Annotated in this window: 84 protein-coding genes; 48 read left to right on the forward strand and 36 right to left on the reverse strand. The window is 72.1% G+C overall.

What is annotated here, in order from left to right:
- On the reverse strand, positions 1–119 hold a 119-nt coding region (locus ACFZBU_RS44185), incomplete at its 3' end, for an FTR1 family protein (protein ID WP_391585138.1).
- Between the two features lie 407 nt (positions 120–526).
- Between ACFZBU_RS44185 and ACFZBU_RS44190 the strand changes: the two genes are divergently transcribed.
- From ACFZBU_RS44190 to ACFZBU_RS44220, 7 genes are all read left to right on the forward strand, one after another.
- On the forward strand, positions 527–727 hold the full coding sequence (locus tag ACFZBU_RS44190) for a hypothetical protein (protein ID WP_391589468.1): 201 nt from the start codon (positions 527–529) through the stop codon (positions 725–727).
- A 205-nt stretch (positions 728–932) separates the two neighbouring features.
- Complete coding sequence (locus ACFZBU_RS44195) at positions 933–1,463, forward strand: GNAT family N-acetyltransferase (RefSeq protein WP_391589469.1); 531 nt, start codon at positions 933–935, stop codon at positions 1,461–1,463.
- A 443-nt stretch (positions 1,464–1,906) separates the two neighbouring features.
- Positions 1,907–5,275 (forward strand): serine hydrolase, encoded by a 3,369-nt coding sequence (locus tag ACFZBU_RS44200; protein ID WP_391589470.1) that lies wholly within the window; start codon positions 1,907–1,909, stop codon positions 5,273–5,275.
- A gap of 356 nt (positions 5,276–5,631) precedes the next feature.
- Positions 5,632–6,981, forward strand: coding sequence for a M20/M25/M40 family metallo-hydrolase (locus tag ACFZBU_RS44205; protein WP_391589471.1), 1,350 nt, complete (start codon positions 5,632–5,634; stop codon positions 6,979–6,981).
- Between the two features lie 154 nt (positions 6,982–7,135).
- Positions 7,136–8,674: a YfcC family protein gene (locus ACFZBU_RS44210; protein ID WP_391589472.1), complete on the forward strand. Its 1,539-nt coding sequence runs from the start codon at positions 7,136–7,138 to the stop codon at positions 8,672–8,674.
- Between the two features lie 318 nt (positions 8,675–8,992).
- Positions 8,993–9,190 (forward strand): hypothetical protein, encoded by a 198-nt coding sequence (locus tag ACFZBU_RS44215; protein ID WP_391589473.1) that lies wholly within the window; start codon positions 8,993–8,995, stop codon positions 9,188–9,190.
- 236 nt (positions 9,191–9,426) lie between these two features.
- Positions 9,427–10,362, forward strand: a complete 936-nt coding sequence (locus ACFZBU_RS44220) for a LysR family transcriptional regulator (protein ID WP_391589474.1) — start codon at positions 9,427–9,429, stop codon at positions 10,360–10,362.
- Positions 10,363–10,460: 98 nt separating this feature from the next.
- On the opposite strand, the gene ACFZBU_RS44225 is transcribed toward ACFZBU_RS44220, so the two are convergent.
- From ACFZBU_RS44225 to ACFZBU_RS44245, 5 genes are all read right to left on the reverse strand, one after another.
- Positions 10,461–10,889, reverse strand: a complete 429-nt coding sequence (locus ACFZBU_RS44225; protein ID WP_391589475.1) for a pyridoxamine 5'-phosphate oxidase family protein — start codon at positions 10,887–10,889, stop codon at positions 10,461–10,463.
- A 120-nt stretch (positions 10,890–11,009) separates the two neighbouring features.
- Positions 11,010–11,741 (reverse strand): SDR family NAD(P)-dependent oxidoreductase, encoded by a 732-nt coding sequence (locus ACFZBU_RS44230; protein ID WP_391589476.1) that lies wholly within the window; start codon positions 11,739–11,741, stop codon positions 11,010–11,012.
- A gap of 104 nt (positions 11,742–11,845) precedes the next feature.
- Entirely contained in the window at positions 11,846–12,616 is a 771-nt protein-coding gene (locus ACFZBU_RS44235; RefSeq protein WP_391589477.1) for an oxidoreductase, read from the reverse strand.
- A gap of 289 nt (positions 12,617–12,905) precedes the next feature.
- Positions 12,906–13,028 (reverse strand): DUF397 domain-containing protein, encoded by a 123-nt coding sequence (locus ACFZBU_RS44240; protein ID WP_391589478.1) that lies wholly within the window; start codon positions 13,026–13,028, stop codon positions 12,906–12,908.
- On the reverse strand, positions 12,985–13,929 hold the full coding sequence (locus ACFZBU_RS44245) for a Scr1 family TA system antitoxin-like transcriptional regulator (RefSeq protein WP_391589479.1): 945 nt from the start codon (positions 13,927–13,929) through the stop codon (positions 12,985–12,987). Before ACFZBU_RS44245 ends, ACFZBU_RS44240 begins: the two co-directional genes overlap by 44 nt.
- Positions 13,930–14,299: 370 nt before the next feature.
- Between ACFZBU_RS44245 and ACFZBU_RS44250 the strand changes: the two genes are divergently transcribed.
- A complete protein-coding gene (locus ACFZBU_RS44250) occupies positions 14,300–14,500 on the forward strand; it encodes a hypothetical protein (RefSeq protein ID WP_391589480.1) in 201 nt (66 codons plus the stop codon).
- A gap of 88 nt (positions 14,501–14,588) precedes the next feature.
- Entirely contained in the window at positions 14,589–14,882 is a 294-nt protein-coding gene (locus ACFZBU_RS44255) for a hypothetical protein (RefSeq protein WP_391589481.1), read from the forward strand.
- A gap of 216 nt (positions 14,883–15,098) precedes the next feature.
- Here the strand turns inward: ACFZBU_RS44255 and ACFZBU_RS44260 are convergent, their stop codons facing one another.
- Together ACFZBU_RS44260 and ACFZBU_RS44265 are read right to left on the reverse strand one after the other, a co-directional pair.
- Positions 15,099–16,799 (reverse strand): flavin monoamine oxidase family protein, encoded by a 1,701-nt coding sequence (locus ACFZBU_RS44260; RefSeq protein ID WP_391589482.1) that lies wholly within the window; start codon positions 16,797–16,799, stop codon positions 15,099–15,101.
- A 247-nt stretch (positions 16,800–17,046) separates the two neighbouring features.
- Positions 17,047–17,742, reverse strand: coding sequence for a TetR/AcrR family transcriptional regulator (locus tag ACFZBU_RS44265; RefSeq protein WP_391589483.1), 696 nt, complete (start codon positions 17,740–17,742; stop codon positions 17,047–17,049).
- A gap of 209 nt (positions 17,743–17,951) precedes the next feature.
- On the opposite strand from ACFZBU_RS44265, the gene ACFZBU_RS44270 reads away from it, so the two are divergent.
- The 6 genes from ACFZBU_RS44270 to ACFZBU_RS44295 all read left to right on the forward strand — a co-directional run bounded on the left by ACFZBU_RS44270 (position 17,952) and on the right by ACFZBU_RS44295 (position 25,205).
- On the forward strand, positions 17,952–19,634 hold the full coding sequence (locus ACFZBU_RS44270; protein WP_391589484.1) for an amidohydrolase: 1,683 nt from the start codon (positions 17,952–17,954) through the stop codon (positions 19,632–19,634).
- A 139-nt stretch (positions 19,635–19,773) separates the two neighbouring features.
- The gene (locus ACFZBU_RS44275; RefSeq protein WP_391589485.1) at positions 19,774–21,429 is read left to right on the forward strand and encodes an ABC transporter substrate-binding protein; all 1,656 of its coding nucleotides are present in this window, start codon (positions 19,774–19,776) and stop codon (positions 21,427–21,429) included.
- The gene (locus tag ACFZBU_RS44280) at positions 21,426–22,457 is read left to right on the forward strand and encodes an ABC transporter permease (protein WP_391589486.1); all 1,032 of its coding nucleotides are present in this window, start codon (positions 21,426–21,428) and stop codon (positions 22,455–22,457) included. Before ACFZBU_RS44275 ends, ACFZBU_RS44280 begins: the two co-directional genes overlap by 4 nt.
- The gene (locus ACFZBU_RS44285) at positions 22,454–23,332 is read left to right on the forward strand and encodes an ABC transporter permease (RefSeq protein WP_391589487.1); all 879 of its coding nucleotides are present in this window, start codon (positions 22,454–22,456) and stop codon (positions 23,330–23,332) included. Before ACFZBU_RS44280 ends, ACFZBU_RS44285 begins: the two co-directional genes overlap by 4 nt.
- On the forward strand, positions 23,332–24,333 hold the full coding sequence (locus tag ACFZBU_RS44290) for an ABC transporter ATP-binding protein (RefSeq protein ID WP_391589488.1): 1,002 nt from the start codon (positions 23,332–23,334) through the stop codon (positions 24,331–24,333). The genes ACFZBU_RS44285 and ACFZBU_RS44290 overlap by 1 nt, the downstream gene beginning before the upstream one ends.
- Entirely contained in the window at positions 24,330–25,205 is an 876-nt protein-coding gene (locus tag ACFZBU_RS44295; protein WP_391589489.1) for an ABC transporter ATP-binding protein, read from the forward strand. The genes ACFZBU_RS44290 and ACFZBU_RS44295 overlap by 4 nt, the downstream gene beginning before the upstream one ends.
- A gap of 16 nt (positions 25,206–25,221) precedes the next feature.
- Here the strand turns inward: ACFZBU_RS44295 and corA are convergent, their stop codons facing one another.
- Positions 25,222–26,295 (reverse strand): magnesium/cobalt transporter CorA, encoded by a 1,074-nt coding sequence (corA, locus tag ACFZBU_RS44300; RefSeq protein ID WP_391589490.1) that lies wholly within the window; start codon positions 26,293–26,295, stop codon positions 25,222–25,224.
- Between the two features lie 340 nt (positions 26,296–26,635).
- Between corA and ACFZBU_RS44305 the strand changes: the two genes are divergently transcribed.
- Positions 26,636–27,907 (forward strand): aminotransferase class I/II-fold pyridoxal phosphate-dependent enzyme, encoded by a 1,272-nt coding sequence (locus ACFZBU_RS44305; protein WP_391589491.1) that lies wholly within the window; start codon positions 26,636–26,638, stop codon positions 27,905–27,907.
- 217 nt (positions 27,908–28,124) lie between these two features.
- The gene (locus ACFZBU_RS44310) at positions 28,125–28,961 is read left to right on the forward strand and encodes an alpha/beta fold hydrolase (protein ID WP_391589492.1); all 837 of its coding nucleotides are present in this window, start codon (positions 28,125–28,127) and stop codon (positions 28,959–28,961) included.
- Positions 28,962–29,287: 326 nt separating this feature from the next.
- Here the strand turns inward: ACFZBU_RS44310 and ACFZBU_RS44315 are convergent, their stop codons facing one another.
- The 11 genes from ACFZBU_RS44315 to ACFZBU_RS44365 form a co-directional block, all read right to left on the reverse strand.
- Positions 29,288–29,947 (reverse strand): RraA family protein, encoded by a 660-nt coding sequence (locus tag ACFZBU_RS44315; protein ID WP_391589493.1) that lies wholly within the window; start codon positions 29,945–29,947, stop codon positions 29,288–29,290.
- Positions 29,944–31,473: a class I adenylate-forming enzyme family protein gene (locus ACFZBU_RS44320; protein WP_391589494.1), complete on the reverse strand. Its 1,530-nt coding sequence runs from the start codon at positions 31,471–31,473 to the stop codon at positions 29,944–29,946. Before ACFZBU_RS44320 ends, ACFZBU_RS44315 begins: the two co-directional genes overlap by 4 nt.
- A gap of 433 nt (positions 31,474–31,906) precedes the next feature.
- Positions 31,907–33,505, reverse strand: a complete 1,599-nt coding sequence (locus tag ACFZBU_RS44325) for a hydantoinase B/oxoprolinase family protein (protein ID WP_391589495.1) — start codon at positions 33,503–33,505, stop codon at positions 31,907–31,909.
- Positions 33,502–35,607: a hydantoinase/oxoprolinase family protein gene (locus ACFZBU_RS44330; protein ID WP_391589496.1), complete on the reverse strand. Its 2,106-nt coding sequence runs from the start codon at positions 35,605–35,607 to the stop codon at positions 33,502–33,504. Before ACFZBU_RS44330 ends, ACFZBU_RS44325 begins: the two co-directional genes overlap by 4 nt.
- Before the next feature lie 72 nt (positions 35,608–35,679).
- Positions 35,680–35,985 carry a ferredoxin gene (fdxA, locus tag ACFZBU_RS44335; RefSeq protein ID WP_391589497.1) on the reverse strand — a complete coding sequence of 102 codons (306 nt, stop codon included), beginning with the start codon at positions 35,983–35,985 and terminating at the stop codon, positions 35,680–35,682.
- On the reverse strand, positions 35,982–37,058 hold the full coding sequence (locus ACFZBU_RS44340) for a 2-oxoacid:ferredoxin oxidoreductase subunit beta (protein ID WP_391589498.1): 1,077 nt from the start codon (positions 37,056–37,058) through the stop codon (positions 35,982–35,984). The genes fdxA and ACFZBU_RS44340 overlap by 4 nt, the downstream gene beginning before the upstream one ends.
- The gene (locus ACFZBU_RS44345; protein ID WP_391589499.1) at positions 37,051–38,919 is read right to left on the reverse strand and encodes a 2-oxoacid:acceptor oxidoreductase subunit alpha; all 1,869 of its coding nucleotides are present in this window, start codon (positions 38,917–38,919) and stop codon (positions 37,051–37,053) included. Before ACFZBU_RS44345 ends, ACFZBU_RS44340 begins: the two co-directional genes overlap by 8 nt.
- Before the next feature lie 358 nt (positions 38,920–39,277).
- Positions 39,278–40,057, reverse strand: a complete 780-nt coding sequence (locus tag ACFZBU_RS44350) for a class I fructose-bisphosphate aldolase (RefSeq protein WP_391589500.1) — start codon at positions 40,055–40,057, stop codon at positions 39,278–39,280.
- Positions 40,058–40,078: 21 nt separating this feature from the next.
- Entirely contained in the window at positions 40,079–40,492 is a 414-nt protein-coding gene (locus ACFZBU_RS44355) for a nuclear transport factor 2 family protein (RefSeq protein WP_391589501.1), read from the reverse strand.
- Positions 40,489–40,950: a VOC family protein gene (locus ACFZBU_RS44360; protein ID WP_391589502.1), complete on the reverse strand. Its 462-nt coding sequence runs from the start codon at positions 40,948–40,950 to the stop codon at positions 40,489–40,491. The genes ACFZBU_RS44355 and ACFZBU_RS44360 overlap by 4 nt, the downstream gene beginning before the upstream one ends.
- 82 nt (positions 40,951–41,032) lie before the next feature.
- Complete coding sequence (locus ACFZBU_RS44365) at positions 41,033–42,232, reverse strand: aromatic ring-hydroxylating dioxygenase subunit alpha (RefSeq protein WP_391589503.1); 1,200 nt, start codon at positions 42,230–42,232, stop codon at positions 41,033–41,035.
- A gap of 185 nt (positions 42,233–42,417) precedes the next feature.
- On the opposite strand from ACFZBU_RS44365, the gene ACFZBU_RS44370 reads away from it, so the two are divergent.
- On the forward strand, positions 42,418–43,431 hold the full coding sequence (locus tag ACFZBU_RS44370; protein WP_391589504.1) for an aldo/keto reductase: 1,014 nt from the start codon (positions 42,418–42,420) through the stop codon (positions 43,429–43,431).
- 102 nt (positions 43,432–43,533) lie between these two features.
- Here the strand turns inward: ACFZBU_RS44370 and ACFZBU_RS44375 are convergent, their stop codons facing one another.
- The 5 genes from ACFZBU_RS44375 to ACFZBU_RS44395 form a co-directional block, all read right to left on the reverse strand.
- Complete coding sequence (locus ACFZBU_RS44375) at positions 43,534–43,920, reverse strand: VOC family protein (protein ID WP_355547834.1); 387 nt, start codon at positions 43,918–43,920, stop codon at positions 43,534–43,536.
- 152 nt (positions 43,921–44,072) lie between these two features.
- Positions 44,073–44,462, reverse strand: coding sequence for a VOC family protein (locus tag ACFZBU_RS44380; protein ID WP_391589505.1), 390 nt, complete (start codon positions 44,460–44,462; stop codon positions 44,073–44,075).
- Positions 44,447–45,916: an FGGY-family carbohydrate kinase gene (locus ACFZBU_RS44385; RefSeq protein ID WP_391589506.1), complete on the reverse strand. Its 1,470-nt coding sequence runs from the start codon at positions 45,914–45,916 to the stop codon at positions 44,447–44,449. The genes ACFZBU_RS44380 and ACFZBU_RS44385 overlap by 16 nt, the downstream gene beginning before the upstream one ends.
- A gap of 2 nt (positions 45,917–45,918) precedes the next feature.
- Positions 45,919–46,938 carry a zinc-binding dehydrogenase gene (locus ACFZBU_RS44390; RefSeq protein ID WP_391589507.1) on the reverse strand — a complete coding sequence of 340 codons (1,020 nt, stop codon included), beginning with the start codon at positions 46,936–46,938 and terminating at the stop codon, positions 45,919–45,921.
- 88 nt (positions 46,939–47,026) lie between these two features.
- On the reverse strand, positions 47,027–48,424 hold the full coding sequence (locus ACFZBU_RS44395; RefSeq protein WP_391589508.1) for an amidohydrolase family protein: 1,398 nt from the start codon (positions 48,422–48,424) through the stop codon (positions 47,027–47,029).
- 238 nt (positions 48,425–48,662) lie between these two features.
- On the opposite strand from ACFZBU_RS44395, the gene ACFZBU_RS44400 reads away from it, so the two are divergent.
- The 11 genes from ACFZBU_RS44400 to aroC all read left to right on the forward strand — a co-directional run bounded on the left by ACFZBU_RS44400 (position 48,663) and on the right by aroC (position 61,217).
- Positions 48,663–50,177 carry an aldehyde dehydrogenase family protein gene (locus tag ACFZBU_RS44400; protein WP_391589509.1) on the forward strand — a complete coding sequence of 505 codons (1,515 nt, stop codon included), beginning with the start codon at positions 48,663–48,665 and terminating at the stop codon, positions 50,175–50,177.
- Positions 50,178–50,280: 103 nt separating this feature from the next.
- Positions 50,281–50,766 carry a VOC family protein gene (locus ACFZBU_RS44405; RefSeq protein ID WP_391589510.1) on the forward strand — a complete coding sequence of 162 codons (486 nt, stop codon included), beginning with the start codon at positions 50,281–50,283 and terminating at the stop codon, positions 50,764–50,766.
- Positions 50,766–51,497, forward strand: coding sequence for a FadR/GntR family transcriptional regulator (locus ACFZBU_RS44410; RefSeq protein ID WP_391589511.1), 732 nt, complete (start codon positions 50,766–50,768; stop codon positions 51,495–51,497). Before ACFZBU_RS44405 ends, ACFZBU_RS44410 begins: the two co-directional genes overlap by 1 nt.
- A gap of 95 nt (positions 51,498–51,592) precedes the next feature.
- The gene (locus ACFZBU_RS44415) at positions 51,593–51,958 is read left to right on the forward strand and encodes a cupin domain-containing protein (RefSeq protein ID WP_020553735.1); all 366 of its coding nucleotides are present in this window, start codon (positions 51,593–51,595) and stop codon (positions 51,956–51,958) included.
- 304 nt (positions 51,959–52,262) lie between these two features.
- Positions 52,263–53,342: a BMP family ABC transporter substrate-binding protein gene (locus ACFZBU_RS44420; RefSeq protein ID WP_391589512.1), complete on the forward strand. Its 1,080-nt coding sequence runs from the start codon at positions 52,263–52,265 to the stop codon at positions 53,340–53,342.
- A gap of 7 nt (positions 53,343–53,349) precedes the next feature.
- The gene (locus ACFZBU_RS44425) at positions 53,350–55,014 is read left to right on the forward strand and encodes an ABC transporter ATP-binding protein (protein WP_391589513.1); all 1,665 of its coding nucleotides are present in this window, start codon (positions 53,350–53,352) and stop codon (positions 55,012–55,014) included.
- Positions 55,011–56,135, forward strand: a complete 1,125-nt coding sequence (locus ACFZBU_RS44430; protein ID WP_391589514.1) for an ABC transporter permease — start codon at positions 55,011–55,013, stop codon at positions 56,133–56,135. Before ACFZBU_RS44425 ends, ACFZBU_RS44430 begins: the two co-directional genes overlap by 4 nt.
- Before the next feature lie 15 nt (positions 56,136–56,150).
- The gene (locus tag ACFZBU_RS44435; protein WP_391589515.1) at positions 56,151–57,059 is read left to right on the forward strand and encodes an ABC transporter permease; all 909 of its coding nucleotides are present in this window, start codon (positions 56,151–56,153) and stop codon (positions 57,057–57,059) included.
- Positions 57,056–58,099 (forward strand): zinc-binding dehydrogenase, encoded by a 1,044-nt coding sequence (locus tag ACFZBU_RS44440; RefSeq protein ID WP_391589516.1) that lies wholly within the window; start codon positions 57,056–57,058, stop codon positions 58,097–58,099. The genes ACFZBU_RS44435 and ACFZBU_RS44440 overlap by 4 nt, the downstream gene beginning before the upstream one ends.
- Positions 58,096–59,337 (forward strand): TSUP family transporter, encoded by a 1,242-nt coding sequence (locus ACFZBU_RS44445; protein ID WP_391589517.1) that lies wholly within the window; start codon positions 58,096–58,098, stop codon positions 59,335–59,337. Before ACFZBU_RS44440 ends, ACFZBU_RS44445 begins: the two co-directional genes overlap by 4 nt.
- A 647-nt stretch (positions 59,338–59,984) precedes the next feature.
- The gene (aroC, locus tag ACFZBU_RS44450) at positions 59,985–61,217 is read left to right on the forward strand and encodes a chorismate synthase (protein ID WP_391589518.1); all 1,233 of its coding nucleotides are present in this window, start codon (positions 59,985–59,987) and stop codon (positions 61,215–61,217) included.
- A gap of 72 nt (positions 61,218–61,289) precedes the next feature.
- Here the strand turns inward: aroC and ACFZBU_RS44455 are convergent, their stop codons facing one another.
- The gene (locus ACFZBU_RS44455; protein ID WP_391589519.1) at positions 61,290–62,480 is read right to left on the reverse strand and encodes an amidohydrolase; all 1,191 of its coding nucleotides are present in this window, start codon (positions 62,478–62,480) and stop codon (positions 61,290–61,292) included.
- Between the two features lie 92 nt (positions 62,481–62,572).
- Here ACFZBU_RS44455 and ACFZBU_RS44460 point away from each other — a divergent pair, with 92 nt between their 5' ends.
- From ACFZBU_RS44460 to ACFZBU_RS44475, 4 genes are all read left to right on the forward strand, one after another.
- The gene (locus tag ACFZBU_RS44460) at positions 62,573–63,733 is read left to right on the forward strand and encodes a PucR family transcriptional regulator (RefSeq protein ID WP_391589520.1); all 1,161 of its coding nucleotides are present in this window, start codon (positions 62,573–62,575) and stop codon (positions 63,731–63,733) included.
- Between the two features lie 292 nt (positions 63,734–64,025).
- Entirely contained in the window at positions 64,026–65,060 is a 1,035-nt protein-coding gene (locus ACFZBU_RS44465; RefSeq protein ID WP_391589521.1) for a methyltransferase, read from the forward strand.
- Between the two features lie 306 nt (positions 65,061–65,366).
- Positions 65,367–65,807 carry a hypothetical protein gene (locus ACFZBU_RS44470; RefSeq protein ID WP_391589522.1) on the forward strand — a complete coding sequence of 147 codons (441 nt, stop codon included), beginning with the start codon at positions 65,367–65,369 and terminating at the stop codon, positions 65,805–65,807.
- 137 nt (positions 65,808–65,944) lie between these two features.
- Positions 65,945–66,622, forward strand: a complete 678-nt coding sequence (locus tag ACFZBU_RS44475; RefSeq protein ID WP_391589547.1) for a class F sortase — start codon at positions 65,945–65,947, stop codon at positions 66,620–66,622.
- A gap of 229 nt (positions 66,623–66,851) precedes the next feature.
- Here ACFZBU_RS44475 and ACFZBU_RS44480 read toward each other — a convergent pair whose 3' ends face one another.
- Positions 66,852–68,537 (reverse strand): FAD-dependent oxidoreductase, encoded by a 1,686-nt coding sequence (locus ACFZBU_RS44480; protein ID WP_391589523.1) that lies wholly within the window; start codon positions 68,535–68,537, stop codon positions 66,852–66,854.
- A gap of 352 nt (positions 68,538–68,889) precedes the next feature.
- Between ACFZBU_RS44480 and ACFZBU_RS44485 the strand changes: the two genes are divergently transcribed.
- The 11 genes from ACFZBU_RS44485 to ACFZBU_RS44535 all read left to right on the forward strand — a co-directional run bounded on the left by ACFZBU_RS44485 (position 68,890) and on the right by ACFZBU_RS44535 (position 79,569).
- The gene (locus tag ACFZBU_RS44485; RefSeq protein WP_391589524.1) at positions 68,890–70,155 is read left to right on the forward strand and encodes a SchA/CurD-like domain-containing protein; all 1,266 of its coding nucleotides are present in this window, start codon (positions 68,890–68,892) and stop codon (positions 70,153–70,155) included.
- Positions 70,156–70,205: 50 nt separating this feature from the next.
- Positions 70,206–70,622, forward strand: a complete 417-nt coding sequence (locus tag ACFZBU_RS44490; RefSeq protein WP_391589525.1) for a cupin domain-containing protein — start codon at positions 70,206–70,208, stop codon at positions 70,620–70,622.
- A complete protein-coding gene (locus tag ACFZBU_RS44495) occupies positions 70,619–71,887 on the forward strand; it encodes a beta-ketoacyl-[acyl-carrier-protein] synthase family protein (protein ID WP_391589526.1) in 1,269 nt (422 codons plus the stop codon). The genes ACFZBU_RS44490 and ACFZBU_RS44495 overlap by 4 nt, the downstream gene beginning before the upstream one ends.
- Positions 71,884–73,140, forward strand: a complete 1,257-nt coding sequence (locus tag ACFZBU_RS44500; RefSeq protein ID WP_391589527.1) for a beta-ketoacyl synthase N-terminal-like domain-containing protein — start codon at positions 71,884–71,886, stop codon at positions 73,138–73,140. The genes ACFZBU_RS44495 and ACFZBU_RS44500 overlap by 4 nt, the downstream gene beginning before the upstream one ends.
- Positions 73,141–73,179: 39 nt before the next feature.
- A complete protein-coding gene (locus tag ACFZBU_RS44505; protein WP_391589528.1) occupies positions 73,180–73,434 on the forward strand; it encodes an acyl carrier protein in 255 nt (84 codons plus the stop codon).
- 1 nt (position 73,435) lies between these two features.
- Positions 73,436–73,918 (forward strand): SRPBCC family protein, encoded by a 483-nt coding sequence (locus ACFZBU_RS44510; RefSeq protein ID WP_391589529.1) that lies wholly within the window; start codon positions 73,436–73,438, stop codon positions 73,916–73,918.
- Positions 73,919–74,023: 105 nt separating this feature from the next.
- The gene (locus tag ACFZBU_RS44515; RefSeq protein ID WP_391589530.1) at positions 74,024–74,356 is read left to right on the forward strand and encodes a TcmI family type II polyketide cyclase; all 333 of its coding nucleotides are present in this window, start codon (positions 74,024–74,026) and stop codon (positions 74,354–74,356) included.
- Positions 74,357–74,521: 165 nt separating this feature from the next.
- Complete coding sequence (gene accA, locus ACFZBU_RS44520) at positions 74,522–76,405, forward strand: acetyl-CoA carboxylase carboxyl transferase subunit alpha (RefSeq protein ID WP_391589531.1); 1,884 nt, start codon at positions 74,522–74,524, stop codon at positions 76,403–76,405.
- On the forward strand, positions 76,402–77,058 hold the full coding sequence (gene accB / locus ACFZBU_RS44525; RefSeq protein WP_391589532.1) for an acetyl-CoA carboxylase biotin carboxyl carrier protein: 657 nt from the start codon (positions 76,402–76,404) through the stop codon (positions 77,056–77,058). The genes accA and accB overlap by 4 nt, the downstream gene beginning before the upstream one ends.
- Positions 77,059–77,079: 21 nt before the next feature.
- Positions 77,080–78,471, forward strand: a complete 1,392-nt coding sequence (locus tag ACFZBU_RS44530; protein WP_391589533.1) for an acetyl/propionyl/methylcrotonyl-CoA carboxylase subunit alpha — start codon at positions 77,080–77,082, stop codon at positions 78,469–78,471.
- A gap of 60 nt (positions 78,472–78,531) precedes the next feature.
- Positions 78,532–79,569, forward strand: coding sequence for a nitrous oxide reductase family maturation protein NosD (locus tag ACFZBU_RS44535; protein WP_391589534.1), 1,038 nt, complete (start codon positions 78,532–78,534; stop codon positions 79,567–79,569).
- 47 nt (positions 79,570–79,616) lie between these two features.
- Here ACFZBU_RS44535 and ACFZBU_RS44540 read toward each other — a convergent pair whose 3' ends face one another.
- Entirely contained in the window at positions 79,617–81,098 is a 1,482-nt protein-coding gene (locus ACFZBU_RS44540) for a multicopper oxidase family protein (RefSeq protein ID WP_391589535.1), read from the reverse strand.
- Positions 81,099–81,344: 246 nt separating this feature from the next.
- Here ACFZBU_RS44540 and ACFZBU_RS44545 point away from each other — a divergent pair, with 246 nt between their 5' ends.
- A complete protein-coding gene (locus tag ACFZBU_RS44545) occupies positions 81,345–81,701 on the forward strand; it encodes a chaplin (RefSeq protein ID WP_391589536.1) in 357 nt (118 codons plus the stop codon).
- 159 nt (positions 81,702–81,860) lie between these two features.
- Here ACFZBU_RS44545 and ACFZBU_RS44550 read toward each other — a convergent pair whose 3' ends face one another.
- The 3 genes from ACFZBU_RS44550 to ACFZBU_RS44560 all read right to left on the reverse strand — a co-directional run bounded on the left by ACFZBU_RS44550 (position 81,861) and on the right by ACFZBU_RS44560 (position 85,646).
- Positions 81,861–82,670, reverse strand: coding sequence for an SAM-dependent methyltransferase (locus tag ACFZBU_RS44550; protein ID WP_391589548.1), 810 nt, complete (start codon positions 82,668–82,670; stop codon positions 81,861–81,863).
- Positions 82,671–82,970: 300 nt separating this feature from the next.
- Entirely contained in the window at positions 82,971–83,762 is a 792-nt protein-coding gene (locus ACFZBU_RS44555) for a hypothetical protein (RefSeq protein ID WP_391589537.1), read from the reverse strand.
- Between the two features lie 450 nt (positions 83,763–84,212).
- Positions 84,213–85,646, reverse strand: coding sequence for a salicylate synthase (locus ACFZBU_RS44560; RefSeq protein ID WP_391589538.1), 1,434 nt, complete (start codon positions 85,644–85,646; stop codon positions 84,213–84,215).
- A 427-nt stretch (positions 85,647–86,073) separates the two neighbouring features.
- Between ACFZBU_RS44560 and ACFZBU_RS44565 the strand changes: the two genes are divergently transcribed.
- Both ACFZBU_RS44565 and ACFZBU_RS44570 read left to right on the forward strand, forming a co-directional pair.
- Positions 86,074–87,717: a (2,3-dihydroxybenzoyl)adenylate synthase gene (locus ACFZBU_RS44565; RefSeq protein ID WP_391589539.1), complete on the forward strand. Its 1,644-nt coding sequence runs from the start codon at positions 86,074–86,076 to the stop codon at positions 87,715–87,717.
- Positions 87,718–87,877: 160 nt separating this feature from the next.
- On the forward strand, positions 87,878–88,666 hold the full coding sequence (locus ACFZBU_RS44570; protein WP_391589540.1) for a VOC family protein: 789 nt from the start codon (positions 87,878–87,880) through the stop codon (positions 88,664–88,666).
- A 104-nt stretch (positions 88,667–88,770) separates the two neighbouring features.
- Here the strand turns inward: ACFZBU_RS44570 and ACFZBU_RS44575 are convergent, their stop codons facing one another.
- From ACFZBU_RS44575 to ACFZBU_RS44590, 4 genes are all read right to left on the reverse strand, one after another.
- On the reverse strand, positions 88,771–91,125 hold the full coding sequence (locus ACFZBU_RS44575) for a heavy metal translocating P-type ATPase (protein ID WP_391589541.1): 2,355 nt from the start codon (positions 91,123–91,125) through the stop codon (positions 88,771–88,773).
- Between the two features lie 132 nt (positions 91,126–91,257).
- Positions 91,258–92,253: a hypothetical protein gene (locus ACFZBU_RS44580; RefSeq protein ID WP_391589542.1), complete on the reverse strand. Its 996-nt coding sequence runs from the start codon at positions 92,251–92,253 to the stop codon at positions 91,258–91,260.
- 88 nt (positions 92,254–92,341) lie between these two features.
- Positions 92,342–92,611: a heavy-metal-associated domain-containing protein gene (locus ACFZBU_RS44585; RefSeq protein ID WP_391589543.1), complete on the reverse strand. Its 270-nt coding sequence runs from the start codon at positions 92,609–92,611 to the stop codon at positions 92,342–92,344.
- A 703-nt stretch (positions 92,612–93,314) separates the two neighbouring features.
- On the reverse strand, positions 93,315–93,881 hold the full coding sequence (locus tag ACFZBU_RS44590) for a DoxX family protein (protein WP_391589544.1): 567 nt from the start codon (positions 93,879–93,881) through the stop codon (positions 93,315–93,317).
- 142 nt (positions 93,882–94,023) lie between these two features.
- Here ACFZBU_RS44590 and ACFZBU_RS44595 point away from each other — a divergent pair, with 142 nt between their 5' ends.
- Positions 94,024–94,491, forward strand: coding sequence for a MarR family winged helix-turn-helix transcriptional regulator (locus ACFZBU_RS44595; RefSeq protein ID WP_391589545.1), 468 nt, complete (start codon positions 94,024–94,026; stop codon positions 94,489–94,491).
- Positions 94,492–94,657: 166 nt separating this feature from the next.
- On the opposite strand, the gene ACFZBU_RS44600 is transcribed toward ACFZBU_RS44595, so the two are convergent.
- The coding region (locus ACFZBU_RS44600) for a M28 family peptidase (RefSeq protein ID WP_391589546.1) at positions 94,658–95,907 on the reverse strand (1,250 nt) is incomplete at its 5' end.

Here is a 95,907-nt window from a genome sequence, read left to right on the forward strand (position 1 = left end):
GCCCACACCGCCGGCAACGCGTCCCGACGCCCGCTCTTGACGAGATAGGCGATCAGGATGCTGACCACCAGAGCCGCTTCCAGGCCCTCGCGCAGACCTATCAGGTAGTTGGCGAACACAGGTGACCCCGCTCAGGATTTCGAACACGTCTTCAATTAGGCGAGCCTCACCAAAGCACCCGCCCGGACGGGGCGTCAACATGGCGTGCGTCATGCCGCATACGGCGGACCGGCTCGCTCGGGTGCCGCTCGGGTCGCGTGGTGCTGCGGTGCACCTCGGAGTCGGTGTCGAGGCAGGCATCGACGGGGACGGTGAGGCCGACGTCGGGTGTGTGGCGCGAACCATCTTGCGGTGATTCGGGTGGTTCGGTGTACAACGGCGTCGAGAGTCTGTGCGATGAACGTCACCGGCGGAGACGTCGAAGCGCCCGTCTGGTGAGCCGAGCGCCGACGTTGTTATGGATATGTCGCACATTCGTGATCATTCGGCAGCCGTGGGCGTCTCCTGCGCGGGGCAGCGGCTCGACATGACGCAGCACGATGCATCCCGGGAGTCAGGTGCCGACGAATTGGCCGCCCTGGTGTGGCAGGCCCGTCGGTGGAGCGAGTCCGCGCCGGATTCGGCGGCCGAGCCGCCGTTGCCCGGCGGGGCCGGGCATTCCTTGCGCGCCCGGATGCGTCGCCTGGTGGCGAATCGCCCCGAACAGGAGCCGCCGCGCGACTCGTGACGCCGCCCTTCGTGCTCGGCTCTTCGTGCTCCGCCCTCCGCGGGCCGCGACCACCGCACCGGAGCGGTGAGCGCGGTCGGCACCGCAGGTATCGTCGGTCGTCTCGAACAATCGCACCCGTCGCGTCCCCGGCGCACCGGCTTCGTACGCTGCCGACACCCGGGTGCCGCCGACCGTGCCGACGGCGACCGGACGGAGTCGGATCATGAGTGGCGACGACCAGGTGTCCTTGCGTCCGGCGACGGAAGCGGACATATCCCTGCTCGAACGGTTCCTGACCGACCCCGAGGCGGTCGGGCCGTTCTCCTGGTACGGCTGGTCGGATCCGGGCCGTTGGCGTCGCCAGTGGGCGGAGAACGGCCTGCTCGGCGACGACCAGGGACTGTTGCCGGTGGTTCGCGGCACGGAGATGTCGGGCTTCGTGGCCTGGCGCAAGATCGTCACCTCGCGCACCGCGTACTGCTGGAACGTCGGGATCAACCTGTTCCCCGAGGCGCGCGGTCGAGGGATCGGCACCCGGGCCCAACTCCTGCTGGTGCGCTACCTGTTCGCACACACCCAGGTGGCCCGGATCGAGGCCGGCACCGAAGTGGACAACCTCGCCGAGCAACGCGCCCTGGAGAAAGTCGGGTTCACCCGCGAGGGCGTGGCGCGCGCCTACACTTTCCGCGACGGTCGTTGGCGCGACGTGGCCTTCTACGCCATCCTGCGCGACGAGCTCGCGCCGCCGGCCTAGCGGAGTCACATCCGGCCCGCCCTGCGCGTCCACTCCACCCAGCGGCCCGCTCCGGCCCGCACGCCCTCCATCCGCCGGCCCACGCTTCCCCCTCCACCGGTCCGCTCCACCCCCGGTCGCCCGTTTCCCGCCCGCCCCGGGCCTCTCGTTTACCGGCCGGCCCCGGGTCCGCGCTTGGTGGGATGGCACCGAAAGCGGGGGCGTCCCTCGTCCGAGCCTACGAAGTCCACCGTGTTCGCACCCGGCTAGCGTCAGGGCAGCGCCGCGAGAGACTTCGACACCCCCGACGAGCGCCGGCACTCTCCGCTGCGGTCACCCCGCGCCGCGCGAGGTTCGGTTTCGGCGTCCATCGGAGACTCGCCGCCCCGGTTCTCGCCGGGCGTTCCCGGTCCCGGACCGACCGGGGCGGCGACCCGTACGGGCCGACCAGGATGGAGAAAGCCATGACACGACGTCTGCGTCTGGACGATCTGAACGCGATCGCACTGCCCGAGCAGCCGGTGATCTCCCCCGACGGCACCCGGGTGCTCTACACCCTGGTCGGCGTCGATCCGCAGGCGGACCGCAACGTGCGCTCCCTGTGGCAGGTCGCCACCGCGGGCGGCGAGCCGGAAAAGCTCACCGAAGGCCCCTCGGACAGCACCCCCGTGTGGTCCCCGGACGGCACCCGGGTGGTGTTCCTGCGCGCGGTCGACGGCCCGCCGCAGCTGTGGGAACTGCCGCTCGACGGCGGCGAGCCGCGCCGGCTGACCCGACTGCCGATGGGCGCGGGCCAGCCGGTGTGGAGCCCCGACGGCACCCGCCTGGCCTTCGGCGCCGTGGTCGACATCCATGCCGTCGCGGGCGAGGACGAGTCCGCGAAGGCCGCCCGGGCGAGCGCGCCGATGGTCATCGACCGCCTGGACTACCAGGTGGACGGCGTCGGCCTGCTGGGCACCCTGCGCAAGCACGTGCACGTGCTGGACCTGGCCTCCGGCGAGGTCACCCGGGTCACCGAGGGCGACTGGCACGCGAGCGACCCGACCTGGTCGCCGGACGGACGACGACTGGCCTACGGTGCGGGGCCGGGCCCGGACACGGACCTGACCATGCAGTCCGCGGCGTACGTCCTCGACCTGTCCACCCCCGGTGCGACGGCCGTTCGCGTGGGTACCGCGGACGGCATGGCCGGCTGGGTCGGCTGGACCCCCGACGGCGAGTCCCTGCTGGTGCTGGGCGCCGAGCACACCCGCACCGGGCACACCCGCCTGCTGCGCGTCCCGCTGGCCGGCGGCCCCACCGAGGACCTCGCCGGGGCGCTGGACCGCAACGTGATGCCGGGCGGTGCCGGTTACCCGGGCGCGTTGCCGCAGGCCACGCCCGAGGGTCGGGAACTCCTGTTCTGCGTCCGCGAGGCCGGCAACACCCACCTGTACGCGCTCGACCTGGCAAGCGGCGGCACGCGCCTGGTGCTCGGCGGTACCGGCCGGTCCGTCTCCGGCCTCTCCGTGCCCACCACCCCCGGCCCCGTCGCCATCGTGCTGTCCACCCCCTCCTCGTACGCCGAGGTCGTCCTGGTGGACCCGGCCGACGGCACCGAGCGGGTGCTCACCGCGCACGGCGCGCAGTCCCTGCCGGACGTCGAGCTGTACACCCTGGTCGACCGCCGGTTCACCCTCGCCGACGGCACCGTCGTGCACGGCCGGCTGCTGCGCGACCCGAAGACGACCGGTCCCTCGCCGGTGCTGATGGACATCCACGGCGGCCCGCACAACGCGTGGAGCGGCTCGGCCGACCCGGTGCACCTCTACCACCAGGTGCTGGCCGAGCGCGGCTGGACCATCCTGCTGATCAACCCGCGGGCCAGTGACGGCTACGGCGAGGAGTTCTTCGCCGCCACCGTCGGCGCGTGGGGCGAGATGGACGCCGCGGACTTCCTGGAGCCGCTGGACGAACTGGTCGCCGAGGGCATCGCCGACCCGCAGCGCCTGGCCGTCGCCGGCTACAGCTACGGCGGCTTCATGACGTGCTACCTCACCAGCCGCGACCGGCGTTTCGCGGCGGCCGTCGCGGGCGGCGTGGTCAGCGACCTGACCAGCCTGGCCGGCACCTCGGACCTCGGCTCCTACATGTCCCGGGCCGAGTTCGACGGCACCCCGTGGGACGCACCCGAGTTGTACGCGCGCTCGAACCCGTTCGCCAAGGTGGGCGACGTCGACACGCCCACGCTGATCCTGCAGGGCGGTGCCGACGTGCGCTGTCCGCTGGGCCAGGCCCAGCAGTGGTTCTCCGCGCTGCGCGAGCGGCACGTGCCCACCCGGATGGTGCTCTACCCCGAAGGGTCGCACCTGTTCATCCTCTCCGGCCCGCCCTCGCACCGACTGGACTGGAACCGCCGGATCGTCGACTGGGTCGAGCAGTACGCCGGATCCGCCGGCCGCGTCCGGCCGGCCGCACTGGACGCCGCGCACTGGCAGCGCCGACTGGCCACGCTGGCCGAGCGGCACAAGATCCCGGGGGCGACCCTGGGCATCCTGCGCGTCGACGAGCACGCGTCGGACGATCTGGTCGAGGCCGCGTACGGTGTGCTCAACCTGAACACCGGGGTCCCGGTGACCACGGACTCGGTGTTCCAGATCGGCTCGATCACCAAGGTGTGGACCACGACGCTGGTCATGCAACTGGTCGAGGACGGTCTGCTGGACCTGGACCAGCCGCTGAGCGAGGTGCTGCCGGAACTGCGGCTGTCCGACCCGGAACTGGTCAAGCAGATCACCATGCGCCACCTGCTCACCCACACGAGTGGCATCGAGGGGGACCGGTTCATCGACACCGGACGCGGTGACGACTGCCTGGCGAAGTACGTGGCGACCCTCGGCGACGCGACGCAGGTGTTCCCGCCCGGCGGCGCCTGGTCGTACTGCAACTCCGGCTTCACGCTGGCCGGACGGGTGATCGAACACCTCACCGGCAAGACCTGGGACCAGGTGTTGCGCGAGCGGCTGAGCGGGCCGCTGGGCCTGGAACGCACCATCACGCTGCCCGAGGAGGCGCTGCTGTTGCGCGCCGCGGTCGGCCACGTGTCCGAGGACGGCGGCACGCCACAGGTCGCCCCGGTGTGGATGTTGCCCCGCTCGGCCGGACCCGCCGGGCTGATCGGTTCCACCTCGGCGGAGCTGCTGCGGTTCGCCCGGCTGCACCTGGCCGACGGTGCGACCGCCGACGGCACCCGGCTTCTGGGCGCCGAGCACGCCCTCGCGATGCGCGAGAAGCAGGTCGAGGTGGCCGACCTGTCGGTCACCGGCGCCTCGTGGGGCCTGGGTTGGCACCGCTACGAGTGGGACGGCCACGAGGTGTTCGGCCACGACGGCGGCACCATCGGGCAGTTCGCCTTCCTCCGGACCATTCCCGAACTGGGCCTGGCGGTGTCGCTGTTGACCAACGGCGGGGACGCGCCGGAACTGTACGAGGACCTGTTCCGGGAGATCTTCGCCGAGGTCGCGCAGGTCGCCCTGCCCGAGTTGTTCGCCCCGCCGGCCGAGCCGCCGGCCGTGGACGCCGAGCGCTACGTCGGCGTGTACGAGCGCGCCATGCAGCGCGCCGAGGTGCGCGCGACTCCCGAGGGCCTGGTGCTGCGGATCCAGCTGACCGGGGAACTCGCGGACACCCTGCCCGACGCCGTGCAGGAAATGCCGTTGGTTCCGGTGGCCGAGGACCTGTTCGCGCTCCGTACGCCCGGATCGACGATCTGGCGCGAGACGACCTTCGGCGCCTTCGAGACGGGCGAGCGCTACCTGTTCGTGAACGGTCAGGTCACGCCGCGGGTGAACTGACGGCTGTCCCACCCGCTGCCACCCACACCGCCTCCGGCACGGAGGCGGGCAGGATCACCGCGTTCCCCCCGTGACGCGGTGCCGGCCGGTCCCCCGTCTCGCCCCGTGCGAGACGGGGGACCGGTTTCGTCGTTTCGGGGCGACCACTCCCGGTGCGGCGAGACCGGCGCGGCGAGCAGCCCCGAGGACGGATGCCGGCCGGCGCGACCAGATCCGGCGTCAGGGCCTACCGCCACCCGGGTGAGCCTCCGCCGGCGCCGCGCGGCGTGCCGTTCGTTGCCCCCCGCTTCGGGCGAGCATGGGTCGGGCGACGCGATCGGCGCACCGTGCCCGGCGCGCGGTTAGGGGCATGACGAATGGACGAGCTGACCACACGGGTCGACGGCATGCTCGACGAACTCTGCGAGGACCTGCGGCGGCTCACCCGGATTCCGTCGATCGCATTTCCCGGCCATCCGCCGGAGCCGGTGCGGCAGGCCCACGACATGCTGGCCGGGCTGCTGCGCGAGGCCGGGGTGCAGGATGTCGCCGCACTGCGGCTGCCGGACACCTCGCCGGTGATCACGGGTCATATCCCGCCCCCGCACCCGGATGCGCCGACCGTGCTGCTGTACGGGCACTACGACGTGCAGCCCGCCGGGGACGAGTCGTTGTGGACGACGCAGCCGTTCGAGCCGACCGACGTCGACGGCGCGATCCACGGGCGCGGGGTGGCCGACGACAAGTCGAACCTGATCGTGCACCTGGGCGCGCTGCGGGCCTTCGACGGGCGGCCGCCGGTGGGGATCCGGATCGTGTTCGAGGGGCAGGAGGAGTACGGCAGCGAGTTCGACGACTACCCGCAGGCCCACCCGGACGAGTTCGCGTGCGACGCGATGGTGATCGCCGACATGGGCAACGTTCGCCCGGGCACCGGCACGCTGACGGTGGCGCTGCGCGGGGTGGTCGAGGTGATCGTCGAGGTGCGCACCCTCGAAGAGGCCAAGCACAGCGGCAACTTCGGCGGGGCGGCGCCCGATGCGCTGTTGGTCCTGTTGCACGCCCTGGCCGCGCTGCACGACGCGAACGGCGACGTGGCGGTGCCGGGCCTGCGCCGCGAGCAGTGGGCGGGCGGCGGTTGGGACGAGGAGGAGTTCCGCCGGCTGGCCGGGATCCGCGAGGGCATGCCGCTGATCGGCACCGGAAACCTGGGCTCGCGCCTGTGGTCGGGACCGGCGATCACGGTCGTCGGCCTGGACGCGCCCTCGGTCGAACGAGCCGCATCCGCCGTGGTGCCGGCCGCCCGGGCAAAGCTGAACATGCGTTGCCATCCGGCCCAGGATCCGGCGGAGGCGCAGCGCCTGTTGATCGAATTCCTGGTCGGGCTGAGGCCGTTCGGGGTGCCGCTGCGGGTGACCCAGGCCGGCGCGCCGGGGTCCGGGTTCGCCGCGGCCACCGACGGGGTGGCCTACCGGGCCGCGCACGAGGCGCTGCGCACGGCGTGGGGCGCGGAGCCGGTACACGCGGCGGCGGGCGGATCGATTCCATTGGTCAACAGCCTGGCGGCGGCCCAACCGAACGCGGAGATCCTGCTGTTCGGGGCGCAGGACAGCATGTGCAACCTGCACGGGCCCAACGAGCGGGTGCTGGTGAGCGAATTGCGCGACGCGGTGGTGGCGGAGGCCGCGTTCTTCGCCGCGTACGCGAAGCGCTTCGGGCGCGACTAGGCCGGACACGACACGCCCAGTGCCTGCGGCGAACGGCGCTGTTCGATAGGGGCGTTCGTCGTCGGGGTCGGCCCCGCGGAGGTCCCGTCGACGCGGCGCAGCGCGGGCTCGCCGGCCCACCCTCGGATTCTTCAGCAGCCGCAAGGAGCAGCGCGTGAGCACCGATCAAGCCTCGACGCAGGCCGAGGACGAAGCGCCCCCGCCCAAGCGCGGCTTCCGCTTTCCCAGCGCGCTGACCGTGCTGGCGATCGTGACGATCGCGGTGTGGGCGCTGACCTTCGCGATTCCGGCCGGCCAGTATCAGCGCGGCGAGGACGGCAAGCCGGTCGCGGGCAGCTACCACCACACCAAGTCGCCGGAGGACTTCGTCCAGCGGCTGAACGACCTGTTCCTGTCGCCGGTCAACGGCCTGTACGGGATCAAGGACACCCGGAGCGGGCAGGTCGCGCCGGACAACACGGGCGATCTGTACGGCAGCGCGGCGGTGTTCCTGTTCGTCCTGGCCATCGGAGCGTTCATCACCGTCGTGTTCGCCACCGGCGCGCTGGACCGCGGCATCGCCCGGCTTGCGCATCGGCTGCGGACCCGCGGTGTGGTGCTGATCGCGGCGATCATGACGGTGTTCGCCATCCTCGGCTCGGTCGAGGGCTTCGCCGAGGAGACGCTCGGGTTCTACGGACTGATCGTGCCGTTGATGCTGGCGCTGGGCTATGACCGGATGGTGGCCACCGGCACGATCATCCTGGGCGCGGGCGTGGGCGTGTTGTGCTCGACGGTCAACCCGTTCGCGACCGGGGTCGCCTCCTCGGCGGCGGGGATCTCGCTCGGCGACGGCATCGTGCTGCGGTTGCTGATGCTGATCGTGTTGACCACGGTGACCATCCTGTACGTGGTGCGGTACGCCCATCGGGTCAAGGCCGATCCGTCCCGCTCGCTGGTGGGCTTCCTGCCGGGGGACCGCGAGGCGGCCGACGCGGCGACCACCGACAGCGAGCCGCCGCCGCTGACCCGGACCCATCAGGTGGTCCTGGTCGCGGTCACGATCACGTTCGTGTTCATGATCTTCTCGATCATCCCGTGGGCCCAGGTGCTCACCGGCGACGCCGACGCCGCCGCCTACGGCTGGGAACTGGACTGGTCCTTCGCCCATTTGGCTGCGCTGTTCTTCGTGGCGGCGGTGATCATCGGGGTGTTGGCGCGGCTCGGCGAACAAAAGCTCGCGGAGACGATCATCCAGGGCGCGGGCGACTTCGTCTCGCCGGCGCTGATCATCATGCTGGCCCGCGGCGTCACCGTCATCATGAACAACGCCCAGGTCACCGACACGGTCCTGCATTCGATGGAGGGCGCGGTCTCCGGCACGTCGTCGGCGGTTTTCGGCTTGTTGATCTTCGGCGTCAACCTGCCGCTGGCCTTCCTGATCCCGTCCACGTCGGGGCACGCGACCCTGGCCATGCCGATTCTGGCCCCGCTGGCCGATTTCGCCGACGTACCGCGTGCGTTGGTGGTCACGGCGTGGCAGTCGGCGTCCGGGTGGATGAACCTGTGGGTGCCCACGACGGCGGTCGTCATGGGCGGCGTGTCGTTGGCGAAGGTCGGTTACAACCAGTACCTCCGCTTCGCGGCGCCCCTGTTGGCGATTCTCTTCGTCCTGATCTGCGCCTTCGTCGCGTTGGGCTCGGGGCTGTCCTGACCCGGCGCCCGGCCCCGGGCCCCCGATCGCGGCGTAGTTTCCTTAGCACGGGCGGGGTACCGCAGCCAGTGGCTTTCGTAGCCGCGATCGGCAACTTTGGCCGGCTTACCGCTGCGCCGGGTCGTTGCGATCGTTGACTCGCTCCGGTGCACCCCGCGCAGGGCAGCCCTTCACGGGCATTCGTGCAATGTCGAAAAAGGGGACCGACTCCTCATGAGAATCCGTCGAATCGCCGCTGCCATGGCACTCACCGCCGCGGCGGGACCCCTGTTCGTCCTGGCCGTCGGAACGCCGGCGGCGGGCGCCGAGCCTGTGCCCTTGACCAAGACAAGGTGCGACGCGCAATGGAAGGCCACCTATTGGGCTGTCGGCGCTCCCCTCGCCAAGACCATGTACTACCAGTGCATGCATGGGGACATGCAGGTGAACAGCTTCCCGCCCGTTCCCGAGCTGAATCCGGTGACCATCGATCCCACTTGGGGAACCCCCGCTCCCGTTCGGCCCACCGTTCCGTAGATCCACGCCCGCCGGGCGACATCTCCGGCTGACCGGCCTCCGAACATCGCCCTGCGGGACTCCAACCCGGAGACCCGCAGGGCGACAGGTGGTTGCGCGCGGGTCCTGCGACGAGGATCGACTCCGGGCGTGTCCCCGGGAATCTTCACCGGTGGAACCGGGTTGCTTGCCTTTACGACGATTACAGCGCTCACAACGGGTGGAGCGCGGTCACCGCAGGGAGGGGACGGGAGCCGATGAGCCTTCGTCAGTTCGAGTACGCCCTGGCGGTTGCCGAGGAGGGCTCGGTGACGGCGGCGGCGGAGTTGCTGCGCGTCGCCCAACCATCGGTGTCCCAGCAGATCCGTGGCCTGGAGCGGGAACTCGGCGTGGAGCTGTTCGCCCGTACGCCGACCGGACTGGTGCCCACCGCGGTCGGTCGCGCGTTCCTGCGGGAGGCGGAGGCCGCGGTGAACGCGGCGCGGCGGGCGCGGGCGACGGCGCGGGCCGGCGCCGAAGAGCTGGTCGGCGAACTGGTGGTCGCGGTACAGATGGGCTTCGGCACACGGCAGCTACCGGGCGCGCTGGGCGCGTTGCGTCGCCGCTTTCCGCGGGTGGAGGTCACCGTCTTCGAGGAGACGAGCAGCGCCGAGCTGGAGCGGCTGTGCCGCCGGGGCGTGCTGGACCTGGCCCTGATGGCGGCGTGCGAGCGGAGCCCTGCCGACGCCCACCACCTCGGCGACGAGGAGTTCGTCGTGGTGGCGGGCGCCGGACACCGGCTGTTCGGCGCGGACCGGGTCGAGCTGCGCGACCTGGAGGGGGAGCCGTGGGTGAGGTTCGACCGAGACAGCGCGCTCGACGGCGTGCTGCTGAACGTGCTGCGGAACAACGATCCGACCCCGACCACGGTCGCCCGGGTGTCCCAGACGGCGACGGCCGTGCGCTGGGCCGCCCACGGGCTGGGGGCGACGCTCGTCCCGGCCTCCGCGGTGCCCCACGGCTACGAGCACCTTGCCCGCCCGGTGTCTCCGGTCGTGTCCCAGCCCGTCATCGCCGTGCTCCGGTCGGGCGCGGGCCCTGCGGAGACGGCGCTGCTCGAACTCCTGCGCCAGGAGACCTGGTTCGAGGCTGCCTCCCTGTCCGCTTCCTTGGACGAGAGAGCACCCGCCGGCGAACTGTCTCATTCGACCTGACGGATACTCCCGGACCGGCGCAAAGTGGGGTGTAAGCCCCCAGGTGGAGGCCGCCGAGGCCGCCGCCACCGCGCAGGAGCTCGAACGCGCCGCGGGCGTCAATTCGCGTAGCGACTTACCGCCTCGGGGTGGATGACGAGTCGAACCTGGTCCGCGGCCAACATCTCGGCGAGTTGGTCGGCTCGGGCCGGGTCGTCGACGTCCCAATAGCGAGCGGCCAGGCGGGTGCACAGGTCGTGTGCTCCCTCGGGTTCCACGGTGACCCGGCCCGCGACCGACACCCAGCGCTCGCTTTCGCCCACCGGGGCGGCGACGACGATCGAGGCGCGGGGGTCGCGGCGCAGGCGTTGCACCTTGGGCGAGTCCGGGCCGGTGAAGACTTGGATCGTGCCCTCGGCGGTGGCCTCGAACCACACGGGCCGGGGCTGTGGCGGGATCGGCCCTCCGGCCACGGACAGGAATCCGTGCAGAGGGCGTCGGAGGAACTCCAGATCCTCGGGAGTCAGCGAACCGGCGTCGGTGCTCATCCCAGTCCTTCCGGTAGGCGAAGAAGCCCGTCCGAGCCTACGTGAACCCGGCATCGGCGTGAGCCCGGCCGGTGGCCTCCTCCCGCGGCGCCCGGCCGCTCGCGCGGAGGATCGCCCCGACTAGAAAACGGTGCCGCCCGCGTCGACGTGGATCGTGGTACCGGTGATGTAGCCGGCGCGCGGAGAAACAAGGAAGCAGATCGCCTCGGCGATCTCGTGTGCCCGGGCCGTGCGCTTGAGCCCCAGATCCTTGGCCACGCCCTCGTTGCCCTCCTCGCCCCACTCGGCCAGCACACCTTCGGTGCGGGTCGGACCGGGAGCGACGCTGTTGACCCGTACGCCGCCGTCGGCGAACTCCGCCGCCCAGGTACGGGTCAGCGAGCCCAGCGCAGCCTTGGACGCGCTGTAGGCCGAGGCACCGGGGGAGCTCTTGAACGCCGCAAGCGAGGTGACGTTGACGATGTTGCCCTCGCCCTTCCCGAGCATGTGCGGTACGAGCGTGGCGACCAGGAAGTAGGCGCCGCGCACATTGGTGTCGAAGATCCGCTCGTAGTCCGCCACGCTCTGTTCGACGGTGAGCGAGGTGGGGAAGGCGCCCGCGTTGTTGACGAGGATGTCGACCGGCCCGCTCTGCCGGGCCAGTTCGGCGACCGAGTCCAAGTCGGCCAGGTCGGCCGGGACGAATCGGACCACGCCGTCCTCCTGCGCGGCGTGCACCGCGTTCTCGCCACGCCGGCCGTCGCGGCCGGTGATGACGACTTCGGCACCCGCACGGGCCAACAATCGAGCGGTTGCCAGACCGATGCCGGAGGTGCCGCCGGTGACCAGAGCGGTCTTGCCCTGCAATTCCATGTCGTGTGACCTTTCGTGATGCCTTGTGGGCGTGGGGAATGACCGTCGACGACGCCCGACCGGATTCCTTTTGCCGGAACCGCGTTTCGGGAATGCGGGCGGTGTCAGCCCCGGGGGAATTCGCCGCCGTCCACGACGAGATTGCTACCGGTCAGCCAGCTCGCCCGCTCGGACATGAGGAACAGCACCGCGTCGGCAATGTCGTCGGGCCGGCCGTCGCGCCCCAGTGGGGGTGTGGTGGTGTCCTGTCCCGGCCCCGAGTCCAGCCGCGCCCACTGCTTGCGCGTTTCCTCGCCGCCGGGGGTGGTCGTCCTGCCGGGAGACACGGTGTTGACCCGGATCCCGAAGGGGGCCAACTCCGCGGCCAGTCCCCGGCTGTAGTTCTCCAGCGCCGCCTTGGCCGCCGTGTAGTGCAGGAACGGTGGTGCCACGGTGGGGACCGCGGCCGAGGAGACGTGCACGATCGCCCCCGAACGCCGTTCGCGCATCCCCGGTGCCAGGAGCGCGTCGAGCCGCACCGACGCCAGGAAGTTCAGGTCCAGCGCGTCCTGCCACTCCTCGTCGGGGATGGCCAGGGCGCCCCGGTACGGTCCCGCCCCACCCGCGTTGTGGACAAGGACGTCCACCCCGCCGAGCACCTCCTGCGCGGCTGCGGCGAGCGCCTGTGCGCCGGCCCGGGTCCGTACGTCGGCCTCCACGAAGGCGGCCCCTTCCGGCACGGTGCCCGTCGCCGACCTGGCGGTCGTGAGCACCTCGGCGCCGGCGTCCAGGAGGCGGCGCACGACGGCCGCTCCGATTCCGCGCGAACCACCCGTGACCAGGGCGCGCTTTCCCGCGAGTTCCTGCGTTCCCGATCCGTTTTCGATCGTGGTCATGCCACCGGTCCTCTCGATTGCGTGTTTGTCCGCTCGACGGAAGAAGGATCGACGTGCGCAGAGCGCGCATCTTCGAAGAATTCGCGGTGCGGTTTGCGGCACGCACCTCGTCGAGCGGTTTCACGGTAGGTCGGGAAGAGATGGCGAGGCAAAGACGAAATGTCAGCAGGGGCTATAGGGGATGCCTATGGCGCCTCGGCCCGTCGCCGCGTTGGGCTCGGGCCCGACGCGACGACGACGGGCCCGGCGCCGAGGAGGCGGCCGGGCCCGTGGGGGCGAACTGATGGCGTCAGGCGCGGAGCGACGCGGTGAGGGCGGACCACGAGGCCGCGCCGACTATGAGATGGCCCGCGTTCGGACGCTTGCTGTCACGAACGGGGACGATGCCCGGGATGTCGTCGGCGACCTCCACGCAGTTGCCGCCGGTGCCGTTGCTGTAGCTGGACTTTCGCCAGCCGTAGAGCTTGGGCTGAGCTGGGGACGCGTGCACGGTCCAGGTCCTCCAAGGCTTCTCGGATCATGTCCATGGACATTCCTAACGGTAGGGCTTTTGCCCGCTGCCGTTCATGGATTGCGGCGTACTGCCCGACCTCCTCCGGATCCTCGATCAGACGGCCGTCGTCCGCACCCTCGGTGTAGGCAACTTTGCGCTTGTCCGGCGCCGTCAGCAACGTCAAAGCGCCTCCCATACGAGGGAAATTGCCTTCGCTGAAGGGCAGGATTTGGAGGCTGATGCGCTCGTTGTGTTCGGTTGCGAGCAGCCGCGCGAGCTGCTCACGCATGATGTCCGGGCCGCCGATCGGTCTGCGAATGACAGCTTCGTTGAGGACTACCCAGAGGTAAGGCGCGTCCGGGCCGTCGAGTCTTTCCTGTCGACCCAATCGGGTGAGTAGTCGTTCTTCGAGATGAGCCTCATTTCGAATTGTGCGAGCAGACCGTAGCAGCGCTCGTGCATAGCCTTCCGTCTGGAGTAGCCCCGGAATGAACTGGTCGAGGTACGTGTGGATTTCGACAGCGCTGCCTTCGAGTTCCATGAGTGGTTGTGACCACGTGAGGAACATGCGGCTGTTGCTGTGCTTCCACAGCTCGGCGAGGAGCCCACCCGTGTTGAGTTCGGCATCCAGAGCCATAGCGTTCGCCAGTGTCGGTGGGTGCCCCGTTCCTCGTTCGATCTGGTTCAGCCGGGTGCTACTCAAGCCGTACATGGCACGCGAAAGTTCGGCTTGGCGGTAGCCGGCGGCCTCGCGGAGTGTCGCGACTATGCGCCCGAACAGTTCTCCGATCGACGCCCCTTCCTGGGTCCCGTCGCTCATGGATCCCCCTTTACGGCAGGTCACGTAAACGCTAGCGGCTATTGCAGCCTAGGCGTCCGGTCGATGCTTGTTCACAGAGTGGCCGAATCAGTACTGGCGGCAACCGAGAGGACAGGTATGCCCATTCCCGAGAGCTACCCCGAAGACCCCCGTGACTGGACCACGGACCACGTGGCCCGCTTCTGGAAAGCCAACGCCAAACGCGCGGTCCGTTGCGAACTGTCGGGCAGAAGCGGCATGTTCGCCGCGGTCATCAACCTCCAGGCGTTCGTCCGGCTCCCGGGCGGCACCGAGTTCCGGACACGCTGCGGGAACCTCCGAGTGCTGGAGGACGAGGTCGCCGCGCCCGGGTCCGGAAGGGGGAGTGGCGATGTATCGCGAGGGTGACTGGGTGGAACCGGCCAACGAGGCCGTGCGCCGGGTGCGTCACCCCGGGCAGATTCTGATGGCGCAGCCGCTCCCCGACGGGCAGCAGACGCTCACGGTGCAGCCTCCGGGCGGACGGGTCGCCTGGGCCATGCCCTCCGACAGCGTTCGCCCGGCCGAGCCGCCCGCCCGGCCCGCCCCCTGAACCGCCGCACCTCGGCCACTGGCCTGGCCGGGGTGCGGCACCAACTCCCGCACCCACACTCGCAGAAGACGGAATCGGAGGAACACCGATGAGCACCGGCGACACACTCGATGGCATCGGTAGCAAGGTGAAGCACAGGGACGAGAGTCTGCGAAGGACACATCCGCCCGGGGTGATCGAGCACATCGAGCCGGACACCGACCGGGTTTACGTCCAGCCCTTCGACCCGACCCGCCCCGCCTGGACCGCCGAACTCGCACTGGTGGAACCGGACGACGCCATCTGGTATCCGACCGACGGGCAACGCCCCGCCAGATCCATGGCGTTCCCCATTCCCCCCGGCGCACGCGCCCCACGCGAGTACGGGTGCTACCGCCTGTGAGCCCCGCCGCCGGGGTGCCGGCCCGGAGAGGTCGGCGGCGGCGCGGGCGCGGCGGGTGACCACCCGGGGAAGGTGGTCACCCGCCGCACCGGGTCGTTCGGACCGCGGGCATGACCGTCCGCGGGCCGGGCAACCGCCGTGCCGACCCCGGCGCCGTCGATGCCGCCGCTCCTGTCGGTGCGGGGCCGTACGGCGCCGACGTCGACTCGACCGTCCTCAGATCTGGCAGGCGATCTCGTCCGCGGCCCGCTCCCCGGAGGCCACCGCCGCGTTCAGGGTGGAGTTGTCCACGTCGGTGTGCTCGCCCGCGAAGTGGATCCGGCCCTCCTGGACGCCCTCGTAGCCGGCGATCGAGGTGTACTGACCGACCCGGTAGTAGTGGTAGGCGCCCAGCGACCAGGGATCGAGCGACCAATGGTCCTCGTACGCCTTGCCGTTGTACGCCGCCGTGGTACCCGGGAACAGATGCTCGATCTGGGTGTGGAACCACTGCACGTCGGCCGCCGGCGCCGGGCCGTGTGCCGCTCCGGTGAGGGTGTTGCGGGCGACGTTGCCGCCGGGGAAGTTCACCAGCAGGGCCGGCGCGCCGTTCTCGCCCAGGTTCACCGAGCCGTCCCAGGAGGTCTGGTAGCCGGTCGGGCCGGTGTTGCTGATGCCGTTGCCGCCGACGGCGGGCCAGGTCTTGCGGGTGAGCTGGGTGACGATCTTCGCGTTCTGCCCCATGCCCTGCTCGCGGATCGCCTTGAGCTTGAGCGCGGACAGGCTCGCCCCGGACAGGTCGACGTTGCGCAGCGTGCTGAACGGCAGGGCCAGCACGACGTGGTCGGCGGTGACCGAGACCGTGCTGCCGGCGTGGTCGAACGTACAGGTGTAGCTGCCGTTGGCGTTCTGCCGCAGCGCGACCAGTCGGTGGCCCGGTTTGACGGCGCCGGCCGGAAGCTCCGCGACCATGCCGCTGACCAACTGGTCGTTCCCACCGATGAGATGATACTTCTCGTCGAAGCCGCCGCCGGCGAATACCTCGGAGGAGCCGAGGAAGCCGATCAGGCTCATCGCCGAACAGTCGCCCGGTTCGCCGCCCGATTGCAGTTGCAGCGACTGGATCAGTTGGCCGAGCCGGGAGCCGGCCGGCAGCCCGATCTCCGCGAGGTAGTCCAGGGCGGACATCCGGTCGAGCCGACGCGCCTCGGCGGTGAAGTTGTCGTAGCGGGGTGTCCCGGCGGCGGCGTACGAGGCGCTGAACGCGCTGTAGGCGTGTGCGATCCAGTCGTCCTGCTGGGCGACGCCGTCGTACCCGGCGCCATCGATCCACGCCTTGTAGTCCCCGGTGGCCAGCGCGCCGCCGGCGGCGACCTCCTTGTTCAGGCCCAGTCGGCGGGAGAGCGCGAGGATCTCGGTGTCGGTCGAGCTGATGAACGCGCCGCCGTGCTCGTGCACCTGGCCGCCGGCGAAGTAGCCGCGCAGGGAGCGGCATCGGCCACCCAGGTGGGTGTCGGCGGCCTCGTAGACCGTGGCGGCGACGGGCGTGTGACCCGTCCACAGCCGATGTGCGCAGCGCAGTCCGGCCAGACCCGCGCCGACCACGACGATGCGCGGTGCGCCGACCGGCGTGGCCGCCGAGGCGCGCGTGGGGGCGAGCAGTCCGCCGGGGAGCGTGGCGGCGGCGACGGCCAACGCGCCCGCGCCACCGAGGAGCCGGCGTCGGCTGGGGCCGGCCGCGGCCTCGCGTTCCTCGGCACGGCGGGCCCGCTCGCGGCGGACCGCCTCGGCCCGCTCGCCGGCCACCTCGGCCACGGGCAGGCCGCGCCGACGGGCCTCGGCGTGGGTGGCGAAGACGGCGCGCAGCGGTGCGGGCAGCCCGGCGCGGTCGACGGTTCGGGTGGGGGAAGTGCGTGGGCCGGAAGGTTCCTTGGGCATGAAATCCCTCGTCTCGGGATCGTGGCGACAAATGCCGAGCGGTGGTGTTCGCCCTGTCACGGGCGAACGCGGCCGGTTGCGGCGAGAGGACCCGGACCGGTCGGCGTCGAAGCCCGACCTGTGCGATGGGACGAGAGTGAAGCGCCTGCGCATCACTGATGTCAACAGTGTTGCGCAGACGCTGTGGGAGAGACCTTCGGGTGTTGCGAGGGGTGATGCGGATCGGCCCGCCGGCGCGGGCGGGGTGTCAGCTCTTCCGGATGGCGGCCGCGCGCTGCTCGATCGCGGTGATCAGCGCCTCCACCCGGACGTGGAAGATCCGGTCCTGCGACACCTCGGCCAACTCCGCGCTCAAGCGGGTGATGTGCGGGAATCCCTGCCTGTCCACCAGTCGATACTCGACCTTCCAGGCGGACTCGTCCGACGCCCGGATCTCGGGATCGAACAGCAGGTAGGCCGCGCGCTGGCCGACGTACGCCAGCAGCGAGTCGCCGACCATCCGGTAGTGCAGGGCCGCGTCGGCGCCGTGGAGGCCGGCTTCGGTGACCATCCCGAGGATGAGTTCGACGACCCGGAACTCGTTGGGGCGTCTGGTGGTGCGGCTGGCCATGGCCGAGGCGACCACCGGGTATTTCAGCGCGACCGCGAGCGAGCCGTCGGCCAGCGCGCGCAGCCGATCCCGCCAGTCGAGGCCGTCGGGGATGCTGTCGAGCACCTCGCCCAGCGTGCGGTCCGCGACGGACAGCAGCAGCTCGTCCTTGTCGCGGAAGTGCCGGTAGATCGCGGTCGGGTCGGTGCCCAACTCCTCGCCGAGACGGCGGATCGTGAACGCGTCGGCGCTGCCCCGCGCCGCGATGCGCAGGCTCGCGTCGATGATCGCCTCGGGGGTCAGCTGGGTGCCGGTGCGCTTGCTGCGGACTGGGGTTGCGGGTGGTTTCGGCATGGTGAGGTCAGTGTATCGATTCGACCGCCGGGATGCGCATCACTGTTGACAACACTGTTGCGCTCCCGTTTCACTCCTCATCTCGGCACGTTCACCGGCGGCACGCGAACCGGGCCGACCCACGGCATGCCGCCGCGCTCACCGCAGCACGCGGACACCGAGCCGACATCCGCCAACCGGACAACCACACCGACCCAGAGGACGCGTTGATGGGGACCACCCGGCCCAGGGCCGACACCGTTTTTGTAGGAGGCAGGGTCTTCACCGCGACCTCGCCCGCCCCGATCGACGCCGCGGTCGCGATCCGAGACGGTCGGATCCTGACCGTCGCCGACGAGCACGCGGTACGCGAACTCGTCGACGCCGACACCGAGGTGGTCGACCTCGCGGGCGGCCTGCTGATCCCCGGATTCCAGGACGCACACGTGCACCCCGCGGTCGCCGGCGTGCAGATGGGCCGCTGTGACCTGGCCGGCCAACGCTCCGTCGACGGCTACCTCGCGGTGATCGCCGCGTACGCCGACGCCCACCCCGACGCCGACTGGATCTGCGGCGGCGGCTGGTCCATGGACGTCTTCCCGGGCGGCATTCCCACCCGGGCCATGCTCGACGCGGTGGTCCCGGACCGACCGGTACTGCTCACCAACCGCGACGGCCACGGCGCGTGGGTCAACAGCCTCGCGCTGACCCTGGCCGGCGTCGACCGGGACACCCCCGACCCGGCCGACGGCCGGATCGAGCGCGAGCCCGACGGCACGCCGGGCGGCACGCTCCAAGAGGGCGCGATGGACCTGGTCGGCGACCACGTACCGACGGCCACCCCCGACGAGGCCCTCACCGGCCTGCTGGTCGCGCAGCGCCACCTGCACGGACTGGGCGTGACCGCGTGGCAGGACGCCATGATCGGCGTCTTCCCCGGCAACCCCGACAACTTCGACGTCTACCTGCGCGCCGCCCGCGACGGCTCGCTCACCGCCCGGGTGGTCGGCGCCCTGTGGTGGGACCGCGAACGCGGCCTGGAGCAGATCCCGGACCTGGTCGAGCGCCGGCGCACCGGGTGCGTGGGCCGCTTCGCCGCCACCACCGTGAAGATCATGCAGGACGGCATCGCGGAGAACTTCACCGCCGGGATGCTGGAGCCGTACCTGAACCGATGCGGCTGCGCCACCGCCAACTCCGGCCTCAGCTTCGTCGATCCCGCGCTGCTGGCCGAAGCGGTCCGCGAACTGGACCGGCTTGCCTTCCAGATCCACTTCCACGCCCTGGGCGACCGCGCGGTCCGCGAGGCCCTGGACGCCCTGGCCGCCGCCCGCGCCGCCAACGGCCGCAACGACAACCGGCACCACCTGGCCCACCTCCAGGTCGTACACCCCGACGACCTGCCCCGCTTCGCCGCGCTGGAGGCGGCCGCGAACATCCAGGCGCTGTGGGCGGCCCACGAACCGCAGATGGACGACCTGACCATCCCGTTCCTGGGCCCCGAACGCGCCGCGCTGCAATACCCGTTCGGTGATCTGGCCCGGGCCGGCGCCCGGCTGGTCGCGGGCAGCGACTGGTCGGTGAGCAGCCCCGATCCGCTGTGGGGCATCCATGTCGCGGTCAACCGGACCGTGCCGCACGACGCCCCCAACGCACCCGCCGACCGGGCCCCACGCAAGCCGTTCCTGCCCGAACAGGCGCTGACCCTGGCCCAGGCACTGACCGCCTACACCGCGGGCAGCGCGTGGGTGAACCACCTCGACGACGTCACCGGCACGGTCGAGGCGGGCAAATACGCCGACCTCGTCGTGCTGGACCGGGACCCGTTCGCGGGCCCACCCGAGGAGATCGCCGCCACCCGGGTTCGCCGCACCTACGTCGAGGGCCGCCCGGTCTTCATCGCGGGCGACTGAGCCGCACGACCGACCGGGCCGCACGACCGACGACCGACCGGGCGGCACGACCGACCGGGCACCGCCGCCGACATCGCGACCGATCGAGCACGACCACGCCACGCCCGCCCGCCACGCCCCCATCTTCCGGAGGAAGACGATGCCCGCACCCCGTACCGGACGCCCAAGACGCCTCCGCCGCATCGCCCTCGCCTGCGCCCTCGCCGCGACGCTGGCCGCGAGCGCGTGCAACGGCGGCAGCGGCAAGCCGGCCGCATCCGGCGACCGCGCCTACGAGTTGACCGCCAAGACGGCGCCCGGCGCCCCGATCGACTCGTTCACGTGGTCGCTGTTCGGCGAGCCCGCGTCGATCGACTACGCGTACGCCTTCGACTACCCGCCGAACCAGATCCTCGCCAACGTGTGCGAGAGCCTGCTGCGCTGGAACCCGGACCTGACCACCTCGCCCGGCCTGGCCGCTTCCTACACCAACCCGACGCCGACCTCGTGGGTCTACGAGATCCGCCCCGGCGTGCGCTTCCACGACGGCACCGCGCTGACCGCGGACGACGTGGTCGCCTCGCTGCGCCGCAACCTCGACCCGGAGGTCGGCAGCTACTGGGCCTACCCGTACCGCAACGTGCAGTCGGTCGACAAGAGCGGCCCGATGCAGGTCACGGTCACCCTCAAGACGCCGGACTCCGCCTTCAACAAGTACATGGCTGCCAGCCCCGGCACGGTCGAGTCCGCGGCCACCCTGGCCAAGGCCGGCAAGGACTACGGGAACCCGGCCAAGGGCGTCAACTGCACCGGCCCGTTCGCGTTCTCCTCCTGGACCGCGGGCCAGTCGATCGTGCTCAAGCGCTTCGACGACTACTGGAACCCCGAGCTCAAGGCCAAGTCGGGACAGGTCAAGTTCGTCTTCCTGCCGGACGCCACCACCCGGGTCAACGCCTTCCAGACCGGCGAGGTGGACGGCGGCTGGATGGTTCCCGCCAACTCCTACGGGCAATTGCGCAACACCCCGGCCGGCAAGCTCTATTTCGGCCGCAACACCACCGTCGCCGACGAGGTGGTCGGCAATCTCCAGGGCCCGCTCGGCGACGCCCGGGTCCGCCAGGCACTGCTGATGGCCATCGACCGCAAGGGCATCGTCGACGCCGGCGTCGGCGGAATCGGCCGGGTGGCCGACTCGCTGGTCACCGACGACGTGTGGGCAGGCGCCCCGGGCCCGGTCCGGGACGAGCTGACCAGGACCACGCCCACCTACCCGTACGACGTGGCCAAGGCGAAGGAACTCGCCGCCAAGGCGGGTGTCAACGGGCAGAAGATCGTGATCGCCACCAGCCCGCTGGACTCGCAGACCACGATCATCACCCAGGCCGTCGCCCAGGCCGCCACCGCCATCGGGCTGAAGCCGCAGATCGACACCATCTCGCCGGAGAAGTACTCCTCGCTGTTCACCGACGCCCAGGCGCGCAAGGGCATCGACCTGTTCCTGACCTTCTGGTACACCTCGATCACCGACCCGCTGGACATGTACGGCTCGCTCCAGACCGGCGCGTTCAGCAACTACGGCAGCTGGTCGAACCCGGAGTTCGACGCCGCGGTGAACCAGGCCCTGGGCGCCCCGGACCCCGCCGCGCAGTCCGCCGCGGCCGCCCGGGCCCAGCAGATCGCGCTGCGCGAACTCCCGTGGCTGCCGCTGTACACCTCGCCGGTGAGCGTCTTCCTCGGCAAGCGCATCACCGGTGTGCAGCCCTCCATCGCCTACCTCTACTACCCGTGGGCCGCCGAGATCGGGGCGAAGAGTTGACCCTCGCATCCTCGACCGAGGCGGCCGTGCCCGCCGCGACCCGCCCGAGCGGCGGGCGCGGCGGGCGCGGCCCGGCGCTCGCCCTGGCCGCGCTGCGCCGCCTCGCCGGCATGGCGACGACCCTGCTGGTCACCTCATTCCTGGTGTTCTCCTCGCTCTACCTCGCTCCCGGCGACCCGGTGAGCTTCCTGGTCAAGGGCCGCAGTCCCAGTCCGCAGGAACTGGACACGATCCGCGAGCAGTACGGCTTCAACGACCCCTTCCCGGTGCGCTACTGGCACTGGCTGGAGGGCGTGTTGCAGGGCGACTTCGGCCGCTCGTACCTCTTCCACCAGGGCGTCGGCGACGTGCTCTGGTCCCGACTGCCCGCCTCGCTGCTGCTGATCGGCGTCTCGATGCTGCTCATCGCGGTGTTCGGAGTGGGCGCCGGGATCGTGGGCGCGCTGCGCCGCGGGACCTGGGCGGATTCGACCGTGCTGCTGATGGTCACCGTCGGCGCCGCGGTGCCCTCGTTCGTCGCGGCGATCCTGCTGCGTTCGGTGTTCGGCGTACAACTGGGCTGGTTCCCGACGTTCGGCAACGGCGAGGGCGCGCTGGACCGGCTGCACCACGTGGTGCTGCCCGCGATCGCCCTCTCGGTGACCTTCACCGCGCTGGTCACCAGGGTCACCCGGACCGCGATGCTCGACGAACTGCGCCGCGAACACGTCGAGGTCGCGCTCAGCCGAGGCATTCCCCGGCGCAGCGTGATCAGGCGACACGTGTTGCGCAACGCGCTCGGACCGATCGTGACCGTCTCGGCGCTGCTGGTCTCCGGAATGTTGGTGAGCACCGCGCTGGTGGAGACCGCGTTCGGGATGGCCGGCGTCGGTTCGCTGCTGGTACAGGCGGTGAGCCAACAGGACTTCCAGGTGGTGCAGGCCATCGTGCTGCTCGTGGTGGCCGCATTCGTGCTGATCAACGCACTGGTGGACCTGCTGTATCCGCTGATCGACCCGCGGGTCGCGGCACGAGGGAGCGCCCGATGAGCGCCGGCACGCTTGATTCCGCAGCGGCGCCGGCACGCCGCGACCCGCTGCGCCGACTCCGCCGGCTCGGCGGCTCGTGGCTGGTGAACACGTGCCTGGGGATCCTGGCGGTGTTCCTGCTGGTCGCCCTGGCCGCACCCTGGCTGGCTCCGCAGGACCCCAGGTTCGGTTCGCTGTCGGAGACCTTCGCCGACCCGGGCGCCGGCCACTGGCTGGGCACCGACCAGGGCGGCCACGACACCTTTTCGGCGCTGATCGAGGGCACCCGGACCAGTCTGTTCGGACCGCTCGCGGTGGTCGTCTTCGCCACCGTCGCGGGCATCGCCGTCGGGTTGTTCAGCGCGTGGCGCGGCGGCTGGGTCGACGCGGCCATCGGGCGCGTGCTCGACATCCTGTTCGCGTTCCCGGCGCTGCTGCTGGCGATCCTCGCGGTCGCCCTGTTCGGCAAGGGCCTGACCGCGCCGGTGCTGGCCATGGCCATCGCCTACCTGCCCTACACCGCCCGCCTGGTCCGCGGCCTGGCCGCCGCGGAGAAGTCCAGGCCCTACATCGCCGCCTACCGGGTACAGGGCCACTCGCCCGTGTTCGTCTCGGTCCGCGGCCTGCTGCCCAACATCACGCCCACCGTGCTGGCCCAGGCCACGGTCAACTTCGGCTACGCGCTGCTCGACCTGGCGGCGCTGTCCTTCCTGGGCCTGGGCGTACAACCGCCGACCCCGGACTGGGGCTCGATGATCAACCAGGGGCAGTCCGCCGTACTCCAGGAACGACCGCTCTCCGCGATCGTGCCGGCGGTCGCGATCGTGCTGGTGGTCGTCGCGTTCAACGTCGTCGGGGAACACCTCGCCGACCGGGTCGCGGGAAGGGACGCCTGATGACACTGCTCGACATCGACGCGCTGAGCGTCACCCTGCCCGGCATGGCCCGCCCGATCCTGGACCGGATCGAACTGACCGTGGCCGCCGGTGAGACCGTGGCCCTGGTCGGCGAATCCGGCTCCGGCAAATCGGTCACCGCCCGGGCCGCGCTCGGTCTGTTCCCGGCCGGCGCCGATGTGACCGGCCGGGTCCGGGTCGAGGGCATCGACCTGGTCGGCGCCGATGCCGCGCGGCTGCGGGAGGTGCGCACCGGGCTCGCGGCGATGATCTTCCAGGATCCCCGGGCCGGGATCAGCCCGGTGCGCCGGATCGGCGACTTCCTGACCGAGGCGCTGCGCCTGGTCGGCGGGTGGTCCCGGGCCCGGGCGGATGCCCGCGCGGCGGAACTGCTCGCCGCCGTCGGCCTGCCCGACCCCGAGCGCCACCTGCGCCAGTTCCCGCACGAGATGTCCGGCGGCATGCTGCAACGCGTGATGATCGCCGCGGCCCTGTGCGGCGAACCGGAGTTGTTGCTGTGCGACGAGCCGACCACCGCCCTGGACGTCGCCACCCAGGCGGAGATCCTGGCGCTGTTGGGACGCCTGCGCCGCGAGCGCGACCTGGGCCTGTTGCTGATCACGCACGACATCGAACTGGCCGCCGCCTCGTGCGACCGGATCTACGTGATGTACGCGGGACGGATCGTGGAGACCGCGAGCGCGGCCGAGCTGTTCACCCGGCCGCGTCACCCCTACACCGCCGGACTGCTCGGCTCGTCCCCACCGCTGGAGGGTCCGCCGACCCGGCTCACCCCCATCCCGGGCGCGCCGATGAGCCTGCTGGAGTCCGCGACCGGGTGCGCGTTCGCGCCGCGCTGCCGGTTCGCCGAACCGGGCCGCTGCGACCAGGCGCCGCCCGCCCTCGAACCGCGCGGCACGGGCCGGGTCGCCTGCCATCGCGCGGACGAACTCGGCTCACCCGTGCTCGCCCACCTCGCCCCGGACTCGGAGGACCGTTGACCACCGACGTCACACCCCCTGAAGCGACACCCCTGATCGAGGTCAGCGGCCTGCGCAAGACCTACCGCACCGGCACGAGCGAGGTGGTCGCCGTCGCGGACCTGTCCTTTTCGCTGCCGGTCGGCGGCGCGCTGGGCCTGGTCGGCGAGTCCGGATCGGGCAAGACCACCACGGCCCGGATGTTGCTCGGCCTGGAACGCCCCGACGCGGGCCGGATCGTGGTGCGCGGCACCCCGTTGGCCGAATCGGTGCGCGGCCGGGCCGCCCGGCTGGCCCGGGCCAAGGCGGTCCAGATGGTCTTCCAGGACCCCTACCTGTCGCTGGACGGCCGGTTGACCATCGGTGCGACGCTCGATGGCGTACTGCGCCTGCACGGGGTACGCGATCCGGCCGCCCGCACCGCGCGGATCGGCGAACTGCTGGCCCAGGTCGGCCTGGGCCCCCGGGAGGCCGCGACCCGGCCGCGCGGGCTCTCCGGCGGCCAGCGCCAACGTGCCGCCATCGCCCGGGCGCTCGCGGTGGAGCCCGCGCTGCTGGTCCTGGACGAGGCGGTCTCGGCGCTGGACGTCTCGGTCCAGGCACAGGTGCTCAACCTGCTCGCCGACATCCGCCGGGACACCGGCATCGGACTGATCTTCGTCAGCCACGACCTGGCCGTGGTCCGCTATCTGTGCGACGAGGCGCTCGTGCTGCACCGGGGCCGCACCGTGGAGCACCGACCCGTGGGCGACCTGCTCACCGCGCCCGCGGACCCCTACACCCGACTGCTGCTCGCCTCGATCCCGCGCCCGGGCTGGGACCCGGAGCGGATCGCCCGGCAACGCCGCGAACTGCCCGCTCCGACCGCGGGCGGTGCGGTCCCGAGCGGGTGAGGGGCGGCCTCCGGGGTCACAACCAGTCGTTGCGCCGGAACGCCCGGAACATCAGCACGCACGCGGTGGCCATCACGGTCAGGACGGCCGGATACCCGTACGTCCACTTCAGCTCGGGCATGTGCTCGAAGTTCATCCCGTAGATTCCGACGATCAGTGTGGGGACGGCCAGGATCGCCGCGATGGCGGCGATCTTGCGCATGTCGGTGTTCTGCCGAACGGTCACTCCGGCCAGGCTGGCCGAGAGGATGCCGTCCAGCAACTCGTCGAACGCGGCCAGCCGTTCGCGGACCTGCGCCAGGTGGTCGGCGACGTCGCGCAGGTAGGCGGCGAAGTCTGTGCCGACGCCGGGCAGGGTGCCGGCGGAGAGCCGCTCCAGCGGCCGGGCCAGCGGCAGCACCGCCCGCTTGAACTCGATCAGCTCGCGCTTGAGTTGATAGATCCGCTCCGCGTCGTTGCTCGGCCGGGGCGAGAACACGTCGACCTCCAGCCGCTCGAAGTCGTCCTCGACCTTGTCCGCCACCCGCAGGTAGTCGTCGACGACCCGGTCGGTGATCGCATGCACGACCGCGGCCGGCCCGTGCGCCAGCGTCGCCGGGTCGGCCTCCAGCGACTGGCGCAGCTCGACCAGCGGCGGCGCGCTGCCGTGCCGGACCACCACGACGAACTTCTCCCCGGCGAAGACCATGATCTCGCCGGTGTCGACCACCTCGCTGGTCGCGGTCAGCGCGTCGTGCTCGACGTAGACGATGGTCTTCAGGACCAGGAACAGCGTGTCGTCGTAGTACTCCAGCTTGGGCCGCTGATGGGCCTCGACCGCGTCCTCCACGGCCAGCGGATGCAGGTCGAACGCGTCGGCGACGCCGGCCAGGTCCTCGGCGAGCGGGGCGTACAACCCGATCCACACGAAGGTGTCCTCGCCCGCCTGGGCCGCGTCCAGCGCCTCGCTCAGCGGCACCCGACCCGGGCGCCGCACGCCCTTGTCGTACAGCGCGCAATCCACCACCACGGGAGCGCGCGAAGCCCCCGCCTCGGGCGTGGGTACCGCGCCGCCGTGCCGGAACCGCCTGGCCGTGCGCCACGAGCTCATGGTCCTACTCCCGAATCGAGGGTGTCCCCGCCGATGGTAGGCGGCGCCCGCGTCTGCGGTGCGGGCAGCGGCGGATCCGGCCGCCCGGGGTGCCCGACCACACCCGGCGGCGACGCCCCCGTCGACCCGGGCCGTCGGCGGCGGCGGCGCCTACGTCGCCTGCCGCACGTCGGGTTTCCGAGCCGGCGTCGACCGAGGAGGCGACCGGTGCGGCAGCACCAGCCGGTCCGGCACCGTGCGCCCCGGACCGATGGGCCGTGGGCGCGGATCCACCCCGGGCGTGTTGCTAGATTGGCCCTGCCGCAAGTGTCTGCGGCCCTCCGCCTATTTTGGGGATTCCGTGCCGCTCAGCACCACCGTGTCCATTCCGGAAATCGACCTCGTGGCCGCTCGTGAGGAGTACGCCGCCCTGGCGGCGGAGGGCCTCCGTCTCGACCTGACCCGGGGCAAGCCCTCGCCGCAGCAGCTGGACCTGGTCAACGGCCTGCTCGCGCTGCCCGGCGGCGAGGACTTCAAGGCCGCCGACGGCACCGACTGCCGCAACTACGGCGGGCTGAACGGCCTGCCCGAGCTGCGCGCGATCTTCGCCGAGCTGCTCCAGGTGCCCGCCGCGCAGCTGCTGGCCCTGGGCAACGCCAGCCTCACGCTGATGCACGACGTGATCGCCAACGCGCTGCTGTCCCGGGTGCCCGGTGCCGAGCGCCGCTGGGTGGACGAGCCCGAGGTGCTGTTCCTGTGCCCCGTGCCCGGCTACGACCGGCACTTCGGCGTACTGGAGCGGTTCGGCATCGGCATGGTCCCGGTTCCGCTCACCGGTGCGGGACCGGACATGGACCGGGTGGAGGCGCTGGTCGCCGCCGACCCGAGGATCAAGGGCATGTGGTGCGTGCCCAAGTACAGCAACCCCACCGGCGAGAGCTACAGCGACGAGACGGTGCGCCGGCTGGCCGCGATGCCGACGGCGGCGCCGGACTTCCGGCTCTTCTGGGACAACGCCTACGCCGTGCACCACCTGACCGACGCCCCGGTCGAGCTGCTGTCCGTCCTGGACGCGTGCGCCGAGGCGGGGAACCCGGACCGGGCGTTCGTCTTCGGCTCCACCTCGAAGATCAGCTACGCCGGTGCCGGCGTCGCCTTCTTCGGTGCGTCCGAGGCCAACGTCGCCTGGCTGACCGGCCTGCTGGCCAAGCAGACGATCGGCCCGGACAAGGTCAACCAGCTCCGGCACGTGCGCTTCTTCGGCGACACCGAGGGCGTGGTGGCGCACATGCGGCTGCACCGCGAGCTGCTCGCGCCGCGCTTCGAGGCGGTGTACGAGGTGCTGGAGCGTGAGCTCGGCCCGCTCGACATCGCCACGTGGACCCGGCCCGAGGGCGGCTACTTCGTCAGCCTGGAGGTGCCGGACGGCTGCGCCGCCGAGGTGGTGCGGCTGGCGAAGGAGGTCGGCGTCGCGCTGACCCCGGCGGGTGCGGCCTTCCCCGGCGGCAACGACCCGCGCGACCACCAGATCCGTCTCGCGCCCAGCTACCCCACCGTCGACGAGGTGCGCCGCGCGATGCGTGCGGTCGCCGTGTGCGTGAAGCTGGCCGCCGCCGAGGCCGCCGCGGTCTGACGACCCTTCCCGACCCCGTCGCGCTCACCCCCCAGGGTGGGCGCGGCGGGGTTTTTGCATGAGTGTGAGCACTCCGGCCCGGCGGACCCGGGATCGCGCACGCGGTGCCGGGCGCGGCCCGCGACCGCGGTGGGGTCGACTGCGGCGATGCTTGACATGATCTGGCTAACGGTGTTAGCTACGTGCTGATCGACACCAACGCATGGGGGCACGGATCATGACGGAATTCCTGGAGATCGACGGTGGTCGGCTCGCCTACGACGTGAGCGGGCAGGGTCGGCTGATCGTGCTCGCACCCGGCATGGGCAACACCAGGTCGGTCTACCGCGACGTCGCCGAACGTCTCGTGGCGTCGGGATACCGGGTCGCCTGCGCGGACCTGCGCGGCCACGGCGAGTCCACCGTCGGATGGCCCTCGTACACCCGTACCGACACCGCCGGCGACCTGCTCGCCCTGATTCGACACCTGGGCGGTCCGGCCGTGCTCGTGGGCCATTCCTTCGCCGGCGGTTCCGCCACCATCGCCGCCGCCCGGGAACCGGAACTGATCGACGCGATCGTGGAGATCAGCCCGTTCACCCGGGCCCAGAAGGTCGACGCCAAGGCGTTGGTCTCGAACGCCCGCTACCGCAAGGGGACGACCCTGCTGCTGGGCACCGGCCTGCTGCGCAGTGTCGGCGTGTGGAAGCGCTACCTCGCGTACGCCTACCCGGGGACCAAGCCCGCCGGTTTCGCTGCATACGTGGCGGCCCTGGGCGTCGACCTGAGCCGGCCGGGTCGGATGGCCGTGGTCGCAAAGATGGGCATGTCCGCGCCCACCGACGCCGGTGCGGTGCTCGGCGACATCCGCTGCCCCGCACTCGTGATCGAGGGCGCGCTCGACCCCGACTGGCCGGACCCCGCGGCCGAGGGCGCGGCCATCGTCGCGGCCATGCCGGCGGGCCTGGGCCGACTGGAGGTCGTCGAGGGCGCCGGCCACTACGCACACGGCCAATTCCCGGAGCGCGTGGCCGACGCCATCCAGGCATTCCTGGCGACCGCCATACGCGACTGACCCGCCGACGACCGACCGAAGTCCGGCATCCGCCGTCGTTCGTGATCGGTGATCGCCGACCGCGTGCGCCATCTGCACGTTGCCGTCCGCCGGTCGTCTTCTACCGGCGCTGGTCGCCGTCCGTCGCCCACCGTCCCGCGTCCGTCGCCGGCCGCCGACGCCGTCCGTCCGTCGGTTGCCGGCGCTCGTCGGCCGCCGGTCGTCTTGCTCCAGTCGTGTGCGAACTGCCGCTGTGATCGGGCCGGTTCGTCCGAAGGCAACGGTTGCGGCTTCCGGGGCGACGGTGGCGGGCTGCCCAGCCACCCGCCACCCGCCGACCCGCCGCGTCAGCGGCCCCGCAGGCGGGTGATCGCCTCGGCCTTGGGGGTGTAGGCGCGAGGCAGGCGCAGGCCGGCGGTCAGGGCGGCCAGCACCTCCTCCTCCGCTCGGTGGTAGGTGAGCGCGTCGGCGAGCAGGGTGTCCGCGTCGGCGGCCGGCAGCACCACCGCGCCGCCGTCGTCCAGCAGGATCGGGTCACCGTCCGCCACCGGGGTGCCGGCGATCTCGATCGGGCCGCCGACCTCGGCGACATGGACGGCGCCCCCGGGACCCGCCGTCGCCTCGGCCAGTGCCCACAACCGCAGGCCCAGCCGGGCCACCGCCGACACGTCCCGGACGCCGCCCTCGATCAGCGCGCCGACCGCACCCCGGCCCAGCGCGGCGGCGGTCAGGATCTCGCCCCACACCGCGCCCGGCGCCGCGTCCGCGCCGGCGATCACCACGACCCGGCCGCCCAGGTCCTCCGCGAGCAGCGCGTGCAGCGGCTTGAGACCGTGTGCACCCGGGCCCGCCGCGATCCGGACCGTACGGGACACCCCGAGCACCGCGCCCTCCCCCCGCCGGAACGGCCGCAGCGGCGGGGTCAACCAGCCGGTCCGGCCCCGGAGTTGCAGCAGGTCGGCGAGTGCGGCGGTGGCGGGCAGGGACGCGGGGGCGGCGTCGGTCACGGCGCGGTCCTCTCGGTCAGCAGGAACTTGCGGATCTTGCCGACGGAGGTCCGCGGCAACTCGGCCACCCGCTCGAAGCGCACCGGCCGCTTGGACTTGGCGAGCCGATCGGCGCACCAGTCGGCGAGGTCGTCGAGCGCGGTCGGGCCGGCCTCGGGCACCGCCACCACGAACGCGACCGGCACCTCGTCGCGCACGTCGTCCGGCGCACCGACCACCGCGGCCTCCAACACGGCCGGATGCTCGGCCAGGACCGCCTCGATCTCCACGACCGAGACGTTCTCGCCGGCGACCTTGAGCACGTCGCCGCGCCGCCCGGCGAAGTGGAAATGGCCGTCCGCGTCCACCCGGGCGCGGTCGCCGGTGACGAACCAGCCGTCCCGATAGGCGGCGGCGGTCGCGGCCGGGTCGTCGAGGTAGCCCGCGAACAGGCTCACCCCGGGTTCGCCGCCGACCACGATCTCGCCGTCCGCCGCCGGTTCGCCGGTCGCCGCATCGTGCACGGCCACCACACAGCCGGGCGTCGGCCGGCCCATCGATCCCGGGACCGGCGCATCGGCGGGATTGCTCAGCACCGCCGGGATGGTCTCGGTCATCCCGTACAACTGGCGCGGCCGACACCCGCCGAGCAGGGTCGCGAACCGCTCGTACTGGTCGTCGGTGACGTTCTGCGCGTACCAGCAGTGCCGCACTCGAAGTCCCGGCGGTGCGTCCCGGTCGGCGGTGCGGGCCAGGATCATTCGGATCGGTGCGGCGAACAGGCTCACATGGGTGACCTCGTGCCGGGCGGCCTGCGCCACGAACCGGCTCGCGGAGAAGGCGGGCATCAACACGACGCTCGCGCCCACCGTGATCGCGGCGGCGAACGAGTAGTACTGCGCATTCGCGTGGAACATCGGCAGCACCACGAACTGCCGGTCGTCCGGCCCGAGTTCGGCGGCAGCGGCCATCACGGCGCCGGCGAAGGCGTAGTTGGCCTGGGTGACCATCACGCACTTCGGCTCGGCGGTGGTGCCCGACGTGAACATCAGCCCAGCCAGATCGGCGGGACGGGGCAGGTGGGTGCCGGCGGCCGTCGGTCGACCGAGCAGGATCGCCAGGTCGGTGTCGTCCTCCGCGATCTCGACCACGGTCGTGCCGGTCCCGGCCGCCGCGGTCCGATAGTCGGCGGCCCGTTCGGGCGCGCAGAAGCCGAGTCGGGCGCCGGTCCGGCGCAGGTGCGCGGCCAGCTCGGGGGTGCGTGCGGAGGGATCGGAGCACACCATCGCCGCGCCGAGTCGGGCCAGGGCGAGCCAGAGCGCGACGTACGCCGGGCAGTTGCGCAGCGCGATGCCGACCCGGTCGCCGGGCCGGACGCCGCGCGCGAGCAGCCCGCCGGCCACGCGGGCGACGACGGCGTCGAACTCGGCATAGGTCCACCGGGTCACGCTCGCGTCGGGCGCCTCCCAGATCAGGAACGGCGCGTACGGGTGCGCCACGACCGTTTCGGACCAGCGTGCCGCGAAGGTGGGCGGGACGGACGTCATGTCGACCTCCAGGACATCGACCGGGGGAGTGGGAAGCACCGCCCCGGCTCGGCGGGGCGAGCCGGGGCGGCCGGACGGGCAACGATCCGGACGCGACCAACCATCGCAGGACGACCGGCATGCGGGTGTGCGTGACGCGGGCGATCCGCACTCGGGTGCGTCTTGCGTGGTCCATTCGCACTCGGCGGCCCTCGCGTGGGCGATCCGCGGGCGGGTGCGCCTCGCATGGGCGACCCGCACGTGAGTGTGCCCCATCGCGGATGGGGCCGTCCGCAGGCGGCGTCACGGGCCCACCCGCGGGCGGACGCCGGGGGCCGTCGGCCTGCGAGCCGCCGGCCGACCCGGGAGCCGTCGGTCGGCCCACGGGCCGACCGCCGACCCGCAAGCCGCCTGCCGAGCCACGAGCCGCCGCCCCCGGGCCGCCCCGCGTCGCTCACCCGATGGCGGCGGCCACCGCGTTGACGGCCGGGGCGACCGGCGCGCCGTACCCGCCCCCGCCCGGCAGTTCCAGCCGCACCACGTCACCCGGCTGCAGAGTGATCCGGGCCTGGGTGCGCACCGGTTCGCCGTTGACCAGGAAGCGCCCCGTGGCGCCCTCGCCGCCGCCGAAGATCCCGCGCGGGCCGCGTGCGAGCCGGCTGGCCACCGCGTTGAGCACCCAGGGCGAGGGCGAGTCGACGGTGAACTCGATGGTCTGGCCCATCCCGCCCTCCTGCGCGCCCGCGCCGCCCGAGCCGCGCCGAAGTTCCTTGCGCAGGAAGCGGATCGGCGCGGACGCCTCGACCACCTCCAGCGGTACGGCGGACACCCCGGTCGGGTAGGACGTGGTGGACAGGCCCGGCTTGCCGGCCCGCGCGCCGACGCCGCCCGCGTAGGTGAACATCGCGGTGATGAACGGCTTGCCCTCCGCGTCGTGCCCGCTCACCTGCATGGTCCACACCGCCGCCGAACCCTCGGCCATCACCGCCTCCGGCAACGCCTGCGACATCGCGTTCAGCAGCGGCATCGGCAGGAACATGCCGACCACGTGCCGCGCCGTGCACGGCGACGGGGACACCGCGTTGACGATGCTGCCCAACGGCGCCTCGACCCGGATCGGGGCCAGCGAGCCGGCGTTGTTGGGCACGTCCGGGTTGAGCAGGCTGCGCAGGGTGAACGTGGTGTAGGCGTGCGTGTAGTTCTTGACCACGTTGATCCCGAACGGACTCGCGCCGGACGAACCCGCGTAGTCGACCAGGATCTCGCCGGCGTCGGGGTCGATGGTGACCGCGACCTGGATGGTGATCTCCGAGCCGTCCGCGAGGTCGAGGATCGACGCCGCCTCGTAGGTGCCGCCGGGCAGCGCCCGGATGGCCCGCCGGGTGGCCTCCTCGGAGCGGCGGATCACCTCGTCGCCGAGATCCTCGATGTCCTCCAGCGCGTACGCGTCCAGCAGCGTCTTCAGCCGGGCCGCGCCCACCTCCCCGGACGCCATCTGGGCGTGCAGGTCACCGGCCATGTGGGTGGGCTGTCGGACGTTGGCCAGCACGAAGTCCCAGACCGGCTCGTTGCGTTCGCCGCCGACCATGAGCTTGCTGATCGGGATCCACAGGCCCTCCTCGAACACGTCCCGCGCGCCCGCGCCGATGCCGTAGCCGCCGACGTCGGTGTGGTGGATGGTCGAGCCGAAGAAGGCGATCACCCGCCCGCCGCGCCAGACCGGCACCAGGACGGTCACGTCGAGGAGTTGGCCGGCGGTCTGATACGGGTCGTTGGTGACCAGTACGTCGCCGGGGGCCAGCGAGTCGACCGGATGCCGGTCCAGGATGTTGCGACACGCGATGGCGAGCGAGTTGATGTGGCCCGGGGTGCCCGTGACGGCCTGGGCGACCATCCGGCCGCGCCGGTCGAACAGCGCGTTCGCGAGGTCGCCGGCCTCGCGCACGATCGGGCTGAACGCGGCCCGCTGAAGGGCCTTGGCCTGCTCGTTGACGGTGGCGACGAGGGAGCCCCACAGGACTTCCAGCTCGATCGCGTCGAAGGTGCGGGTCACGCGGATCCCTCCTCGGAGGCCGTGGTTGCGGTGGCGATGATCGAGCCGTCGGGCGCGACCTCGCAGGTCCAGCCGTCCGGGACGACCGAGGTGGTCTCGCGCTCCTCGATCAGGGCCGGACCGGGGAAGCGGTGGCCGGCGCCGAGTTCGGCGCGGCGGTAGACCGGCACGTCGACGGCGGGCGTGCCGAGCCGGAAGCGGGCCGCGCGATGGCGGTTCGGGGTGGGACTGCCGGTGCCGACCGGCACCGTGGGCACCTCGAAGCCGGGTGCGTCCGACCACGCGGCGACCCGCCAGGTGACCACCTCGACGCCGACGTCGGGGATCCGCAGGCCGTAGATCTTCTGGTACTCGGTGTGGAACTGCTCGACGGTGTCGCGGAGCGAGGTGGGCCACGCGTCGCCCTCGCCGACCCACAGGGTGATCTCGTTGCCCTGGCCCTCGTAGCGCGCGTCCAGGCCGTAGCGGAAGCTCACGTCGCCCTCCTGCGCACCGGCGGCGGCGAGCACCCGGCGCGCCTCCTGTCGCATGTCGGCGAGCAGTGTGTCCCGGTCGGCGGACACGCTCTCGTCGAGCGTGCGGACCATGCTCCGGGCCAGGTCGATGCGGACCGGGCTGACCAGGGTGCCGAACGCGGACAACACGCTCGCGTTGACCGGGAAGATCACCCTCGGCGCCTCCAGGAGTGTGGCCACCCCGCACGCGTGCACCGGCCCGGCGCCGCCGAACGCGATCAGCGCGACGCCGCGCAGATCGATGCCGCGCTCCACGGCGTGCATCCGGGCGGACGCGGCCATGTTCTGGTTGATCACCTCGTACACGCCGACCGCGACGTGGTCCGCGTCGGAGCCGGCGCCCAGCCGCTCGGCCAGCGGGGCGAACGCGGCCCGCGCGGCGGGCAGATCCAACGGCATCTCGCCGCCGAGGAAGTACTGCGGGTCGAGCAGACCGAGCACCAGGTCCGCGTCGGTGGTCGCCGGAACGGTGCCGCCGCGGGAATAGCCGACCGGGCCCGGGTCGGCGCCGGCCGAGTCCGGGCCGACCTTGAGCAGACCCAACTCGTCGACCCGGGCCAGGCTTCCGCCGCCCGCGCCGATCTCGACCAGGTCGACCGAGGGAATCGAGCACGGGTAGCCCGAGCCCTTCTTGAACCGGTAGACCCGGGCCACCTCGAACGCGTTGGTCAACTCGGGTCGGTAGTCCTCGATCAGACAGGACTTGGCGGTGGTGCCGCCCATGTCGAAGCAGAACAGCCGTTCCTCGCCCAGGCGTCGGGCGTACCAGACGCCGGCCAGCGCGCCGGCGGCCGGGCCGGACTCGACCAGTCGGATCGGCACCCGGCGGGCGTCGTCGGCGGAGACCACGCCGCCGTTGGAGAGCATCATCAGCACCGACGCGCCGAAGCCCTCGGCGGTCAGCCAGGCCTGGAGCTCGGTCAGGTAGGGGCCGATCACCGGCATCGTGGCCGCGTTGCACGCTGTGGTGACCATGCGCGGATACTCGCGGATCTGCGGGGTCACTTCGTGCGATGCGCACACCGGCACCGACAGCCGCTTGGCCAGCCCCTCGGCGACCGCGCGCTCGTTGGCCGCGTTCGCGTACGAGTTGAGCAGGCACACCGCGACCGCCTCGACCTCGTTCGCGGCCAACCGGGCCGCCAGTGCGTCGAGTTCGGTCTCGCTCGGTGCGGTACGGACCTCGCCGGTCGCGGTGGTGCGCTCGTCGATCTCGAAGACCAGCTCGCGCGGGATGGGCGGGGCCGGGAACTCGATCTGGAGGTCGTACATGTCGTACCGGTGCTCGTTGCGGATCTCCAGCGTGTCGCCGAATCCCGCGGTGGTCACCAGCGCGGCGCGGCCGGTCTTGCCCTCGATCAGGGCGTTGGTGATCAGCGTGGTCGCGTGCACGATGGGCCGGGTGATGTCGGCCGGCGTGATGCCGGCCTTGGTCAGCGCGGAGGTCACGCCCGCCCGGACCCCGCCGAGCGGGGCGGACGGGGTGGTCAGCGTCTTCTCGACCACCACGCGGCCGGTGTCGGCATCCAGCAGGACCACGTCGGTGAAGGTGCCACCGATGTCTACGGCAAGGCGCCAGTCGGTCACGTCAGGCCTCCTCTTCTTCTCGGTGTGTCCGGAGTGTCTTTTCGATGGGTGGGGACGCGTGCCCCGGGCGGCTCACCCGGTCGCGGGTCGGGCCGGCAGTGCGGCCACGGCCGCCGGATCGGGCACCGGCTCGACGTCCTCGCGGCCCGCGGTGGCCTCGGTCGCCGCATCCAGGTGCCACAGCCAGTCGGCGGGCAGGTCGTCCACGTGGTAGATGGCCTCGACCGGGCACACCGGCTCGCAGGCGCCGCAGTCCACGCACTGTTCGGGATGGATGTAGAGCATGCGGTCGCCCTCGAAGATGCAGTCGACCGGGCATTCGGCCACGCAGGTGAGGTCCTTGACGTCCACGCAGTTCGCACCGATGACGTAGGTCACGCGGGACCACCTCCCACGGATCGTGGGTCGGGCACGGTCGGCTCGGGCACCGTCCAGGCGTCGCCGCCGAGCAGGTCGGCGACATTGCCCGGCCCGCGCTCGGCGAGCGCCCGCCGGCCCTGCTCGACCACCAGACGGTCGTACGCGGGCCGGCGCACGCTGCGGAACACCCCGATGGGGGTGGGGCCGCCCGCCTCCGGCAACCGGGACAGCGCGAACGCGGGCACCGGGTCGAGCGTCCGCGCGTCGTGCGTCACCGCGATGTCGTCCGGACCACCCGGCCGCAGCCCGCCGCCCGGATCGCGCACCACGGTGCGCGCGCCGTCCGGCCCATAGCGCATCGGCTCGCCGTGTTCGAGCCGCAGCAGGAAGTCGTCCCGAATGCCGGGCGTCTTGAGCTGCTCGAACGCGCCGTCGTTGAAGATGTTGCAGTTCTGGTAGATCTCCACCAGTGCGGTGCCCTCGTGGGCCGCCGCGGCGCGCAGCACCGAGGTCAGGTGCCTGCGGTCGGAGTCGATGGTGCGGGCGACGAACCCCGCCTCGGCGCCGAGTGCGAGCGAGACCGGATTGAACGGGTGGTCGAGCGAGCCCGCCGGGGTGGACTTGGTGATCTTGCCGGTCTCGGAGGTCGGCGAGTACTGACCCTTGGTCAGGCCGTAGATCCGGTTGTTGAACAGCAGGATCTTCAGGTTGACGTTGCGCCGCAGCGCGTGGATCAGGTGGTTGCCGCCGATCGAGAGCGCGTCGCCGTCGCCGGTGACCACCCACACGCTCAGGTCGGGCCGGGACACCGCCAATCCGGTGGCGATCGCCGGCGCGCGGCCGTGGATCGAGTGCATGCCGTAGGTGTCCAGGTAATACGGGAAGCGGCTGGAACAGCCGATGCCCGAGACGAAGACGATGTTCTCCCGGCGCAGGCCCAGTTCGGGCAGGAAGCCCTGGACGGCGGCCAGGATGGCGTAGTCGCCGCAACCCGGGCACCAGCGCACCTCCTGATCGCTGCGGAAGTCGCGGGCGGACAGTGGAGGATCCGCCGCCGGTCCGGCGATGGTGAGAAGCGGTGACTCAGGCATCGGCGACGACCTTCTCGATCGCGGTGCGCAGTTCGGCCACCTTGAACGGCATGCCGCGCACCTGGGTGAGGGATTCGACGTCGACCAGATACCGGGCGCGCAACAACCGGGCGAGCTGACCCAGGTTCATCTCCGGGACCAGCACCCGCCGATAGCGGGCGAGCAGGTCGCCGAGATCGGCCGGCAGCGGGTCGAGATGGCGTACGTGGGCCCGGGCCACCGAGCCGCCCGCGGAACGAACCTCCGCGCACGCGGCGGCGATCGGCCCGGCGGTGGAACCCCACCCGAGCACCAGCACCTCGGCGGCCCCGTCCGGATCCTCGACGGTCAGCGGCGGCAGCTCGCGGGCGATCCCGTCCACCTTGGCCCGCCGGGTGCGCACCATGTGTTCGTGGTTGGTCGCGTCGTAGGAGATCTCGCCGGTGCGGTCGGCCTTCTCCAGGCCGCCCACCCGGTGTTCCAGACCGGGCGTGCCGGGCACCGCCCAGGGGCGGGCCAGGGTGTGCGGATCACGCAGATAGGGTTGGAAGCACGGCGCGCCGGCCGCGTCGACCGCATTCGGACCGGTGGCGAACGCCGGGTCGATCGTGGGCAGTTCGTCGAGGTCCGGCACCCGCCAGGGCTCCGAGCCGTTGGCCAGGTAGCCGTCCGACAGGAGCACCACCGGGGTGCGGTAGACGACCGCGATCCGGACCGCCTCGACGGCCGCGTCGAAGCAGTCGCCGGGGGAGGAGGCGGCCAGCACCGGCACCGGCGACTCGCCGTTGCGCCCGTACAACGCCTGGAACAGGTCGGCCTGTTCGGTCTTGGTGGGCAGCCCGGTCGAGGGGCCGCCGCGCTGTACGTCCACGATCACCAGCGGCAGTTCGAGCGAGACCGCCAGGCCGATCGTCTCCGCCTTGAGCGCGAGCCCGGGGCCGGACGTGGTGGTCACCCCCAGGGCGCCGCCGAACGCCGCGCCCAGCGCCGCGCCGATCCCGGCGATCTCGTCCTCGGCCTGGAACGTGGTCACCCCGAAGTGCCGGTGCCGGCTCAGCTCGTGCAGGATGTCGGAGGCCGGGGTGATCGGGTACGAGCCCAGGAACAGCGGCAGTCCGGCCCGCTCGGCGGCGGCGATCAGCCCGTAGGCGAGCGCCCGGTTGCCGGTGATCGTGCGGTGCCGGCCGGGAGTGCGCGGGGCCGCGGGCACCTCGTGGCTCACCGCGAACGACTCGGTGGTCTCGCCGAAGTTCCAACCCGCGTTGAACGCGGCCACGTTGGCGGCGGCCAGGTGCGGACGCGCGGCGAACTTCTCCCGCAGGAAGGCCACGGTGGCCTCGGTCGGACGGTGATACAACCACGACACCAGCCCCAGGGCGAACATGTTCTTGGCCCGCTCGGCGTCCTTGCGCGGCAGTTCGAACGCGCGCAGCGCCTCGACGGTCAGGCCGGTCAGCGGCACCGCGTGCAACCGGTAGTCGGCCAGCGAATCGTCGGTGAGCGGGTCGGTGCCCGCCGGGTAGCCCGCCTTGACCAGGTTGCGCGCGGTGAACTCGTCGGCGTCCGCGATGATCTGGGCGCCGTGCGGCAGATCGGGCAGATTCACCCGAAGCGCGGCCGGGTTCATCGCGACCAGTACGTCGGCCGCGTCCCCGGGGGTGGTGACCCGGTGGTCGGCGAACTGCACCTGGAAGGCGGAGACCCCCGGCAGGGTCCCGGCAGGAGCGCGGATCTCGGCCGGAAAGTCGGGAAAGGTGGAGACGTCGTTGCCGAAGAGCGCGGCCTGCGCGGTGAACCGATCACCGGCAAGCTGCATACCGTCCCCGGAGTCACCGGCGAACCGGATGACCACCCGGGATACGGGGGTGACCTGTTGGGACATGATCGCAACTCCTGATCACAGGCATGGCGAAGACAACACTCGACACAAGAAAGGAAGAGCGCCGAACGAACAAACCTCGCCCGCCCGGCGTTCGACGACACGGGAAGCCGTAGCTCAACCCCGAAGCCCGTCCGAATCCACTCGGCGCCTGAGAACACGAAAATCCGCAGCTCTGCTCGGAAGCCCGGCCGATTCCACCTCAGCCGGTCCGGCATTTGAGGACACGGGAATCCGCAGCTCCACCCCGAAGCTCGGCCGAATCCAACTCAGCCCGTCCGGCGCTTGAGGACAACAGGCCGAAGGCCGTTCGCGCCCCAGCCCGTCCGGCGCCTGAGGACCAGCGTGGCCGCAGGCCGAATCAAACCCCACGCCCATGAACCGCATCGCGCAACCGCTCCACGAGCAATTGCGGCTTGGCCGACCCCCACACGTTCCGGCCGAAGGCCACCCCCGCACCGCCGGCCGAGACGACACCCTTGGCCAGCGCGACGACCTCGTCCTCGCTGTCCGACTTGGGCCCGCCCAGCGCCACGACCGGGACCGGACACGCCGCGACCACGGCGGCGAACTCCTCGGGGCGTCCCGGGCAGACCGTCTTGACGATGTCGGCGCCCAGTTCGGCGCCGATCCGCGCCGCGCGGGCCACGTTCTCCGTGGTCCACGGCACCGCCTTGCCCCAGCCGCCGGGAATCATCTCGGCCATCACCGGCAGGCCGAGCTGCTCGCACTCGGAGGTGAGCCGGGCGAGCCGCTGCAACGACAGGTGCTCGTCGGGCGCACCGGGGAAGGCCAGCACGACCACGCAGTCGGCGCCCAGCTTCAGTGCCTGCTCGGGCAGATGCATGATGTCGGTGACATCGCCCGGGGCGAAGTCGCCCAACTCCGAGGCCCCGCCGTCGATCCGCAACACCAGCCCGGAATCGGCGAACGTGTCGGCGTAGGCCCGGGCCAGGTGCCAGGTCGCGAGTACCGCATCCGGCCCGCCGGCGGCGATCTGCGCCATCGGCTCGCCCAGCGGCGGCCCCTCGCCCATGTAGGCGGCGTGGTCGATCGCGACGAACACGGCGCGGCCGTCCGCGCCGAACATCCGGCGCATCCGGCGGAGCTTGCCTGCTCCGGTGGCGGAAAAGGTGTGCACAGTCGTTCCCTTCGATGGTTGTCAGTGGTTCTTCTCGGCGCCGGCCGTCTGCCGCTCGAACTCGGCGCCGTCCCAGTAGTCCACGCGATGCGCGACCAGATCGCCCAGCACACGCAGCCGGAACACCCCACGAATCCGCACCGGTTCACCGGCCGCCGCGCCGCGCGGGCGAAACGTCATGGTGTACGCGAGCGCGGCCCGATCCCCGTCCACGAGCAGGTCCTCGACGGCGTAGTGCAATCCCTCGAACTCGGACAGGAATCGGGGCAGTCGCGCGCGATACGCGGTGCGCCCGCGCAGACTGCGGCCGAGCGCGGAGGTGTGCTCGTTGTGGAAGTCCTCGCTCACCCGGGCCGCGATCGCGTCCGGATCCCCGGAGTTGAGCGCCGCGACATACGCCTCGACGGCCCGCCGGGTCCGCGCCGGGTCGCTCACGCGTCGGCCCGGTCGCCCCACAGCTCGCGGACCTCCGCGAACACCTGCTGGTTGTGCGAAATCTCCACCACGTTGCCGTCCGGGTCCTTGAGTGCGCAGATGTAGCCCACCGGCGGTGGCACGTCCATCGGCTCCCAGTGCAGGCATCCGGCGGCCCGGGCCCGCTCGGCGACGGCGTCAACGTCCGCGCGGGTGGCCACCTCCATGCCCAGGTGCGCGAAGGGGGTCAGCTGCGGCTGCGGCTTGCCCTTGTCCTTGTCGAAGGCGACCAGGACCAGCACGAACGGCGTGTGGACCTGGTCGGGGTTGGACAACCAGGCATTGGAACCCGCGGCGTCGCTGTGCCGCGAGACCACCACCAGCGGGGTGAACGAGGTGTAGAACTCGACCGCCGCCTCCAGGTCGGACGACGGCAGCGCGATATGGGTCCAGCGGGCCTCGGTCAGCGTCGGTTCCATCGCGGTGGCTCCTCTCACGTTCCGGTGTGTTCGGGATGGGTGGTGTCGAACCGCCGCGCGGGCGCGGCAGAGGCGGCGGCGCTCAGTCGATCGGGCCGGTGAACTCGTCGGCGGCCAACGGCGTGGCCACGTCCCGGCGGATCTGCCGCATCATGTGCTGCGCGCGGCCCTCCCAGGCACTGGGCGGACCGACTCGGTAGAACGGCGAACGGAGGTTCTCCATGAGCACGGTCACCATGTCCGTGTCCTCCTTGTTGGTCAGCTCCAGGTTGACCAACTCGCGCTCCTGGAGCTCGATGTCCTCGGTCAGCCCGTAGATCCGGGAGAACAACCGGGTCCGGTCCGGCGCGATCGGGTCGGCGCGCACCATGATCAACTGGGATGCGTAGGGCAGCGGCGTGAGGTTGGGGTAGATGAACTCCGCATAGCTCCCGCGCAGGTCCTCCTCGCCCAGGTCGGTGCGCCCGAGCGACATGTCGTACGCGTCGCTGTGCGGCTTGTAGCCGCTGGTGGTCCGGCCCTCGAAGCGCACGATGGTGTCCATCTGCTTGCGCACCTTGTTCAGCCGCCGGTGCACGAACCGCACGTGGTAGTCGTCGTTGGAGTTCTCCACGAACGCCTTCCAGTTGAACGCGTACTCCTCGTCCAACTCGCGGTGGTAGCGGTGGTACTCGCCGATCTTGTACGCCGTGTAGCGCGGCAGCAGCGGCGCGATCCACTCCTCGAACGTCGGCGCCTTGTGCGACAGGCACGCGAAGACGAGCTTGTCGAAGGCCACGTGCACCCGGATGGGCACCAGGCCGTACTGCTGCATCGGGAAGTCCGGCCCGTACATCCGGTTCATGTCCGGAATCGACAGCAGCTTGCCGTCCAGACCATACGTCCAGGCGTGGTACGGGCACGCGAACGCCTTGCCGCAGTTGCCCGCCGCATCGAACGCGACGCCGGAGGCGCGGTGCCGACAGTTGTTCAGGAAGCCCTTGATCGAGCCGTCCCGCTGCTTGACCACCAGCACCGACTGGCTGCCGATCCGCCCGGTGACGAAGTCGCCGGGTCGGCGCAGATCCTCCGTGTCGCCCAGCCACACCCACGAGCGGGCGAACACCCGGATCATCTCCAGGTCGAACAGGTCCCGGTCCCAGACCTCCCACGGCTGCAACATCTCGCTCGGCAGGGGAGCGACCACGAGCCCGTCGCTCTCTCGCGCCGCCGCGGTCCGGCGAAGTTCCGCCACCCGCTCGTCCAGGGCACGTTCCGCAGCCCCCAGCTGGTCAGTCGGCACAGCTTCCTCCCCGTCACCTGGGATGTTTGCGATACAGCCGAAGGTAGGCGCCGGGAAACGGCCCCGATATGTGCTTGAGGCACGAACAAACGGCCCGTGCGCTGCGCCGGGACCACATCGGTGCACACGGGCCGTCGTGCCAGCCTCGGGGGAGGACCTGCGACGATCACCCTTGGAGGGCACCCGTGGAGTACACCCCGCTCGGTCGCACCGGCATGCGGGTCAGCCGACTGTGCCTGGGCACGATGATGTTCGGCGCGTGGGGCAACCCGGACCACGACGCGTGCATCCGCATGGTGCATCGCGCGCTCGACGCCGGGATCAACCTGGTGGACACCGCCGACGTGTACGCGTTCGGCGAGAGCGAGGCGATCCTGGCCAAGGCGCTCAAGGGCCGGCGCGACGACGTGGTGCTGGCGACCAAGTTCGGCGAGGCGATGGACCCGGACGCGCCGCTGCGCCGCGGGGCGTCGCGGCGTTGGATCTTTCGCGCCGTGGAGGACAGCCTGCGTCGCCTGGAGACCGACCACCTCGACCTCTACCAACTGCACCGCCCCGACCCGGGTACCGATCCGGACGAGACGCTGGGCGCCCTTACCGACCTGGTCCGGCAGGGCAAGGTGCGCGCGATCGGCTCCTCCGCACTGCCCGCGGAGGGCATCGTCGAGGCACAGTGGATCGCCGAGCGTCGCGGCCACGAGCGCTTCGCGGTCGAGCAGCTGGCCTATTCGGCGTTCGCCCGGCACGCGGAGACGGCCGCACTGCCCACGTGCGGGCGGTACGGCCTGGGCGTGCTGGTGTTCAGCCCGCTCAACGGCGGTTGGCTGACCGGCAAGTACCGGGCGGGGCAAATCGTTTCCGCCGATTCGCGGGCCGTGCGCAACGCCGAGCACTTCGATCACGCGGATGCCGCCGTGCGGGCCGCGAAGACCGCACTGGTCGAGGAGTTCGCCGCGATCGCGGCCGATGCCGGCTGCTCACTGCCGGAGTTGGCCCTGGCCTTCGCGCTGGCCCACCCCAACGTCACGTCGGCGATCATCGGCCCGCGCACCGAGGAGCAGCTGGAATCCCAACTCGGCGCCTGCGCGGTGGAGTTGACCTCCGAGACGCTGACCCGCCTGGACGCCCTGGTCGCCCCCGGCACCGACGTCAACCCGGCGGATTCGCCCTACCCGCGCCCGGTCCTGAACCGCGCCTGAGCGTCGGTCCGGCTCCGAGCCCATACGGCCACATGCCGGTATCCGCGATCCGAGTCGGATCGCGGATACCGGCATGTGGCCGTATGGGCGCTACGCGCTACCTCACTTCTCCCACATCACGATCTGGTTCCCCCACGGGTCCAGGAACGAGGCGTGGTGACCGCCGAACTCCTCCCAGAAGCACTGCTCCCACAGCGCGGTCGCGCCCAGCAGCACGGCCTTGTTCAGGTATTCGCTGGGGGCCGCGTCGACCAGGATGTACACCCGGGCGTGCAGGCCGGCGCGCGGCTGCTGCGGCAGCGGCGCCGGGTCGGGCACCTGGGCGACCTCGTCGTACAGGCCCAGGTGCAGCCCCTCGCCCGGGACGATCTGGTGGAAGACGCCCTGCGGACGCGGGTTGATGGTCCAGCCGAACAGCTCGCGATAGAACTCGGTGGTCGCGTCGACGTCGGGTGTGGGCATGTCGACGAAGACCAGGGTGTTGGTCATGCGGGGTCCTTTCCGGGGGGAACTCGGCTGCGGGGCAATGGGGTCGCCGGGCAGTGCAAAGGGGCTGGGGGAGAACTCGGGTGTGGGAAGCTCGCGTGTGGTCGGCTCGCGTGTGGCGAACTCACGTGTGACAAACCGGATCCGACGAAGCGTCAGACCTGGTGGGCGTGGCCGTGGGTGAAGTAGGTGCCCTTGTCGCGCCACAACACGACCTCGTTGCCCCACGGGTCGCGGAACGCCGCGTAGCGGGCCTCGAACTCGGCCCACGGCTTCTCCTCCCACAACACGCTCGCGCCGGCCGCGACCGCCTTGTCGAGGTAGGCGGGCGGCTCGTCGACCATCACGTAGATGCGCGGCACCGGCCCCACCGCCGGGCGCGCCTCGCGGCGGATCCCGAGGTTGGGCTTGACGCCCGGGAGCACCTCGCTGAACTCGCCGGCGGGTCGCCGCTTGAAGTCCCAGTCGAACAGCGCCGCGTAGAACGCGGAGGTGGCCTCCACGTCGGGGGTCGGCAGGTCCATGAAAATCACCGGATTGGGCACGTCGGCTCCTCGGAGAGGTTCGGTTCGGAGAGGTTCGCGGAGAGGTTCGGTTCGACGAGGCGCGGTTGGGAAGAGGTCGGGTCGGCGGGGTCCGGTCCGGAGCGGGTCGAAACGCCGGCGTCGGCCGGCACGGACAGGCGCGCCTGCGCCGCGTCGCCCAGGTCGAGGAAGCGGCGCAGGCCGGCCGCGTACTCGGGACGCGGTTCGGGGTCGAGCACGGTCATCGCCGGGCGCGGCCAGTCGCCGGCGCGCCCGGCACCGGGCGCGGGCCACCAGCGTGCCCCCGCGCCGGCGGCGAGCGCCGCGCCGTAGGCGGCCAGGTCGGTCTCCGCGGGCACCTCGACCGGCACGCCGAGCACGGCGGCCTTGATCGAGCACCACAGCGGGCTGCGCGCGGGCGATCCGGCACAGACCAGGGTGTCCAGTCGGGCGCCGCGCGCGCCCAGTTCCCGGGCGATGTGCGCGAGGCCGTACGCGGTGCCCTCCAGGACCGCGCGGGCCAGTTCGCCGGGTCCGGAGCCCGCGCTCAGCCCGAAGACCTCGCCGCGCAACTCGCGGTTCCAGCGCGGGGCGCGCTCGCCTTCCAGGTAGGGCAGCACCAGGACGCCGCGGGCGCCGGGCGGCACCTCGGCGGCCAGCGCCAGCAGGTCGCGCACGTCGCGTCCGGTCAGGTCGCGCAGCCACTCCAGGATCAGCCCGTGCGCGGCGACCGGACCGCCGACGATGTCGATCCCCGATACCGCCGAGGGCAGCGCGTACGCATCGGCGGCGGGCGAGCCCGCGGGCACCGCGACGGCCAGGCCGCCGGTCCGCCCGCCGGGGTCCATCGCCCGGCCGGGCCGGTCCAGTCCACCCGCCCAGAACGCCAGATACGCGTCCTGGGCGCCGGCCACCAGCGGGGTGCCGGCCGCGATGTCGTGCCCGGTGCCGACCGTGCCCACCACCGACCCGGTCGCCACGATCGGCCCGTAGCCGGTCAGCGGCGGATCCCCGGGCCAGCGGGACTGCGCCCGCTCCGCGCCGAAGCGCGCGGCCAGCCAGTCGTAGAGCTGCCACGCCTGCACGTCGGGCCCGTGGGCGGCGCGCAGCGCGGCGTGCTGCGCGTGATGCTGCTCGACCGGCGATCCGGTCGCGCCTGCCGGGTGCCGGCAGGTCAGCGCCGCGGCGATACCGGACCGAGGCACCGCGTCGGGCACGGTGGTCGGGCTCTGGCCGCCCAGACACAGCGCGGCGGGACGGGCCGCACCGGGCACCAGCGCGCGCAGTTCGGCGAGCGCCTGCGCGGTGGCGGCGAACCAGGCGTACGGGTCGGCGTGGCCGGGCTCCCAGCCAGCCGCACCGGGGTAGCCGGCGGTGGTCGCGCCCAGGACGACGCCGTCCGGGTCGAGCGCGAGGGCGCGAACCGAGTTGCTCCCGACGTCGACGCCGACGACGACCGCGGGCGAGCCGGACATGCTCAACCGCCCACGAGGACGCGGTAGACCGGCGACTCGGCCGCCAGCCGGAAGGCGGCGTCGACCTCGGCGAGCGGGTAGGTCGCGGTGACCAGCGCGTCCAGTTCGGCGGCCAGGCGTCCGGAGGCGATGATCGCGGCGGCCTCGGTCCAGTCCTGGGGTTCCTGGCTGTACACGCCGACGATGCTCAGTTCGTGATGGTGCACGTGGTCCGGCCCGACACCGGCCAGGACGTCCTTGGGGAAGGCGCCGAACAGCACCACCGTGCCGCCGTCGTCGCACAGGGACAGCGCGGTCTCCAGGGCACCGGGGGCGCCGGCGGTGACGAAGACGACGTCCTGCTTCCCGCCGGTGCCGGCCGCCTCCTCCGGGGTGCTCGTCCAGTCGGCGCCGGCCGCGCGGGCCTCGGCGAGCCGGTCGTCGCTGATGTCGATCAGGCCGACCGACTCGGCGCCCTTGAACCGGGCCAGGGCCAGGTGCAGGCGGCCCATGTACCCGGCGCCGATCACCGCGACCCGGTCGCCGGCCCGCAGCCCGCCCAGTCGGACCGAGTGCGCGACGCAGGCCAGTGGTTCGCCCATCGCGGCGTGCGCGATCGGCGCGTCGCCGGTGCGGAACGTCTGCACCGCCGCGACCTTGACGAACTCGGCGAAGCCGGCGCCCATCGAGATGGTGCCGTCGGCCAGCGCTCCGCCCTGCGGTCGTTTGCACAACGCGCTGCGCCCGCGCCGACACGAGGTGCAGGTGCCGCAGCGGGTGAGCAGGTCGACGGTGACCGTGTCGCCGACGGCCGCGACCCCGGGCAGCCCGGCGACCGCGCTGCCGAGCGCGACCACCTCGCCGGCGACCTCGTGGCCGGGGGCGACCGGATAGATCGGCTTGGTGCCCAGGTAGAGCCGGCGCTCCATGGTGCACAGGCCGGTGCGACCGACCCGCACGAGCACGTCCTCCGGCCCGACCTCGGGCACCGGCTCCTCGCGCAGATCGACCTGTTCGGGGGCGGTGACTACGGCAACTCGCATGTGGGGCTCCTCCGTTGGCGAAAACTGTGGGATGCGGGACGCGGCGTTCGGCGGACCGAACCCGGTGGTGCGCGACCCGATACGCGACTCAGTGCGCCGGCACCGTCGGCCAGCGCGTGCGCAGCGGTACGCCGGCCCGGGCGAGCAGGGCGGTCGACGCGCGGGCGGCGAAGGTGCGCAGGGCCCGCTCGTCGACGGTGACGCACGTGTGGTCGCGGACCACGACCCGGCCGCCGATCAGCACGTCGCGCACCGAGCGGCCGTCCGAGGACCACACCAGCTGTTGGGCGATGTCGCCGCGCGGGGTCCACTGCGGGCCGGTGGCGTCGTGCACCACCAGGTCGGCGTACTTGCCGGGTTCGAGCGAGCCGATGCGATCGGCCATGCCGACCGCCTCGGCGCCGCCGATGGTGGCCAACTCCAGCGCCTCGGCGGCGCCGAGGACGGTGGGGTCGATCGCCATGTCCTTGGCCAGGCCCACCGCGAGCGCCGCGGCGCGCAGCAGATCGGCCGAGTCGGCGGCGTTGCCCGCGTCGGTGCCCAGCGCGAGCCGGCCGCCGCGGCGCGAGAAATCGGCGTGCCGCCCGGCGTGCGTGACGCCCTGGCCCAGCCGCAGATAGGCCCACGGGCAGTAGGCGACCGCGGTACGGTCCGCCAACAACGCCTCGACCTCGGCGTCGTCCAGCCAGACCGCGTGGGCGAGCAGCAGGTGCGGGCCCAGCACACCCAACTCGGCCAGGTGCAGCACGGGCCGGCGCCCGGTGCGGCGCAGGTAGTCGTCGGGGTCGGCGCTCGACGGGGACAGGTGCATCGTCATCCGGGCGCCGGTGTCGCGGGCCAGGTCGGCGGCGCCGGTGAGCAGTTCGTCCGAGGCCAGGCCGTGGCCGACCAGGGTGACCCAGCCCTCGACCGAGCCTCCGGCCGGGTAGGCGGCGACCAGTTCGCCGAGCCGATCCAGCACCTCGGCCGCCGGTGCGGCGAACGGTGCGCCGGGCACGTCCCAGCCCCATGCCCCGATGCCGCCGCGCACGCCGACCTCGGTCATCGCGGCGGCCACCCGATGCGGGTGGGCCACCGTGCCCGCCTCGATGATCGTGGTGACGCCGTTGCGCACGCTCTCCACGCCGGCGAGCAGTGCGGACAGTTCGTCGTCGTCGGGTCGATGCGCCGCGTGCAGCGGCACCGCCCAGGTGTCGACGGCGGCGCCCGGCGGCAGGTCGTCCGGTATTCGGGCGCGGGCCAGCGGATCGCCGGTCTGGTGCAGGTGTGCGTTCACCATGCCCGGTGTGACGACGCAGTCGCTCGCGTCCCACTCGGGCGTGCCCGGCCAGCGGGCCCGCAGCTCGCCGGTGGCGCCGACGGCGAGGATGCGCTCGCCCGCGACGGCGACCGTGCCGCCCAACAGCACCTCGCGGCGCGCGTTCATGGTGACCACGTCACCGCCGACGACCAACAGGTCGGGCCGCGTCGGCCCGGCGCCGCTCACGTTGCTCTCACCTGCGAACTCACCATGTCCGGGGACACTAGGCCCGGCGCCGTCCGCAGGCATCGTGGCCGGGAGCACAATCAAGTGGGCTCAGTACATGCCGGGGACACAATGCGAGCACAGGGCGGCGAGGGCAAACCTGAACCGGTGCCGTGTCGGGCGAGGCTTACCAGGTTGCGGCGCCCGGCACGGCGTATCCGGCTCGAAGGTCCGTCCGCCGCGTCCAGGGAGTTGCCGCATGTCCGACACCACCAGCAGCGAGCCGCGCATCCGTGCCGAGTGGCTGCGCCCGGACCCGTACCCGCAGCTGATCGACGGGCGCGAGTCGTTCGACGGCGAGCGGCGGCCGGTGTTCGACCCCTCGACCGGTGGGCAACCCGCCTCCTACCTGGCGGCGAGCGACGCCGAGGTCGAGGCGGCGATCTCGGCTGCGCGCACCAGCTTCGACGCCGGGGTGTGGCGGCGCATGCCGGGCCCGCGCAAGGCCGAGGTGCTGGAGGCGGTGGCCGCGGCGATCCGCGCGGACGCCGGCCGGCTGGCCGCACTGGAGGCGATGGACACGGGCAAGGCGATCTCCGGGGCGCTGACCAACGACGTGTACGAGGCGGCCAACGCCTTCTCCTACGCCGCGGCGATCTGTCGCACCACGCACGGCGACGTGCGACGTTCGTCCTTCCCGCCGGATCTGCTGCCCGGCGGCGGCCCGGACCTGCTGACCCTGCGGCTGCGCGAGCCGGCCGGCGTGGTGGCCGAGTTGTTGCCGTGGAACGGGCCGCTGATGACGGGCAGCCAGCGGATCGCCTCGGCGCTCGCGGCGGGCTGCTCGATCGTGGCCAAGCCGCCGGTGGACGCGGTGGTGACGCTGGTCGAACTGGGCCGGATCCTGACCGCCGCCGGGCTGCCGGCGGGGGTGGTGAACATCGTGCTGGGCCCGGGCTCGACGGTCGGCGAGCGGCTGATCACCGACAGGCGGTTCGACCTGATCAGCCTGACCGGCGGCACCGAGACCGGCCGCCACGTGCTGGCCGCCGCCGCCCGCAACCTGACCCCGGTGCATCTGGAACTGGGCGGCAAGTCGCCGGTCGTGGTGTTCGCCGACGCCGACCTGGACCAGGCGGTGGGCTGGGCGATGATGGCCGCGTTCGTGAACATGGGCGAGGTGTGCGTCGCGGGCAGTCGGCTGCTGGTCGAGGAGTCGGTGTACGAGCAGGTGGTGGAGGCGGTCGCGGCGGCGGCGGCCACGCTGCCGGTGGGCGACGCGCTGCACCCGGACACCTTCATCGGGCCCCTGATCAACGAGCGGCACGCGGACCGGGTCCGCGGTTTCGTGAGCCGGGCACTGGACGCGGGCGACGCCTCCCTGGTCGGTACACCGGGCCTTGCGGACGGACTCCTGCCGACCTATGTCGCGCCGACCGTGCTGGGCGGGGTGCGGCGCGGCTGCGAGGTGGAGCAGGAGGAGGTGTTCGGGCCGGTGCTGGCCGCGATGCCCTTCCGCGACGAGGCCGAGGCGATCGCGCTGGCCAACGGGACCCGGTACGGCCTCAACGGCACGGTGTTCACCCGCGACATTGAGCGCGCGTTCCGCTTCTCGGACGCGCTGGACTGCGGTGAGGTCAACGTGAACTGCCATTTCGCGCCGGACATGAACGGCGGACGCGGCGAGCCGCGCCGGGCCAGCGGGTTCGCCCGGACCGGCGTGGACGCGTACACCCGTACCAAGGCGGTGAACGTCCAGGTGCACAGCGGGTGAAGCGTGGGGTTGTGCTGGGGGACCAATGACCACACCTGACCGAGCTTCATACCTTCTGATTGTCAGACCAACAGCCTGACCCACACCCTGAGGAGGCCCGATCGTGGCCGTTACCGGGATGAACCACGCGGTGCTGTACGTGCGCGACGCACACCGGACCGCCCGGTTCTACAACGAGGTGCTGGACTTCATCACCGTCATCGACGGCCCGCCCGGCAGCTACGTCTTCATGCGGGCGCCGGCCTCGGAGAACCACCACGACATCGCGTTCTTCACCATCGGTGCCGAGGCGGGCGACTCCCAGGCCGGCCGGCGCACCGTGGGCATGTACCACGTGGCGTGGGAGGTGCCCACGCTCGACGCGCTGGCCGAGGCCCGCGAACGCCTCACGGCGGCGGGCGCGTTGATCGGCGCGAGCGACCACGGCGCGAACAAGAGCCTGTACGCCAAGGACCCCGACGGCCTCGAATTCGAGGTCATGTGGCTGGTCCCGCCCGCGTATTGGGGCGACGAGGAGCACGAGGCGATCATCCGGCCGCTGGACCTGGACGCGGAACGCGAGCGCTTCGCGTCCCTGGCGGACGCGTAGTGCCCCTGCGGGCACCGGGGGACCGGATCCGCTTCGCCAAGGTCGCGCGCCGCACGATCTCCGAGGAGGTCCGCGACGCACTCCTGGCGAGCGTGCGCGAGGGCGAACTGCGCCCGGGCGCCCAACTGCCCCCGGAACGTACCCTGTGCGAGCAGTTCGGGGTGGCCCGCACCTCGGTGCGCGAGGCCATCCAGGGACTCGTCTCGCTCGGTTGCCTGGTCAAGCGCGGCAACCGGTTCTACGTCGCCGAGCGCCTGCCCGGAGTGTCCTTCGACGCGGACGACGGCCGCAAGCTGCGCGTCTCGGAACTGTTCGAGGTACGCCAGGTCACCGAGGTGGCCATCGCCCGCCTCGCCGCCATCCGCGCCGCACCCGACGAGCGGGCCGAGATCGGCGAACTCGCGGCCGGCTTCGATCCACAGATGACCCTGGAGGCGTTCCGCCGCCAGGACCGCCGCTTCCACGCGGCGCTGGCCCGCGCGTGTGGCAACACCACGCTGCGCGAGCTGTACGCGAAGGTGCTCGACGCGGTATTCGCGTCCGGCGACTTCGCCTCGCTCCTCGACGCGGAGGGCAACGCCGAGGCGGTCCGCCAAGTGATCGCCGAGTCCTGCCGCTCGCACCGCGGCATCGCCGACGCGGTCGCGGCCGGCATCCCGGACGCCGCCGCGCGCGCCGCCGCCGACCATCTCGGCGAGGTGGAGCGGCAGATGACCGCTCGGATGTTCTAGTGCCGCGCGCGCCCCGGGCCGGTCCGCCGGATCGGCCGCGGGTCGGTCCGCCCGAGGAACCATTGCGCGAATCAACCGGAGAGGACGGCCGTGACATGAGCGACGTACAACGTGTGTGGGCCTTCGACGACAGCGAGTTCGTCGAGGTCAAGCCCGGATTCCGGCGCCGGGTCTACACCGGCGACGAGATGATGCTGACCCTGTGGCGGATCCGCGAGGGCTGCGGACCCACCCCCTACGACGACCATCCCGAGCACGAGCAGTACGGCATGGTGCTCAAGGGCAGGCTCGACTTCCGGATCGACTCGGACGAGCGGCAGGTGCTCGGCCCGGGCGACGTCTACTGGGCGCCCAAGGGCTGCGACCACGGGGACAGCCTGTTCATCGGCGACCCCGAGCACGGCGAGACCTGGATCCTGGACATCTTCACCCCGCCGCGCGACGAATACCGCAACGGCTGACCCATCGCATCACCCGCGATCTCGCGTAGTGCCTCGCCGCGGGACCGCATGCTCGGCAACTCCGCACCACTGTCGGACGGTCGCGCGCGCCGCAGGCGCCGCGCACCGACCCCCACCCGCCTCCGGGCCGGAATCCCCGGCACAACCGGAACGGGTCCCTCCGCCGGACCGACATCCACCCCGGCCGCGGCACCGCACACCCGAACCAGGCACGCCCACCGTGCCCGTCCGGGTTGCCGCGCATCCGTCGGTCCGTGTCGAACCAACGCGCCCTGATTCGTCTGGAGACCTTCCGATGAAGAACATGGTTCGAGTCATCGCGGCCTCGGTCATCATACCGGGACTGCTGGTCACCGCCTGTGGCGGTGGCTCCTCCTCCTCTTCCGCCTCCGCCGGTGCGCCCGCCTCGGCCGGTGCGCCCGGCGCCGGCACCCTCCCCGCCAACGAGCCCGACGTCAACAAGGACAAGAAGGTCGTCATCGGGGTGATGAGCCCCGGCGACACCAAGGACAAGGGCTATTACCAGAGCTTCGTCGACGAGGCGAACGGCTATGCCGACGCCAACGGGTGGAAGCTCGTCGTGGTCGACAAGATCAACCCGGCCAACGCCGTCCAGCAGGCCCGCAACCTGTGTCGGCAGAAGGTCGACATGATCGCGATCGGCGCCAGCGAACTCAAGGACGCGCTCAGCGCGGCCAAGGAACCGCAGTGCAAGGGCATCGCCTGGTACATCAGCGGCGGCCAGGGCGTGACCCAGACCCCCGAGTTCACCCAGTCCCTCGACTACATCAACGAGTCGCTGTACGTGGCCGGTTACGCGGCCGGCCTGATCCTCAAGGAGAACGGCGGCAAGAAGGCCGGCTACATCACCGGCCCCGACCTGCAGTTCGCCCGGGACGTGGCCAAGGCCTTCGAGGCCGGAATCAAGAAGGTCGTCCCGGACGCCGAGATGGTGCAGACCTTCACCGGCGACTTCAACGACTCCGGCAAAGCCAAGGAGGCCGCCCAGGCGCAGATCAGCCAGGGCGTCAAGGTGATCTACCCCTACCTCGGCGGCGCCACCGACGTGGTCACCCAACTCGCCAACGAGAAGGGCGTGCCCGCGCTCACCCCCGGCACCGACCGCTGCTCGACGCCCGGCGCGCAGTACGCGGTGTCGGTGATCTTCAGCCCCGGCGCCTACTTCGCCGGCGCCCTGGAGGACTTCAAGAAGGGCACCCTGCGGATGGGCGTGGCCCGCGAATGGCACCTGGGCAAGGACCCGGTGCCCACGGTCAAGCTCTGCAAGCCCACCGGCGACCAGGAGCAGCAGCTCAAGGCACTGATCCAGGACATCGGCAGCGGGAAGGTGAAGGTCGATGAGGCCGTCGCCGCAGGCAAGTGACACGGTCGTGACCGCACCCGACCCGCGACCCCGGGCCGACGACGAGCACCCGGCCGCGCCGTCCGTGCTCCCCGTCCCCGTCGTGCAACTGCTCGGCATCGGCAAGCGGTTCGGCGCGGTGCGGGCGTGCGAGGACGTCTCCTTGCGGGTGCAGGCCGGCGAGATCCACGGCCTGCTCGGCGAGAACGGCGCCGGCAAGAGCACCCTGATGAAGATCCTGCTGGGCCTGGTCGTTCCGGACACCGGACGAATCCTGCTGCGCGGCGAACCCGCCACGATCGCCGACCCCTCGGCCGCCGCGGCACACGGAATCTCCATGGTGCACCAGCACTTCAGCCTGGTGGACCGACTCAGCGTGTGGGAGAACGTGGTGCTCGGCGACCGGGGCCGGGTGGATCGGGATCGGGCCCGGGCACTGGTGCGCGAAGTCGGCGAACGCTACGGCCTGGAGGTGGACCCCGACGCGTGCGTCGAGGACCTGTCCACCGGGCAGCGGCAACGCGTCGAGATCGTCAAGTGCCTGCGCCGCGACCCCGGCGTGCTCATCCTCGACGAGCCGACCTCGGTGCTCACCCTGGAGGAGTCGCGCGAACTGTTCACCGTGCTGCGCCGGGTGGTCGCCGACGAGGGCAAGGCGGTGATCCTGATCAGCCACAAGCTGGACGAGATCGTGCACGCCACCGACCGGGTCACCATCATGCGCCAGGGGCGGGTGGTGGCCCGCCGGGCCACCGCCGACACCGATGTACGCTCCCTGGCCCGGGAGATGGTCGGCCGCGAACTGTCCAAGTGGACCGCCGCGTCGGCGGTCGGCGCACTGGACGCGCTGATCGAGCCCGGCACCGGCACGCCGACCGGCGGCACCGCACTGCTGGACGTGCGCGAACCGGCCGCCGCGCCCGCCCCGGATCCCAGGCCGCCGGCCGGCGAGGTACGGCTGCGGATCAGCGATGCGCACGCGAGCACCGCGGACCGGCGTCCGCTGCTGCGCGGACTGACCCTGGAGGTGCGCGCCGGCGAGATCCTGGGCCTGGCCGGTGTCGAGGGCAACGGCCAGGCGGCGCTGGGCGATCTGCTCTCCAGCCTGCTTCCGCTCAGTGCCGGTCGGGTGGAGGTGTGCGGTGCGCCGGTGGCCGCCGGCCGACCCGGCGCGATGCACGCCGCCGGAGTGGGCATCGTGCCCGAGGACCGACACGTGTCCGGTTGTGTCCTGGACATGAGCGTCGCGGAGAACCTGGTCCTGGCGGACCTGGGCTCGGTGACCAGCAGGGGACTGCTCAGCCGGCGCCGAATGGCGGCGCGGGCACGGGAGTTGATCGAGGAATTCGAGATCGCCACCCCCTCGCCGGACACCCCGATGCGACAACTGTCCGGCGGCAACCAGCAAAAGGTGGTGCTGGCCCGCGAACTCGCGGCCCAGCCCAGGGTATTGGTCGCCGCGCAGCCGACCCGGGGCCTGGACATCGGCGCGATCGAGTACATGACCGAACGGCTGCACGCCGCGGCCCGATCCGGCATCGCGGTCCTGCTCCTGTCCACCGAACTGGGGGAGATCCTCACCCTCTCGCACCGCGTCGCGGTCATCCACCGGGGCGCCGTCGTCGGTGAGATGGACCGCGCCGACGTCGACACCGAGCGACTGGGCCTGCTGATGGGAGGCCAGGCGGCATGACCCCGACCCTGATATCCGAGCGCGCACCGGCCGTCGCCGCACCGCCGGCCGGCCCGCGTCGCCGGCTCCGGATCGCCGACCCGCGCACCCCACTGCTGTACGCGGCGTCGTTGTCCACCGCACTCGTCCTGGCCGGCCTGCTCATCGCGCTGGTCGGCCAATCCCCCTGGGACGCGGCGAGCGCGATGTACGACGGCAGCCTGGCCGACGGCGCGGCCATCGGGCAGAGCATCGACCAGGCCGCACCCCTGCTCCTGGTCGCGATCGGCTCGGTGATCGCCGCCCGCGCCGGCATCTTCAACATCGGCCAGGAGGGCCAACTCCTGGTCGGCGCGGCCGTGGGCGCCGCGATCGCGCTGTTCACCCCGGGCCCCGGCCCGCTGGTCCTGATGCTGGCCCTGCTCGGCGCCGCCGTCGGCGGCGCCCTGTGGGCGGCCGTCGCGGCCCTGCTCTTCTACTGGCGCGGCGTCGCGGTGGTGATCAGCACCCTGCTCCTGATCTTCGTGGCGAACCAGGCCGTGTCGTACGCGGTCAACTCGCCGTCGCTGCTGCGCGAGAAGGCGGTGGCCGGCCAGGTCACCACATCGCAGACGGACATGCTGGCCGAGTCGGTCTGGCTGCCCCGGATCGGCGAATACCCCGACTTCAACATCGGCGCGGGCATCTTCATCGCCCTCGTGCTCGCCGTGGGTACCTCGGTGGTGCTGGTGCGCAGCCGGCTCGGCTTCCGGGTGCGGATGCTCGGTCTCAACCCCAAGGCGGCACACCGGGCCGGCGTCGGCGCGGTGCTGATCGGCGGCGGCGCGCTGCTCGCCTCCGGCGCGTTCGCCGGCCTCGCGGGCGGGGTGATGCTCACCGGCAGCGGCCACCGGATGCAGGACGGCTTCGCCGACAACGTCGGCTTCGACGGCCTGTTGGTGGCGCTGGTGGCCCGGGACAAGCCGATGCTGGCCGTGCCCGTCGCGCTGTTCTTCGGCGCGCTGCGCGCGGGCGGCGGATTCCTGTCCGCGACCGGCGTACCGCGCTACATCGTCGCCGTGGTCACCGCGCTCCTGGTGCTGGCCACGGTCTTTCCCGCCGCCTACGCCGAGGTGCGCCGCCGGCGTACCGCAGGCGCCTGAGACCAGGAGGTTGACATGATCGACGACCTTGCCATGGTCCTGGCCAGTTCGGTCCGACTCACCGTGCCGCTGGCCTTCGCGGCCTGTGGCGAATACATCGCCGAACGGGCCGGCACGATCAACATCTCGGTCGAGGCGATGATGCTCGGCGGTGCGTTCAACGCCGTGTGGGGCGCCTCGTTGACCGGATCCGCCTCCTTCGGCCTGGTCTTCGGCATGCTCGCCGGACTGGTCATCGGGTTCGCACACGCCGAGTTCAGCCATCGCCTGTCGGTCAACACCTACGTGGTCGGGCTGGCCCTGAACGCGCTCGTGCTCGGCCTGACCAGCTTCCTGCTGGACTCGGTCGACCTGACCGGGCATCAGGTCGACGCGCTGAACATCCCCGTCCTGTCCGACCTGCCGCTGCTCGGGCCGGTGCTGTTCGCCCATCGCTGGCCCGCCTACCTGCTGGTCGGCGTGATCCCGCTGGTGTGGTGGCTGGTCCAGCGCAGCCGGTTCGGCCTGGAACTGCGCGCCGCCGGGGAGAATCCCCAATCGGCCGACGTGACCGGGATCGACGTACTCCGCCGGCGCCGGCAGAGCGTGCTGCTGTGCGGCGTGCTGGCCGGACTGGGCGGCGCCTATCTCGCGGTCGGCGAAGTCGGCGCCTTCAACCAGAACATGACCGCCGGCCGCGGCTACGTGGTGATCGCGGCGGTGATCTTCGGCGGCTGGAAGCTGCGCGGAACGATGGTGGGTTGTCTGGTGTTCGGCGCGGCCGACGCGATGCGGCTGGCGCTGCCCGCGCTGGGCGTACACCTGAACTCGCAGCTGCTGATCGCCGCGCCCTACCTGTTGGCGCTGCTGGCGATGATGTTCCTGGCCAAGACACACCGCCAACCCGCCGCTCTCGGCTCGCCGTTCGTCCGGGGGATCGTATGAGGGCCGTCCTGCACCGAGGACACGGCGGCCCGGAGATCCTGGAGCGGGTGTCCCTGCCCGATCCCGAACCGGGGCCCGGCGAGGTGCTGATCGCGGTCCGGGCCGCCGCGGTGAACCGGCTCGACCTGTTGCAGCGGCGCGGGCCCGGCCTGCTGCCACACTTCACCCTCCCGCACGTGCCCGGTATGGACGTCGCGGGTGACGTGCTGGCCGTGGGCCCGGGCGTGCACGAACGCCGGGTGGGCGAGCGGGTGTTGGTGAATCCGGCGCTGCACTGCGGGCGTTGCGCGGCATGCCGGTCGGGCGACGACGCATGGTGTGCGGCGCTGCGCGTGGTCGGCGGAAACCGGCCGGGCGGCTATGCCGAGTTGACGGTGGTGCCCGCCGATCGCACCCACCCGATCCCGGCCGGGCTGGACCACGTGGCCGCGGCGAGCCTGCCCACCGCGTACGGCATGGCCTGGCAGGGCCTGGTCGTGCGCGGCGGCCTGCGGGCCGGTGAGACGCTGATGGTGCACGGCGCGGGCAGCGGGATCAGCATCGCGGCGGTGCAACTGGCCCGGGCGTTGGGCGCGCGCGTGCTGGTCACCTCCGGCTCGCGGGCCAAACTGGACCGGATGGCCGAGTCGGGGGCCGACGTGCTGATCGACACCGGCACCTCGGACCTGGTCAACCGGGCCCGGGCGGCGACCGGCGGGGCCGGCGTCGATCTGGTGCTCGACCACGTCGGCCCGGCGCTGTTCCAGGCGTCGCTGCATGCGCTGCGGCCGCGCGGCCGGTTGGTCTTCTGCGGCGACACCACCGGCACCGCGGCGACCTTCGACCTGCCGCATGCCTTCCACACCGGGATCACCCTGCTGGGCGCCGGCTCGTGCGGGGCGGCGGACTTCGCCGCGATGGTCGACTTCTGCCTCGCTCGCGCCCTGATCCCGGTCCCGGACACGACCTATCCGCTCGCGGATGCCGCCCAGGCACACCGCCGGTTGGCGAGCGGCGCCGCATTCGGCAAGGTCACGCTGCTGCCCGGCAGTTCCGCATGAGCCCCGCCGAGGCCCTGCTCGTGCTCGTGGCGGGCCTCGGCGCGGGCACGGTCAACACCGTGGTGGGTTCGGGCTCGTTGCTGACGTTCCCCGTGCTGCTGGCACTGGGCTACCCGCCGGTGGTGGCCAACGTGTCCAACACGATCGGACTCACCCCCGGCTCGATCACCGGCGCACTCGGCTACCGTCTCGAACTCGCCGCCCAGTCCGCTCGGTTGCTCCCCCTGTCGATCGCCGCCGTGCTGGGCGGCACAACCGGCGGCCTCCTCCTGCTCACCCTCCCCCCGGGCGCCTTCCGCGCGGCCGTCCCGGCCCTGATCCTCCTCGCCGCCCTCCTGATGGCCGCCCAACCGTGGTTGTCACGCCGACTGGCCCTACGTCGCGACCACCAGACGGAGGCCAACCGCGACACCCCCATCCCCCCGCCGCTGCGTCGCGCCGGCCACACACCCCCGAACCCCGACCCCAACCCCGATGAGCCACAGGCGAGTCCGGAGCCCGGCGTCGCCGCCGTCCCGGCGCGCCCACACCGCGTCCGGCCGGCGAGCGCGGAGGCCGGCACCGCCGTCGGCCCGGCAGGACGGCTTGGCGTGCGTCGGGAACGGGAGCCGGGCGCCGCGCCCGACAGCGGCATCGACCTGCCGCACCGGCCGGGCACACATGGCGAAAAGCAGGCAGGCCCGGATCCCGGCGTCACCGCCGGTACGGCGCACCCACACCGCGATCGGCAGGCGGGCACGGAGCCCTGCACCGCCGTCGGCCCGGCCGGCCGGCCGGGCGTGTGGGGCAAGCCACAGGCGGCTCCGGAACCCGCCGTCGCCGTCGGCCGGGTGTGCCGGCGGGGCATGCGTCGCGAGCGGCAGGCGGAGACCGCCCGCGCGAGCGGTGTCGGTCCGGTGCTGCTCGGGGCGGTGTTCACGGTCAGCGTGTACGGCGGGTACTTCGGCGCCGCTCAGGGCGTGCTCCTGCTCGCGCTGCTCGCCATCGTGCTCGACGAGGACCTGAACCTGCTCAACGGACTGAAGAACCTGCTCCAGGCGCTGGTCAACCTGGTCGCCGCGGTGCTGTTCGCGATCACCGCCGAAGTGGCCTGGCTCCCGGTGCTGTTGCTTGCCCTCGGCTCGGTGGCGGGCGGCCGCCTGGGCGCAGTCCTCGGCCGCCGAGTGCCCGCACCGGTCCTACGCGCCCTGGTCGTGGTGATCGGCACGACAGTCGGTATCGCCCTACTGGTCACATAGCCCGCCACCCACCCCGAAGCGCCCCCTCGGCCACCCAACCCCCTGCCCACCACCACACGTCCCGCACTCCCGCCCCACCAGCCCGCCCGTCCCGCCGTTCCTCCCCATCCTTCCCGCCGGCCCAGCACGATTTCCCGTCCCGCCCACTCCACCCATACGCACCCGTCCCGCCCACCCGATTCGTCCGTGTCCCTCGGCCCCGTGCGCTCCATTCGGCCGTGCCACCCGTTCCCGTCCCTTCGCCCGCCCCTCCCGCGAACTCGTCCCGTCCGCCCGCCTTCGTCCCGGCCTCGCTTGCGCACGCCGATCGACCCGCTCGCCTCTGCCGCGCCAACCCGTTCCCGCCGTCCACTTGCCAACCCTGCCCACCGCGCCCGCCCCCTCCCGCTCGCATCGCCCGAGCGCCCGACCCGCCCGCCTTCGTCCCGGCCCCGCCCGCTCACGCCACCCAGCCCGCTCGACTCGCCCGCCCCGCCCTGCCTTGCCCCCTCCCGCTCGCATCACCCGAGCGCCCGACCCGCCCGCCTTCGTCCCGGCCCCGCCCGCTCACGCCGCCCAACCCGGTCGACTCGCCCGCCCCGCCCCGCTCGTCCGTCCGCCAGGCCCGTCCGTCCGCCCGTCCCGTCCACACCGAAAGAAGGACTCCCATGTTGCGTTGGCTCACCGCAGGTGAATCGCATGGTCCCGCGCTCACCGCCGTTCTGGAGGGGTTGCCCGCCGGGGTGGAGATCTCCTCCGGCGACTTGGCCCGGGCGCTGGCCCGGCGTCGGCTGGGCAACGGGCGCGGAGCGCGGATGCGCTTCGAGCGCGACGAGGTCGAGTTCAACGGCGGGGTCCGACACGGGCTCACCCAGGGCGGCCCGGTCGCGCTGCGGGTGGCCAACACCGAATGGGCCAAGTGGGCCGAGGTGATGGCCCCCGACCCCACCGACGCCGACGGTCGGCGCTACGACGAGCCGGGCCGGCTCCCGGACCGCGGGCGCGGCGCCGCGCTGACCCGGCCCAGGCCCGGGCACGCCGACCTCGCGGGCATGCAGAAGTACGGCTTCGACGACATCCGCCCGGTACTGGAGCGGGCCAGCGCGCGGGAGACGGCGGCGCGGGTGGCCATCGGCGAGGTCGCGCGCGCGTTCCTGGCCCAGACGCTGGGCGTGGAGATCCTCAGCCACGTGGTGCGGATCGGCGCGGTCGCGCTGCCCGATGCCCTGGTGCCCGAACCCGGCAGCGCGGACGCGATCGACGCCGACCCGGTGCGCTGCGTCGACCCGGAAACCGCCGCCGCGATGAACGCCGAGATCGAGGCCGCACACAAGGACGCCGACACGCTGGGCGGCGTGGTCGAGGTGGTGGTCTACGGGCTGCCGCCGGGTCTGGGCAGCCACGTGCACTGGGATCGGCGCCTGGACGCCCGCCTGGCCGCCGCGCTGATGGGCATCCAGGCGATCAAGGGGGTCGAGGTCGGCGACGGCTTCACCACCGCGACCCGGCGCGGCTCGGTCGCCCACGACGAGATCACCCCGGTCGCCCCCGGTCGGCCCGGCCCCGCCCGGGTGCGCCGCGAGACCGGTCGCGCGGGCGGCATCGAGGGCGGGATGACCTCCGGCGAACTCCTGCGGGTACGCGCCGCGATGAAACCGATCTCCACCCTGTCCCGGGCGCTGGCCACGTTCGATGTGCGCACCGGCGATCCGGCGAAGGCGATCGCGCAGCGCAGCGACGTGTGTTCGGTGCCCGCGACCGGCGTGGTCGCCGAGGCGATGGTCGCGCTGGTGCTCGCGGACGCGATGCTGGAGAAGTTCGGCGGGGACAACGTGGCCGAGACCCGCCGCAACGCGCGGGCGTACCTCGCGGCGCTGCCGGTGACCGTCGCCGACGCGTGAGCGCGGATGCCGAGCCGACGCCGAACACGGTCGATGGGCTCCGGGGCGATCGCCCCGGAGCCCATCGGCGGGTCAGTCCCCGGCCGGCGCGCCCGCCAGGAGCCGTTCGCGCAGGCCCTGGTCCAGCGCCGCGTCCACACACGTCCAGGCCATCGCCAAACCACCGTCCAGCAGTGCCCGATCCGCGGCGGGCCGCACCGCGTACGCGGCGAACTCGGCCTGATGCAGCCCGGCGGCGCCCGAGTCGATCGAGACCAGCGGCTGGATGGACGGGATGGCCAGCGACACGTTCGCCATGTCGGTGGAGCCCGCCTGCCGGTCGTCGGCCGCGGTCACGGGCGGGAATTCGCGGCCCGCGGTCAGCGCATTGCGCTCGTACGCGGCCAACAGATCGCCGTCGTGCCGGAACTCGGAGTACGCGGGCGAGGTCGAGGAGATGGTCAACCGCGACCGGGTGGCCACCGCGCCCGCCTGGAAGCACTCGCGCACCCGCGCCTCCAGATCGGTCAAGCCCGCGAGCGTCGCGGCCCGCACGTAGTAGGCGGCCTCGGTGTGCTCGGGGATCACGTTCGGCACCTGCCCGCCGGTCGTGGTGATCCCGTGCACCCGCTGATCCGGCGTCATGTGCTGGCGCAGCAGCCCGATGGCCACCTGGGCCACGGTCAGCGCGTCGGCCGCGTTGACGCCGTCCTCGGGGCAGGCGGAGGCGTGCGCGGCCCGGCCGTCGTACTCCACGTGCAACTGCGCGCGGGCCAGACAGGTCGGGTCCAGGCGCTCGCGCGGCGAGGGATGCACCATCATCGCCGCGTGCACGCCGGCGAACGCGCCGCGCTCCAGCATCAGCACCTTGCCGCCGCCGTTCTCCTCGGCGGGCGTGCCCAGCACGCGTACGGTGATGCCGAGGTCGTCGGCCAGCGCGCCGAGCGCGAGCGCGGCGGTGGTCGCGGCGGAGGCGATCACGTTGTGGCCGCACGCGTGCCCGATGCCCGGCAGCGCGTCGTACTCCGCGCAGATCCCGAGCACGAGCGGTCCGCTGCCGCGTTCGGCGACGAAGGCGGTCGGCAGATCGCACACCCCGGCGGTGACGGTGAAACCGTGCTCGGTCAACTGCTCGCCCAGCCAACCGCAGGCCCGTTCCTCGGCGAAGCCGAGTTCGGGGTGGGCGTGCAGACGGTGACTGAGGGCAACCAGATCCGGAGCGGCGGCATGCACCGCCGCCTGGGCAGCGGCCTTTGCACCGGCCGCGAGGTCGAAGGCTCGCATGCGCGCATCCTGCCCCACGAAAGACGTAACGGGAAGTGACCGATCGAAGTATCTGTTCCGCGTAACAACGACCGGCTAAGGTGCGGAAATCCATGATCGACAAGGCAGAAGTCACGGAACACCGGACCCCCGTGCCGGACCGGGCAGAGGCGTTCGAGCGGGAACTGAACGTGCTGGCCCTCTCCGGCGACGGCTGGCTCGCGATCCTGCGAGCCCTGGCCCAACGCACCGGTAGGACCGCCCGACTGGTGGGGGTGCACGGCGGGGTACTCGCCGCCACCGACGACGGCACCGAGTCGATGACCCCGGTCGCCGTCGCCCACGTGTTCGTCGAGGACAAGGTGGTCGAGGTCACCTGCGACGAGGGCTGGCGGGCCTCGGCCCTCGCGGTCCGGGTGGCGCAACGCCGGGTCGGGCTGCTGCTGTTGGGCGAACCGGACGGCGCGGCCGACGACGAACCGCTGTTGCGCGCGGCGGTGACGGCGGTGGCGATCGAGGCGATCCGCCGGGACGCGGTGGCCACCGCGACCGCCGAGACGGCCGGGCGGCTGATCGACGAACTGCGTTACGGCGCGCTGCGCAACCTCGCCGACGTGACCCGCACCGCCGCGCGCTTCGGGCTGCACCTGGATCGCCCGCATTCGGCCGTGGTGTTCGCCTACGCCGGACCCAACCAGCGCACCTGGACCACCGCGCTGTCCTGGCTGGAGATGCCGGTACGCCAGGAGGGCGAGCTGGGACTCGCGGTGCTCTCGGGCAACGTCGAGCGGGAGATCAGCCGGATCCGGATCCGGCTCCAGGGCATGGTCGGCGATGTGCCGGTACTGGCCGCCGCCGGGCCCACGGTCAGCGATCCGCGCGGCACCGCGCGCTCGTTCCACGACGCCGAGACGGTGCTCGGGCTGCTTCGCCGGCGTCCGGGCGAGGTGCAGTTGATGTTCTCCTCACTGGGCCTGGCCCAGTTGTTGTTCGGAGTGCCGCCGGCCCGGCTCCAGGCGTTCGTGGACCAGCACCTGGGTCCGATCCTGGAACGCGAGGAGTGGGTGGCCACGCTCAGCGCGTGGCTGGCCACCAACGGCAGCCGCGCCGCGGTCGCCGAGATGTTGCACCTGCACCGCAACTCGGTCGGCTACCGGATCGGCCAGATCCGCGAGCTCCTGGGCGCCAACCCCCTCGACCCCGAGGTCACCCTGCAACTCCAGGCCGCACTGACCGCCCGCGAACTACTCCTGGCCCTCAAGGAAGTGCCGTAACGGCGAAGTGCCGCCATAAAGAAGCGCCGCAGCAATGAAGCGCCGCAGCAAGGAGACGCCGCCGCGCGGGAAGCGCCCCAGCCGGCGTTCGGGTCGCCGGATCTGCGCCCATCCGGATGACTCCCGGGCGCGTCTCGGCCCGAACCGGCCGCGCCTCGGCGGCAGGTCGGCGACTGTGGGTCACAGTCGTTCCAGCCCCGGCGCGGACCGCCGGGACGTCGGTGCGCGGGTCGTTGCGGTCGAGTTCCGCCGGCCCGGCCCCGGATGGTCCACCGGTTGAGAGGCGATCAGCATGACCGATACCGACGTCACCAGTGCCCCGCAGGCGGCCACCCGACTGCGCGAGCTGGCGTTCAGCGCGATGTCCGCGGCGGCGGTGCGCGCCGCACTGCGCCTGGGACTCCCGGACGCGCTGGGCGAGGGCCCGGCGAGCGTGGACGAGTTGGCGAGGGCGGTGTCCGCCCACCCCGGGGCGCTGCACCGACTGCTGCGCGCGCTGGCCTGCCAGGGCATCTTCGCCGAGGAGCCGGACGGGCGGTACACGCACACCGAGGCGTCCCGACTGCTGCGCGCGGACGCCCCGCGCAGCATGCGCGACGTCGCGCTGTGGACCACCGAGCCGTGGACCTGGGAGGTGTGGCCGCGCCTGGACGAGGCGGTCCGCACCGGGAAGAGCGTCTTCCCGGCTCTGCACGGCAAGCAGTTCTTCGACTACCTGCACGAGGACGCGCCGGAATCGGCAGCCGCGTTCGACCGGGCGATGACCCAGTCGAGCCGGCAGTCCGCGCAGGACGTCACCGCGGTACTCGACCTGACCGGCATCGACAGCGTCGCCGACATCGGCGGCGGCCAGGGACTGGTGCTGGCCACCCTCCTGGAGCGCAACCCGAGCCTGCGCGGCACCCTGCTCGACCTGCCCGGCGTGGTCGCCGCGGCCGACGCCCGGCTCCGGGCCGGCGGCGAACTCGCCTCCAGGGCAAGCCTGGTGGGCGGCGACTGTCGGGTGGAGATCCCGGTCCGAGCCGACCTGTACATCGTCAAGAACATCCTGGAGTGGGACGACGACAGCACCCTGCGCACGCTGCGCAACATCGTCGCGACGGCCGCGCCCGGTTCCCGGGTCGTGATCATCGAGAACCTGGTCGACGAGACCGCCTCGATGCGATTCACCGCCGCGATGGACCTGTTGCTGCTGCTCAACGTCGGCGGTCGCAAGCACACCAAGGACAGTCTGCTGACCCTGATCGAACAGGCGGGCCTGCGCGGCCGGGACGTCCGCGCGGTGAACCCGTCGCTGCACATGTTCGAGTGCACGGTCCCGGCGTAGGCCGTGCCCGGCCCGGAGCCGCGACCGGCACCGCCACCGGATCCGCGCACCGGGGCCCGGCAAGGCCCGTCACCGGCGCCGCGGCTACCAAAAGTGACGTCTCGTGACCCTTCGCTAAACATCGGACTGCTCCCGGCGAGTGAAGCAGGCCGCGATATCCGCCCGGGAGGCCCAGAAAGGGCCCTCGAATGCAGTCACGCGGGTCGCGGGTCGGCCAGGGCCGTTCGATGGTGAGAAAGGCGCCTCGCCGATCCCCGTGTGCCGATGCCCGTCGGCAGTTCGCGAAGCGCCGGAAGGATAATCACGATGCGTCGTGCACGAGCTCTTGTCGCCGGTACCGCCCTCGGCTTCGCCGCCCTGACCCTGGCGGTTCCGTCCGCCTACGCCGACGCCCCGGCGCCGGTGAAGCCCGATTCCGGCCCGGCGGCCCCCGAAAACGGTGCGTCGGAGAAGTCCTGGTCCGGCGAGTCGAAGTGGACGCCCGAGAAGGGTTCCGAGCACAGCGAAGGCTCGGACAAGGGCGGCGAAGGCAAGTCCTACGAAAGCAAGGGCAACGAAGGCTCCTCGCACGAGAAGTCGTGGAAGGACCACAAGAGCCCGCACGGTGGCGTGCACACCGGCATCGGCGGCGCGTTCCTCGATGACGGCGCGGCGCTCGGTACGGGTGCGGCCCTGATCGCCGGCGGCATCGGCATGGGCGTGTACGCCCTGCGCCGTCGTCCCGGCGCGGCGGCGGCCCAGGCCTGATCCGCCCGTTCGGGCAACACACCGTGGCCACCGCCCCGCACCGGGGCGGTGGCCACGGCAATGTCGCCGTCGGCGCGGCATCGCCCGGTCCGTCGGCCCAGGAGAGAGGGACCGTCTTGCACGACCCGGCACCGACCATGGACAAGTCCGAGCCCCCGCCGCCCCGCCGTATCAGCGCCGGCAAACTGATGATGATCGCCGTGGCGGCCATCCTGCTGGGCGTCCTGATGATCAAGCACGATCTGAGCACCGACTCCGGGCCGCCGCCGCAACCGGTGCCCGCCGCCGCACAACCGGGCGCCTCGCCGCCCGTCGCACCCTCGGCGAGCCCGGATCCCGACGGGGCGCCGGTGATGCGCCGCTCGCAGCCGGTGCGGATCAAGATCCCCAGGATCAAGGTGGACGCGCCGTTCATCGGGCTGAGCCTGAACGCCTCCGGGGTGTTGGAAGTGCCGCCCGCCGCGGACCGCAACCTGGCCGGCTGGTACGAGGACGGCGTCACCCCGGGCGCCCGGGGCAACGCGATCGTGCTCGGCCACGTCGACACGATGATGGGCCCGGCGGTCTTCTGGGGGCTCGGCAGTCTCAAGCCCGGCGACACCGTGGAGATCGCCCGCGCGGACGGCAGCGTGGCCCGGTTCGCGGTGGACTCCGTCGAGTCCTTCCCCAAGGACGCCTTCCCGGACGAGCGGGTCTACGGGAAGACGACCGACGCCCAACTGCGCCTGATCACGTGCGGCGGCGTGTACGACAAGAAGGCCAAGGACTACAAGGACAACGTGGTGGTGTTCGCCCACCTGCTGCCGCCGACCTAGGCCGTGTCCGGCGGATCTTGGTGGGGCCGCGTCTCGCCGCACCGGACGGCCGAAAAGAACCACTATGCGGCTGCTTCTCCGGCACGCCGAGCCACGCCACCGGACGACGCGACCTCATCCGCCAAGATCCACCGGACACGGCCTAGTCCCACCGCCCGCACCCGAGCGCACCACGGCCGGCCCCGGATGGCACTCCGGGGCCGGCCGTGGTGCGCTCGGTCCGCCGTTCCTACCGGCCGAGTTCGCCGCCCACCCCGGCATCCGCCTCGGTCCGGCACGCCACCGCGCGCAGCACCGTGACCATGGTCTCCTCGGGGTCCAACTCGGCGGCCGGCACCCGCCAGGCGACGAACCCGTCCGGACGGATCAGCACCGCCCCCTCGTCGGTGACCCCGTGCAGCTCCGCCCAGTCCACGTCCGGCGCGGTGACCAGGTCCACCGACGCGGACTCCGCCTCGGTACCCACCCGGTGGATCACCAGCGGCACGCCGAGCCGCTCGCTCGCCGCCCGCGCCGCCCGCTGCCACGCCTCACCCGCCGCACCGGCGCCGACCAGCAGCACCGGCGAGGTCTCGTACAGGTCCAGGGTGGACAGCCGAACGCCGTCCCGGTGCAGCCACACGTGCGGGGCACGGCTGCCGGGTTCGCCGGCGGGCGGGCGGAACCGCTCGGGCAGCACCGGGACTTCGGGGTCGGCGCCGAGCACCGCCGCCGACGCGTAGCGGTACCCCAGCACCACACCCAGCACGCCGGGCTGCTTGGCGCCGCCCACCGGGGGAGCGGCGTAGCCCGGGTGGCTGTGCTCGGCCGATCGGGAGGAGGCGCGCGCGGCGGTGGCCCGGGCCACCGGTCGGCGCTCGGCCTCGTAGGTGTGCAGCAGGTCGGCACCCGCGTGCCCGTGCAGCACGGCGGCGAGCTTCCAGGCGAGATTGTGTCCGTCCTGGATCCCGGTGTTGGAGCCGAACGCCCCGGTGGGCGACATCTCGTGCGCGGAGTCGCCGGCCAGGAACACCCGTCCGACGCGGTAGCGTTCGGCGACCCGCTCGGCCGCATGCCACGGGGCCTTTCCGGTGATTTCCACGTCCAGATCCGGTACGCCCGCGGCGGCCCGAATGTGCTCGACGCAGCGCTCGTCGGTGAACGCCTCGATCGGCTCGCCCCGTTCGGGGTGCCACGGCAGGTGGAAGACCCAGTGGTCCCCGTTGTCCACCGGCAGCAACGCGCCTTCGCCCTGAGGGTTCGTCAGATAGCAGACGATGAACCGCCGTTCGCCGACGAACTCGGCCAACCGGCGGGAGGTGAAGGTGACGCTCACATTGTGGAAGAGGTCGCCCGGACCGGACACGGCGATGCCCAGTCGCTCGCGCACCGGACTGCGCGGCCCGTCCGCGGCGACCAGGTAGTCCGCCCGCACGATCTGCTGCCGCCCGTTCGCCCGGGTCCGCACGACTGCGGTGACCCCGTCCTCGTCCGGTTCGAAGGACACGAGTTCGGTGCCGAAGCGCAGGTCGCCGCCGAGTTCGCGGGCGTAGTCGGCCAGCACCGGCTCCAGGTCGTTCTGGCTGCACAGGCACCACGAACTCGGACTGAACCGGGCCAGGCCGCCTCCGGGGTCGATCTCCTTGAACAGCCACTCCTGACGGTCCCCGGCGATCGTGTGCGCCTGAAGGATGCCGTGGTTGTCGGCCAGCACGGCGGACGCGGCACGCACCCGGTCCTCGACCCCCGCGGTCCGGAACAACTCCATCGTGCGCACGTTGTTGCCACGTCCGCGGGGGTGCCGGGAGGTGTCGGCGTGCCGCTCCACCAGCATGTGCGGCACGTCGAGCCGGCCCAGGAACACGGACGTGGACAGCCCGACCAGCGAGCCGCCCACGACCAGGACCGGTACCCGGTGTTCGATCTCGGGATTCATCAGTTCTCCTGCGTTGGCGAGGACTGCGGACGCCACCCCGCTGCGGGGTCGCGGTCCGTCGGTGTCCTCGTGTTCCCGTTGAACCCGGAAGAGCGGTTCGTCGTGGCGAATGTCACTCATATGCCCTCAAAAGATGCAGAGAGTGATGATTCGCCGCCACGCTCGAAGTCGAGGCCGGGTCCCCGACGGACGGATCGGTCGGTGTTCGGGTGCATCGCGCGGCAAGGCGCGGCGCACGGCGTCACACCTTCGCATCCCCGTTCCCCGGGCGGCTTCGGCGCGGCCCGGTCCCCCGGGATCGCCCGTACCGGGCACCACCACGCAGGCCGAATCCCATGACCAAAGGAATGACATGGACACCCTGGTCCACTCCGCGGCGAATCCCACCGCCGACACCACGTCCAAGCTCCGGGTACTGCTCATGCTGGAGCTGCACGAGGGGTCGGAGCAGCGCTTCCTCGAAGCCTACGAACGCATTCGGCACCAGGTGGCCGCCGTACCGGGCCACCTGCGCGACCAGTTGTGCCAGTCGATCGAGGACCCGACCCAGTGGCTGATCACCAGCGAGTGGGAGGGCAGTTCCCAATACCTGGCCTGGGTGGACAGCCCGGAGCACCAGGTGATGGTGCAGCCCCTGCACGGCTGCGTGCGCGGTACCCGGTCGCTGCGCTTCGCGGTGGCCCGGGAGACCGACCTGCGTGCGGACGCGGCCGGCCCGGCGATCACCAAGGGGGCCGCGGGCGCGAAGGCGAAGGCGGGCGCCACCGGCAAGGCCAAGGTGACCGGCAAGACCAAGGCGGCCGACAAGGCCAAGGCCGGCTCGACCGACAAGGCCAAGGCCGGCCCGACCAGGGCCGGGGCCGCCGACAAGGCGCGGGCCGCGGCCCCGGCGGCGCCCGGCGTGGTCCGCTGCGCGCTGACGTTCACCGTCAAGCCCGGCAGCGAGGCCGAGGTGGCCGAGATCCTGGCCGGCTACAAGTCGCCCACGGCCCGGGTGAACGCCACGACGTCGCTGCGCCGCACGTCGGTGTTCATGCTCGGCAACCGGGTGGTGCGCGCGATCGAGGTCGAGGGCGACCTGCGGGCCGCGCTGCGGCACGTGGCCGAGCAGCCGCAGGTGCGGGCCGCCGAGGAACTGCTGAACCCGCATCTGGAGGAGGCCCGCGACCTGAACGACTCGGAGGCCGCCCGGGCGTTCTTCATGCGCTCCTCGCTGGCCGAGGCGTACCACCTGAACGCGCCGGCCGGAAAGTCGGCGAAGGCGTCGACCAAGCGCCGCGCGCTGCTGTACCCGGTTCGGCACGGTTGCGGGGAATCCGCCGCCACCGTGCTCCAGCGGCACGACGAACGGGTGATCGCGTCCGCATCCGGGCCGATCGCGAGCAGTTCGGTGTTCCTGCGCGGCGACATCCTGATCCGGGTGCTCGACGTGCGCGGCGAACCGGAGGACCCGGCGCTGCTGCTGGGCATCGACCGCAAGGAGTCCGCGGCCCGGCTGAGCCGGCTCCTGGACGTGGGCGAGGACGGCGCACTGGACACCGACGAGGGCCTGCGGCACCTGCTGGCCTCGGCCGAGACCACCCTCGTCACCGACCGTCGCGCCGACCGCGACGCCTGACCCCCCGGGCGGCGCCTGCGGGCGCCGCCCGCCACTTGGAGGTGGCACACATGACCACGCAGACCGTACGCATCGTCAACGTCGACGAGATCGAGCCCAACCGGCGCCGGGGCGGTGACCTGCGGGTCACGCTCGGGCCGGCGACGGTGGGATCCACCAGCGGCTTCATGGGCCTGGCCATCATCGAGCCCGGCGACATGATCGGCGAGCACTACCACCCGTACTCCGAGGAGTTCATCCACGTCGTCACCGGGGCCCTGGAGGTCGACCTGGACGGCGTCACCTACGAACTCCAGCCCGACCAGGGCCTGATGGTGCCCAAGAACATGCGGCACCGGTTCCGCAACGTCGGCCGGGTGCAGGCGCGCATGGTCTTCCAACTCGCCCCGTTGGCGCCCCGACCGGAACTGGGGCACGTCGACACGGAGGGGATCGAGCCCGCCGAGACCGTGGGCGTCGACTCTTGAGGCGCCGGGTGGCGGTCACCGGCGTCGGCGTCGTGGCGCCCGGCGGCGTGGGTGTCACCGCGTTCTGGGACATGCTGATGGCCGGCCGTACGGCGACCCGCGGCATCACCTTCTTCGACCCCACCGGCTTCCGCTCCCGGATCGCGGCCGAATGCGACTTCGACCCGATCGCCTGCGGCGTCGATCAAAACCGGGTCGAGCGCGCGGACCGCTACGTGCAGTTCGCGCTCGCGGCGGCGACCGAGGCGATGGGGGATTGCGGTCTGGACCGGGACGCGGAGGATCCCTGGCGGTTCGGCGTCTCGCTCGGCACCGCCGTGGGTGGCACCACTCGGCTCGAACACGACTATGTCGCGGTCAGCGGCTCGGGCCGAAACTGGGCGGTGGACCCCGACCGGGCCGACCCGTTCCTGCACCGGGCATTCTCCCCGAGCTCCCTGGCCTCCGAGGTGGCCGAGGAGTTCGACGCCCGCGGCCCGGTGCAGACCGTTTCCACCGGCTGTACGTCCGGCCTCGACGCGATCGGGTACGCCGCGCACGCGATCGAGGAGGGCCGGGCCGACGTCTACCTGGCGGGCGCCTCGGACTCGCCGATCTCGCCGATCACGGTCGCCTGTTTCGACGCGATCAAGGCGACCTCGACCCGCAACGACGACCCGGCACACGCCTCCCGGCCGTTCGACGCGGACCGGGACGGCTTCGTCCTGGGCGAGGGCGCCGCGGTACTCGTGCTGGAGGAGCTCGAACACGCCCGGCGCCGCGGTGCACACGTGTACTGCGAGGTCGGCGGCTTCGCCACCCGGGGCAACGCGCACCACATGACCGGCCTGACCCGCGAGGGCCTGGAGATGTCCGAGGCGATCGACCGTGCACTGGCGGACGCGCGGGTCGACCCCACCGCCATCGACTACGTCAACGCGCACGGCTCGGGCACCAAGCAGAACGACCGCCACGAGACGGCGGCGGTCAAGCGCTCACTGGGCGAGCACGCGTACCGGACCCCGATGAGTTCGATCAAGTCCATGGTGGGCCACTCGCTCGGCGCGATCGGCGCGATCGAACTGGCCGCGTGCGCCCTGGCGATGGAACACAAGGCGGTGCCGCCCACGGCGAACTACCAGACCCCGGACCCCGAGTGCGACCTCGACTACGTGCCGGGGACGGCCCGGCCGATGGCTCTGCACACGGTCTTGTCGGTGGGCAGCGGGTTCGGCGGATTCCAGTCCGCCGTGGTGCTGGACCGCCGGGAAAGGAGACCCCGGTGAACATCTCCGCACCCAGACGCACCGTGGTGACGGGTGTCGGCGTCGTCGCACCCAACGGCATTGGTGCCGACGTGTTCTGGAAGGCCACCCGCGAGGGCCTGTGCGTCCTGGACCGGATCACCCGCGAGGGTTGCGGCGACCTCCCGTTGGCGATCGCCGGCGAGGTGCGCGACTTCGACCCGGCCGCGGTGGTCGAGGAGCGCTTCCTGGTCCAGACCGACCGCTTCACGCACTTCGCGATGGTCGCCGCGGATCAGGCACTGGCCGACGCCGCGCTCGGCCCGATGCCCACCTTCGGCGTCGGGGTGACCACCGCGAGTTGCTCCGGCGGCGGCGAGTTCGGCCAGCGCGAGCTGCAGAACCTGTGGGGGCAGGGACCCGGCTTCGTCGGGCCCTACCAATCCATCGCCTGGTTCTACGCCGCCACCACCGGCCAGATCTCCATCCGCGGCGGCTTCAAGGGGCCGTGCGCGGTGCTGGCCAACGACGAGGCCGGCGGGCTGGACGCCCTCGCGCACGCGGCCCGCACCATCAGCCGCGGCACGAACGCCGTCGTGGTCGGCGCGGCGGAGGCCCCGCTGGCGCCGTACTCGATGGTGTGCCAGCTCGGCTACGACGCGCTCAGCCTGGCCCGCGAACCCGGGCAGGCGTATCTCCCGTTCACCTCGACCGCGTGCGGATTCGCCCCCGCCGAGGGCGGCGCGATGTTCGTCGTCGAGGAGGCGGCCGCGGCGCACCGGCGCGGCGCCCGGATCCGGGCCGAAGTGGCCGGGCACGGCGCGACGTTCACCGGAACCTCGGGCTGGGAACCCTCCCGGCACGGCCTCGCCCGGGCGATCCGCGACGCGCTCGCCGAGGCCGAATGCGCCCCGCAGGACATCGACGTGGTCTTCGCGGACGCCCTCGGGGTGCGCGAGGCCGACCACGCCGAAGTACTGGCCCTGTCCGACGCGTTGGGCGCCCACGCCGCCCGGGTGCCGGTGACCGCCCCCAAAGCGGGCATCGGCCGCGCGTACTGCGGCGCACCCGTCCTGGACTGCGCCGCCGCGATCCTGGCCATGGAACACGGCGTACTGCCGCCCACCCCGGGCGTCTTCGACGTCTGCCACGACCTGGATCTGGTCACCGGCCGGGCCCGAACCGCCGAACTGCGCACCGCCCTGGTGCTCAGTCGAGGCCTGATGGGCCACAACGCGGCACTGGTGCTGCGCCACGGCGAAGGCCGGCCCGGCACGCCCTTCCCGACCGCGTAGCGGTCCCCCGCAAGGAAGCACGGAAGAAGGAAGCCTGCGATGAACGGACCCTTCACGTACGAAGAACTCGCCGCGCTGATGAAGACCTGCGCCGGCGTCACCGCCGATCCGGAACGGATGAGCCTGCCGGGGTCGACGTTCGAGGAATTCGGACTCGACTCGCTGGGGCTGCTCGGGATCGTCTCCGAACTGGAGCGGCGCTACCAATTCCCGCTCGGCGCGGACGTGGACCAGTGCAAGACCCCGCGCGAGTTCCTGGAAACCACCAACTCCCAACTCACCTCCGGAGTGTGACATGGCCGGCCATACCGACAACGACATCGTCATCTCGGCCCCGTTCGACCTGATCTGGGACATGACCAACGACGTGGAGCACTGGACGGACCTGTTCAGCGAATACGCGTCGGTGGAGATCATCTCGCGCGAGGGCGCCAAGGTCACCTTCCGGCTGACCATGCACCCGGACAAGGACGGCAAGGTCTGGAGCTGGGTCTCCGAGCGCGAGGCCGACCGCGACGCCCGCACGGTGTGGGCCCGCCGGGTGGAGACCGGGCCGTTCGCGCACATGCACATCCGCTGGGAGTACCACGAGGTCCCCGACGGTGTGCGGATGCGCTGGGTGCAGGACTTCGCGATGAAGGAGACCGCCCCGGTCGACGACGCGTGGATGACGGACAACATCAACCGCAACTCGCGCGTGCAACTGGAGCTGATCCGGGACCGCATCCAGGAGCGGGCCCGCGAGATGGGCGTCGCGCCCACCGCCCGCACCTGGTGACCGTCGCGCCGCCGCCGGCCCGTCCGACGACGGCGCCCCGCCGGCGGGACCGCATCCCGCGGTCCCGCCGGTCATCGACCGACAGACCGGGAAGGACCACCGCACATGCACCGCACCCTGATCGTGGCTCGGATGAAGCCCGATTCGGCACCCCGGATCGCGGACATCTTCGCCTCGTCCGACACCGGTGAACTCCCGCACCTCGTGGGGGTCACGGGACGCAGTCTGTTCCAGTTCGGCGACCTGTACCTGCATCTGATCGAGGCCGACCGCCCGCCCGGCCCGGCCGTCGCCAAGGTCGCCGGGCACCCGCAGTTCCGCGACATCAGCGAGCGGCTGGCCGTGCACGTGAACGCCTACGACCCGAAGACCTGGCGGTCGCCGCAGGACGCGATGGCCCGCGAGTTCTACCGCTGGGAGCGGGACGCACAGGCATAACGCGAACGTGGCCGCGTGGTGCGGTCGTTCCGATCCCCGGTGCACGAACGCGCCCGGTCCGAGCTCTCGTTCGTCGAGCTCCCTGCGTCCAAGGCCGCTGCGTCCAAGGCCGCTCCGTCCTGGGCCTTCTCGTTCGAGGCCCCTTCGTCCAAGGACTCCGAAGCCATGATCGAGACCGACCTCGGGCTCACCGTCCACACCCGACCCGACTGGGTCAAGTGCGGGCGCTGCGCCGAACTCGTATACGGCAAACGCTTCACCCGGGATCTGCGGGTGTGCCCCGACTGCGGTGACCACGCCCGACTCACGGCCCGGCAACGACTGGACCAACTCCTCGACCCCGGTTCGCAGACACCGCTGACCGCCGGCCCCACCCCGCACGACCCGCTGGGCTTCGTGGACTCGCGCCCGTACGCGGAACGCCTGGCCGAGGCGCGTGCCGCGACCGGCATGGACGAGGCGGTCCTGTGCGCGCGGGGCACCATCCACGACCGGTCGGTCGTGGTGGCCGCGATGGACTTCCGCTTCCTGGGCGGCAGCCTGGGCTGCGCCGTCGGCGCGCTGGTCACCGAGGCCGCGAACGAGAGCCTGCGCACCCGTACTCCGCTGCTGCTGGTCACCGCCTCGGGGGGAGCCCGGATGCAGGAGGGCGTGCTCTCGCTCATGCAGATGGCCAAGACCGCGCACGCCCTGGCGGAGTTGGACGAGGCCGGCGTCCTGGTGGTGTCGCTGATCACCGACCCCACCTACGGCGGGGTGGCCGCCTCCTTCGCCACGCTGGCCGACGTCATCCTGATCGAACCGGGTGCGCGGATGGGCTTCGCCGGTCCTCGGGTGATCGAGCACACCATCGGCGAACGCCTGCCCGCCGGTTTCCAGACCGCCGAATTCCTGCTCGAGCACGGGATGGTCGACGCGATCGCACCCCGAGCGGCGCTGCGCGCGACGATTCGACACTTCCTCGGCCTGGACGAACCGCGCGAGACGCGTCCGGAGGAGTCGCCGGCCGAGCCGGTTGCGCAGATGCCGGCCCTGGTGGGGGCGGCCGTCGGCGGGCCGGCGGTGAACGGGCTTGCGGCGAACGGGCTCGGGCCGAACGAGGCCGCGGCAAGCGGGCTCGCGGCAAATGGTCTGAACGGGCGTTCCACCAACGGTCACACTGCCAACGGCCACACGGCGAGCGTCCACGCGGCCGGCGGCCACGCCGTGAACGGGAGGCCGGACGAGGGTGACCCGTGGGAGGCGGTCCGGCTGGCCCGGCACCCCGGGCGACCCACCACCCTGGACTACGCCGGCCGACTCCTGGACGACTTCCACGAGTTGCACGGTGACCGGATCGGCGCGGACTGCCCCGCGGTGGTCGGCGGCATCGGCCGGCTCGACGGCCTGCCGGTGATGCTGATCGGTCACCAGAAGGGCGGCGACAACCTCGCCGAACGCCAACGCCGCAAGTTCGGCATGGCCACCCCGGCGGGCTTTCGCAAGGCCGCCCGGCTGATGCGGCTCGCCGCCAAACTGGGCCTGCCGGTACTCACCCTGGTGGACACACCCGGCGCCAACCCCGGACCGGACGCCGAGCGGGACGGCCAGGCCGTCGCCATCGCGGAGAACCTGCGCCTGATGGCCCGACTGCCCACCCCGATCGTCACGGTGATCACCGGCGAGGGCGGCAGCGGCGGCGCCCTCGCGCTCGCGGTCGCCGATCGGGTACTGATCGGCGAGCACGGCGTCTACTCGGTGATCAGCCCCGAAGGCTGTGCGGCCATCCTGTGGAAGGACCCCGCGGCGGCGCCCGCCGCCGCCGCTGCGCTGCGCATGCGCCCGCGAGAACTGCTGCGCCTGGGTGTGGTCGACGCGATCGTGCCCGAGCCGCCCGGCGGTGCGCACACCGACCCGGGCCGGGCCGCCGCACTGCTGCGCACCGCACTGATCCCGGTGGTCGACGAGTTGCGAGCGCTGGACAAGACCCGGCTCCTGCGCGAACGCGGGGACCGATTCCGGAGCTTCGGCGCCGCGCCGGATGCCCGTGCCGAAGGAAGTGCGTCATGACCCCACACCCCGGAACCCCCGAAGCGCGCGACGCGCACGTCGACGACCACGTCAACCACCACTCCGGTTACGCGGACGAGCGGTGGGTCAAGCCGCTGAACCCCGCACACGCCACGCAACCGCACCCTCAGCCGCACGCGCAACCGGCCGACGGGCCGCAGCACGCGCGCAGCGCGCCGAACCCGCCGCGCTGGATCAGGTTGAAGTGCGGCGACACCAGCATCGAGATCGAGTGGCCCGACTCGGCCGCCCCCGGCCCGATGCCGGGGGCCTCCGGCGCACCCGCCGCGCCACAGGTCGAGCAGCCGGTCGCGGCGGAGAGCGCACGCCGGTTCGTCCGCGCCCCGATGGTCGGCACCTTCTACCACGCGCCCGAGGTGGGCGCGAAGCCCTTCGTCAGCGTCGGCGACACCGTCCGGCCCGGCCAGACGGTGGGGATCCTGGAGATCATGAAGATGATGAACACCATCACCGCGGACGTGTCCGGGCGGGTGGTGGAGGTGCTGGTGCCGGATGCGCAATCGGTGGAGTACCAGGAGCCATTGATCGCGATCGAACCACGCGCGGCCGGCCACGATGGGGGCACCGACCACGACGGTGGGCCCGAAGACCGTTCCGGGACGGGCCGCGGCGGCTCGCACACCCGGCACTGACGACGACCGAGGTGGTCCAGCGTGTTCTCGACCGTGCTCATCGCCAACCGAGGCGAAATCGCCCTGCGGGTGGCTCGCACCTGCCGCGAACTCGGCATCCGCAGCGTGGCCGTGTACTCGACCGCGGACCGCGATTCCGCCGTGGTGCGCTTCGCCGACGAGGCCGTGCACATCGGTCCCCCACCCGCCAGATCCAGCTATCTCAACATGCCGGCCATCATCGAGGCGGCCCGCCGCACCGGCGCGGAGGCGATCCACCCGGGCTACGGATTCCTGTCCGAGGACCCCGACTTCGCGGAGATCTGCGAGGCGAACGGGATCACCTTCATCGGGCCGCCGCCACACGTGATGCAGCGGCTCGGCGACAAGAGCGAGGCGCGCACGGTGATGGCCGCCGCCGGGCTGCCCGTCCTGCCGGGCAGCGACGGCCCGTTGGCCTCGCCGGCCGAGGCGGTCGAGATCGCCGCCCGGATCGGCTACCCGGTGATCCTCAAGGCGGTCGCGGGCGGCGGCGGTCGCGGTATGAGCGTGGTGCGCGACCCGGACGAGCTGGTCTGGGCCTACCAGGACACCCGGGCGCATGCGCGGGCCGTGTTCGGGGACGAACGGCTCTACCTGGAGCGCTACATCGACGACGCGCGGCACGTCGAGGTCCAGGTGTTGTGCGACCGGCACGGCGGCGCGGTCCACCTCGGCGAACGGGACTGCTCGGTGCAGCGTCGGCATCAGAAGCTGGTCGAGGAGTCGCCGGCCCCGCACCTGCCGACCGAGGTGCGCGACGCGATGTGTGCGGCGGCGCTGCGCGGTGCGTCCGCCGTCGGCTACGTGGGCGCCGGCACCTTCGAGTTCGTGGTCACCCCGGAGCACCGGTTCCACCTCTTGGAGATCAACTGCCGGATCCAGGTGGAGCACCCGGTGACCGAGATGGTCACCGGCGTCGACATCGTGCGCGAACAGCTCACCATCGCCGCCGGCGCGCCGCTGACGTTCACTCAGCAGGACGTGGTGCCGCGGGGGGTGGCGATCGAGTGCCGGATCAACGCCGAGGACCCGGCCCGCGGGTTCGCGCCGACGCCCGGTCGACTCACCGAGTTCGTGCCGCCCGGCGGGCCGTGCGTACGGATCGACACCCACGCGTTTCAGGGATGGACCGTGGGCCCCGACTACGACTCGCTGCTCGCCAAGGCGATCGTCTGGGCGCCGGATCGGGACCGGGCCATCGCGCGCGCCGAGCGGGCGCTGGGCGAGTTCCGGGTGGCCGGCGGCGGCGTGCACACCACGCTGGGCTTCCTGCGTCGCGTGCTCGCCCACCCGGTGTTTCAGGCCGGGAAGCACACCACCTGCCTGGTCGACACGATGACCGCGGACACCGTCGAAGTCGCCCCGGCCGCGCTGCCCGAACCCGTTTCCTGAACCGAACCCCTCGTTTTCCCGTTCCGTTCCCCCCTCTCCCATGAAGGCAGAACCACGCTCATGCACGCACAACGCCTGCTTCCCCTTGCCTGTGCCACTTTCCTGACCGCGCTGGGCTCGGTCCTGGCCCCGGCCGCGCAAGCCGAGACCCGGCACGTGGTCCATCCCGGCGAATCGATCCAAGCGGCCGTGGACGCGGCCGCGCCCGGCGACATCATCGAGGTGTTGCCCGGCGAGTACCCCGGCAGCGTGCTGATCGGCACGGACGGCGTGACGATCCGCGGCGCGGGCGAGCGCACCGTGATCACCCCGGGCGAACCGGGCGCGGCGAACGCGTGCGCGGCGGCCGGGCACGGGATCTGTGTGTACGGCACCGCGGAGCACCCGGTGTCCGACGTGCGGATCCAATCGCTGACGGTCACCGGCTTCACCAAGACCGGCGTGATGGGCAGTGCCACCGAACACATGCGGGTGCGACGCGTGTTCGCGCACGACAACGGCGAGCACGGGATCGGCCAGGAACAGTCCACCCGGGCCGAGTTCACCGACAACACCACCGATGACAACGCCCAGGCGGGTCTGTTCCTGGCCGACACCGCGGATGCGCTGGGCGCGAGCATCGCCCGCAACCACGCCTCGGGCAACCGGCTGGGCGTGTTGATCCGACGCGGGCGCGCGTTGACGATCGAATACAACGAACTCACCGGGAACTGCGCCGGTGTGTTCGTGGTGGGCGACGAAACGAAGCCGGTGGCCGGGGCGTTGGACATCCGCCGCAATCGCATCGACGAGAACAACAAGTATTGCGAGGGTAATTCGCGACTGGCCTTCATCCAGGGGTCGGGCATCGTGCTCACCGGCGCCCAGGAGACGCGGGTGAGCGACAATCAGGTCCGGGACAACCGGGGCGAGTCGCCGATGTCGGGTGGCATCGTGATGGTGCCCAGCTTCGCCGGCGGGCCGACCGCGAACAACGTGGTCCGGGACAACGTCGTGCAGCGCAACGAACCGGCGGACCTGGCGAACCGGGACGCCGCGGCGGTCAACACGTTCACGGCGAACGTGTGCGGACGGTCGGAGCCGGCCGGCCACTGCTGACCGACCCCGACGTCCGTCGGCGGCACCACACGCGACGGCGGCCCGGGTCAGCCCGGCCCCGACATGCCCGACATGCCCGGCATGTCGGGGCCGGGGGGCGGGGTCTCGCCGTAGCCGAAGGTCGCCATCATGCCCAACTCGCTGTGATAGAGGTTGTGGCAGTGCAGCATCCACTCGCCGGGGTTCTCGGCGAGCACGTCCACGGCGACGCTCTCCCGTGGACGCACCATCACGGTGTCCTTGCGCGGACCGCGACCGGTGGCGCCCCGCACCTGGAAGGTGTGCCCGTGCAGGTGGACCGGGTGCCACATGCGGGTCGTATTGGTGAAGGACAACCGGACCCGCTCGCCGAGCGCGACCGGCACCCGCAGCGGGGGCGAGTCGAACGCGGAGCTCGTGCCGAGGGTCCACCCCGTTCCGTCGCGGCCGCGGCCCAGCACCAGATCCACGCCGCGCGCCGGCGTGTCACCCAGATCGACCGAGGGGTCGACGACCAGGTCGGCCAGGGTGAGCAGGCGGCCGCGCAACTCGGGCACGGCGACCGAGGCCGACGGCGCCTCGCCCGCAGAGGTGCGCAGCACGGCGAACGCCCGGGCGTTCTTGCCCTCGGCGGCGGCCACCAACGGGAACACCCCGTCGGCCAGGGTGACCAGCACGTCGTAGCGCTCGCCCATCCCGATCAGCAGCGTGTCCACGGTGACCGGCACCACCGGGTATCCATCGGTATGGGTGACGGTCAACTCGTGCCCGCCCAGTGCGACCCGGAACGCGGTGTCCGCCCCGGCGTTGATCAGACGCAGCCGGATGCGGCGACCGGGGGTCTCGGTGAACACCTCGGGGGCCTCCGGGGTGCGGCCGTTGACGAGGTAGTGCGGGTAGTCGATGTGGCCGGCGGTCCCGCCGAGCAGGGTGCTGTGCATGGTCTGCACCGGCCCGGTGCGGATGAGGTTCAGCGCCGCGTCCGGGTCGGTGCCGGTGCCGTCGATCCAGTCGTCGAGGACGACGATCCACTCCGCGTCGTAGCCCAGTGGCTCGGCCGGGTCCTCCACCACGAGCGCTCCGTAGGCCGCGCGGTCGAGTTGGGTGCCCACGTGCGAGTGGTAGAAGTAGGTGCCCGGATCGGGCGCCGTGAAGCGGTAGTCGAAGACGTCGCCGGGTGCCACCGCGACCTGGCTGAGCCCGGGGGCGCCGTCCATCGTGGGATCGATGCGTAGGCCGTGCCAGTGCACCGTGGTCTCTTGCGGCAGGTTGTTGTGCAACCGGGCGGACACCGTGCCGCCGGCGGTGACCCGGATCTCCGGGCCGGGCACCCGGTCGGCGTAGCCCCACGTGTGCACGGTGCGCGAACCCAGGTCGACCGTCACCGGCGCCGCGTCGAGCGACACGGCGGTGTCCGCGACCGGGAGCGCGGGTCGCGGTGCGGCGGACCCGGTGCCGAGCAGCGCCCCGGGGCCGCCGGCGAGCAGGGCGGCGGTACCGGCCGAACCGAACAGGAGGGCGCGGCGGGTCGGGTGGGAGGGGACAGGCACGATGCGGCCCTGCTTCCTGGGGTCGGCTTGCGATGGGGCTTCGCCCGCCGGGTGGCACCGGCGCGGTTCGGCGACCAGTACCCCGCCCCGACACGCCGAACCCGCCGTGTCGACCCGGTATTCCGCCCGCCCGGGCGGCGTGCCGCCACCCGGGTGAACACTTCGAATCACCAGTTGCCGACCCCGTTTCGGGTCGTTGCACCGGGCGGACGCGCCATCCGCGGCGCCATCCGAAACGGAGATCACATGCACACGTTCAAGAAGACCGCGGCCCTGGCCGTCGGTATCACCGCGCTCGTCATGTCGGGTGCGGGTGTCGCCAACGCCGGTTCCGAGGCCCAGGGTGCGGCGGTCGGCTCGCCGGGCGTGCTGTCCGGCAACAACATCCAGGTGCCGATCCACGTGCCGATCAACATCTGCGGCAACACCGTCAACATCATCGGCCTGCTCAACCCGGCCATCGGCAACGTGTGCGCGAACGTCGACGGCGACCACGACAACGGTGGCTACGACAAGGGCGAGCACGGCAAGGGCGAGCACGACAAGGGCGAGCACCACAAGAGCGAGGCCCCGCAGCACCACGGTGGCGGCCACCAGGGCTGATCCGCCGCTCGTCCTCCGGCGATAGCGCTCGACACCGCTGTACCGGCGGCCCCTCCGATGCGGACGGATCGGAGGGGCCGCCAAGCCATGCCCGGCCGACGGCGGGTTCGGCGGTGCGGCAGGTGCCGGTGGCACGTGGCCCCGGCCGCTCCCGGCCGGCTACGGCTTGCGTCCCACCGCGCCGTACATGGCCACGTCCGGGGTCTTGTCGCCGGCCTCGGGACGCCAGCGCGAACACGAGACGACGCCGGGTTCGAGCAGTTCCAGGCCGTCGAAGAAGCGCGCGATGCCCTCGGGGGAGCGCTGCTTGAGCCGGGGTGTGCCGTGCGCGTTCCAAAACGCCACGGCGTCGTCCACGTCCGGCGGTGCCGGGGGGCTGGTCACCGTGTGGGACAGGGCCAGATGGCTGCCGGAGGGCAGCGCGTCCAGCAGTCGGCGGACCGTCCCGTATGCCTCGTCGTCGTCGTTGACGAAGATGATCACGCCGAGCAGGACCAGTGCGACGGGTTGGTCGAAGTCCAGCGTCTTGGCCGCGCGGGCCAAGATCTCGTCGACGTCGCGCAGGTCGGCGTCGATGTAGCGGGTCGCCCCCTCCGGGCTGCTGGTCAGCAGGGCCCGGGCGTGCACGAGCACCAGGGGATCGTTGTCCACGTACACGATGCGCGATTCCGGGGCCACGCTCTGGGCGATCTCGTGGGTGTTCCCGGCGGTCGGCAGTCCGGTGCCGATGTCGAGGAACTGGCGGATACCCAGATCGCGGGCGAGATGACGGATCGCTCGGCCCAGGAACTGCCGGTCGGCGAGCGCGTAGTCGCGCGTTCCCGGGTGGATCGCGGCGATTTGATCGCCGGTCTCGCGGTCCACGGGATAGTTGTCCTTGCCGCCCAGCCAGTAGTTCCACACGCGGGCGGTATGCGCCACCTCGGTGTCGATCTTCCGCTCCGGTAAAGCCGATTCTGCATCGAGTATGGGCTCGGCCACGAACTCTCATCTCCAGATGCCGTGTGGGGTGGTCCAGGCCAATCTAGGGGCCCGGCACACCCGGCCGACAGGCATCGCGGTGAACGTTCCATCACGTTCGGCGAACATCGCCGGCGCCGAACACGCGGCCGACGGACGGCCGGCGCGGGTCGGGGCGTGGGGGTTCGGGCGCGTTCTGGACGAGGTCGGTGAAGCGTCGCCGGGTGACGACACCGCCGGCCCGAGGCAGCCGCGAGGCGTACCGTCGGGCCGGCGGTGGCCGGTGCATCCGGGCGTACCCGGGGTGGTTCAGGCGCCGGGGCCGGTGAACAGGCCGCGGCCGGCCTTGATCGCGCGCCCGGCCTTGACCAGGCCCTCCGTGGAGGTACGCACGCTCTCCATCCGGCTCTTGGTGGCGGTCTCGCCCAGGGCCTCGGTGAGCTGGCGGACGTTCATGGGTTCGCCGGTGCCTTCCAACAACGCGGCGATCTCGTCGCGCAGGTGGGAGCGGACCGGGCGAGCGGCCGCCGGTTCGGGCGCGACCGGCTCGACGGGAGCCGCCTTCGCGCGGGTGGACTTCTTCTTGGCGGCGGGCTTGGCGGTGGCCTTGGTCGCCGGCTTGGCAGCGGGCTTTCCGGCAGGCTTGGCGGCGGCGGACTTGGTCGCCGGAGCCTTGCGTGTCGATGCGGACTGTATCCGCGTCTTCTCCTTCGTTGCCGCAACCGCCTTCCGCTTCCGGCTCGGGGCCGGGGCGGTGACCTCCTCCACGGCAGCCTCCACCGGCGCCGTTTCGACCGGCGCTTCCTCGACCGCGGTCTCTTCGACCACGGCCTCGGCCACCGGCGCCGCCTCGACCGGTGCCTCGACGACGGGCTCGGCCTCGACCGGCGCGACCTCGACCGGTGCCGCGGCCTCGGCCTCGGCACGCGGCAGCGGCACCAGCGGACGGATCAGCGCGAGGTGCTCCACCGCGCTGAGCCGAGCCGCCAACTGCCTTTCCACGTCGACCAGTTCCTCGCGCAGCCGGTCTCGCTGCGCAGCCAGTTCGGTAGCCTCCTTCTCCAACGAAATCCGCAGTTCGTCCACAGACGATGCGACCATCCGGCGACTCCTTCTCATTGCCACTGGGACAGCGAAGGGGTGAACGCAACCCACTGACGGGGCAGACGATTCCCCTTCCGGCGGGCGGGGAAATCCCACCCGCGCTGCGCCCATGATCCACCGAAACCGGTTTCCGCGGGGCGGCGGTATCCAAGTGTGATGAACGGAAGACCTCGATGGTGTAGGGAAGACGAGATCTGTGACGGGTTTTTCGAGGGTCGGGCGGCGCGCGGGGACGGTTTGGGGAACGGATCGTGGCCGCCGACCGTTGTCCCGAATCGACCGCGCGCGGTCGTTGTTCGCCGCTCTGCCGGGCCGGTGGTGGTCCGGCGCGCCCGGAGTCGCGGAGCCGGGGAATGGGGGACTCGGGACGCCGGGGTGCCGGGGAATCGGGACGCCGGGTACCGTTCCGGCCCGCCCGGCCCCGGTCGGGGCGGGCCGGAACGGTGGTCAGGTCGCGGTCAGTACCGCGGGTTGCGGGTCCTCGGTGTCGCCGGCCGGGTCGGCGCGTTCGGGCACGAGGAAGCGCGAGACGCTGTACAACTTCTCCCGGGTCTCCTCCAGTTCCCGTTCGGGCGTGGAGTGGGCGACGACGCCCGCGCCGGCCCGCAGCCAGGTGCGCCCGCCGTGCCGGAAGACGCTGCGCAGGACCAGGGCGGCGTCCACGGTGCCGTCGGCGTCGACGGTGAGCACCGACCCGCTGTACAGGCCCCGGGGTTCGGTTTCCGTCCGGTGGATCAGTTCGCATGCCTCGGCCTTGGGGATGCCGGAGGCGGTGACCGCCGGGAAGAGTGCGGCGAGCGCATCCCACGCGGTGCGGCCCTCGGACAGGCGGCCGGACAGTCGCGAGGCCAGGTGTTGCACGCTGCCGCGTTCCTTGACGGTCATGAAGTCGTCGATGCGCACGCTGCCTTCGGCACAGACCGTGGTCAACTCCGCGCGGGCCAGGCGCACGGATATGGCGTGCTCGAAGACCTCCTTGGCATCGCGGTACAACTCGTCGCGACGGGTGCGGTCGGCCGTGGGGTCGCCGGCCAACGCACGGGTGCCCGCCAGCGGCTGGGTGCTCACGGTGCGATCCCGGCTGACCCGGGCGACGATCTCCGGACTGAAGCCGGCCACCTGCCAGCCGCCCAGCCGCAGCAGAAACGATCGTGCCGGGTCGTTGCCCCGGCGGCCGGCGAGGTAGGTGGCGGGCAGGTCGATCGGCTCGGGAACGGGCACGAGGCGGGAGACGATGACCTTGTCCAACCGCCCGGCCCGGATCGCGGCGACCGAGAGCGCCACCGCCGCACGGTAGTCGTCGGCTCCGTGATCGCGCACGTCGGCGCGGACCCGGGCCTCGCGGACGGGCACGTCGGCCGCGGACGCCGCGGCGGCGAGTCGCACTTCGAGGTGGTCGAGGTCGTCCGGATCCAGTGCGCGCAGCAGTGCCTCACCCACGGTCAGCCGGATCTCCCGGCGTGGGACGGCGATCCGGGCGATCGGCGGGTCGTCCGTACGCCCGCCTCCGGATGCCGGGGCGGAGGTGGCGGCGGCGTGGCCGGTGCCGGTGTCGGTACCGTGCAACGCGTGGCTCAGTTCGAAGGCCAGCCAGCCGTAAGCCCGCCACCCGGTGACGTCGACGTTCGCCAGGGCCCGGGCCACCGCGTCCAGCGGGCGGGGGCCGGTGGCGACGGTGTGCGTCTCGCCCGCCACGGTCAGCGTGGTCGCGTCGACACCCGTGGACACGAGTGCGTAGGGCGACTCCCCCCAGCCGACTTCGCCTTCGTTCTCGTAGACGACGAACTCGTCCGTGGTGGAGGCGGCGAGGGCGGCGGCGACGGCGATGGGGTCGGCGGCGCAGGGTACGCGCCGCTCGTGGAAGACCGAGGGGGAGGTCACAGCTCTTCTCGCTTTCACGACGGGGCCACAAGCGTTCAAGAGACCGAGCCAAACGGAACTTAGGCTAGCCTAACCTGCATTCCTTCTCCAGGGTCTCGACGGATGCCGGATTCACCGCCCGTTCGCGCACCTTCGCGTGCCGCCGGGACCTCGACCGGAGACGCCATGGGCGCGGGAGCGGACAACTTCGGGCCGGGAAGGCGCTGTTGCGCCGGGGTGGCCGCACGCGACGGGGGCGGTTCGGCGGTCGTCGACGGCCGGGGTGCGCCCACGACGTCAGAGCCCGGGATGCGAGTCGGGGCGGAAATGGCCTGCGGGGCACCGCACATGGTGATTTCCGATGGGCGAGGACACGGCAGGGGATTCAGGTTAGCCTAACCAAAGTCCCGTATGCCGAACAGTGATCGCTCCGGAGGTCGACAACCCGATGAGCCAAGCCAACTCGCCGGCGCCGCCGCGCGCCTCGGGCCTGACGCCGTGGCCGGAGGAGACCGCCGCCGGATACCGTGCAGCCGGCTACTGGGACGGCCGCACGCTGGGCCGGTTGTTGCGCGACTGGACCGCCGAGTACGGCGACGCTCTCGCCGTCGTGGCCGGCGAAGAGCGCCTGACCTACCGTCAACTCGACGCGCGGGCCGACCGGATGGCCGGCGGGCTCGCCGACCTCGGCATTCGCGCCGGCGACCGGGTCGTGGTGCAACTGCCCAACATCGCCGCGTTCCCGGTGCTGTTCTTCGCCCTGACCCGACTCGGCGCGATCCCGGTGCTCACCCTGCCCGCGCACCGGATCACCGAGATCGCCCACTTGGCCCGGCTGAGCGAGGCCGTCGCCTATGTGGTGGCCGACGAGGTGGCCGGCTTCGACTACCGCGCCCTGGCGACCCTGGTGCGCGCCGAGGCGCCCTCGGTGCGGCACGTCCTGGTCGCCGGCGACCCCGGACCGCATCGGGCCCTGGACACCGTGGACGGCGAACCCCGCCAGTACGCCGAGCCCGATCCGGCCGACGTGGCACTGCTGTTGGTGTCCGGCGGCACCACCGGCGTACCCAAACTCATCCCGCGCACCCACGACGACTACGGGTACAACGCACGGGCCAGTGCGCAGGCGTGCGACCTCGACGCGGACACGGTCTACCTCGCGTGCCTGCCGGTCGCGCACAACTTCCCGCTGGCCTGCCCGGGCCTGCTCGGCACCCTGTCCGTGGGCGGCACCGTGGTGCTCTCCCCGTCCCCGGCGCCCGATGCCGCGTTCCCACTGATCCAGGCCGAGGGCGTCACGCACACCGCGCTGGTCCCGCCCCTGATCCCGCTGTGGCTGGACACCGCCGAATGGGACGACAGCGACCTGTCCAGCCTCCGGGTGCTCCAGGCCGGCGGCTCGAAGTTGTCCGCCGAGGTGGCCCGGACCGTTCCGGAGGGCCTGGGCTGCGCCGTGCAACAGGTCTTCGGCATGGCCGAGGGCCTGCTCAACTACACCCGCGCCGGCGACGACGACGCGACGGTGACCGGCACCCAGGGCCGCCCGCTGTGCCCCGACGACGAACTCCGCATCGTGGACCCGGCGGGACGGGACGTCGCCCCCGGCGAGATCGGCGAATTGCTGGTCCGGGGGCCGTACACGCTGCGCGGCTACTACCGCGCACCCGAGGTCAACGCCACAGCCTTCACCGCCGACGGCTTCTACTGCTCCGGCGACCTGGTCCGGCGGCTGCCCTCCGGATACCTGGTGGTCGAGGGGCGGGTGAAGGACACCATCGACCGCAACGGCGAGAGCGTGTCCGCCGAGGAGGTCGAGACCCACGTCCGAGCCCACCCGGGCATCGAGCAGTGTGCGGCGATCGGGCTGTCCGACCCCGATCGCGGCGAACAGATCTGCGTGGTGGTGGTCCCGGCGGGCGGAGCGGCGGCGCCCACGGCGGCGCGGTTGCGCGCGTTCCTGATCGAGCGCGGCGTCGCGGCCTTCAAACTGCCGGACCGCATCGCCGTCGTCACCGAGTTCCCCCTCACCGCGATCGGCAAGATCGACAAGCGCGCGTTGGCCGAGGGGTTGTCCGCGTCCGCGGCGCACTGATTCCCGGGCGGGAGAGCCCCGCAGCAGTGGACGCGGGCCGGATCGCGGCTGCCGTGACCGGACCCGACCACGGGCGTCGACCGGTGGCGAGCGGCGGTACGGGCGCTGACGATGAGGAGCACGGGGGCGTTCTTCGTCGGCTTCTCTGGAGGTTCTCGTCATGCCCGTGGTCACCAACCCCTACGTACCCGGCACGCCCTGCTGGGTCGACCTGATGGTCCCCGACCAGCAGGCCGCCCTCGACTTCTACCGCGACCTGTTCGGCTGGCAGGGTGAGGTCGGGCCTGAGGAGACCGGCGGTTACGCCGTTTGCTCGCTGAACGGGAAGGCCGTCGCGGGCATCATGACCGCGATGTCCCCGGACGGCGGGCCGACGCCGCCGACCGCGTGGACCACCTACCTGGCCACCGCCGACGCCGACGCCACGCAGGAGGCGATCAAGAAGGCCGGCGGCACGGTGCTCATGCCGGTGATGGACGTGATGACGCTGGGCCGGATGTGCGTGGTCGCCGAGCCCACCGGTGCCGTGTTCGGCCTGTGGCAGGCCCGGGACTTCGGCGGTGCGGAGGTGGTCAACGAGCCCGGCGCGGTGATCTGGAACGAGCTGAACACCGGCGACGTCTCCGTCGCGGGCAAGTTCTGCTCGACCGCGCTGGGCCTGGCGGCCGAGCCGATGGAGGGCGCCGAGGGCTACCACTCGCTGAGCGCGAACGGCCGCGTGGTCGCCGGGATGCAGGGCCTGGACCGGATGCCCCCCGGTACGCCCGCGCACTGGCTGACCTACTTCTCCGTGGACGACACCGACAGCACCGTCGATGCGCTGGTCCGGGCCGGCGGCAACGTGCTCAAGCCGCCGTTCGACATGATGGCGGGTCGCATGGCCGTGGTCCAGGATCCGCAGGGGGGCGCGTTCGCCGTGATCCAGGCGGTGGGCCCGACGCCGTCCTGACCCGGCCCGCGCTCGGCGCGGGATCGAAGACGGGCCCCGGGCCGAAGCCCGCTCGATGCGGTGGCATCGAGCGGGCTTCGGCGATCGTGCTCGGGTGCGGCGGGTCAGGCGGAGATCGGGGCGGGCGCGGTGGTGTCGGTGTTGTCGGCGGTGTCGGTCGAGGTCGGGCGGGTTTCGTCGGCCAGTGCCCTGAAGCCGCGCAGCCGCAGGCTGTTGCTGATCACGAAGACCGAACTGAAGGCCATCGCGGCGCCGGCGAGCATCGGGTTGAGCAGCCCGGCGGCGGCGAGCGGCAGAGCGGCCACGTTGTAGGCGAAGGCCCAGAACAGATTGGACTTGATGGTGCCGAGCGTCTTGCGGGCCAGCCGGATCGCATCCGCGGCGGCGCGCAGGTCGCCGCGGACCAGGGTCAGGTCGGACGCCTCGATCGCGACGTCGGTGCCGGTGCCCATGGCCAGGCCGAGATCGGCGGTGGCAAGTGCCGCTGCGTCGTTGACGCCGTCGCCGACCATGGCCACGATCCGGCCCTCGGCCTGGAGACGGGTGACCACGTCCACCTTGTCCTTGGGCATCACCTCGGCGTGCACGTGCTCCGGGTCGATCCCCACCTGCGCGGCGACGGTGTGCGCCACGGTGGTGTTGTCGCCGGTGAGCAGGATCGGGGTGAGCCCGAGTTCGCGGAAGCGCCGGATGGCCTCGGCCGAGGTGGGCTTGACCGCGTCGGCGACCACCAGGACGGCGCGGGCCTTGCCGTCCCACGCCACCGCGACGGCGGTGCGACCGAGGGCTTCGGCGTCGGTCATCGCCCGTTCCAGCTCGACCGGCAGGTCCAGGGCCCATTCGGTGAGCAACCGGGTGCGGCCGACCAGGACGGCGTGGCCTTCGACGATGCCCTGCACGCCGAGCCCCTCGACGTTGGCGAAGTCCTCGGGGTCGGGCAGGTCGCCGACGCGCTCGGCCGCACCGGTGGCGATGGCCTGGGCGATCGGGTGCTCGGAGGCGTTCTCCAGGGCGCCCGCGAGACGCAACACCTCGTCGAGGTGCTCGCCGGTCGCGAGGTGGGTGTCGAGGAGGGTCATCCGACCGGTGGTGACGGTGCCGGTCTTGTCCAGCACGATCGTGTCGACACGGCGGGTGGATTCCAGGACCTCGGGGCCCTTGATCAGGATGCCCAGTTGGGCGCCGCGCCCGGTACCGACCATGAGGGCGGTGGGGGTGGCCAGGCCCAGGGCGCACGGGCAGGCGATGATCAGCACGGCGACGGCCGCGGTGAATGCGCCGGCGATGCCCTGTCCGGTGCCCCACCAGAAGCCCAGGGTGGCGGCGGCCAGGGCGATGACGATGGGCACGAAGATGCCGGAGACCCGGTCGGCCAGGCGCTGCACCTGGGCCTTGCCGTTCTGGGCGTCCTCGACCAGGCGGGCCATCCGGGCGAGTTGGGTGTCGGCGCCGATCCGACCGGCCCGCACGACCAGGCGGCCGCCGGCGTTGACGGTCGCGCCGGTGACGCCGTCGCCGGGGCCGACCTCGACCGGCACCGATTCGCCGGTCAGCATCGAGGCGTCCACGGCTGAGGTGCCCTGCTCGATCACCCCGTCGGTGGCGATCTTCTCGCCGGGGCGGACCACGAACAGGTCGCCGACGGCCAATTGTTCGACCGGGATGCGCTCCTCGCGGCCGTCGCGCAGCACCGCCACGTCCCGGGCGCCGAGTTCGAGCAGGGCCTTGAGGGCCGCCCCGGAGCGGCGCTTGGCACGGGCCTCGAAGTAGCGGCCGGCGAGGATGAACGTGGTCACGCCGGCGGCGGCTTCGAGGTAGATGTTGCCCGCTCCGTCGCCGCGCTCGATGGCGAAGGAGAACGCGTGGGTCATGCCGGGCTCGCCGGCCGAGCCCCAGAACAGGGCGTACACGGACCACGCGAGTGCGGCGAGGGTGCCCATCGACACGAGCGTGTCCATGGTCGAGGTGCCGTGCCGCAGGTTGGTCCACGCGGCCTTGTGGAACGGCCACGCGCCGTACGCCACGACCGGCCAGGCCAGGGCGAGGGAGAGCCACTGCCAGTTGGTGAACTGCAGGGCCGGCGCCATCGCCATCGCGATCACCGGCACGGTCAGCACGGCCGAGATCAGCAGCCGGTCGCGCAGGGCGCGGACCCGACCCCTTTCCGGGTCCCCGTCCGGCGCCGGTGCGCCGGCGGTTCCGGCGGTCTCGGGCGGGGCGGGGAGCTCGGCGGTGTATCCGGCGGCCTCGACCTGGGCGACCAGGTCGGTCGGTGCGATGTCGGCGGAGTAGGTGACCTTGGCCTTCTCGGTGGCGTAGTTGACCGTCGCGGTCACACCGTCGAGCTTGTTGAGCCGCTTCTCGATGCGCATCGCGCACGAGGCGCAGGTCATGCCGCCGATCGACAGCTCGATTTCCCCGCTGTCCGGTGGCGCCGAGGTCTCGGTGGTCGATCCCATCGCCTGCTCCTTCGCATCTCGCTCGTGCTGGTGTGGCCGTCCCACGATCACACTTCGACTATACCCTAGGGGGGTATAAATCGCACGGAGATCGGCCTTGGTTCGAATCTTGACGGTGTTTCGCGGGACGGCCTAGTGGCCGTGCTCGCCGTGTTCCGGTGCGGTGGCGGGCGGCGCGGCGGGTGCCGGTGTGGTGCTCGGGGCGCCGACGGCGACGGTGAATTCGGCGGTGCGGACCGTGCCCTGGTGTTGGAAGTCGAGGTACAGGCGGTAGTTGCCGGCGCTCGGTGCCTGGGCGTGGAAGGCGATGCCGGGGCCGGCGGGGGTCTTGCCGTCGCCGGGCGCGCCCTGCGGGTGGACGTGCAGGTAGCCGAGGTCGCCCTGGCGCAGTGCGACCAGGTGGCCGTAGGCGCCGAGGTAGGGCTGGAGGTCGGTGACCGGACGGCCGTCCCGGCTCACGTTCAGGGTGAGCAGGCCGGATTCGGTCGCGGACAGGTCGCCGGTCAGGGACACGGTGTAGCCGTCGACGGTCGCCGTACGGGTCGGTGCCGGCAGGGCGACCGGTTCGTAGCCGCCGGCGACGATCACGTCGGCGCCGAGGGTGAGCGCCCCGGCCGGGTCGCCGGCGGGGGAGAAGTCGGCGAATACGCGGTACGTACCCGCGCTCGCGAAGGTCAGCGGGACGCTCCAGGTCCCGTCCGCGCCGAGCACGGGGTGGACGTGTCGAAAGCCGGACAGGTCGCGCCGGGCCACGATCAGATGCAGGTCCTTGTCGTGGGCGCGGTCGTAGCGGGTCCACGGCTGTCCGTCCGGGCCGAGCACGCGGAAGCGGAAGTCGGTCGGGGTGCCGGCCGGCAGCGGTTCGGCGGGCGGGACGAGGGTGTAGCCGCGCTCGGAGACCTGGAGGCCGCCGGGCATCTCGGCGACGGCGGGCGCGGCGCCGGCGGGGCCGGGGGCGCGCGTGCCGTTCGGCCCGACCGGCGCGCCGGCGGTGTCGCCGGCGTGCTTGCCGTGCGCGGGGGCCGGGTCGGAGCCGACCGGGCCGACCGCGTGGCCCACGCCGAATGCGGCGCCGAAGGCCAGGACGATGCCGGCGCCGAACGCGCCGACCTTGACTGCCGTGTTCATGGTCTCTCCCTGGTCGATTCGTCGACGGCGTGGCGGGCGGTGGGGGTGCCGGGAGGGCGCCGGTGCCGGCCGCCGCCCTCCCCGGGCGTCAGTGGCAGCTGCCGCAGCAGCTCGCGCCCGCCGCCGGCGTCGCGTCCGGGACGAGCCGGTAGCCGGCCTCGTCGATCGCCGCCGCGACGGTCGCCTCGTCGAGCGCGGCATCGGCCGTCACGGTGACCTTGCCGCCGGCCAGGTCGACCGCGACGTCGGTGACGCCGTCGAGCCGGCCGAGCTCGGCCTGAACCGACGAGACGCAGTGGCCGCAGGTCATGCCGGTGACGGTGTAGGTCGTGGCGACGGCGGAAGTGGACGTGCCCATGGCGAAGCCTCCTGATGCTCGGATCGGCCGCACCGGACGTGGCCCGGTCGGCGAGTACGACTACAACATACCCCCCCTAGGTATGTAGTCAAGCCGTTCGAGCCGATCGAGAGTGGCATCGGGAATGTGGAACGAGAACTCTTGCGGCCGATCGGGGTATTTCGGGCGCCGACGGGGCGACCCATCGTTCGACATGCCGATGTTCGGCAGCCCGGGACGCGCGGGCATGCCGACAACGAGGATGTCGGCACGTCGATCACGCCTGTGAAAGTGGTGCCCGTCGCCGGGGGCGGCTCGGTGGACCGGTTCCCTGTGACGCTGCATGTCCCGGAGCTGGGCGAGCCGTTCCCGACGCTGGTCACCGTGTCGGGCAGGGTGCGGACGAAGATGACGCTCGCCCGGGGAGGGGAGAAGTGTGCCCGTCGTGCCGCCCGCCGATCAGGTGATCGACCCGGAGGTCTTGGACCGGGGTGGCGACCCGACGGCCCCCACGGCCCCGACGACGACGGCCCGGGCCTGACCGCAGCGATCGTCGACGAGCCCGTCGGCGGGATGGACGCGGGCGTCGATCGGGGACGGGTCGGCCCCGGTCCCGGGTGTCCGGGGCCGGGGCCGGTGGTGGTCGTCGCGGAGGCTGCCCGGGGTGCCTCGGGGCCGGCGGGGACCGGCTGCCCGGGGTGCCTCGGATCGTCGGGCAGGGGCGTCAGTCGCGCAGCATCAGGATGACGCCGGCGGTGACCACGCCGATCGCGACGGCGGCGATGCCGTACGCGAGGCGGTGGGCGCGCAGGATCGGGAGGAAACGGTCGACGGCCAGACGGCCCGGCCCGGTCAGGGCGAGGGCGGCGGCGGCCGAGGTCAGCAGCAGCTCGTACTCCACGCCCTTCGGCGCGAAGAAGCCGCCGTCCCACTTGACCGCGATGGCGTTGATCATGGTGCCCACGATGGCCGCGGCGGCAAGCGGGGTGCACAGCCCGATCACCAGGGCCAGGCCGCCGAAGGTCTCGGTGAGACCGGCCACGGTCGCCATCGCCTTGCCGGAGGGGTAGCCGCTCATGGTGAAGAACTGGCCGGTGCCGTCCAGGCCGGCACCGTCGAACCAGCCGAACAACTTCTGGCTGCCGTGCGCGGCCATGGTCAGGCCGACCACCACCCGCAGCAGGACCAGCCCCAGGTCGTAGCCGTGCAGGGACGGGCCGGCCGCGGGCGGCGACGCGGGGTCGGCGGGCCGGTCGAGGCTGCGGAGGGTCGTCTCGGCGGGGGAGGCCATGTGGGTGTCTCCTGTCGATGCGAGGTCGTCGGACGATCGTCGGTTGTTCATTCGATCCCGGGCCGTTCGGCCAGTTCAAATTTGAACTACTTCGACGCTACAGGCCGACTCGGGCTTCGACAAGCTCAGTAGGCTGGAGCGCATGAGCGAACCGCGTTGGCTGGACGACCTCGAGATGGCTGCGTGGCATGGCTTCGTCGAGGCCGGCCACCGCGTGGACCGGGCACTGGAGCGCCAACTCAAGGACGAGGCCGGTCTCTCGCATCCGCAGTACGAGATCCTCGTTCACCTCTCCGGGGCGCCCGACGGCGAGTTGCGGATGGCCGAACTGGCGGAGAAATTGATCACTTCCAAGAGCGGGATCACCTACCAGGTGGCCCAGCTGGAGAAGTCGGGACTGGTCCGCCGACGCGCGTGCCCCGACCAGCCGCGCGGTGTTTTCGCGGTGCTGACGGAGCAGGGTGCGGAACGCTTGCGCGGTGCCGCGCCGGCGCACGTCGAGCGGGTTCGCGAAGTATTGATCGACGTCCTGGATCGCGAGCAACTCGCGGTACTGGCAGAGGCGTTGGGCACGGTCGGCCGCCGACTGCGGGCGCACGACCGGGCCTGATCGACGCCGCCGCCGAGCGGCGCCCGAACGACGAGGCGCCCGAACGACGAGGCGCCCGAACGACGAGGCGCCCGAACGACGAGGCGCCCGAACGACGAGGCGCCCCGCTCCCGGACGTTGCGTCGGGAGCGGGGCGCCGATCGTCGGATGAACGATCGAGGACGGGTCAGGAGATGCTGACGTCGTCCACGTAGAAGGTGGTCGTGGCGGATTCGTCCTCGTCACCGGCGAACTGGAGAGTGATCGTCCGGCCCGCGTAGGCGCTCAGGTCGACGCTCTTCTGGACGTAGGCACCGGTGGCGCCGACGTTGGAGTAGGTGGCCAGGGTCGTGCCGTCGACCTGGACCTTGAGCGTGTCGTAGACCGTGGAACCGACCTCCTGGGTGGTGGTCTTGACCCACAGGCGGAGCGTGCCGTTGGCCGGGACGGAGATGTTGGACTGGCTCAGGGTTTCGGTGGCGGTGCTGCCGTAACCCATCATCCAGGCGTACCAGCTACCGCTGTGCGCGGTGGCCTGGCTGCTGTTGGTGATGTCGTTGGCGCTCTGCGTCCAGTTGGCGGTGCCCTGCTCGAAGCCGCCGTTCTGGAGCGCGTTGCCCGGGTTGGTGTTGCCCACGGTCAGCGTGTACGTCGCCGTGTGGGTGACCGAGCCGGTGCCGGTGATGGTGATCGGGTAGGTGCCGGGAGTGGTGCCGGCCGCGACCGTGATGGTGGCGGTCGAGGACGACCCGGACTGCACGGACGTCGGGTTGAACGTCACGGTGACGCCGCTCGGGGCGCCGCTTGCGCTCAGCGCCACGGTCTGCGCGGGGGCGGTCACGGTACTGGTGTTGACCGTCGTGGAGACGGTGCCGCCGCCGGAGGGGACGGTGCCCGCGCCGGGCGTGACCGAGATGGAGAAGTCGGGGCCGGGGGTCGGGCCGCCGACCGCGGTCTTCCAGATGGTGTAGGCGACACCGTCGGCGCTGCGGTCCAGGACCGTGGCGTTGATGTTGGACGTGGTGTCACACGCGGAGTGGTAGCAGGAGTCGTAGGAGGCGTTCGCCTGGCCGCCCCACTTCGTCGCCTGGGCGGAGGTCTTGACCGCGTCGGCGCCGGCCGCATAGCCGGAGGTGGGGATGCCGCCCTGCTGGAAGGAGTAGTCGTCGGAACGGCCCTGGCCCTCGACGTTCTCCTCGGGACGCAGGTTCAACGAGTCCCAGTACGCCTTCATCGGCGCTGCCGTGGTGGAGTTGAGGTTGTTGATGAAGTAGCCGCCGTTGGGCGAGCCGACCATGTCGAAGTTGTAGTAGCCCTTGATCGCGGAGCGTTGTGCGGACGTGAGCTGGCCCACGTAGAACTGGGAGCCTTGGAGGCCCTGTTCCTCGCCGGCCCACCAGCCGAAGCGGACGTGCTTGGTGAGGGTGGGGTTGGCCT

This window comes from Embleya sp. NPDC008237, from assembly GCF_042956465.1.
In the GTDB taxonomy this organism is placed as follows: Bacteria; Actinomycetota; Actinomycetes; order Streptomycetales; family Streptomycetaceae; genus Embleya.

Bases quoted from the DNA above. Each gene is read 5' to 3' on its own strand.
- ACFZBU_RS44190 (WP_391589468.1), top strand. From the start codon at position 527: ATGACGCAGCACGATGCATCCCGGGAGTCAGGTGCCGACGAATTGGCC.
- ACFZBU_RS44195 (WP_391589469.1), top strand. From the start codon at position 933: ATGAGTGGCGACGACCAGGTGTCCTTGCGTCCGGCGACGGAAGCGGAC.
- ACFZBU_RS44200 (WP_391589470.1), top strand. From the start codon at position 1,907: ATGACACGACGTCTGCGTCTGGACGATCTGAACGCGATCGCACTGCCC.
- ACFZBU_RS44205 (WP_391589471.1), top strand. From the start codon at position 5,632: ATGGACGAGCTGACCACACGGGTCGACGGCATGCTCGACGAACTCTGC.
- ACFZBU_RS44220 (WP_391589474.1), top strand. From the start codon at position 9,427: ATGAGCCTTCGTCAGTTCGAGTACGCCCTGGCGGTTGCCGAGGAGGGC.
- ACFZBU_RS44225 (WP_391589475.1), bottom strand. From the start codon at position 10,889: ATGAGCACCGACGCCGGTTCGCTGACTCCCGAGGATCTGGAGTTCCTC.
- ACFZBU_RS44230 (WP_391589476.1), bottom strand. From the start codon at position 11,741: ATGGAATTGCAGGGCAAGACCGCTCTGGTCACCGGCGGCACCTCCGGC.
- ACFZBU_RS44235 (WP_391589477.1), bottom strand. From the start codon at position 12,616: ATGACCACGATCGAAAACGGATCGGGAACGCAGGAACTCGCGGGAAAG.
- ACFZBU_RS44245 (WP_391589479.1), bottom strand. From the start codon at position 13,929: ATGAGCGACGGGACCCAGGAAGGGGCGTCGATCGGAGAACTGTTCGGG.
- ACFZBU_RS44250 (WP_391589480.1), top strand. From the start codon at position 14,300: ATGTATCGCGAGGGTGACTGGGTGGAACCGGCCAACGAGGCCGTGCGC.
- ACFZBU_RS44255 (WP_391589481.1), top strand. From the start codon at position 14,589: ATGAGCACCGGCGACACACTCGATGGCATCGGTAGCAAGGTGAAGCAC.
- ACFZBU_RS44260 (WP_391589482.1), bottom strand. From the start codon at position 16,799: ATGCCCAAGGAACCTTCCGGCCCACGCACTTCCCCCACCCGAACCGTC.
- ACFZBU_RS44265 (WP_391589483.1), bottom strand. From the start codon at position 17,742: ATGCCGAAACCACCCGCAACCCCAGTCCGCAGCAAGCGCACCGGCACC.
- ACFZBU_RS44270 (WP_391589484.1), top strand. From the start codon at position 17,952: ATGGGGACCACCCGGCCCAGGGCCGACACCGTTTTTGTAGGAGGCAGG.
- ACFZBU_RS44275 (WP_391589485.1), top strand. From the start codon at position 19,774: ATGCCCGCACCCCGTACCGGACGCCCAAGACGCCTCCGCCGCATCGCC.
- ACFZBU_RS44285 (WP_391589487.1), top strand. From the start codon at position 22,454: ATGAGCGCCGGCACGCTTGATTCCGCAGCGGCGCCGGCACGCCGCGAC.
- ACFZBU_RS44290 (WP_391589488.1), top strand. From the start codon at position 23,332: ATGACACTGCTCGACATCGACGCGCTGAGCGTCACCCTGCCCGGCATG.
- corA (WP_391589490.1), bottom strand. From the start codon at position 26,295: ATGAGCTCGTGGCGCACGGCCAGGCGGTTCCGGCACGGCGGCGCGGTA.
- ACFZBU_RS44310 (WP_391589492.1), top strand. From the start codon at position 28,125: ATGACGGAATTCCTGGAGATCGACGGTGGTCGGCTCGCCTACGACGTG.
- ACFZBU_RS44320 (WP_391589494.1), bottom strand. From the start codon at position 31,473: ATGACGTCCGTCCCGCCCACCTTCGCGGCACGCTGGTCCGAAACGGTC.
- ACFZBU_RS44340 (WP_391589498.1), bottom strand. From the start codon at position 37,058: ATGCCTGAGTCACCGCTTCTCACCATCGCCGGACCGGCGGCGGATCCT.
- ACFZBU_RS44345 (WP_391589499.1), bottom strand. From the start codon at position 38,919: ATGTCCCAACAGGTCACCCCCGTATCCCGGGTGGTCATCCGGTTCGCC.
- ACFZBU_RS44360 (WP_391589502.1), bottom strand. From the start codon at position 40,950: ATGGAACCGACGCTGACCGAGGCCCGCTGGACCCATATCGCGCTGCCG.
- ACFZBU_RS44375 (WP_355547834.1), bottom strand. From the start codon at position 43,920: ATGACCAACACCCTGGTCTTCGTCGACATGCCCACACCCGACGTCGAC.
- ACFZBU_RS44385 (WP_391589506.1), bottom strand. From the start codon at position 45,916: ATGTCCGGCTCGCCCGCGGTCGTCGTCGGCGTCGACGTCGGGAGCAAC.
- ACFZBU_RS44390 (WP_391589507.1), bottom strand. From the start codon at position 46,938: ATGCGAGTTGCCGTAGTCACCGCCCCCGAACAGGTCGATCTGCGCGAG.
- ACFZBU_RS44400 (WP_391589509.1), top strand. From the start codon at position 48,663: ATGTCCGACACCACCAGCAGCGAGCCGCGCATCCGTGCCGAGTGGCTG.
- ACFZBU_RS44415 (WP_020553735.1), top strand. From the start codon at position 51,593: ATGAGCGACGTACAACGTGTGTGGGCCTTCGACGACAGCGAGTTCGTC.
- ACFZBU_RS44420 (WP_391589512.1), top strand. From the start codon at position 52,263: ATGGTTCGAGTCATCGCGGCCTCGGTCATCATACCGGGACTGCTGGTC.
- ACFZBU_RS44430 (WP_391589514.1), top strand. From the start codon at position 55,011: ATGACCCCGACCCTGATATCCGAGCGCGCACCGGCCGTCGCCGCACCG.
- ACFZBU_RS44435 (WP_391589515.1), top strand. From the start codon at position 56,151: ATGATCGACGACCTTGCCATGGTCCTGGCCAGTTCGGTCCGACTCACC.
- ACFZBU_RS44440 (WP_391589516.1), top strand. From the start codon at position 57,056: ATGAGGGCCGTCCTGCACCGAGGACACGGCGGCCCGGAGATCCTGGAG.
- ACFZBU_RS44445 (WP_391589517.1), top strand. From the start codon at position 58,096: ATGAGCCCCGCCGAGGCCCTGCTCGTGCTCGTGGCGGGCCTCGGCGCG.
- aroC (WP_391589518.1), top strand. From the start codon at position 59,985: ATGTTGCGTTGGCTCACCGCAGGTGAATCGCATGGTCCCGCGCTCACC.
- ACFZBU_RS44455 (WP_391589519.1), bottom strand. From the start codon at position 62,480: ATGCGAGCCTTCGACCTCGCGGCCGGTGCAAAGGCCGCTGCCCAGGCG.
- ACFZBU_RS44460 (WP_391589520.1), top strand. From the start codon at position 62,573: ATGATCGACAAGGCAGAAGTCACGGAACACCGGACCCCCGTGCCGGAC.
- ACFZBU_RS44465 (WP_391589521.1), top strand. From the start codon at position 64,026: ATGACCGATACCGACGTCACCAGTGCCCCGCAGGCGGCCACCCGACTG.
- ACFZBU_RS44470 (WP_391589522.1), top strand. From the start codon at position 65,367: ATGCGTCGTGCACGAGCTCTTGTCGCCGGTACCGCCCTCGGCTTCGCC.
- ACFZBU_RS44475 (WP_391589547.1), top strand. From the start codon at position 65,945: ATGGACAAGTCCGAGCCCCCGCCGCCCCGCCGTATCAGCGCCGGCAAA.
- ACFZBU_RS44480 (WP_391589523.1), bottom strand. From the start codon at position 68,537: ATGAATCCCGAGATCGAACACCGGGTACCGGTCCTGGTCGTGGGCGGC.
- ACFZBU_RS44485 (WP_391589524.1), top strand. From the start codon at position 68,890: ATGGACACCCTGGTCCACTCCGCGGCGAATCCCACCGCCGACACCACG.
- ACFZBU_RS44490 (WP_391589525.1), top strand. From the start codon at position 70,206: ATGACCACGCAGACCGTACGCATCGTCAACGTCGACGAGATCGAGCCC.
- ACFZBU_RS44505 (WP_391589528.1), top strand. From the start codon at position 73,180: ATGAACGGACCCTTCACGTACGAAGAACTCGCCGCGCTGATGAAGACC.
- ACFZBU_RS44510 (WP_391589529.1), top strand. From the start codon at position 73,436: ATGGCCGGCCATACCGACAACGACATCGTCATCTCGGCCCCGTTCGAC.
- ACFZBU_RS44515 (WP_391589530.1), top strand. From the start codon at position 74,024: ATGCACCGCACCCTGATCGTGGCTCGGATGAAGCCCGATTCGGCACCC.
- accA (WP_391589531.1), top strand. From the start codon at position 74,522: ATGATCGAGACCGACCTCGGGCTCACCGTCCACACCCGACCCGACTGG.
- accB (WP_391589532.1), top strand. From the start codon at position 76,402: ATGACCCCACACCCCGGAACCCCCGAAGCGCGCGACGCGCACGTCGAC.
- ACFZBU_RS44535 (WP_391589534.1), top strand. From the start codon at position 78,532: ATGCACGCACAACGCCTGCTTCCCCTTGCCTGTGCCACTTTCCTGACC.
- ACFZBU_RS44545 (WP_391589536.1), top strand. From the start codon at position 81,345: ATGCACACGTTCAAGAAGACCGCGGCCCTGGCCGTCGGTATCACCGCG.
- ACFZBU_RS44555 (WP_391589537.1), bottom strand. From the start codon at position 83,762: ATGGTCGCATCGTCTGTGGACGAACTGCGGATTTCGTTGGAGAAGGAG.
- ACFZBU_RS44565 (WP_391589539.1), top strand. From the start codon at position 86,074: ATGAGCCAAGCCAACTCGCCGGCGCCGCCGCGCGCCTCGGGCCTGACG.
- ACFZBU_RS44570 (WP_391589540.1), top strand. From the start codon at position 87,878: ATGCCCGTGGTCACCAACCCCTACGTACCCGGCACGCCCTGCTGGGTC.
- ACFZBU_RS44575 (WP_391589541.1), bottom strand. From the start codon at position 91,125: ATGGGATCGACCACCGAGACCTCGGCGCCACCGGACAGCGGGGAAATC.
- ACFZBU_RS44580 (WP_391589542.1), bottom strand. From the start codon at position 92,253: ATGAACACGGCAGTCAAGGTCGGCGCGTTCGGCGCCGGCATCGTCCTG.
- ACFZBU_RS44585 (WP_391589543.1), bottom strand. From the start codon at position 92,611: ATGGGCACGTCCACTTCCGCCGTCGCCACGACCTACACCGTCACCGGC.
- ACFZBU_RS44590 (WP_391589544.1), bottom strand. From the start codon at position 93,881: ATGGCCTCCCCCGCCGAGACGACCCTCCGCAGCCTCGACCGGCCCGCC.
- ACFZBU_RS44595 (WP_391589545.1), top strand. From the start codon at position 94,024: ATGAGCGAACCGCGTTGGCTGGACGACCTCGAGATGGCTGCGTGGCAT.